Annotated in this window: 100 protein-coding genes and 1 riboswitch (2 of these 101 running past the window's edge); of the genes, 46 read left to right on the forward strand and 54 right to left on the reverse strand. The window is 69.5% G+C overall.

Annotated elements, in window-relative coordinates:
• The 8 genes from purN to AAY78_RS13510 form a co-directional block, all read left to right on the forward strand.
• Window positions 1-360, forward strand: the 3' portion of a protein-coding gene (purN, locus tag AAY78_RS13475) for a phosphoribosylglycinamide formyltransferase (RefSeq protein WP_046748821.1). Its footprint begins 228 nt before the window's first position; only the last 360 of its 588 coding nucleotides appear in the window; its start codon lies beyond the left edge, outside the window; it ends in the stop codon at window positions 358-360.
• A 34-nt stretch (window positions 361-394) separates the two neighbouring features.
• Window positions 395-2002, forward strand: coding sequence for a bifunctional phosphoribosylaminoimidazolecarboxamide formyltransferase/IMP cyclohydrolase (purH, locus tag AAY78_RS13480; RefSeq protein WP_046748822.1), 1608 nt, complete (start codon window positions 395-397; stop codon window positions 2000-2002).
• A 168-nt stretch (window positions 2003-2170) separates the two neighbouring features.
• Window positions 2171-3682: a DNA-3-methyladenine glycosylase 2 family protein gene (locus tag AAY78_RS13485; RefSeq protein WP_046748823.1), complete on the forward strand. Its 1512-nt coding sequence runs from the start codon at window positions 2171-2173 to the stop codon at window positions 3680-3682.
• On the forward strand, window positions 3679-4176 hold the full coding sequence (locus tag AAY78_RS13490; protein ID WP_046748824.1) for a methylated-DNA--[protein]-cysteine S-methyltransferase: 498 nt from the start codon (window positions 3679-3681) through the stop codon (window positions 4174-4176). Before AAY78_RS13485 ends, AAY78_RS13490 begins: the two co-directional genes overlap by 4 nt.
• Before the next feature lie 79 nt (window positions 4177-4255).
• Window positions 4256-5299, forward strand: coding sequence for a dipeptidase (locus tag AAY78_RS13495; protein ID WP_082108692.1), 1044 nt, complete (start codon window positions 4256-4258; stop codon window positions 5297-5299).
• 326 nt (window positions 5300-5625) lie between these two features.
• Complete coding sequence (locus AAY78_RS13500) at window positions 5626-7557, forward strand: ABC transporter ATP-binding protein (protein WP_046748825.1); 1932 nt, start codon at window positions 5626-5628, stop codon at window positions 7555-7557.
• Window positions 7554-9368, forward strand: coding sequence for an ABC transporter ATP-binding protein (locus AAY78_RS13505; protein WP_046748826.1), 1815 nt, complete (start codon window positions 7554-7556; stop codon window positions 9366-9368). The genes AAY78_RS13500 and AAY78_RS13505 overlap by 4 nt, the downstream gene beginning before the upstream one ends.
• A 94-nt stretch (window positions 9369-9462) precedes the next feature.
• Complete coding sequence (locus AAY78_RS13510; protein WP_046748827.1) at window positions 9463-10281, forward strand: hypothetical protein; 819 nt, start codon at window positions 9463-9465, stop codon at window positions 10279-10281.
• A gap of 93 nt (window positions 10282-10374) precedes the next feature.
• On the opposite strand, the gene AAY78_RS13515 is transcribed toward AAY78_RS13510, so the two are convergent.
• Complete coding sequence (locus AAY78_RS13515) at window positions 10375-10833, reverse strand: GNAT family N-acetyltransferase (RefSeq protein ID WP_046748828.1); 459 nt, start codon at window positions 10831-10833, stop codon at window positions 10375-10377.
• Between the two features lie 175 nt (window positions 10834-11008).
• Between AAY78_RS13515 and AAY78_RS13520 the strand changes: the two genes are divergently transcribed.
• Window positions 11009-13228 (forward strand): NADP-dependent isocitrate dehydrogenase, encoded by a 2220-nt coding sequence (locus AAY78_RS13520; protein WP_046748829.1) that lies wholly within the window; start codon window positions 11009-11011, stop codon window positions 13226-13228.
• Between the two features lie 84 nt (window positions 13229-13312).
• On the opposite strand, the gene AAY78_RS13525 is transcribed toward AAY78_RS13520, so the two are convergent.
• The gene (locus tag AAY78_RS13525) at window positions 13313-14803 is read right to left on the reverse strand and encodes a L,D-transpeptidase family protein (RefSeq protein ID WP_231589722.1); all 1491 of its coding nucleotides are present in this window, start codon (window positions 14801-14803) and stop codon (window positions 13313-13315) included.
• A gap of 108 nt (window positions 14804-14911) precedes the next feature.
• Window positions 14912-15316 carry a RidA family protein gene (locus AAY78_RS13530; protein WP_046748830.1) on the reverse strand — a complete coding sequence of 135 codons (405 nt, stop codon included), beginning with the start codon at window positions 15314-15316 and terminating at the stop codon, window positions 14912-14914.
• Window positions 15317-15341: 25 nt separating this feature from the next.
• On the opposite strand from AAY78_RS13530, the gene AAY78_RS13535 reads away from it, so the two are divergent.
• The 5 genes from AAY78_RS13535 to nagB all read left to right on the forward strand — a co-directional run bounded on the left by AAY78_RS13535 (window position 15342) and on the right by nagB (window position 22885).
• Window positions 15342-16559: an alanine racemase gene (locus tag AAY78_RS13535; protein WP_231589723.1), complete on the forward strand. Its 1218-nt coding sequence runs from the start codon at window positions 15342-15344 to the stop codon at window positions 16557-16559.
• Window positions 16550-19837, forward strand: coding sequence for a family 20 glycosylhydrolase (locus AAY78_RS13540; protein WP_046748832.1), 3288 nt, complete (start codon window positions 16550-16552; stop codon window positions 19835-19837). The genes AAY78_RS13535 and AAY78_RS13540 overlap by 10 nt, the downstream gene beginning before the upstream one ends.
• Before the next feature lie 79 nt (window positions 19838-19916).
• On the forward strand, window positions 19917-21104 hold the full coding sequence (locus AAY78_RS13545) for an ROK family transcriptional regulator (RefSeq protein WP_046748833.1): 1188 nt from the start codon (window positions 19917-19919) through the stop codon (window positions 21102-21104).
• Between the two features lie 43 nt (window positions 21105-21147).
• Window positions 21148-22113 (forward strand): ROK family protein, encoded by a 966-nt coding sequence (locus AAY78_RS13550; protein ID WP_171010998.1) that lies wholly within the window; start codon window positions 21148-21150, stop codon window positions 22111-22113.
• The gene (nagB, locus tag AAY78_RS13555; RefSeq protein WP_046748834.1) at window positions 22106-22885 is read left to right on the forward strand and encodes a glucosamine-6-phosphate deaminase; all 780 of its coding nucleotides are present in this window, start codon (window positions 22106-22108) and stop codon (window positions 22883-22885) included. Before AAY78_RS13550 ends, nagB begins: the two co-directional genes overlap by 8 nt.
• Before the next feature lie 28 nt (window positions 22886-22913).
• Here the strand turns inward: nagB and AAY78_RS13560 are convergent, their stop codons facing one another.
• The 6 genes from AAY78_RS13560 to AAY78_RS13590 all read right to left on the reverse strand — a co-directional run bounded on the left by AAY78_RS13560 (window position 22914) and on the right by AAY78_RS13590 (window position 30578).
• Complete coding sequence (locus AAY78_RS13560; protein WP_046748835.1) at window positions 22914-23321, reverse strand: NUDIX hydrolase; 408 nt, start codon at window positions 23319-23321, stop codon at window positions 22914-22916.
• Window positions 23314-24678, reverse strand: a complete 1365-nt coding sequence (locus tag AAY78_RS13565) for an FAD-binding oxidoreductase (protein WP_046748836.1) — start codon at window positions 24676-24678, stop codon at window positions 23314-23316. Before AAY78_RS13565 ends, AAY78_RS13560 begins: the two co-directional genes overlap by 8 nt.
• Before the next feature lie 10 nt (window positions 24679-24688).
• Window positions 24689-25060, reverse strand: coding sequence for a YrdB family protein (locus tag AAY78_RS13570; RefSeq protein WP_046748837.1), 372 nt, complete (start codon window positions 25058-25060; stop codon window positions 24689-24691).
• Between the two features lie 9 nt (window positions 25061-25069).
• Window positions 25070-27163 carry a sigma-70 family RNA polymerase sigma factor gene (locus tag AAY78_RS20205; protein WP_052748789.1) on the reverse strand — a complete coding sequence of 698 codons (2094 nt, stop codon included), beginning with the start codon at window positions 27161-27163 and terminating at the stop codon, window positions 25070-25072.
• 734 nt (window positions 27164-27897) lie between these two features.
• Window positions 27898-29070, reverse strand: coding sequence for an N-acetylglucosamine-6-phosphate deacetylase (nagA, locus tag AAY78_RS13585; protein WP_046748838.1), 1173 nt, complete (start codon window positions 29068-29070; stop codon window positions 27898-27900).
• Window positions 29067-30578, reverse strand: a complete 1512-nt coding sequence (locus AAY78_RS13590) for a family 20 glycosylhydrolase (RefSeq protein ID WP_082108694.1) — start codon at window positions 30576-30578, stop codon at window positions 29067-29069. Before AAY78_RS13590 ends, nagA begins: the two co-directional genes overlap by 4 nt.
• A gap of 108 nt (window positions 30579-30686) precedes the next feature.
• Window positions 30687-30771, forward strand: a riboswitch (ZMP/ZTP riboswitch).
• A 38-nt stretch (window positions 30772-30809) separates the two neighbouring features.
• Between AAY78_RS13590 and glyA the strand changes: the two genes are divergently transcribed.
• Together glyA and AAY78_RS13600 are read left to right on the forward strand one after the other, a co-directional pair.
• A complete protein-coding gene (gene glyA, locus AAY78_RS13595) occupies window positions 30810-32084 on the forward strand; it encodes a serine hydroxymethyltransferase (protein ID WP_046748839.1) in 1275 nt (424 codons plus the stop codon).
• A 168-nt stretch (window positions 32085-32252) separates the two neighbouring features.
• Window positions 32253-33131: a bifunctional methylenetetrahydrofolate dehydrogenase/methenyltetrahydrofolate cyclohydrolase gene (locus AAY78_RS13600; RefSeq protein WP_046748840.1), complete on the forward strand. Its 879-nt coding sequence runs from the start codon at window positions 32253-32255 to the stop codon at window positions 33129-33131.
• A 76-nt stretch (window positions 33132-33207) separates the two neighbouring features.
• Here the strand turns inward: AAY78_RS13600 and AAY78_RS13605 are convergent, their stop codons facing one another.
• From AAY78_RS13605 to AAY78_RS13645, 9 genes are all read right to left on the reverse strand, one after another.
• The gene (locus AAY78_RS13605; protein ID WP_046748841.1) at window positions 33208-33765 is read right to left on the reverse strand and encodes a hypothetical protein; all 558 of its coding nucleotides are present in this window, start codon (window positions 33763-33765) and stop codon (window positions 33208-33210) included.
• Between the two features lie 30 nt (window positions 33766-33795).
• On the reverse strand, window positions 33796-34518 hold the full coding sequence (locus AAY78_RS13610) for a DUF6882 domain-containing protein (RefSeq protein WP_046748842.1): 723 nt from the start codon (window positions 34516-34518) through the stop codon (window positions 33796-33798).
• Window positions 34519-34556: 38 nt separating this feature from the next.
• The gene (locus AAY78_RS13615) at window positions 34557-35786 is read right to left on the reverse strand and encodes an MFS transporter (RefSeq protein WP_052748791.1); all 1230 of its coding nucleotides are present in this window, start codon (window positions 35784-35786) and stop codon (window positions 34557-34559) included.
• A gap of 113 nt (window positions 35787-35899) precedes the next feature.
• The gene (locus tag AAY78_RS13620) at window positions 35900-36700 is read right to left on the reverse strand and encodes an HpcH/HpaI aldolase family protein (RefSeq protein WP_046748843.1); all 801 of its coding nucleotides are present in this window, start codon (window positions 36698-36700) and stop codon (window positions 35900-35902) included.
• Window positions 36685-37470 (reverse strand): 2-keto-4-pentenoate hydratase, encoded by a 786-nt coding sequence (locus tag AAY78_RS13625; protein ID WP_046748844.1) that lies wholly within the window; start codon window positions 37468-37470, stop codon window positions 36685-36687. The genes AAY78_RS13620 and AAY78_RS13625 overlap by 16 nt, the downstream gene beginning before the upstream one ends.
• A gap of 9 nt (window positions 37471-37479) precedes the next feature.
• A complete protein-coding gene (gene hpaD, locus AAY78_RS13630) occupies window positions 37480-38643 on the reverse strand; it encodes a 3,4-dihydroxyphenylacetate 2,3-dioxygenase (protein WP_046748845.1) in 1164 nt (387 codons plus the stop codon).
• Window positions 38644-38735: 92 nt separating this feature from the next.
• Complete coding sequence (hpaE, locus tag AAY78_RS13635; protein ID WP_046748846.1) at window positions 38736-40235, reverse strand: 5-carboxymethyl-2-hydroxymuconate semialdehyde dehydrogenase; 1500 nt, start codon at window positions 40233-40235, stop codon at window positions 38736-38738.
• Window positions 40232-40960, reverse strand: coding sequence for a GntR family transcriptional regulator (locus tag AAY78_RS13640; protein ID WP_046748847.1), 729 nt, complete (start codon window positions 40958-40960; stop codon window positions 40232-40234). Before AAY78_RS13640 ends, hpaE begins: the two co-directional genes overlap by 4 nt.
• Window positions 40957-42426, reverse strand: coding sequence for a fumarylacetoacetate hydrolase family protein (locus AAY78_RS13645; protein ID WP_046748848.1), 1470 nt, complete (start codon window positions 42424-42426; stop codon window positions 40957-40959). Before AAY78_RS13645 ends, AAY78_RS13640 begins: the two co-directional genes overlap by 4 nt.
• Window positions 42427-42576: 150 nt before the next feature.
• Here AAY78_RS13645 and AAY78_RS13650 point away from each other — a divergent pair, with 150 nt between their 5' ends.
• Window positions 42577-43956: an MFS transporter gene (locus AAY78_RS13650; protein ID WP_046748849.1), complete on the forward strand. Its 1380-nt coding sequence runs from the start codon at window positions 42577-42579 to the stop codon at window positions 43954-43956.
• 114 nt (window positions 43957-44070) lie between these two features.
• Here the strand turns inward: AAY78_RS13650 and AAY78_RS13655 are convergent, their stop codons facing one another.
• Window positions 44071-44778 (reverse strand): IclR family transcriptional regulator, encoded by a 708-nt coding sequence (locus AAY78_RS13655; protein ID WP_046748850.1) that lies wholly within the window; start codon window positions 44776-44778, stop codon window positions 44071-44073.
• 189 nt (window positions 44779-44967) lie between these two features.
• On the opposite strand from AAY78_RS13655, the gene AAY78_RS13660 reads away from it, so the two are divergent.
• From AAY78_RS13660 to AAY78_RS13685, 6 genes are all read left to right on the forward strand, one after another.
• Window positions 44968-46839 (forward strand): FAD-dependent monooxygenase, encoded by a 1872-nt coding sequence (locus tag AAY78_RS13660; protein WP_046748851.1) that lies wholly within the window; start codon window positions 44968-44970, stop codon window positions 46837-46839.
• 87 nt (window positions 46840-46926) lie between these two features.
• On the forward strand, window positions 46927-47901 hold the full coding sequence (locus AAY78_RS13665; RefSeq protein ID WP_052748792.1) for an ABC transporter ATP-binding protein: 975 nt from the start codon (window positions 46927-46929) through the stop codon (window positions 47899-47901).
• Window position 47902: 1 nt separating this feature from the next.
• A complete protein-coding gene (locus tag AAY78_RS13670; protein ID WP_046748852.1) occupies window positions 47903-48658 on the forward strand; it encodes an ABC transporter permease in 756 nt (251 codons plus the stop codon).
• Window positions 48659-48686: 28 nt separating this feature from the next.
• Entirely contained in the window at window positions 48687-49808 is a 1122-nt protein-coding gene (locus tag AAY78_RS13675; RefSeq protein WP_046748853.1) for a sensor histidine kinase, read from the forward strand.
• Complete coding sequence (locus tag AAY78_RS13680; protein ID WP_046748854.1) at window positions 49802-50431, forward strand: response regulator transcription factor; 630 nt, start codon at window positions 49802-49804, stop codon at window positions 50429-50431. The genes AAY78_RS13675 and AAY78_RS13680 overlap by 7 nt, the downstream gene beginning before the upstream one ends.
• Before the next feature lie 161 nt (window positions 50432-50592).
• A complete protein-coding gene (locus AAY78_RS13685) occupies window positions 50593-50967 on the forward strand; it encodes a VOC family protein (RefSeq protein WP_046748855.1) in 375 nt (124 codons plus the stop codon).
• 24 nt (window positions 50968-50991) lie between these two features.
• On the opposite strand, the gene AAY78_RS13690 is transcribed toward AAY78_RS13685, so the two are convergent.
• Window positions 50992-51384 (reverse strand): VOC family protein, encoded by a 393-nt coding sequence (locus AAY78_RS13690; RefSeq protein ID WP_046748856.1) that lies wholly within the window; start codon window positions 51382-51384, stop codon window positions 50992-50994.
• A gap of 93 nt (window positions 51385-51477) precedes the next feature.
• On the opposite strand from AAY78_RS13690, the gene AAY78_RS19565 reads away from it, so the two are divergent.
• Entirely contained in the window at window positions 51478-53406 is a 1929-nt protein-coding gene (locus tag AAY78_RS19565) for an endonuclease/exonuclease/phosphatase family protein (RefSeq protein WP_231589724.1), read from the forward strand.
• 89 nt (window positions 53407-53495) lie between these two features.
• Here the strand turns inward: AAY78_RS19565 and AAY78_RS13700 are convergent, their stop codons facing one another.
• Window positions 53496-55145: a thiamine pyrophosphate-binding protein gene (locus AAY78_RS13700; RefSeq protein ID WP_046748857.1), complete on the reverse strand. Its 1650-nt coding sequence runs from the start codon at window positions 55143-55145 to the stop codon at window positions 53496-53498.
• Between the two features lie 163 nt (window positions 55146-55308).
• Here AAY78_RS13700 and AAY78_RS13705 point away from each other — a divergent pair, with 163 nt between their 5' ends.
• Window positions 55309-55818 (forward strand): phosphoribosyltransferase, encoded by a 510-nt coding sequence (locus AAY78_RS13705; RefSeq protein WP_046748858.1) that lies wholly within the window; start codon window positions 55309-55311, stop codon window positions 55816-55818.
• Between the two features lie 43 nt (window positions 55819-55861).
• Here the strand turns inward: AAY78_RS13705 and AAY78_RS13710 are convergent, their stop codons facing one another.
• From AAY78_RS13710 to AAY78_RS13745, 8 genes are all read right to left on the reverse strand, one after another.
• The gene (locus AAY78_RS13710) at window positions 55862-57385 is read right to left on the reverse strand and encodes an ATP-dependent DNA ligase (RefSeq protein WP_046748859.1); all 1524 of its coding nucleotides are present in this window, start codon (window positions 57383-57385) and stop codon (window positions 55862-55864) included.
• 65 nt (window positions 57386-57450) lie between these two features.
• On the reverse strand, window positions 57451-58221 hold the full coding sequence (locus tag AAY78_RS13715; RefSeq protein ID WP_046748860.1) for an enoyl-CoA hydratase/isomerase family protein: 771 nt from the start codon (window positions 58219-58221) through the stop codon (window positions 57451-57453).
• Between the two features lie 13 nt (window positions 58222-58234).
• Window positions 58235-59398: a 1,2-phenylacetyl-CoA epoxidase subunit PaaE gene (gene paaE / locus AAY78_RS13720; RefSeq protein WP_046748861.1), complete on the reverse strand. Its 1164-nt coding sequence runs from the start codon at window positions 59396-59398 to the stop codon at window positions 58235-58237.
• A 1-nt stretch (window position 59399) separates the two neighbouring features.
• Window positions 59400-59894: a 1,2-phenylacetyl-CoA epoxidase subunit PaaD gene (gene paaD / locus AAY78_RS13725; RefSeq protein WP_046748862.1), complete on the reverse strand. Its 495-nt coding sequence runs from the start codon at window positions 59892-59894 to the stop codon at window positions 59400-59402.
• The gene (paaC, locus tag AAY78_RS13730; RefSeq protein ID WP_046748863.1) at window positions 59888-60754 is read right to left on the reverse strand and encodes a 1,2-phenylacetyl-CoA epoxidase subunit PaaC; all 867 of its coding nucleotides are present in this window, start codon (window positions 60752-60754) and stop codon (window positions 59888-59890) included. Before paaC ends, paaD begins: the two co-directional genes overlap by 7 nt.
• Window positions 60751-61056, reverse strand: coding sequence for a 1,2-phenylacetyl-CoA epoxidase subunit PaaB (gene paaB, locus AAY78_RS13735; RefSeq protein ID WP_017828375.1), 306 nt, complete (start codon window positions 61054-61056; stop codon window positions 60751-60753). The genes paaC and paaB overlap by 4 nt, the downstream gene beginning before the upstream one ends.
• Window positions 61056-62030, reverse strand: coding sequence for a 1,2-phenylacetyl-CoA epoxidase subunit PaaA (paaA, locus tag AAY78_RS13740; RefSeq protein ID WP_046749059.1), 975 nt, complete (start codon window positions 62028-62030; stop codon window positions 61056-61058). The genes paaB and paaA overlap by 1 nt, the downstream gene beginning before the upstream one ends.
• An 87-nt stretch (window positions 62031-62117) precedes the next feature.
• On the reverse strand, window positions 62118-62537 hold the full coding sequence (locus AAY78_RS13745) for a hypothetical protein (protein WP_046748864.1): 420 nt from the start codon (window positions 62535-62537) through the stop codon (window positions 62118-62120).
• Between the two features lie 118 nt (window positions 62538-62655).
• Between AAY78_RS13745 and AAY78_RS13750 the strand changes: the two genes are divergently transcribed.
• The gene (locus AAY78_RS13750; RefSeq protein ID WP_046748865.1) at window positions 62656-64809 is read left to right on the forward strand and encodes a RecQ family ATP-dependent DNA helicase; all 2154 of its coding nucleotides are present in this window, start codon (window positions 62656-62658) and stop codon (window positions 64807-64809) included.
• Window positions 64810-64846: 37 nt separating this feature from the next.
• On the opposite strand, the gene AAY78_RS13755 is transcribed toward AAY78_RS13750, so the two are convergent.
• Window positions 64847-65686, reverse strand: coding sequence for an IclR family transcriptional regulator (locus tag AAY78_RS13755; protein ID WP_227751373.1), 840 nt, complete (start codon window positions 65684-65686; stop codon window positions 64847-64849).
• An 88-nt stretch (window positions 65687-65774) separates the two neighbouring features.
• Here AAY78_RS13755 and dhaK point away from each other — a divergent pair, with 88 nt between their 5' ends.
• From dhaK to AAY78_RS13790, 7 genes are all read left to right on the forward strand, one after another.
• On the forward strand, window positions 65775-66767 hold the full coding sequence (gene dhaK / locus AAY78_RS13760; RefSeq protein ID WP_046748866.1) for a dihydroxyacetone kinase subunit DhaK: 993 nt from the start codon (window positions 65775-65777) through the stop codon (window positions 66765-66767).
• Window positions 66767-67411 carry a dihydroxyacetone kinase subunit DhaL gene (gene dhaL, locus AAY78_RS13765; protein ID WP_046748867.1) on the forward strand — a complete coding sequence of 215 codons (645 nt, stop codon included), beginning with the start codon at window positions 66767-66769 and terminating at the stop codon, window positions 67409-67411. The genes dhaK and dhaL overlap by 1 nt, the downstream gene beginning before the upstream one ends.
• Entirely contained in the window at window positions 67408-69915 is a 2508-nt protein-coding gene (ptsP, locus tag AAY78_RS13770; protein WP_082108696.1) for a phosphoenolpyruvate--protein phosphotransferase, read from the forward strand. The genes dhaL and ptsP overlap by 4 nt, the downstream gene beginning before the upstream one ends.
• A gap of 191 nt (window positions 69916-70106) precedes the next feature.
• The gene (locus AAY78_RS13775; protein WP_046748868.1) at window positions 70107-71357 is read left to right on the forward strand and encodes a sensor domain-containing protein; all 1251 of its coding nucleotides are present in this window, start codon (window positions 70107-70109) and stop codon (window positions 71355-71357) included.
• 136 nt (window positions 71358-71493) lie between these two features.
• Window positions 71494-71922: a hydroxyphenylacetyl-CoA thioesterase PaaI gene (gene paaI / locus AAY78_RS13780; protein WP_046748869.1), complete on the forward strand. Its 429-nt coding sequence runs from the start codon at window positions 71494-71496 to the stop codon at window positions 71920-71922.
• A 23-nt stretch (window positions 71923-71945) separates the two neighbouring features.
• Window positions 71946-73265, forward strand: a complete 1320-nt coding sequence (paaK, locus tag AAY78_RS13785) for a phenylacetate--CoA ligase PaaK (protein ID WP_046749062.1) — start codon at window positions 71946-71948, stop codon at window positions 73263-73265.
• Between the two features lie 121 nt (window positions 73266-73386).
• Window positions 73387-74028: a TetR/AcrR family transcriptional regulator gene (locus tag AAY78_RS13790; protein ID WP_046748870.1), complete on the forward strand. Its 642-nt coding sequence runs from the start codon at window positions 73387-73389 to the stop codon at window positions 74026-74028.
• 21 nt (window positions 74029-74049) lie between these two features.
• Here AAY78_RS13790 and paaZ read toward each other — a convergent pair whose 3' ends face one another.
• The 8 genes from paaZ to AAY78_RS13830 form a co-directional block, all read right to left on the reverse strand.
• Window positions 74050-76131: a phenylacetic acid degradation bifunctional protein PaaZ gene (gene paaZ, locus AAY78_RS13795; RefSeq protein ID WP_082108697.1), complete on the reverse strand. Its 2082-nt coding sequence runs from the start codon at window positions 76129-76131 to the stop codon at window positions 74050-74052.
• Window positions 76128-77012: a 3-hydroxyacyl-CoA dehydrogenase family protein gene (locus tag AAY78_RS13800; RefSeq protein ID WP_046748871.1), complete on the reverse strand. Its 885-nt coding sequence runs from the start codon at window positions 77010-77012 to the stop codon at window positions 76128-76130. Before AAY78_RS13800 ends, paaZ begins: the two co-directional genes overlap by 4 nt.
• On the reverse strand, window positions 77009-77779 hold the full coding sequence (locus AAY78_RS13805; protein ID WP_046748872.1) for an enoyl-CoA hydratase/isomerase family protein: 771 nt from the start codon (window positions 77777-77779) through the stop codon (window positions 77009-77011). The genes AAY78_RS13800 and AAY78_RS13805 overlap by 4 nt, the downstream gene beginning before the upstream one ends.
• The gene (locus tag AAY78_RS13810) at window positions 77779-78969 is read right to left on the reverse strand and encodes an acetyl-CoA C-acyltransferase (protein ID WP_046748873.1); all 1191 of its coding nucleotides are present in this window, start codon (window positions 78967-78969) and stop codon (window positions 77779-77781) included. Before AAY78_RS13810 ends, AAY78_RS13805 begins: the two co-directional genes overlap by 1 nt.
• Before the next feature lie 122 nt (window positions 78970-79091).
• Entirely contained in the window at window positions 79092-80411 is a 1320-nt protein-coding gene (locus AAY78_RS13815; protein WP_046748874.1) for an MFS transporter, read from the reverse strand.
• Window positions 80412-80547: 136 nt separating this feature from the next.
• Window positions 80548-81993, reverse strand: a complete 1446-nt coding sequence (locus tag AAY78_RS13820; RefSeq protein WP_046748875.1) for a dihydrolipoamide acetyltransferase family protein — start codon at window positions 81991-81993, stop codon at window positions 80548-80550.
• Window positions 81990-83018, reverse strand: a complete 1029-nt coding sequence (locus tag AAY78_RS13825; RefSeq protein WP_046748876.1) for an alpha-ketoacid dehydrogenase subunit beta — start codon at window positions 83016-83018, stop codon at window positions 81990-81992. The genes AAY78_RS13820 and AAY78_RS13825 overlap by 4 nt, the downstream gene beginning before the upstream one ends.
• Window positions 83015-84133: a thiamine pyrophosphate-dependent enzyme gene (locus tag AAY78_RS13830; protein ID WP_046748877.1), complete on the reverse strand. Its 1119-nt coding sequence runs from the start codon at window positions 84131-84133 to the stop codon at window positions 83015-83017. Before AAY78_RS13830 ends, AAY78_RS13825 begins: the two co-directional genes overlap by 4 nt.
• Before the next feature lie 150 nt (window positions 84134-84283).
• On the opposite strand from AAY78_RS13830, the gene AAY78_RS13835 reads away from it, so the two are divergent.
• The 4 genes from AAY78_RS13835 (at window position 84284) to AAY78_RS13850 (ending at window position 89456) form a co-directional block, all read left to right on the forward strand.
• A complete protein-coding gene (locus AAY78_RS13835) occupies window positions 84284-84721 on the forward strand; it encodes an Lrp/AsnC family transcriptional regulator (protein ID WP_046748878.1) in 438 nt (145 codons plus the stop codon).
• 162 nt (window positions 84722-84883) lie between these two features.
• A complete protein-coding gene (locus tag AAY78_RS19305) occupies window positions 84884-86464 on the forward strand; it encodes an HNH endonuclease signature motif containing protein (protein WP_052748793.1) in 1581 nt (526 codons plus the stop codon).
• Between the two features lie 59 nt (window positions 86465-86523).
• Window positions 86524-87963 carry an aldehyde dehydrogenase family protein gene (locus AAY78_RS13845; RefSeq protein ID WP_046748879.1) on the forward strand — a complete coding sequence of 480 codons (1440 nt, stop codon included), beginning with the start codon at window positions 86524-86526 and terminating at the stop codon, window positions 87961-87963.
• A gap of 26 nt (window positions 87964-87989) precedes the next feature.
• Complete coding sequence (locus AAY78_RS13850) at window positions 87990-89456, forward strand: GMC family oxidoreductase (protein WP_046749065.1); 1467 nt, start codon at window positions 87990-87992, stop codon at window positions 89454-89456.
• Between the two features lie 20 nt (window positions 89457-89476).
• Here the strand turns inward: AAY78_RS13850 and AAY78_RS13855 are convergent, their stop codons facing one another.
• Window positions 89477-90088, reverse strand: coding sequence for a TetR/AcrR family transcriptional regulator (locus tag AAY78_RS13855; protein WP_046748880.1), 612 nt, complete (start codon window positions 90086-90088; stop codon window positions 89477-89479).
• Between the two features lie 165 nt (window positions 90089-90253).
• On the opposite strand from AAY78_RS13855, the gene AAY78_RS13860 reads away from it, so the two are divergent.
• Genes AAY78_RS13860 through AAY78_RS13880 form a run of 5 tightly spaced genes read left to right on the forward strand, consistent with a single transcriptional unit; the run spans window position 90254 to window position 95980 of the window.
• Window positions 90254-91255 (forward strand): ABC transporter substrate-binding protein, encoded by a 1002-nt coding sequence (locus AAY78_RS13860; RefSeq protein ID WP_046748881.1) that lies wholly within the window; start codon window positions 90254-90256, stop codon window positions 91253-91255.
• A gap of 5 nt (window positions 91256-91260) precedes the next feature.
• Complete coding sequence (locus AAY78_RS13865; RefSeq protein WP_046749066.1) at window positions 91261-92040, forward strand: ABC transporter permease; 780 nt, start codon at window positions 91261-91263, stop codon at window positions 92038-92040.
• Window positions 92040-92876 carry an ABC transporter permease gene (locus AAY78_RS13870; RefSeq protein ID WP_082108699.1) on the forward strand — a complete coding sequence of 279 codons (837 nt, stop codon included), beginning with the start codon at window positions 92040-92042 and terminating at the stop codon, window positions 92874-92876. Before AAY78_RS13865 ends, AAY78_RS13870 begins: the two co-directional genes overlap by 1 nt.
• The gene (locus tag AAY78_RS13875; RefSeq protein ID WP_082108700.1) at window positions 92873-93664 is read left to right on the forward strand and encodes an ABC transporter ATP-binding protein; all 792 of its coding nucleotides are present in this window, start codon (window positions 92873-92875) and stop codon (window positions 93662-93664) included. The genes AAY78_RS13870 and AAY78_RS13875 overlap by 4 nt, the downstream gene beginning before the upstream one ends.
• On the forward strand, window positions 93665-95980 hold the full coding sequence (locus AAY78_RS13880; RefSeq protein ID WP_046748882.1) for an arylsulfatase: 2316 nt from the start codon (window positions 93665-93667) through the stop codon (window positions 95978-95980). It abuts the gene before it with no gap.
• A 72-nt stretch (window positions 95981-96052) separates the two neighbouring features.
• On the opposite strand, the gene AAY78_RS13885 is transcribed toward AAY78_RS13880, so the two are convergent.
• Genes AAY78_RS13885 through AAY78_RS13905 form a run of 5 tightly spaced genes read right to left on the reverse strand, consistent with a single transcriptional unit; the run spans window position 96053 to window position 100806 of the window.
• A complete protein-coding gene (locus AAY78_RS13885; protein WP_227751372.1) occupies window positions 96053-96424 on the reverse strand; it encodes a DUF202 domain-containing protein in 372 nt (123 codons plus the stop codon).
• A 13-nt stretch (window positions 96425-96437) separates the two neighbouring features.
• A complete protein-coding gene (locus AAY78_RS13890; RefSeq protein ID WP_046748883.1) occupies window positions 96438-96794 on the reverse strand; it encodes a YidH family protein in 357 nt (118 codons plus the stop codon).
• A 37-nt stretch (window positions 96795-96831) separates the two neighbouring features.
• Window positions 96832-98475, reverse strand: a complete 1644-nt coding sequence (locus tag AAY78_RS13895) for an amidohydrolase (RefSeq protein WP_046748884.1) — start codon at window positions 98473-98475, stop codon at window positions 96832-96834.
• A 1-nt stretch (window position 98476) separates the two neighbouring features.
• The gene (locus tag AAY78_RS13900) at window positions 98477-99316 is read right to left on the reverse strand and encodes a molybdenum cofactor biosynthesis F family protein (protein WP_046748885.1); all 840 of its coding nucleotides are present in this window, start codon (window positions 99314-99316) and stop codon (window positions 98477-98479) included.
• Window positions 99317-99351: 35 nt separating this feature from the next.
• A complete protein-coding gene (locus AAY78_RS13905) occupies window positions 99352-100806 on the reverse strand; it encodes an APC family permease (protein ID WP_046748886.1) in 1455 nt (484 codons plus the stop codon).
• Window positions 100807-100923: 117 nt separating this feature from the next.
• Between AAY78_RS13905 and AAY78_RS13910 the strand changes: the two genes are divergently transcribed.
• Window positions 100924-101817, forward strand: coding sequence for an SDR family NAD(P)-dependent oxidoreductase (locus tag AAY78_RS13910; protein ID WP_231589725.1), 894 nt, complete (start codon window positions 100924-100926; stop codon window positions 101815-101817).
• A 65-nt stretch (window positions 101818-101882) separates the two neighbouring features.
• Window positions 101883-102698 carry an SDR family NAD(P)-dependent oxidoreductase gene (locus tag AAY78_RS13915; RefSeq protein WP_046748887.1) on the forward strand — a complete coding sequence of 272 codons (816 nt, stop codon included), beginning with the start codon at window positions 101883-101885 and terminating at the stop codon, window positions 102696-102698.
• Between the two features lie 15 nt (window positions 102699-102713).
• Here AAY78_RS13915 and AAY78_RS13920 read toward each other — a convergent pair whose 3' ends face one another.
• Window positions 102714-103271 (reverse strand): TetR/AcrR family transcriptional regulator, encoded by a 558-nt coding sequence (locus tag AAY78_RS13920; protein ID WP_046748888.1) that lies wholly within the window; start codon window positions 103269-103271, stop codon window positions 102714-102716.
• A gap of 118 nt (window positions 103272-103389) precedes the next feature.
• Here AAY78_RS13920 and AAY78_RS13925 point away from each other — a divergent pair, with 118 nt between their 5' ends.
• On the forward strand, window positions 103390-104424 hold the full coding sequence (locus AAY78_RS13925) for an aldo/keto reductase (RefSeq protein ID WP_046748889.1): 1035 nt from the start codon (window positions 103390-103392) through the stop codon (window positions 104422-104424).
• Between the two features lie 26 nt (window positions 104425-104450).
• Here AAY78_RS13925 and AAY78_RS13930 read toward each other — a convergent pair whose 3' ends face one another.
• From AAY78_RS13930 to AAY78_RS13965, 8 genes are all read right to left on the reverse strand, one after another.
• On the reverse strand, window positions 104451-105101 hold the full coding sequence (locus tag AAY78_RS13930) for an HAD-IA family hydrolase (protein WP_046748890.1): 651 nt from the start codon (window positions 105099-105101) through the stop codon (window positions 104451-104453).
• A 62-nt stretch (window positions 105102-105163) separates the two neighbouring features.
• On the reverse strand, window positions 105164-105856 hold the full coding sequence (locus tag AAY78_RS13935) for an ABC transporter ATP-binding protein (RefSeq protein ID WP_046748891.1): 693 nt from the start codon (window positions 105854-105856) through the stop codon (window positions 105164-105166).
• Window positions 105853-107625 (reverse strand): branched-chain amino acid ABC transporter ATP-binding protein/permease, encoded by a 1773-nt coding sequence (locus AAY78_RS13940; RefSeq protein WP_046748892.1) that lies wholly within the window; start codon window positions 107623-107625, stop codon window positions 105853-105855. The genes AAY78_RS13935 and AAY78_RS13940 overlap by 4 nt, the downstream gene beginning before the upstream one ends.
• Window positions 107612-108472 carry a branched-chain amino acid ABC transporter permease gene (locus AAY78_RS13945; RefSeq protein ID WP_046748893.1) on the reverse strand — a complete coding sequence of 287 codons (861 nt, stop codon included), beginning with the start codon at window positions 108470-108472 and terminating at the stop codon, window positions 107612-107614. The genes AAY78_RS13940 and AAY78_RS13945 overlap by 14 nt, the downstream gene beginning before the upstream one ends.
• Before the next feature lie 79 nt (window positions 108473-108551).
• Window positions 108552-109724, reverse strand: a complete 1173-nt coding sequence (locus AAY78_RS13950; protein WP_046748894.1) for an ABC transporter substrate-binding protein — start codon at window positions 109722-109724, stop codon at window positions 108552-108554.
• 73 nt (window positions 109725-109797) lie between these two features.
• Window positions 109798-110187, reverse strand: coding sequence for a nuclear transport factor 2 family protein (locus tag AAY78_RS13955; protein ID WP_046748895.1), 390 nt, complete (start codon window positions 110185-110187; stop codon window positions 109798-109800).
• A gap of 24 nt (window positions 110188-110211) precedes the next feature.
• Complete coding sequence (locus AAY78_RS13960; protein WP_046748896.1) at window positions 110212-111000, reverse strand: MoaF C-terminal domain-containing protein; 789 nt, start codon at window positions 110998-111000, stop codon at window positions 110212-110214.
• Between the two features lie 220 nt (window positions 111001-111220).
• On the reverse strand, window positions 111221-112177 hold the full coding sequence (locus AAY78_RS13965) for a helix-turn-helix domain-containing protein (protein WP_046748897.1): 957 nt from the start codon (window positions 112175-112177) through the stop codon (window positions 111221-111223).
• A gap of 115 nt (window positions 112178-112292) precedes the next feature.
• Here AAY78_RS13965 and AAY78_RS13970 point away from each other — a divergent pair, with 115 nt between their 5' ends.
• Complete coding sequence (locus AAY78_RS13970) at window positions 112293-113414, forward strand: DUF998 domain-containing protein (protein WP_046748898.1); 1122 nt, start codon at window positions 112293-112295, stop codon at window positions 113412-113414.
• A gap of 42 nt (window positions 113415-113456) precedes the next feature.
• Here AAY78_RS13970 and AAY78_RS13975 read toward each other — a convergent pair whose 3' ends face one another.
• On the reverse strand, window positions 113457-114127 hold the 3' portion of the coding sequence (locus tag AAY78_RS13975) for a spermidine synthase (RefSeq protein ID WP_156172658.1). It continues 316 nt past the right edge of the window; the window shows 671 of its 987 coding nt (coding positions 317-987); its start codon lies off the right edge, out of view; its stop codon occupies window positions 113457-113459.

Below are 114127 nucleotides of genomic sequence, written 5' to 3' on the forward strand. Positions count from 1 at the left end.
GTCTGGAAGCCGGACCTCGTCGTGCTCAGCGGGCTCATGCGCCTGCTTCCGCCGTCGCTCGTCGCACAGTACTCGCCGCGCCTCATCAACACGCACCCGGCGTTCCTGCCCGAGTTCCCCGGCGCCCACGGCGTCCGCGACGCGCTCGCGGCCGGCGTCGCCGAGACCGGGGCCAGCGTGATCGTCGTCGACGACGGCGTCGACACCGGTCCGATCCTCGCCCAGGAGCGCGTCCCCATCCTCGACGGCGACACCGAGCACAGCCTGCACGAGCGCATCAAGCCCGTCGAGCGCCGACTGCTCATCGACGTGGTCCGCGGAATCGCCACCGGCGACCTCGTCCTCAGCACTTCCTCCTGACCCCCACCCGACGCCCCGCACGAAGGAGCCCATCATGGCCGGCCCCCGCCACGACCCCACGCTCTACCGCGATCGCGACACCGTGCCGATCAGGCGCGCGCTCGTCTCGGTGAGCGACAAGACCGACCTGCTCCTGCTGGCTGCGGCTCTGGCTGAGGCGGGTATCGAGATCGTCTCGACGGGTTCGACGGCGTCGACCATCCGCGAGGCGGGATTCGAGGTCACCGACGTCGCCGCCGTGACCGGCGTCGCAGAGATGCTCGACGGTCGCGTCAAGACGCTGCACCCGAAGATCCACGGCGGCCTGCTCGCCGACCTGCGTCTCGAGGACCACGAGCGCCAGCTCGCCGACCTCGACATCACTCCCTTCGAGCTCGTGGTCGTGAACCTCTACCCGTTCATCGAGACCGTCGCCTCCGGCGCGGTCGGCGACGACGTGGTCGAGCAGATCGACATCGGCGGCCCCGCGATGGTACGCGCCGCGGCCAAGAACCACGCGAACGTGGCGATCGTCGTCTCGCCGCAGTCGTACCCCGGCATCATCGCGGCGATCGGCGAGGGCGGCACCTCGTTGACGCAGCGTCGTGAGCTCGCCGCCCGAGCATTCGCGCACACAGCGGCGTACGACACCGCGGTCGCCTCGTGGTTCGCCGAGGGGACGCTGCAGGACGACGGCGACCTGCCGACGCATCTCACGATCCAGGCTGAGCGGCTCGCGACGCTCCGCTACGGCGAGAACTCGCACCAGCGCGGCGCCATCTACACGCGCGCCGGTGGACACGGCATCGCCCAGGCCACGCAGCTGCAGGGCAAGGAGATGTCGTACAACAACTACGTCGACGCCGATGCCGCCCTGCGCGCGGCATACGACATGGTCAAGCCGGCTGTCGCCATCATCAAGCACGCCAACCCGTGCGGTATCGCGACCACGGCGCCGAACGCGCTCGACCCGATCGCCAGCGCCCACCTGCGTGCGCACGAGTGCGACCCCGTCTCGGCATACGGTGGTGTGATCGCGGCCAACGGCACGGTCACGCTGAAGATGGCCGAGAACCTCAAGGACATCTTCACCGAGGTCATCGTCGCGCCGTCGTTCGAGCCCGCGGCGCTCGAGGTGTTCAAGGCGAAGAAGAACCTGCGCCTGCTGCAGCTGCCCGAGGACTGGCAGCAGGAGCGCATGGACGTGCGTCTCGTCTCCGGTGGGCTGCTGCTGCAGGATGCCGACCGGTTCCCCGACGACATCGTCTCCGTCGCGAAGAACTGGGAGCTGGTCTCGGGTGAGCGTCCGACCGACGAGGAGATGGAGAACCTCATCTTCGCGTGGAAGGCCTGCCGAGCGGTCAAGTCGAACGCGATCGTGCTCGCGAAGGACAACGCCACGGTGGGCGTGGGCATGGGCCAGGTCAACCGCGTCGACTCCTGCCGCCTCGCGGTCGAGCGTGCAGGGGACCGGGCGGCCGGATCCGTCGCTTCCTCCGACGCGTTCTTCCCCTTCGCCGACGGCGCTCAGGTGCTGATCGATGCCGGCGTCACGGCGATCGTGCAGCCGGGCGGTTCCGTGCGCGACGAGGAGGTCGTGGACGCGGCGCGCAAGGCCGGCGTCACGATGTTCTTCACCGGTGAGCGCCACTTCTTCCACTGAACGCGCGCCTGCGCATACCTCGAGACCCACTCTCCACGCCGAGACCCACGCGCGCCCACTGCGGCGGCGATGGGTGTCGGCGAGGCGGGTGGGTCTCGGCGTTCGTGCCCGGACAGTCATGTCCGATTTCCGCCAGTCGTTGTCGGTGGGGCGTGACACAGTGGAGGCATGAGCTTCCCCGTGACGGACTTCGACGAGCGTTACCGTGCGATCAGCGCGCGCGACACCCGCTTCGACGGGCAGTTCGTGACGGCCGTCCGTTCGACCGGGATCTACTGCCGTCCGAGCTGCCCCGCGCGCACGCCCAAACCCCAGAACGTGACGTTCTATCCGACCAGCGCCGCAGCGCACGAGGCCGGGTATCGCGCCTGCAAGCGCTGCCTGCCCGAGGCCGCTCCCGGCTCGCCGGCGTGGGATATCCGCGGCGACACCGCCGCGCGAGCGATGCGGTTGATCTCCGACGGCGTCGTGGAACGGGAGGGCGTGCCGGGTCTGGCCGCGCGACTGGGCTATTCCGGTCGGCACCTCACGAGGCTGCTGACCACCGAACTCGGCGCCGGGCCGCTCGCACTGGCGCGGGCACACAGGGCGCACACCGCGCGCATGCTCCTCGTCGGCACCGACATGCCCATCTCGGATGTCGCGTTCTCCGCCGGGTTCGCCAGCATCCGACAGTGCAACGACACGATCCGCGAGGTCTTCGGCCTCACGCCGGGGGAGCTCAGGGCGCGGCGACGGCTTCCGGCGTCCGCGGCTCCCGGCTCGATCGACCTCGTGCTGCCCTATCGCGGTCCACTCGACGCGAGCGGCGTCTTCGCCTGGATGGCGGCGCGTGCGATCCCCGGCGTCGAAGAGACCACGGCGACGTCCTTCTCGCGTCACCTCCGCATGGCCGGTGGTCCCGCCTGGTTCGAGGTGCGTCAGGAGGAGGGTGAGCGCCTGCACCTTCGGGCACGCGTCGCGCGGCTGGGGGACCTGGCACCGCTGGTCTCGACCGTGCGACGCATCTTCGACCTCGATGCCGACCCGCTGGCGGTCGACGAGGCGCTCTCGGAACACGACGAGATCGCACCGCTCGTCGCGCGCACCCCCGGCATCCGCGTGCCGGGGTCGGCTGATCCGCATGAGATGCTCATCCGCGCCATGGTGGGGCAGCAGATCACCGTGGTCGCCGCCAGAACCGCGCTCACGGCACTCACCGAGGCGCTGGGGGAGCGCACCGAGAACGGACTGCTCTTCCCGACGATGACGGCGATCGCCGCCCACGGAGCCGAGGTGCTGCGAGGGCCGGCCGCCCGTATCCGCGCGATCACCGGCGCTGCGGCCGCTCTCGCCGACGGATCCCTGACGCTCACGGTCGGAGATGACGGCGTCGACCAGCGTGCTGCCCTGCTCGCGATGCCCGGCATCGGACCCTGGACAGCCGACTACGTGCGCATGCGTGTGCTCGGCGATCCGGATGTGCTGCTCTCGGGAGACGTCGCGCTGCGCGCCGGCGCGGCGGCCTCCGGCCTGCCGGGCGAGCCACGGGGGCTCACCGCCTGGGCCCTGCGCGCGGCACCATGGCGCAGCTATCTGAGCGCGCATCTGTGGCGCGCCGCTCCGGTGCGCCCCGTCGGGCCGCGGCGGGTCCCCGCAGCGCACCGTCCCACCGACATCACGACGAAGGAGAACTCATGACCGCCCTCATCCAGACCATCGAGACGCCGGACGGCGCCTTCACGATCCTCGCCGACGACCATCAGCGCGTGCTGGCCTCGGGCTGGACCTCCGACGTCGAGGCGATCCTCGGGCGGCTGTCGGCGGCGAACCGTCCGGAGGCGCTGCGCGATGGTGCGACGGACGCCGCGGACGCGGTGGTCGCCTATTACGCGGGCGACCTCTCGGCCATCGACGATGTCGCCGTGAAGCAGACCGGCACCGCACTCCAGCTCGCCGGCTGGTCGGCGCTCCGGGAGATCGAGCCGGGCGGGCCGCTGACCTACACCGGTTTCGCCTCACGCCTGGACAACCCCCGGGCCGTTCGGGCTGCGGCGTCCATCTGCGCCCGCAACGCCCCGGCGCTCTTCGTGCCCTGCCACCGGGTGCTGCGCACCGACGGGAGCCTCGGCGGTTTCGCGTGGGGCGTCGATGTCAAGGAGAGTCTGCTGGCCCGCGAGAGTGCCGCGGCGTGAGCCAGGAGCACCAGATCCGGCACCGGTGATGGTGCGCTACGACGAACCGTCCGTTCCGACGCGGCCATAGGCTCGAGCCGTGACCGCCATCGATGCCCTCGATCTCCACCGCCGCGCCGTCGTCGCCGATGCCCACAACGATTTGCTCTGCTCGGTGACGAGTCGTCCGCCCGCCGAGTGGTCGGACTACTTCCGGGCCCAGTGGCTGCCGCAGCTGCGCACGGGTGATGTCGACCTGCAGGTCCTGCCCGTGTTCGTCGATGACGTCTACCGGCCGGAGGGCGCGCTGCGTCGTACGTTCCGCATGATCGAAGCCGCGCACCGGGTGGCGGAAGGAAACGCGGATGCGGTGGGGCTCTGCCTCGACGGGGACGACATCGACAGGGTGATCGGTGAGGGGCGCATCGCGTTGGTGCTCGCTCTCGAGGGCATGCCCGGCATCGCCGACGATGTCGAGCTCCTCGAGACGGTGCATCGGCTCGGAGTGCGCGTCGGCTCGGTCGCCCACTTCGGTCGCAGCGCCTTCGCGGACGGAAGCGGAGAAGACGCCGCGGGCAGCCGGCTGACGCGCACGGGCGTCCAGGCGCTGGCCGAGATGGAGCGCATCGGCATGATCTTCGATGTCAGCCACCTCGGAGCGGGCGGCGTCGACCACGTGCTCGAGCTCGCCACGCGACCCGTCATGGCAACGCATTCGTCCGCCCGCGCCCTGTTCGATCACCACCGCAACCTCACCGATGCTCAGATCGCCGGAGTCGCGGAGACGGGGGGAGTCGTGTGCGTCAACTTCTTCGCCCCGTATCTGCATGCGAGCGACTACACGATCGACACCCTGATCGACCATTTCGAGCGGGTGGTGTCCGTCGCCGGGGTGGACCACGTCGGGATGGGACCAGACTTCGTCCGCGAGGTGCTCGCGGACACCACGGCCCCGTGCTGCGTGCAGACGACGATCGAGGGCGTCCCCGCCGATCGGTACCTTCCCGGGCTCGAGGGTCCGGAAGGGCTTCCACTCGTCACCGAGGCTCTGCTGCGTCGCGGCTGGCGCGAAGCTGATGTCCTGGCCGTGCTGGGCGGCAACCTGCAGCGCTTTCTCCGAACCGGGCTCGCTGTCCAGCGGTGAGCCACCCGAGCCACCTCGCCGCGAGCCGCCTCGCAGCGGTCGCCGGGAAACAGCAGGGCGAATCGGGAATGACTCTTGCTTTCAGCTGGTTCACAGCAATAGGCTGGTGGGCTGTCGCGCCAACCGGACGACATCGCCGAGCCCCTGAGGAGGACACCATGTTCACGATCGCCACCGCGCGGATCGCAGCTCTCGGCTCGACCCCGGCGCGTCCGCTCTCCTAGAGCCACCCCGCCCCTTCTCCGTCGGATGTCGGACCCTGTGGGTCCGCTCTCGCATCCGTCCCCTTCCGCAACCGCTGTCCATACGAAACTCGTCTCAGATACATGTCCTCCTCGCCTTCCGCGCAGAATCCCTCGCCTTCATCGACCCTTTCCACTCCGGCCGCACTGTGGCGCCTGAAGCCCTTCGTGAAGCCGGTCATCTGGCGGCTCGCCGGCGGTGCCGCCAGCGCGCTCATCGCCGCCGTCATCGCCCTGATGATCCCGATCGTCCTCGAGCAGATCATCAGCGGACCCGTCCGTTCGGGTGAGATCAGCGCCATCATCTGGGGTGCTGTCGCCGTGTTCGCGCTCGCCCTGGGCGAGGCCCTCATGGTATGGCTGCGACGTCAGTTCGTGCTCAACCCGGCCACGCAGGTCGAGTACAAGATGCGCACGGAGCTCTACTCGCGCCTGCAGACCCTCCCGGTGTCCTTCCACGACCGGTGGGGCTCAGGACAGCTGCTCAGCCGCATGATGCAGGACATCGGCCTCATCCGCCGCTGGCTCGCGTTCGGCCTCGTGCTACTGGTCGTCAACATCCTCACGATCATCATCGGCTCCGTGCTGCTGTTCCGGTGGCACTGGCTGCTGGGCACGATCTTCCTGGTCACGGCGATCCCGCTGTGGATCCGCGGCTACCTGTTCGAGAAGCGCTACGGCGCCCTCACCCGCCGCAGCCAGGATCAGGCCGGCGACCTCGCGACCAGCGTCGAGGAGAGCGTGCACGGGATCCGCGTGCTGAAGGCGTTCGGGCGCGGCAAGCACGCCCTGAGCCGCTTCAGCAGGCAGGCCGAGACGCTGCGCGAGACCGAGATGAGCAAGGCCGGTGCGATCGCGTCGATCTGGTTCTGGCTCGACCTCATGCCGCAGATCGCGTTCGGCCTCAGCCTGATGTCCGGCATCTGGCTGATCTCCGTCGGGCAGATCGACGAGGCGCAACTGTTCGCCTTCTTCGCGATGGCCGTCGTGCTGCGCTGGCCCATCGAGTCGATCGGCTTCCTGTTCTCGTTCATGCTCGATGCGCGCACGGCGACCGACCGCGTGTTCGACATCTTCTCGGAGACCAACACCATCACCGACCCCGAGCACCCGGTGCACATCGAGAACCCGCGCGGAGAGCTCACGTTCGAGAACGCGCACTTCCGTTATCAGGACGCCGGCGCGCACGAACGCGACCTGCTCGACGGCATCGACCTGGTGCTGCGACCAGGGGAGACCATGGCGCTGGTCGGTCTCACCGGCAGCGGCAAGACCACCCTCACCACGCTGCCCACGCGTCTGTACGACGTGACGGGAGGCAGGGTCACCCTCGACGGCGTCGACGTGCGTGACCTGCCGCTGTCAGAGCTCCGTCGGCACATCGCCATGGCGTTCGAAGACGCGACGCTGTTCTCGGCGACGGTCCGGGAGAACGTGCTGCTCGGTCGTGCCGAGCTCGACGTGCACGGCGAAGAGGGCGAGCGTGTGCTGCGCGAAGCTCTCGACGTCGCTCAGGCCTCGTTCGTGGATTCCCTGCCCGACGGCGTCGAGACGGTGATCGGCGAGGAGGGGCTCAGCCTCTCCGGCGGTCAGCGCCAGCGGCTCGCCCTCGCCCGTGCGGTGGCGGCGAATCCGAAGGTGCTCGTGCTCGACGACCCGCTGTCGGCGCTCGACGTCGACACCGAGGCCCTCGTGGAGGAGGCGCTGCGGCACGTGCTCGCCGACACCACCGCCCTGATCGTGGCGCACCGCCCTTCGACCGTCGCGCTCGCCGATCGCGTCGCCCTGCTCGAAGCCGGTCGCGTGACGGCGGTGGGCACGCACTCCGAGCTGCTGAAGACCAGTCGGCACTACCGTCATGTCATCTCCAGTCTCGAGGCGGAGGAGGCGGCGCGCACCGGGACGATCCCGGTGATCCGCGATGAGCAGTCCGAGATCGATGAAGAGGTCCGTGCGGGCCTCGGGATGCAGGCCGCCGACGAAGACCCCATCAGCGAGAAGGAGGTGCAGCGATGAGCTCCGCCATCACCGGAACCAGGAACGAGGATCGTTCCGAGTACACCCGCGAGGAGAGCAGGGAGATCCGTCGTCGATCCCTCCGACTGCTCGGATCCCTGGTCAGCCCCTTGAAGCCGAGGATCGTGCTCGCCGCCGCGGTGCTGGTCGTGTCGACCGCGCTCCAGGTCGCCGGCCCCATCCTCATCAGCCTGGGCCTCGACCGAGCGCTGCCTGCGGTGATCGAGCGTGCCGACTGGATGCCGACGTTCATGATCGGAGGCATCTACCTGCTGGCCGGTGCCCTCGCTGCGGTGCTGATCGCCTGGTACGTGATCATCGCGGCCAAGCTCACGCAGGCGGTGCTGCTGGACCTGCGCAAGCGCATCTTCCTGCACACCCAGCGCCTGAGCCTGGAGTTCCACGAGTCCTACACCTCGGGGCGCATCATCTCCCGTCAGACCAGCGACCTCGACTCGATCAAGGAGCTGCTCGACGGTGGCCTGAACGAACTCGTCTCCGGCGTGCTCTTCGGGCTGTTCACCTTCATCGCGCTGTGCTTCTGGGACTGGCAGTCGGGCCTGATCCTGGCGATCGGTGGCGTGCCGCTGTTCTACCTGATGCGCTGGTTCTACTCGCGTTCGCAGCTCGTCTACCGCGAGTCGCGCGTGATCAGTGCGAAGGTGATCGTGCAGTTCGTCGAGACGATGACCGGCATCCGCGCCGTCAAGGCGTTCCGCAAGGAGCCGCGCAACGACAAGGCGTTCCAGGAGATCGCTGGCGACTACCGCGACGTCAACCGTCGCTCGATGCTGCTGTTCGGCACGTTCGAGCCCGGCCTGATGGGCGTCGCGGCCCTCGTGCTCGGCATCGTCGTGCTGTGGGGAGGCATCCGCGTCTCCGAGGGTGCGCTGACCGTGGGTGTGCTGCTGTCGGCAGTGCTCTACGTCCGCAACTTCTTCGCGCCGATGCAGGAGATCGCGATGTTCCTGAACTCCTATCAGTCGGCCACGGCCGCGCTGGAGAAGGTCTCGGGCGTGCTCGAGGAGGTGCCGACGGTTCCCGACCCCGAGAACCCCGTCGACCTGTGGGAGTCCCGTGGGCATGTCGAGTTCGACGAGGTGACCTTCGGATACAACGGAGAGAAGACGATCCTCCCGAACTTCTCCCTCGACATCCCGGCGGGGCAGACGATCGCCCTCGTCGGAACGACCGGCGCCGGGAAGTCGACGCTCGCCAAGCTCATCTCGCGCTTCTATGACCCCTCCCAAGGGCGGGTCACGCTCGACGGCGTCGATCTGCGGTCGCTGCACCCGAAGGACCTCCGCCGCGCGATCGTCATGGTCACGCAGGAGGCCTACCTGTTCAGCGGCACCGTCGCCGACAACATCGCGCTCGGCAAGCCGGATGCGACGCTCGACGAGATCAAGGCCGCGGCACGGGCCGTGGGCGCCGACGGGTTCATCTCGTCGCTGCCCGACGGATACGGCACCGATGTGAACAAGCGCGGTGGTCGGGTGTCGGCGGGGCAGCGTCAGCTCATCTCGTTCGCCCGGGCTTTCCTCGCCGACCCCGCGGTGCTGATCCTCGACGAGGCGACGGCTTCGCTGGACATCCCGTCCGAGCGCTTGATCCAGGATGCGCTGCAGACGCTGCTCAAGGACCGCACGGCGATCATCATCGCGCACCGCCTGTCGACGGTCGCGATCGCCGACAGGGTGCTGGTGATGGAGCATGGCCGCATCATCGAGGACGACACTCCCGCTGCCCTGATCGGCGGTACCGGCAAGTTCGCGCAGCTGCATGCGGCCTGGCAGGAGACCCTCGTCTGATCTGCCTCTTCCGGTCGCGATATGACAGCCGTCTGGCGCAGTTGAGCTGTCATATCGCGACCGGAAGTCGTCTGCGTCTGGGTAGCATCGAGGTATGGACCCCCTGCTGCTCGTCGCCGAGTGGTGGTGGATCGCGCCGACGGCAGTCGCCGCGGGAACGGTGGGTGTGATGGGAATGCGACGTCGCAACAGCACGGTGAGCGGACGCAGGCTCGCGGTCGATGCCGCCCGCCACGATCTGAGAGAGGCGCAGCTGGTCGCCGCGGAGCGGCGCACCGCGTGGAAGATCGCGCGCGCCGACCTGGCTCGCGTCACGGCGGAGCGGGCGGCCCAGCGAGCGACGCCCGAACAGGTGGCAGGGGCTCGGCGGATGCTGAAGGAGCGGGAGCGCGATGCGAAGGCCGCGTCGGCCGATGTGCGCGCGCGCCAGGTGCGGCTGAACGCGGCTCGCGCCGCCGTGCCCTCCGCGGCGGAGCCGCGCCCGATCGAGCGACTCAACGCCGCGCATGACGCGGTGACGGCACGCTGGATGCGTTACGAGACCGACCCCGCTCTGCAGATCTCCTATCCGGCGATGACCGACGTGAAGTCCGCGGAGACGGCCGCATACTTCCGTGCCGCCGGACACGCGACGGAGATGCGCCGCGCGGCCTCCGGACGCATCACCCCGGCTGAGTTCGCCGCCTATCGTGACGCTGTCGCCGAGCTCGAGCGGGCGTTCGAAGCCGCCGAACACGCCGCGAAGGTGCACGCGGGGGAGGCGCCGGCGACGCCGGCGTGGCAGGACGCCGCTCAAGACATGCTGAACCGTTCCGCCGAGGCCATCGATCGCGCTGCCGGAGCGGCCGCGGCCGCTCTCTCATCGTGGACGAGCCGGCGGAAACCCGGGGGCACCCCCGACGACCGTTCCTGAGAACCCGCCAGGGCTGTGAGAGCGCTCCCCCGAAGGGGGTGAAGGGCGACGAGGTCTCGATGGGGGAGGGGATTCGAGACCCCGCCGCCCGGTCTAGGACGTGACCCGGATCTCGGCGATGACCTCGCCGTAGGCCGTCTCCCCGACGGGGGTGAAGCCGACGCGACGGAAGAAGGCCTCTGGGCCGTCCTCGCCGGCTTCGTAGATCACGTTGACGTGGTCGACTCCGCGTTCACGCGCCTCGTCGATGAGCGCCTCGACGGCGAAGCGGCCGACGCCGCGCCCCTGGTCGTCCGCGTCGACGTTGATGCGCCACAGCACGGAGCGGAAGTGCTCCTCCGGGGCCTCGTCGTCGAAGTTGGCGCTGACGAAGCCGACGACCTCGTTGCGGTCCAGGATCACCCGCTGCCAGGAGGTCTGCGGGTTGATGACGGTCGCGGCGATCCCGTACGAGACCGGAGCGAGGAACTGCTCCTGTCCGGGCTTGAGCGACAGGTTGTTCACGGCGACGATCGTCGCAGCGGAGAGTTCGACCATGCGCAGTTCGGACATGGACCCAGGCTAACCCCTCCGGAGAGGCGGGACACGTTTCCGACGAAGATTTCGCCCCTCTGTGGCCGTTCGTCGACATGGGGTGGTCGGCGGTCGCAGGCGCGGACCACAGGGCCAGACCGGCTCAGGTATCTTGGTATCGAGACAAATTTCCCCGCGAACGGAGTACCTCCCGGTGACCGACGACGCCATCATCTACACGTACACAGACGAGGCACCGGCGCTCGCCACCGCCTCGTTCCTCCCGATCATCCAGGCATATACCGGCCAGGCCGGCATCGAGGTCGAGACGCGCGACATCTCGCTGGCCGGACGCATCCTCGCCGCCTTCCCGCAGAAGCTCACTCCCGAGCAGCAGGTGGGTGACGCTCTCGCCGAGCTCGGTGGCCTCGCCACCCTCCCCGAGGCCAACATCATCAAGCTGCCGAACATCTCGGCGTCCATCCCGCAGCTGAAGGGTGCGATCGCCGAGCTGCAGAAGCAGGGCTTCGACATCCCCGACTTCCCGGACGAGCCGACCTCCCTGGAGGAGAAGGACGTCCGCGCCCGCTACGACCGCATCAAGGGCTCCGCAGTGAACCCCGTGCTGCGCGAGGGCAACAGCGACCGTCGCGCACCGCTCGCGGTGAAGAACTACGCCAAGAAGCACCCGCACCGCAACAAGCCTTTCGCGGACGGCTCGAAAACCCGCGTCGCGACCTTGGGCCACGACGACTTCAAGCACAACGAGCGCTCGTGGGTCGCGGCCCACGACGACGTCCTCTCGTTCCGTCACACGGCGCAGGACGGCACCGTCACGATCCTCAAGGAGGGCCTCAAGGTCCTCCCGCGTGAGATCATCGACGCCACGTTCCTCTCCGCGAAGGAGCTGGACGCGTTCCTCGCGGAGACGCTCGAGGCGGCCACGGCCGACGACGTGCTCTACTCCGTGCACCTCAAGGCCACGATGATGAAGGTCAGCGACCCGATCATCTTCGGTCACGTCGTGAAGGCGTTCTTCAAGGACGTCTTCGACCAGTACGGCACGCAGCTCGCCGAAGCCGGACTCAGCGCGAACGACGGCCTCGGCTCGATCCTTGCAGGCCTGTCGAATGTCGCCGGTGGCGAGGAGATCGCTGCGGCGTTCGACAAGGCCATCGCCGAGGGGCCGCGCCTGTCGTACGTGAACTCCGACAAGGGGATCACCAACCTCCACGTGCCCAGCGATGTCATCGTCGACGCGTCGATGCCCGCCCTCGTCCGCAACGGTGGGAAGCTCTGGGGCAAGGACGGCGAGGAGGCCGACACGATCGCGGTCATCCCGGACTCGTCCTACGCGAGCGTCTACCAGGCCGTCATCGACGATGTGATCGCGAACGGCCCGCTCGACCCCGCCACGATCGGTACCGTCCCGAACGTGGGTCTCATGGCGCAGGCGGCCGAGGAATACGGCAGCCACGACAAGACCTTCGAGATCGCGGCGGACGGTATCGTCCAGGTGCTCGACAGCGAGGGCACCGTGCTCATCGAGCACGAGGTCGGCAAGGGCGACATCTGGCGCGCGACGCAGACCAAGCACATCCCCGTCATGGACTGGGTCAAGCTCGCCGTGACGCGTGCACGCGCGACCGGCGACCCCGCCGTGTTCTGGCTGGACGCGAACCGCTCGCACGACGCCCAGATCATCGCGAAGGTGCACCAGGGCCTCGCCACGCTCGACACCAAGGGCCTGACGATCACGATCCTCGCGCCGGAAGAGGCCACGCGGTACACGCTCGCCCGCATGCGTCACGGGCTCGACACCATCTCGGTGACCGGCAACGTGCTGCGTGACTACCTGACCGACCTGTTCCCGATCCTCGAGGTCGGCACGAGCGCCAAGATGCTCTCGATCGTGCCGCTGCTCGCCGGTGGTGGGCTGTTCGAGACGGGTGCCGGTGGTTCCGCTCCCAAGCACGTGCAGCAGCTGGTCGAGCAGAACTACCTGCGCTGGGACTCGCTGGGTGAGTTCTTCGCGCTGGCGGCTTCGCTCGAGCACTTCGCCGACCGCACGGGCAACGACAAGGCCCGCGTGCTTGCGGAGACGCTGGACGCCGCGACCGGAACCTTCCTCGAGGAGGACCGCTCGCCCGGCCGTGCGCTCGGCACGATCGACAACCGCGGCAGCCACTTCTACCTCGGCCTGTACTGGGCGAAGGAGCTGGCAGCGCAGACGAAGGATCCCGAGCTCGCCGCGGCCTTCGGGCCGATCGCCGAGAAGCTCGCCGCGAACGAGGAGGCCATCGTCTCCGAGCTCAACGCCGTGCAGGGACAGCCCGCGGAGATCGGCGGGTACTACCGTCCGGACGAGAAGCTGGTCGAGGCCGTCATGCGTCCGTCCACGACGCTGAACACGATCGTCGACGCCCTGCGCTGAGACGAGCGAAGGGGGCGGATGCTTCGGCATCCGCCCCCTTCTTCGTGTTCGGCCCGTCTGCCCGAGCGAGCGCGGAGCGCTTCGTCAGTAGTGGACGGAGACCTCGAGCCCCTTGGGGGACCAGTCGTAGACGTACTTGGCGAGGTCGATCGGCAGGTTGACGCAACCGTGGCTCATGCGCTGGCCGAAGTTGTTGTGCCAGTACGTGCCGTGGAAGCCGATGTTCGGAGCGAACCAGGTGATCCAGGGCACGTCCTTCGTGCAGTACGGCGCGCCTTCGTAGCAGCCCATGTCCTGGATACGCGTGTGCGCGAACACCTTGAAGTTGCCGGTGGGCGTCAGAGTCCCTGGCAGCCCGGTGGACACGGCCCACGAGTTCACGACAGCGCCGTTCTCGTAGAGCACGGCCCGCTGCGAACTGAGGTTGATGTCGATGCGCCGGAACAGGTTCACCGTCTCGAAGGGCGTCTCGGTGACCGAGAGCGCGAAGGCTCCGTTTCCGGCTGCCAGCTGCTCGGCGAACTGGTCCGCGATGCCTGACGTGTCTCCCAGTGCTCGGCCGGTCGCACCCTCCTGCTCCGCACGGAGCACGGTACCGGCGGAGTCGACGATGTTGGTCGCGTTGACCGGAGCGCGGTCGACGGCGGAGGGGAGACCGTCCACGGTGGCCTGGATCGCCTGAGGGTCGGCCTTGATGCTCAGCTGTCCGTCGTCATCGACGACCGTGAGCCAGGAGGCGGCGACGGCGGGATCGACCGGGACGGTGCGCTCCTCGCTGACGTAGAAGCCGACGGTGGGAAGCATCGTGTTGAGAGCGCTGGCGGTGGCGCTGGCGTCGTCATCGGAGACGGCCGGTGCGGCTTCCGCGGCGTCTCCCGAGTACTCGAGCGCGCTGCGACCCTCTCCGACCGCTGCCGTGAAGGCGGCGTTGAGGTCGGCGAGGTCGATCCCTGTTCCGGCCTCTGCCGGTGTGATCACGAACGTGCCGCTGGCGGCATCGAAGACGACACCGGCATCCACCGGGTCGTCGAAGCTGGTCGGCACGGCGCCACGCAGCGCGGCGTCCGCCTTCGCGGTGTCGAAGGCGATCTCCGCGGGGACGGGGTCGCCCATCCAGGCGCCGAGGTTCCACAGCGGGTGCTCCGCGAAAGCCTTGTCGGCGAGCGCGGTGGCGTCGACATCCGCACCGAGGTCGGCGCCGGTGAGGACGGTGCCGTCTCCCGCGCCGGTGAGCGTGATCTCGGTCTGAGCGAGGCGGGCGTCGATGGCGTCGGCGGCGGCGCCAGGAGTCATCCAGCCGACCGGGATCCCGGCGACCGTGGTTCCCGGTGCGATCAGGATCATCGACGCGGCTCCGGCGCCGAGGGCGACGACTCCCAGCCCGAGGCCGATCCAGAGGCCGAGGCGACGTTTCTTGGGAGACGGTTCGATCGGAGCCCAGGCGAGCGGCTGGTCACCGGTGGTCGGCGGGACGGTCTCCGTGGGAGCATCCGTCGGCGCGAGCACTGCAGTGGGCGCGGAGTCGTCTCCACGCGCCTCGGCTGCTGCGCCCGGCGCAGAAATCAGATCGGTCACGAACTTCACCCCCCGGCTCTCAAACGTGTCCTGACGTCCAATGGTACGGGATGGGAGGTAACGGGGAGGCAACGGTCCGTGATAACGTGCCTCCCCGCAACGCAGACGTCAGTCGATGATGGCGATGCCGTCGATCTCGACGAGCATCTCCTCGCGCGGAAGGCCGGTGAAGACCGTGGTGCGCGACGGCAGGACGCCATTGGTCGTGTGAGCGGTCACGAAGGCGCCGTACGCGTCGTTCATGATGGGGAAGTCCTCGCGCTTGGTCAGGTAGACGCGCAGCATGACGACGTCGTCGAACGTCGCGCCGGACGCCTCGACGATCGCCTTCACGTTCTCGAGCGTGCGGGTGGTCTGGGCAGCGACGTCCCCGGGGTGCAGGTACTCGTTGGTCTTCGGGTCGACGGGTCCCTGGCCGGAGACCTGCACGAACGGGCCCTTGCGGATACCCTGCGAGAAGGTGTGGGCGGGGGCGGGGGCTGCGTCGGTGGAAACTCGGATCTTCGCGGTCATGCGGCCAGCCTAGTAGCATTGTTAGATGCCTCTACAAATTCCGGATCCCGCTCTCGGCACCTGGACGAAGGGCTTTCCTGCGCACGCAGCGGGACTCCGCCTCTCGCAGGTGGGGGATGCGGATCTGCATCTCTCCGACCTGGTGACGCCGGTGCTGACGGTGCACGAGGGCGCCCTCGCGCACAACGAGGAGACCGTCTTCGCATGGGCGAGAGAGCGCCGGGTGCTCCTCGCACCACACGGCAAGACCACGATGGCTCCGGCCCTCTGGCAGCGACTGCTCGACGCGGGAGCATGGGGGATCTCCGTGGCGACGCCCTGGCAGGCCGAAGTCGCCGTCGACGCGGGCGTCTCGACCGTGCTGATCGCGAACGCGGTCACCGATCTCACTGCGGTGCGTCGCCTGGGGGCACTGCTCGCAGCCGACCCGGACCTGCGCGTGCTGTGCTGGGCGGACTCTCTCGAGGGAGTGGCCATCCTCGCGCGGGGGATGCGCGATGCCGCGCGTCCGCTCGATGTCTTGGTCGAACTCGGCGGCGCGCACGGCCGCACGGGCGCACGGAGCGTGGAGGAGGGCGAGCGGATCGGGGAGGCCGTCTCGGACGCATCCGGGCTGCGCCTCGCCGGCGTCGCGGGATACGAGGGGCCCTTCGGTCCCGATCGCTCCGATGCCTCGGTCGCCGCCGTCGACGCGTACCTGCAGACGCTCGTGGATCTGCACGCCCGACTGGAGTACCCGCACGGTCTCCGTCCGATTCTCAGCGCGGGAGGCAGCGCCTTCCCTGATCGGGCGGCCGCCGTCCTCGCAGCCGTCGGGGACGAGGTGGACGTCGTCCTGCGTTCGGGGGCGTTCCAGATCCACGACGACGGCTTCTACTCGCGCATGTCTCCGTTCGGACCGCTCGTCGGCACCGCGCCTCTGCGCTCGGGGATGCACGCCTGGTCGCGGGTGGTGTCGCAGCCCGAGGACGGCCTTGCGCTCCTCGACGCCGGACGGCGCGATGTGCCCTTCGACCTGGATCTGCCGATCCCGCAGGGGCTGCGGGGGGAGATCACGGCGCTGAACGATCAGCATGCGTTCCTGAGCCTCACGGGCGATGACACGGTCGCGGTGGGCGATGTCGTCCGTCTCGGGCTCTCCCACCCGTGCACCGCCTTCGACAAGTGGAGGGTCGTCGCCGTGATCGACGACCCCGATGCCGCCGATCCGCGCGTGATCGGGGCGGTGGCGACGTGCTTCTGAGTACCGAGAAGGCGGCCGCCGGACAGGTGCGGGTGTACCGCGGAGCCACCGTCATCGACGGGACGGGGGCGCCCCGGTACGTGGCCGACGTCGCGGTGGAGGGCGCGAGGGTCGTCGCCATCCTCCCGGCCGATGCGGTGAATCCTGAGCTCGAGCTCCCCGAACTCGAACTTCCCGAGGGCGCCGTGGAGGTCACGGCAGAGGGACTCGTCCTCGCGCCCGGATTCATCGACATGCACGCGCACAGCGAGCTCGCAGTGCTGAGCGGCGCGGCGCACGACGCCAAGATCCGCCAGGGCGTGACGACCGAGGTGCTCGGTCAGGACGGCCTGGGCTATGCGCCCCTCGACGATGCGGCGGCGGCGATCATCCCCGCGCAGATCGCCGGGTGGAACGGAACTCCGGCCGACGTGCCGTGGCGGACGATGGACGACCTGCTCGCGGCGATCGACGCCGCAGCGGTCGCGAACGCCGCCGTCCTCGTCCCCCAGGGGAATCTGCGGATGATGGTCGTCGGCCACGAGAACCGTCGGGCGACCGCTGCGGAGCTCACCGCGATGGGGGAGATCCTGGGTCGCGCGCTGGACGCGGGAGCCTTCGGGATGTCGAGCGGCCTCACCTACACGCCGGGGATGTACGCGGACACGGCGGAGCTCGAAGCGCTGTGCCGCATCGTCGCCGAGCGAGGAGGCTACTGGGCGCCGCACACCCGGAGCTACGGGGGAGCGGCGCTGGAGGCCTACCGGGAGGCGCTCGACATCGGTCGGCGCACCGGGTGCCCCGTGCATCTCACACACGCGACGATGAACTTCGCCCCGAACCGCGGCCGCGCCGATGAGCTCCTGGCCCTGATCGACGAGGCGATCGAGGACGGCGTCGACGTGACGCTCGACACGTACCCGTATCTGCCCGGCGCCACGACGCTCTCCGCTCTGCTGCCGAGCAGGCTGGCGGAATCCGGCGACCTGCTCGCTGCCGTCTCCGCGCTCGACGAAGCGGGCCGGGAGGCCGTCCGCGTGGAACTGGAAGACGTCGGCTGCGACGGATTCCACGGCGAGAGGGCCGATTGGACGCAGATCCAGGTCTCCGGCACCGTGAACCCCGCCCTCTCGGGTCTGATCGGCCGCACCATCGCCGAGATCGCGACCACGACCGGTCGCCGTGCCGTCGATGTGGTGCTCGACACGATCGTGGAGGACGCCGCCGCCACCGGAATCCTCATGCACATCGGAGACGAGGAGAACGTCCGGACGATCATGCGTCACTCGCAGCACACGGGAGGCAGTGATGGGATCCTGATCGGGGCGCGGCCTCATCCGCGTGGGCGGGGTACGTTCCCGCTGTACCTCGGACACTACGTGCGCGAGCTCGGCATACTCACCTGGGAGGAGGCCGTCCGACACCTGTCGGGGACGCCGGCGCATCGGCTGGGACTCGACCGGGGTGACGCACCTCGGGGCGTCGTCCGGCGGGGAGCGACCGCCGATCTCGTGCTCTTCGACCCGGAGACGGTCGAGGCGGGGGCCACGTTCGACTCCCCCTTCGCACCGCCGCGCGGGATCATCGAGGTACTTGTCGGGGGAGTGCCGGTGGTGTCGGAGGGCGAGGCGACGGGGCGGACCCCCGGACGCGCACTGCGGATGCCGCCCCCGCCGCATCGCGCCACCGTGCCGCACATCGGTGCCCGCATCGATCCGGTCGCCCCCGGATTCGCGTGGACGGAGCGTACGCCGATCCTCTCGGCCCCTGAGCTCGTCGCCGCTGCCGCCCGGCTGGGCGGTCTCGCCGGCGCGGGCGACGCCGAACTCCCGCCGATCCGGCTGATGGTCGACGAGAACCTCGGCGCTGAGGCCGCGGCGCGAGGACGTGTCGGTGACGAGGCCTTCCGGGTGAGCGTGAGTGCAGCCGGAGTCGAGATCAGAGGAGGGAGCCCCGCCGGCGTGTTCCGCGGTGCCACCACTCTGCGGCAGCTGCGGGATCCGGACGCCGCATCGGCCCACATCCCCGCCGGGGTGTGGGAGGGAGCGCCCGCGTACAGCTGGCGAGGGACGATGCTCGACGTCGCCAGGCACTTCCGGACCGTCGACGAGGTCCGTCGTCTGGTCGATCTCCTCGCCGATCATCACCTGAACGTGCTGCACCTTCATCTCACAGACGATCAGGGGTGGCGCTTCGAGGTGCCCGGCTTCCCTCGGCTCACGGAAGTGGGCGCGCGACGGGAAGCCACCCAGCTCGGACACGGCCCCTTGTCCACCGTGGAGCCGGGAGTGCACGAGGGCTTCTACACGACAGCGGAGCTGCGAGAGCTCGTCGCCTATGCGCGAGAACGTTTCGTGACCCTCGTGCCGGAGGTCGAGCTGCCCGGACACATCCAAGCGGGTCTCGCCGCGTATCCGGAGCTCGGCAACGTCGACGTCGGAGAGCCTGTGCTGTCTGCATGGGAGCGCTTCGGGGTCAATCCGCGCACCCTCGCCCCGACGGACGAGGCCCTGGCCTTCGGGTTCGCCGCGATCGATGTTCTCTGCGATGCGTTCGACTCGGAGTGGATAGGCATCGGCGGTGACGAGGTGCCGGTGACCGAGTGGGAGCAGAGCGCCGCGGCGGCCGAGCGCATGCGACAACTCGGACTCGAGTCTGCACACGACGTGCAGCCGTGGTTCACGGAGCAGTTCGTCGCGCATGTCCGCGGACGAGGCCGCACGGCACTGGCCTGGGACGAGGTCCTCGAAGGCGACGTGCCCGAGGGCGTGCGCATCCTCGCGTGGCGGGGTCCCGCCGCGATGCGTGAGGCGCTGCGGCTCGGCATCGAGGTCGTCGCGTGCCCCGACCTCGAGGTCTACCTCGACTACCCGCAGTCGGAGTCGGAGGAGGAGCCGATCAGAGTGGGCCCGCCTCTCACGATCGAGCGCGCGTACTCCCTGCGTGTCGAAGACGGCGCTGTGGGCGGGCAGGCGAACGTGTGGAGCGAGCACCTGCCCACCAGGGACCGCGTCGACTTCGCGATGTTCCCTCGACTCGCCGCGATCGCGGAGCGTCTGTGGGACGGCGGGGAGCCGGGACCCTACGCCGACTTCGAGCGGCGTCTGCCGATGCACCTGCGCCGGCTCGCCGCAGCGGGGGTGCGGTATCGTCCCCTTGACGGGCCGGAGCCCGAGCAGCGCCGTCCCGGCGTGCCGGGCAAGCCGCTCACGATCGAGGCGCGGGAGCAGATCGTCGCCGGCCTGGTCGAGCGCCTCATCGGGCGCTCACGCACGGTCGTCGTCGACGATCGAAAGTAATGTAACGTTTCGGTAACCCTGCCAGCGCGTCCGAGGGCAGAGGTTGCGCAAATTTTGTTCGTAAGGTCTACTAACAAACATGTCCGTTTCGGATGAACAGCGTTCCGCATCGCCGTCAGAGTACGCCGGTGCGAATGCGCACGCCTTCGGCCCGGGGCGCCACCTGCGCTCGCGATCAAAGGTGCTGCCAGAGCATGCGCGCGGTCACAACCGCGCACTGGTGCTGCAGACGCTGTACCACGCGGGGGCGATGAGTCGCGCCGACCTCTCCCGGGAGACGGGCCTCACCCGTGTCACCATCTCCGACCTGGTCGCCGAGTTCATCGCCGACGGGATCGTCATCGAGATGGGCGTCCGTGAAGCGGTGGGGCCGGGCAAGCCGCCCATCCTCATCGACATCGATCGCTTCGGCCATCAGATCGTCGGCCTCGATCTCTCCGGCCCCGACGCCTTCACCGGGGCGGTGCTGAGCCTCGACGGAGACGTGCTGGAGCGGCGCGAGGTGCCGCGTCCGAAATCCCCCGACGGGGAGGCGGCATACGCGGCGCTGCGGGAACTCGCACAGACGCTGGTCGAGGCCTCGACTCAGCCGCTGCTGGGCGTCGGCATCGGCACCCCGGGTGTCGTGCGTCCCGACGGGCTCGTCCTGAGCTCTCCCAACCTCGGCTGGACGAACTTCCCGCTGGAGGCGAAGCTCGGCGTCGATCTCGACCTTCCGGTCCTCGCCCGCAACGACGCCAACGCGGCGGTGCTCGCCGAGTACACGTTCGGCGAGGCGAAGGCCGACTTCATGCTGATCAAGATCGGCAAGGGTGTCGGCGCCGGCCTCATCACCGGCAGCCAGCCTCTGCTGGGCAGCCGCTTCGCCGCGGGAGAGATCGGTCACGTCGTCGTCGGTACCGACGGGGGCCCTCGCTGCGCGTGCGGGAAGGACGGCTGTCTCGAGGCGTGGCTCAGCGTGAGTCGGCTCGAGGCGGCGATCGCCGCTGATCCGGAGGCACGCGATGAGATCCTCCGCGATGCCGGGACGCGGATGGCGATCGCGACCGCTCCGATCGTCGCTGCCCTCGACCTCTCCGAGGTGGTGATCTCCGGTCCGGCGGAGCTGCTCGACGGCATCTTGATCGAGGCCGCCATCGCGACGTTGCGCGCGCGCACCCTCGAGGGCGTGTTCGAAGACGTCGTCGTGCGGTTGACGCACCAGGAGGACATCGTCCTGCGCGGAGCTGCGGTCATGGTGCTCTCGGGACAGCTGGGAGTGTCGTGAACGTCATCCGCACCGTGGACGGCACGGCCGGGAGCAGCATCCGATGACGGGTGCGAGCACTGCCGACCGCGCCGGTCGGCCGATTCGAGTGGGCCTGGACGTCGGCGGCACGAAGATCGACGCGGTGGCCGTGGACCCCTCCGGGGCCATCCGCGGACGCCTGCGCCGACCGACGGGTTGGGGCGATGACGCGGTCGTCGAGAGCATCGTTACGGCCGTGAAGGCACTCGCGGAGGAGAACGGGTTCCCCCTTGCCGACGTCGGCTCCGTCGGGATCGGCATCCCCGGCCTCGTCGACGCCGAGACCGGCCGTGTCGACCACGCGGTCAACCTCGGCGTGGAGTCCCTGGACCTCGCCGTCAGGGCCGAACTCGCTCTCGGAGTCCCGTTCCGTGTGGAGAACGACGTGAAGGCCGCGGCCCTCGGCGCTGCGGTGCTGAGCGGAGTCGCCGGTTCCATGGCCTACCTGAATCTCGGGACCGGCGTCGCTGCCGGGATCGTGATCGACGGACGGATCTGGCGCGGCGCACGCGGAACCGCGGGGGAGGTCGGTCATCTCTCCGTCGATCCGCGAGGGCGCCTGTGCGGCTGCGGGCAGTACGGGTGCGTCGAGACGTTCTGCGGCGGAGGGGCGTTGGCCAAGGCCTGGGGGCGACCCGGCACTCTGCCCATCAGGGACATCTTCGATGCGGCGGACGCCGGGGATCCGCATGCTGTCTCCCTCCGTGACGACCTCTATCACGGGGCCGCCGCCGCAGTGCGTGTTCTCGTGCTCTCCGCCGACGTGGAGAGGGTGGTCATCGGGGGAGGGCTCACCGCTCTCGGCGACCGACTCGAGAACGGACTCCGCGCGGCCCTGCATGCCGGCGCGGAGGCCTCGCCGTTCATGCGGTCGCTCCGCCTGGATGAGAGAATCGAACTGCTTCCCGCGGGTTCCCCCGCTGCCGCATTCGGCGCCGCACTCGTCGGCGCCTCCACCACCGAGAAGGAGATCGTCCCGCATGGCTGAGGTCGTCATCGTCGAGAATGCCGAGGCCGCAGGCGCTTTGGTCGCCACCGAGATCGTGGAGCTGATCGCGCGTCGTCCCGACGCGGTCCTCGGCCTCGCAACGGGGTCGACCCCGTTGCCGGTCTACCAGGCGCTGCGCACGCAGCTCGCAGGCCGCGACGTCTCACAGGTGCGTGGTTTCGCCCTCGACGAGTACGTCGGCATCGACCCGGCGCATCCGGAGAGCTACCGCTCGGTCATCACCCGCGAGGTCGTCGAGCCGCTCGGTCTCGACCCCGCGCGCATCCACGTGCCGAACGGCGCGGAGGCCACCATCCAGCATGCGGGTGAGGACTACGACGCGGCCATCGCGGCTGCCGGTGGAGTCGACCTGCAGATCCTCGGGATCGGCACCGACGGGCACATCGGGTTCAACGAGCCCGGCTCCTCCTTCGCATCGCGTACGCGTGTGAAGACCCTCACGGAGCAGACGCGCGAGGACAACGCCCGCTTCTTCGAGTCGATCGACGACGTCCCGATGCACTGCATCACGCAGGGGCTCGGCACCATCCTGGAGGCGCGCCACCTCGTGCTGCTCGCCTTCGGCGAGGGCAAGGCAGAGGCTGTGGCCGGTGCGGTCGAGGGCCCGCTGTCGGCGATCCTGCCCGGATCGGCGATCCAACTGCACCCGCACGCGACGATCGTCGTCGACGAAGCGGCTGCGTCGCGTCTCGCGCTCGCCGACTACTACCGGTACACGTTCGCCAACAAGCCGGCCTGGCAGGGCATCTGAGACGTGCCTGATGCCTGCCTTGGTGAACTCAGTTCGCCGGGGCGGGCCAGGCGATCGGGAGCAGGTGCTCCAGGCTCAGCGGCGCCAGCGGCAGCGTTCCGACGTCTGCGGGCGTGATCCAGCGCAGCTCGGCGAGCTCGGCCTGGACGGCGACGGTCGCGGGATCGATGGAGGTCGCGAAGGCCTCGGCGACGACACGGTGACCCGGTTCGTTCGCTGCGGCGGAGACGAACGTGCCGAGAGGGCGGAGCGCCGCTTCATCGAGCACCACCCCGAGCTCCTCCTCGATCTCGCGGATCAACGTCTGCGCCGGGGACTCGCCGGATTCCGGCTTGCCGCCGGGCTGCATGAACATGGTCGTTCCCTGCTTGCGGACGACGAGCACCCTCCCCGCTTCATCGACGATCACGGCCGCGCTCACGTGGATGTCAGGCATCGGGGCTGAAGACCTTCCCTGGGTTGAGGATGCCGAGAGGATCGAAGACCGCGGCGATCTGGCGCTGGAGTCGCCACTGGTCGTCGCCCAGTTCGTCGGCGAGCCAGCGGCGCTTGAGCACCCCGATGCCGTGCTCCCCGGTGAGGGTTCCTCCGAGGCGGATGGCGGCGCGGAACAGTTCGTCGGCGGCCGCCCACACATGCGGAGGCGTCTGCGTCCCTTCGAAGATGAAGTTCGGGTGCAGGTTGCCGTCGCCTGCGTGTGCCACCGTCGGGATGACGATGTCGTACTCGCGTTCGATGCGGGCGATCTCGTCGAACATCGCCGGCATGGCGCTCCGTGGTACCGAGACGTCTTCGATCAGCGTCGTCCCCAGCGAGGCCATCGCTGCATGCATCGAACGGCGCACCGCCAGGAGGCGCTCGCCCTCGTCGCGGTCGTGTGAGACGACAGTGAGGCCGTCATGGGCGCGCAGGATCGCGGCGATCGCATCCGCTTCGGCCGCGGCGGCCGGACCATCGGTCTGGATGGTCAGCTGAGCTGTTCCCTGATGCGGGATGGGAAGAGCGAGGAGCGCGTGCACGGCGGTGAGGCTCGCGGCGTCCATCAGCTCCATGATGGCTGGCTGCACGCCGGCGGCTGTCACAGCGGCCGAGGCGGCGGCAGCGTGACGCACCCCCGAGAAGGTCGCGGCGATCGTGCAGGTCTCCCCGGGGACGAGCCTGCGGAGCTTGAGGGTCGCGCCCACGACGACGCCCAACGTGCCTTCCGAGCCGACCACCAACGCGGTGAGATCGAGCCCGGTCACTCCCTTGACGCTGCGGTGTCCGAGGTGCAGCAGGCGCCCGTCGGCGAGCACCAGGTCCACCCCCAGCACGGCGTCGCGAACCACCCCGTACTTGGCGCAGAGCAGCCCTCCGGCGCCTGTCGCGATGTTCCCACCCACCGTGGAGATGTCGCGGCTGGCGGGGTCAGGTGGCCACCACAGCCCGTGAGCCGCGAGCACGGCGTTGAGGTCGGCGTTGAGGATGCCGGGTTCGACGACCGCGAGCAGATCGTCGGCACGGATCTCGTTGATCGCGGTCATCCTGCGCAGGGAGAGGACGATCTCGCCCGTACCGGCGTTCGCGGCACCGGCGAGACCCGTGCCGGCACCACGCACCACGACCGGTGTGCGGGTGGCGGTCGCGATGCGCATGGTCTGCTGCACGTGCTCGACCCGCTCCGCATGGATCACAGCGAGCGGTCTGCCGGCGGCAGCGTGCCCTGAGCGGTCGGCTCTGGCTTCCTCGAGCGTCGCCTCATCGGTGTCGACGAGCGCTCCGAGGGACTCCTCAAGGAGCGCGAGCACACTCATGAGGGAGATCTCACGACAATGCGCGCCGGCCGCTGAGCACACCGGCGACCACGGCGACGAGGGCGAAGGCGGTGCCGATGAGTGCCTGCCCCATCGACCACCAGGCGATCGTCACGCCGACGTAGATCAGCAGCTCGACCGCGGCGCGGAGGAACGGGTGCACGCGCAGCACAGGTCGCGGCGAGAGGAAGAGAGCCCACACCAGGATCACCAGTACCGGCGCGCCGATACCGATGACGATGTTCCACGGAAGATCCCAGCTCGCGAAGCCCCACAAGGCCAGAGAGGCGACGGCGACGATGAGGACGACAGCGCGCACGATGTCGAGTGCGGTGACCACCGGACGGTCGACGCCGGGAACGGGAGCGGGATCCGAGGACATGGATCCAGTCTATTCGCCGGTGGGGGCTTCCTCAGCCGGTGCAACGGGCGCCTCCGTGGGCGCTGCTGCGGGCGTGGTCTCGGCCGGCGGAGTCTGGACGGGGGCCGTCTCGACCGGAGCGGGTGCTGCTTCGATCGGTGCCGGTGCTGCTTCGACCGGTGCCGGTGCTGCTTCGACCGGTGCCGGTGCTGCTTCGACCGGTGTGGGTGTCGGGTCTGACGCGGGTGCCTCCGGCTCGGCAGCGACCGGAGCAGACTCGGACGGCACAGACGACGCGGAAACGTCGCTCGTCGTGGAGGGCTCCGCTGTGGCCGATTCGACCGGAACCACCTCACCCGGAGTCTCGGGGCGGTTGGGCTCGAGATCGAGGAGGGTGGTGACCGCGGAAGGGCCCGTGCCGGACGCGAGGACGTAGCGGAACGTGACGGTCGTGAGGTCGGCGTCGATGAACTGCCAGAAGGTGGGACGGAGATCGATGACGCCGAAGCCGGACTCGTCGAGCAGGATGCTGTCGCCTCCGCCGGTGCTGTCGTCCAGGAGCGCCTCGACCCTCTGGCCGGCCACACCCGAGACCGGAATGCTGTAGTGGACCTGGAGTCCGTTGAACCAGATGGTGGCGGTCTGCCACGTAGGTGCCTCCGTGGGGGCGACCGGACCCACGGGGTCGACCGGGTCCACCGGATCGACGGGGTCCACCGGGTCGACGGGATCTACGGGGTCGACAGGGTCGACCGGGTCCACGGGATCGACAGGCGGGACGACGACCGGCGGAACGATGACCGGCGGGGCCGTGACGGGCGGGACGGTGGCGGGCGGTACAGGAACGGGTGCGCCCGCCTGATCTGCGCCGGGCTGAGGTTCTGCGGCCGGCGGCGCTGGGGTCTCGTCGGGGACGGTGACCGGGGGTTCGATGACGACGGGCTCGTCGAGGTTCATCGTCTCGTCGGGTCCGACATCTGCAGAGATCGAGGACGGGTCCTCATCGCCGGCGTTCGGAAGCGACGTCGCGGGATCGGCACCGGCGAGCCCGGGGACGATCGCGGCGGCGGCGACGACACCGGCCACGACCAGAGCGGCGGATCCCACTCCCACCAGTGCACCGATACCGGTGAACATGCCACCTGCGGATCCGGCTCCTGACGAAGCGCCGGCCGTTCCACCCGCTGAGCCGCCGGCACCGGAACCAGAACCGGAACCGCCGGCCGCGGCGAGACCGGTTGCGGCATGCGTGGCGCCGGGGTCGCCGGCGAAGACGGCGCCGGGAATGCTGGACGGCATCGCCGCCAGGGCGACGATCGGCGTGCCGGCGCCCTGGAGCGTGGCGAGGTACCCCGCGGCGCCCGTGACGCCGAGGACGAGTGGCAGCAGCACGAGGGCCAGACGCTTGGAGACGTCCTTCGCCTCGGCCGAGACGATCATGCACCGCGCGCACTCGTCCAGGTGCAGTTCGAGGCGCTTGTGATCGCGAGTGCTGAGGTTGCCGCGCGAGTACGCGCCCAGGTGCTCGATGGTCCACTGGCACTCTGAGCCGTCTTCGGCGCTGCGCAGATGGGCCTGGATCCACGCTTCACGCAGGCCTTCGCGGGCGCGGAAGGCCAACTGCGACACGGCGCCGGCCTTCATGCCGAGCAGGGGCCCGACTTCCTGCGGCTTCATCTGCTCGATCTCGGTGTACCAGAGCACCTCCTGCCAACGGGAGGGGAGGCTGCGGAACGCCTGAGCGGTGAGGCTGCGGTCGAGTGCCTCGCTCGCAGCCTGGTCGGTGCTGTCGGGGTCGGCGACGGTGTCGAGTTCGTCGATCGCCGTCTCGCGGCGCGCGCGCCCCCACCCTGCGGCCGTGTTGCGGATGCTCGTGAAGAGGTAGGCGCGGAACGAGCCGTTGGGGCCGCCGCCTTTGAGGATCGCCTGATAGATGCGCGTGTACGACTCCTGAACCAGATCGTCCGGGTCGATCGACGAGGTCACGGAGCGCGCGACGGAGAGTCCGGACGGATAGTGTCGGCGCCAGAGTTCACCGAACGCCCCCGTGTCTCCCGAGCGGGTGCGGAGGATCAGGTCGGCGTCGCCGATCGTTTCGTCGTGAGTCGTGTTCTCTTCGTGCACAATCATCCATCTGTCGCGGGGCGCAGCTGCGCCTCCACCGGAAGAGACGCAGGAGAGCGCCTCTCATCACGCGACTTCATCATTCTCTCGCGAATCTCCCAGGTAAGCCACCCTCCGTCGGAACTCCAAGCGGATGCCCGGCTTCGGGCACTGTCACCGCCCAGCGGGCGTGCGATGTGCGGGGCCGGAGATCGACGACGTCTTTTCGGGCTGTCGAAGTTTTTTCGGGAAGTCGCGTAATGAATCGGGATGTTCCACGTCTCATCCCATGTAGACAGCCGTAGCGATCCCACCGGGGGGCGGGATCCAGGCACTGGTGCGGGGGGTATTCGCGCCGGTCGGGCGGGTCGGGATCCTCGGGGGAGGAGAACCCGGCCGCCCGTCTCACGAGGGGGGACGAGGCCGCCGATCTGGGGAACGGCGGCCTCCCACACGTTGATCAGATGATCGAGAGCGATTTCTCGAAGTTTTTTCGGGAAGTCGCGTAGTGAATCGGGACGTGCCACGTCTCATCCCATGTAGACAGCCGTAGCGATCCCACCGGGGGGCGGGATCCAGGCACTGGTGCGGGGGGTATTCGCGCCGGTCGGGCGGGTCGGGATCCTCGGGGGAGGAGAACCCAGCCGCCCGTCTCACGAGGGGGGACGAGGCCGCCGATCTGGGGAACGGCGGCCTCCCACCCCACCAATGCATGACCGGAGAGCGCAGAGCTGCGCGTCGCGCGCGGCGCCGTCTCAGACGAGCAGCCGTGGTCCTGACCACACGCGCGCGACGCGCAGTTCCGCATCCAGCAGCACGGCGTCGCCGAGCATCCCGGGACTGAGTCTTCCCAGGAAGGCGTCGCGCCCGATCGCACGCGCCGGGGTCTCGGTGAGAGCCCGGACGGCTTCCGCCAGGCTCGCCCCTGCCTGCACGGCGCGCTGCAGAGCCACATCCTGCGTCAGCGTGGAGCCGGCGATCGACCCGGTGTCATCGGCTCTCGCGACTCCGTTCTCGACCGTCACGCTCACCGCGCCGAGGTCGTAGTGGCCGTCGGCGCTTCCTGCGGCCGCCATCGCGTCCGTGATCAGCGCCACTCGTCCCGGCGCGGAGTCGAACACCAGCTTGACGACGTGCGGGTCGAGGTGGACGTTGTCGGCGATCGCCTCGAGGACCACACGGTGGTCTGCCGCCGCGGCGAGCACAGGTCCGGGGGCACGGTGATGGATGCCCGGCATCGCGTTGAACGCGTGCGTGAGGATGGAAGCGCCGGCCTCGAACGCCGCGACCGCCATGCTCGCGTCCGCGTCGGTGTGCCCGATCGCAGCCGCCGAACCGGCTGCGACGATCTGCCTGATCGCGTCGAGCCCGCCTGGAAGTTCGGGAGCGATCGTGACCTGGCGGATGGTGCCACGTCCGGCGTCCAGCAGTCGCGCGACGTCGGCGGTCGTCGGATGGCGCAGCAGTGACGGTTCGTGCGCACCGTGGTGACCGGGGTCGAGGAACGGACCCTCGAGGTGCGAGCCGAGGATGTCGGCATCCGTCTCGGTCAGATCGGCGATCAGCCCGACGCTGCGGGCGAGCGAATCCAGCGACGCCGTGACCAGCGACACGACGGCACGGGTCGTGCCGTGCTCCCGGTGCAGATCGCGGCCGATGCGGATCGCCTCCGCCCCGTCGTCGAACGCCGCGCCGGCGCCGCCATGGCCGTGGATGTCGACGAATCCCGGGGTGAGCAGAGCGCCGGCACCGGCGACGGCCGTCGCGTCGACGACCTCATCCGCGGACGTCCATCCCGAACCGGTCCCGCGCTCGGTCACGACGCCGTCGTCGATACGGACCCAGCCGTCCTCGACGATGTCGCCGTGGTCGACGATCCGTGCGGAGTGGATGACCAGCGAACCGGTCGCGGAGGAGTGGGTGCTCAACGTGCGCTCCAGGGGATCTCGTCTGCGGGGTGGAAGTCGACCCCTTCAGCCTTCCACAACGGGGCGAGCGACCCGACGCGCACGCGGAACGACTCCCACGCGCGTTCCGGTGCCTCTCTCGGCGACCAGGCGACCTCGGCCTGTGCGGCTGCGCGAGGAAAGACCAGCTGTTCGACCTCGTCGAGCGTGCGGGTGGTCTCCGACCACAGTGGAGCCTCGATGCCGAGGATCGCGCTGTCCGGCACGTCGAGGACGTCGGTGGGTTCCCACTCGTAGGCGGAGCGCACATCGATGATCGCTGCCCAGGTGAGGCCCAGCGGGAAGTCCTCGGTGTACTTCATGTCGAGATACGTGACGTCCGCCGCCGACATGATCAGGGCGCCGCCGCGCTCGACGAAGTGGGCGGCCTCCTCGGCGTGTGTGCCCTCGGGGGTGGTCTTCCCCCAGTACTGTCCGACCGTGCCCTCGGCGATGTGTGCCGCCGAGCCCATCTCGTGCCAGGCCACCGGGATCCTGCCGGCTTCCACGACGATCGCGGTCGCGCGCTCCGCGAAGAGATCGAAGTCGGCTTGAGGTGTTCCGAGGGACTCGTCGCCGCCGATGTGGATGTACGGGCCGGGGGTCATCTCGGCGAGCTCGCGCACGACGTCGCGCACGAAGTCGTAGGTGCGCTCATCGTGGATGCGGACGCTGGAGTGGCCGACCCCCCACCCCAGGTAGGTCTCACCAGCGATGGGGAGGGGCTGGCCGAGCCGCTCCGACTCCGCGATCAGGTTGTCGTTCAGCACGGGCGCCTCGACGAGCTCGGGGTAGGCGACGCCGATCGCGTGGGTGTGGCCGGGAAGGTCGATCTCGGGGATGACGATCATGTGACGCGAGGCGGCATATCTCACGATCTCGCGGTAGTCGTCCTTCGTGTAGAAGCCGCCGGGGTCGCCGTCCGCCGAGGTGAGGGATGCCCGCTCGGTCAGCAGGGGCCAGGAGTCGATGTGCACGCGCCACCCCTGGTCGTCGCTGAGGTGCAGGTGCAGGTGGTTGAACTTGAGGGCGCTGGTGCTGTCGATGAACCGCTTGACGTCGTCGACGCCGAAGAAGTGGCGCGCCACGTCGAGCATGACTCCGCGCCGCGGGAAGCGGGGGGAATCCGCAACTTCCGCGCCGAGCAGGCCCCAGCCGGACTCGTCCTGGCGCAGCAACTGCAGCAGTGTCTGCACGCCGTAGAACAGTCCCGCCTCGTCGGCACCGACGACGACAGCCCGCTCGCCGACCTCGAGCGTGTACCCCTCGGGTGCGGAAGAGGTCGCATCGATCAGCAGCTCGATGTCGGCGGGTGCCTCGTCCGCGAGCGCCAGGCGGATACCGCTGCGACGCTCGACCGCCTCGATCAGCTGGTCGGCAGCAGGGGAGGAGCCGAGAACACGCGTCGTCGCGGTGATCGGCATCCGTCCTTCGCGCGGGACGGCCGAAACGGGTGCGGGGACCAGAGGGAGAGGATGAGGAAGGACCATGAACAAAACCTACCCGTCGGCGTCGTCGAGGGGAATGGTCGAGATCGAATCGATTCTGCGACGATGGCCGGATCAGCAACGTGCGCGCCGGCTCTGATCGGCTATGCTCGTAACCGTCGCGACTGGCGTCTGGGTGGACTACCACCGGGGAGCGACTGACCACGGAATTCGACCGCGCGCCTGGGCCGATAGGAACACCCCTTTCGAATCCGTCGTCAAAAGGAGCACGTCATGACCGACCGTTACTTCAACGCCCCGCTCTCCGAGGTCGATCCCGAGATCGCCCAGGTGCTCGACCGCGAGCTGAAGCGTCAGCAGACCTTCCTCGAGATGATCGCCTCGGAGAACTTCGTGCCCGTCTCGGTGCTGCAGTCGCAGGGCTCCGTGCTCACCAACAAGTACGCAGAGGGCTACCCCGGACGTCGCTACTACGGCGGCTGCGAAGAGGTCGACGTGGCTGAGGAGCTCGCCATCTCCCGCGCCAAGAGCCTGTTCGGCGCGGAGTTCGCGAACGTCCAGCCGCACTCGGGTGCATCCGCGAACGCCGCTGTGCTGCACGCGATCGCCCGCCCCGGCGACACCCTGCTCGGCCTGTCGCTCGACCAGGGCGGCCACCTCACGCACGGCATGAAGATCAACTTCTCCGGCCGTCTCTACGACATCGTCGCCTACGGGGTCGACCCCGAGACCTCGACGATCGACATGGACGAGGTGCGTCGTCTCGCGATCGAGCACAAGCCCAAGGTGATCATCGCCGGCTGGTCCGCCTACCCACGCACGATGGACTTCGCGGCGTTCCGTGCGATCGCCGACGAGGTCGGGGCGCTGCTCTGGGTCGACATGGCGCACTTCGCCGGCCTCGTCGCCGCAGGTCTGCACCCGAACCCGGTTCCTCACGCGCACGTGGTCTCCTCGACCGTGCACAAGACCATCGGCGGACCGCGCTCCGGCTTCATCCTCACCAACGACGCCGAGCTCGCCAAGAAGATCAACACCGCGGTGTTCCCCGGCCAGCAGGGCGGGCCGCTCATGCACGTGATCGCCGCGAAGGCGACCGCCTTCAAGCTCGCAGGCACGCCGGAGTTCAAGGAGCGCCAGGAGCGTGTGCTCCGCGGTGCGAAGCTCATCGCCGAGCGTCTATCGCAGCAGGACGTTCAGGACGCCGGCATCGCCGTGCGCTCGGGCGGAACCGACGTGCACCTCGTGCTCGTCGACCTGCGCGACGCCGAGATCGACGGCAAGCAGGCCGAGGACCTCCTGCACGACATCCACATCACGGTGAACCGCAACGCCGTGCCGAACGACCCGCGTCCGCCGATGGTGACCTCGGGTCTGCGCATCGGCACGCCCGCGCTCGCGACCCGCGGCTTCGGTGATGCCGAGTTCACAGAGGTGGCCGACATCATCGCGCTCGCGCTGCTCCCCGGTGCCGATATCGAGGCCCTCCGCGCGCGCGTGGACGCCCTCGCCGCCGCTTTCCCGCTCTACCCCGACCTGCAGCAGTAGCACCTCTCGCTCCTCGCTCCGCGAGTGCACGCGATATCGCCGAGTGCACGGCTCGTTCACGCGAACCGGCCGTGCACTCGCCGAGTACCGGTGCGCTCGACGGGCCGAGTGGGGCGAGGGGGCAAGGTGAGCAGGAACAGGACACGACAGGGAAAGAAGGAAGAAGACATGACCGCGAAGATCCTCGATGGGAAGGCGGCCTCTGCGGCGATCCGTGCCGAGCTCACCGAGCGTGTCGCCGAGCTGAAGAGCAAGGGGATCACGCCGGGAATCGCGACGGTGCTCGTGGGTGCCGATCCGGCGTCGCAGCTGTACGTGGGCATGAAGCACCGGCAGTCCGAGGCGATCGGCATGAACTCGATCCAGCGTGAACTGCCCGCCGATGCGACGCAGGCCGACGTCGAGGCCCTAATCGACGAGCTCAACGCCGACCCCGCCTGCCACGGCTACATCGTGCAGCTGCCCCTGCCGAAGCACATCGACACGGACGCGATCCTCGAGCGGATCGACCCGGCGAAGGACGCGGACGGCCTGCACCCGACCAACCTCGGTCGGCTGGTGCTGAACGTCAACAGCCCGATCCACACCCCGCTGCCGTGCACGCCGCGCGGTGTGATCGAGCTGCTGCTGCGCAACGACTACGACCTCAAGGGCAAGCACGTCGTGGTGGTCGGACGCGGGGTGACCATCGGTCGCTCCATCGGCCTGCTGCTGACCCGACGCGACCTCAACGCCACCGTCACACTCACCCACACCGGCACCGTCGACATGCCGAAGTACCTGCGTGAAGCCGACGTGATCGTCGCCGCCGCCGGGGTGAAGCACCTGATCCGCGCGGAAGACGTCAAGCCCGGAGCTGCAGTGCTCGACGTGGGCGTGACGCGCGAGACCGACCCCGACACCGGCAAGAGCCTCGTGTTCGGCGACGTCGCACCGGATGTGGCCGAGGTCGCGGGGTACATCTCTCCGAACCCGGGCGGCGTCGGCCCCATGACGGTCGCCCTGCTCATGACGAACGTCGTGGAGGCCGCTGAGCGGTCGCTCTGACGACGACCGACCTCGAAACGAGAAGGCGCCCATCCTGGAGGATGGGCGCCTCTCGTCTTCGCGGAGCGGGGTCGAATCAGCCCAGCTCGTCGAGCATCCGACGCTGCTCGGCCGTCAGACCGTCTCCGAGCTCGTCACGTGCGGCTCGGGTCTCGGGGGTCTCTGGGACGGGCGCGGCGGCGGAGGGCGCGGTCTTCGTCCCGCCCTTCATCCTCGCCTGCACCGAGTCGTAGATCTCGCCGGTCTTCGCCCGCAGGCGATCGTCGATCTGGTCGTAGATCATCCACCCGAACAGCAGCGCCAGGGGCGGCAGCACGAATGCCCAGAATCCGGAAGCGCGCACACCGCTCAGCCAGACCGTGAGCACCCAGATGATGAGTTCGACGAGGTACACCAGCACGTACTGCACGATCTTCTCGCCGGTCTTCGTGCGCTCGGCCGCCGATTTCGCCGCCGATCTGCGGAAGGCCCCGGCGAGCAGGGGCTTCACGAACAGGGCGGCGAGAGTCAGGACGACCGATGCCCACAGGGCGTTGAGGCCGACGGAGACGCCCGGCAGCAGCAGACCGATCAGCAACAGGACCGCGACGTTGAACACGTAGAGCGCGGCGAACCGGACGATTCCGTTCTTCATGCGACCAGAATCCCACACCTCAGGAAGCGATCACCCCTGGGTCTGCAGGGTGCTCTCGATCCCGCTGATGCGGGCCTGCTCGTCGAAGCGGAAGCTCGCGGTTCCCGTGGCATCCGACACCGTCGCCCCGGAGAACGCCTCGTCCGTCCAGGTGAGGGTCCACCCCGCGAGACGCGCGAGGTCCCAGACCGCCGTGCGCGCGTCGGGGAGTGCCGTGGCGGAGAGGACACGGGGCAGTGCGATGACCGCATCCGCGACCGTGAGCGGTGCGAGCGGGGCATCGAGGAGGAACACGGCGCGGGTTCCGTTGCCGACCGGGGCGGAGTAGTACGGGGAGCGGCCCGTGAGCTCGACGGCGACACCGCCGATCGTGTGCGCAGCCTGAGCGATCCACGCGTCGTCGCCGGACACGCCGTCGGGGAACGGCACCTCCGCCGTCGTCAGTTCCGTGATCCCGTGCTCGCTGCCGTAGGCGTGCAGCTGACCCGCGACGCCCTGCGGGTCGCCGCTCGGATGTGCCCAGGCCCAGAGGAGAGAGCGGGGGCCCGGCGCGATCGTCGCGATCAGGTGGGCGCGGGCGACCAGCTGGCGAGACGGATCCGCGTCGGACGTGAAGGTGATCGTGCCGGCGGCCAGGTCGGCGTCCCAGCGGTGCTCGCCGAGGGCGTCGGCAGCGGCGGAGAGGGCGTCCTGACGGAGTGCGACGAAGAGAGCGGCACGATCGGCGAGGGGCTGGAGCGCGGCGAAGGTCATGCCCACAGTCTCGCGGTCGATGCTATGAATCCGCTCGCTCATACGGGGAGCGTCGCGGATTGCGGCCTGCCCATCCGCCACACGCTCGGCACCGCGAGCGTGACGAGCGCGACACCCGCGTAGACGACCCCGGACGTGATCAGAACGGTCGCCGGATCCGCGTGCGTGATCAGCCAGCCGTAGACCAGGGTTCCGATCGGCATCACGACGAAGCTCCCGAGCATGTCGTAGCTCGACACCCGGGAGAGCTTCTCGCCGGGGATGTTCTCCATCATCGCGAGGTTCCAGCCGGTGCTGAACACCTCGGCGCCGGCACCCGCGATGAAGGCGGCCATGGCGAGCAGGACCACGGCGGGGTGGACGCCCAGCATCGTGACGGGGATCGCGAACGCGGCCATGCCGATCATCCCGTAGCGCAGCGGTCGTCGCAGCGGGAACCACATCAGCAGCAGGGTCATCAGCAGCACCCCGACGCCTTCGGCGCTGACCACCCATCCCCAGCCGGTGATGCCCAGCAGGTCGTTGTTCTTGGCGATGTACGGACCGACGACGCCCCACGCGCCCACATGGATGGCGTTCATGATCATGAAGGCCAGCACGATCGTCCACAGCCACGACCGGCTCCAGAACTCCCGCCAGCCGATGCGGAGGTCGTGGAACATCGTGGTGCCGCCCGCGTGCGATGGCGGCGGGAGCTTCACGAGCGCCAGCACCGGGATCGCGATCACCCAGCCGGCGGCCTGCACCACCATCGCCCACGCCGGCCCTGCCGTCGCCACCAGGACGCCCGCGATGATCGGGCCGCCGATGGTCACGGCGGACCGCACGAAGGACAGCATCGCGTTCGCCTGCTGCAGGTGCTCCGGCGTCGTCAGCTGCGGGATGATGCCCTGCATCGCGGGCAGCACGAACGCCGTGGAGGCGCCGTTCACGATCGACAGCACGATGAGCAGGGGGATCGTGGCGGTGCCGGTGAACAGCAGAGCCGCGATCGTGCCGATCGAGAGGATGTCGACCACGTAGCAGGCCTGGATGATCAGCGCACGGGGGAGACGGTCGGCGATCACTCCACCGAACAGCACGAACACGATGTTGCTGATCGTGAAGGCGGCGAGCACGAACGACAGCGACCTGGCGTCGTTGTCGATCTCGAGGACCGCGAACGCGAGCGCGATCGACGACATCGAGCCGGCGATCATCGTGATGGCACGCGCCAGGAAGAACCAGCGGAAGTTGCGGTCCTGCATCGCGGCGAGCCCGCGGATCACCTCACGACCTCGCCTCTGTGCACCCGGCTATCCTGCCACGGCGTGGAGCCCTTCGAATCGCGCAAAGGGGTGCATCCAGGACCTGGATACGACGATTCGCGCGAGTCGTACGGTCAGTAGCTGGCGCGGTCGGCGGCATCCACGGCGATGAAGCGGGCGGCCAGGGCCTCGGAGGCTCGGGCGAGCAGCGCCACGTCGGCTCCGACCGCCACGAAGTCGGCGCCCGCCGCGAGATAGGCATCGGCGGCCGTGGGGTCGAAGGCGTTCACACCCACGGCCTTGCCCGCAGCCTTGACGGCGGTGAAGACCCTCTCGACAGCGGCCGTGACCTCGGGGTGGGTCTGCTGGCCGAGCAACCCCATCGACGCGGAGAGGTCGGAGGGACCGACGAACACCGCGTCCACCCCGTCGACCGCGGCGATGTCGGCGGCGGCTTCGACGCCCGCAGCCGTCTCGATCTGCACCGTCAACGACACGTGCTGCGCGGATTCCTGCAGATACCGGTCGACGCGATTCCAGCGGGCGCTGCGGGCCAGTGCGCTGCCCACTCCGCGCACGCCCTCCGGCGGGTACCGGGTCGCGGCGACGGCGGTGCGCGCCTCTTCGGCGGACGACACCATCGGGACGATGAGGTTCTGCGCCCCGAGGTCGAGGACCTGCTTGATCGCGACGGTGTCATTCGACGGCACCCGCACGAGGGGAGCGATCGGGTAGGCGGCGACCGCCTGAAGCTGCACCAGCACGGACTCCAGCGTGTTCGCCGAGTGCTCCATGTCGATCAGCAGCCAGTCGAGACCCGACCCCGCGGCGACCTCGGCGAGCAGCGGGCTGCCGGAGCAGACCCACATCCCCACGAGCGATCGGTCGGAGTCGGCCAACTGCTCGCGGAAGGACGGAGCTAGACGAAGCGGCATGCGATTGTTCCCATCGGTCCGTAATCGCACAGCACCTCGTCGCCGCGCGACACCCACATCGGGCGTGTGAACGATCCTGCCAGGATGATCTCGCCCGCTTCGAGACGCGCGCCGTGCTGGTGGAACTTGTTCGCGAGCCATGCCACTCCGGTGGCCGGATGCCCGAGCACCCCGGCGGCGACACCGGTCTCCTCGATCTCTCCGTTGCGGGAGAGCACGCCGGGCACCCAGCGCAGATCGATCTCGTTCGGGCGCTTGTGCACCGTGCCGAGCACCATCGCCCCGTAGGCGGCGTTGTCGCTGATGGTGTCGACGATCGTCCGGCCCTCGAGCTCGATGTGCGAGTTCAGCACCTCGAGCGCCGGCACCGCGTAGTCGATCGCCGCGAGAGCGTCCTCGAGGGTGCAGTCCGGCCCCTCGAGCGGCGTCTTCAGCACGAAGGCCAGCTCGACCTCGATGCGCACGTTCGAGAAGTGGTCGACGGGGATCGCGGCGCCGGACTCGTACACGGTGTCGTCGAACATGACGCCGTAGTCCGGTTCGGTGATCCCCGTCGCCTGCTGCATGGCCTTGGAGGTCAGGCCGATCTTGCGCCCCACGAGGCGACGTCCCGCAGCGATCTGCGAGTCCCTCCAGACGCCCTGGATCGCGTAGGAATCCTCGACCGTGGCTTCGGGGTACCGCGCCGTGATGCGCGGGATCACGCTGTGCGCGCGGTCGGCATCGGCGAGTTCTGCGGCGATCGCGGCGATCGTCTCCTCTGGCAGCATCGGATCCTCCTAGAGCTGGTGGCCGAGCTTGTACTCGCCCTGCTTGTACTCGGGCATGTCCTTGTCGTCTTCCGCTCGCGTGTAGGAGAAGCCGTCGGCACCGATGGTCACTGCCATCTCGCTGGAGTCGGTGCGGGCGACCACGGGCTGCGGGTTGCCGTCGAGGTCGAGCACCAGAGACGCATCCGTGTACCAGGACGGGACGACGGGGTTGCCCCACCAGTCGCGGCGCTGGTTGTCGTGCACGTCCCAGGTGATGACCGGGTTGTCGGGGTCGCCCGTGTAGTAGTCCTGCGTGTACACCTCGACGCGGTGCCCGTCGGGGTCGCGCAGGTAGAGGTAGAACGCGTTGCTCACGCCGTGACGGCCGGGACCGCGCTCGATCGAGTCGGAACGGCGCAGAGCTCCGAGCTTGTCGCAGATCGCGAGGATGTTGTGCTTCTCGTGCGTCGCGAAGCACACGTGGTGCATGCGGGGTCCGTCGCCGCCGGTCATGGCCGTGTCGTGCACGGTGGGCTTGCGGCGCATCCAGGCGGCGTAGACCGTGCCCTCCTCGTCCTGGATGTCCTCCGTGACGCGGAAGCCGAGGTCCTGCATGAAGCCGACGGCGCGCGGCACGTCGGGGGTGACCTGGTTGAAGTGGTCGAGCCGCACCAGCTCGCCGGGGATGTGCAGGTCGTACCGCCACGACATCCGCTCGACGTGCTCGGTGGCGTAGAAGAACTCGTACGGGAAGCCGAGGGGGTCGACCACACGCACCGAGTCTCCGATGCCCTTCACGAAGCCGCCCTCCTTGCGGCGCACGTCGCAGCCCAGCTCGGTGTAGAACTCGACGGCGCGGTCGAGGTCCTCCGGCGTGCGGACGCGGTAGGAGAACGCGGCGACGGCGGCGATCGGCCCCTTTCGCAAGACGAGGTTGTGGTGGATGAACTCCTCGGTCGAGCGCAGGTAGATCGCCTCGTCGTCCTCCGCGGTCACGTACAGACCCAGAACGTCGACGTAGAACTGGCGCGACGCGGCGAGGTCCGTGACCACGAGCTCCATGTAGGCGCAGCGCAGGATGTCCGGAGGCGAGCTCTGCGGCGTCGCGATGGGGTTGTCCGAGCGGATCGGCGCCTCCTGGGAGACGTAGAAGCCCGAGGAGGTCAGGGTCATGTCGTCGCGGTGTGTCATGTCAGCGTCCTTGCTTACGGTTCCGGTCGCGAAATTCCAGGGGATTCGGGCGAGAAGCCTGTCATATCGCGACCGGAGCGGAGGGGTAGTGGTCAGTTCTTGCCGAAGGTCGGGTTGTGCGAGTGCTCAGCGAGCGTGATGTGCACGCTCTGCTGGTCGGTATAGAAGTCGATGGAGCGATAGCCGCCCTCGTGGCCGAGGCCCGATGCCTTCACACCGCCGAACGGGGTGCGGAGGTCCCGCACGTTGTTGCTGTTCAGCCACACCATGCCGGCCTCGACCGACTGCGCGAAGTTGTGCGCACGCTTGAGGTCGTTGGTCCAGATGTAGGCGGCCAGACCGTACTTCGTGTTGTTCGCGAGCGACAGCGCCTCGGCGTCGGAGTCGAAGGGCGTGATCGCGACGACCGGACCGAAGATCTCCTCCTGGAAGATGCGGGCATCGGGGGAGACATCGGCGAACACGGTCGGTGCGACGAAGTTCCCTTCCTCGAAGCCCTCCGGACGGCCACCGCCGGCGACCAGGCGGCCCTCGCCCTTGCCGATCTCGACGTAGCTCATCACCTTGTCGTAGTGCTCGGGGTGAACGAGCGCTCCGACCTCCGTGGCGGGGTCGTGCGGGTAGCCGACCTTGACGCGCTTCGCCTGCGCCGCGTAGCGCTCCACGAACTCCTCGTAGATCGACCGCTCGACGAGGATGCGCGAACCTGCCGTGCAGCGCTCGCCGTTCAGGGAGAAGACTCCGAAGATGGTCGCGTCGACGGCGGCCTCCAGGTCGGCATCGGCGAAGACCACGGCGGGCGACTTGCCACCGAGCTCCATCGAGAGCCCCTTGAGGAAGGGTGCCGCGTTGCCGAAGATGATCTGTCCCGTACGGCTCTCGCCGGTGAACGAGATGAGCGGCACGTCGGGGTGCTTCACCAGGGCGTCGCCCGCGTCTTCGCCGAGGCCGTTCACGAGGTTGAACACACCCTGGGGGAGGCCGGCCTCCTCGAAGATGCCCGCCCACAGGGATGCCGACAGCGGCGTGAACTCGGCCGGCTTCAGCACGACCGTGTTGCCGGTGGCGAGGGCGGGACCGAGCTTCCAGGACTCGAGCATGAACGGCGTGTTCCAGGGTGTGATGAGTCCGGCCACGCCGATGGGCTTGCGGTTGACGTAGTTCATCTGCTTGCCCGGCACCTTGAAGGCGTCGTCGGACTGCGCGACGATCAGGTCGGCGAAGAAGCGGAAGTTCTCGGCGGCGCGGCGGGCCTGCCCCAACGCCTGCGTGATCGGCAGGCCGGAGTCGTACGACTCCAGCTCGGCGAGCCGGGCGTCGCGCGACTCCACGATGTCGGCGATCTTGTGCAGCACCCGGGAGCGCTCGCGCGGCAGCATGCGCGGCCAGGGCCCTTCGTCGAAGGCGCGCTTGGCTGCGGCCACCGCGAGCTCGATGTCGGCCTTCTTGCCGGCAGCGGCCGTCGTGTAGGTCTTGTTCGTCACCGGGTCGAGCACGTCGAACGTGTCGCCGTCGACGGAATCCACGAAGGCGCCATCGATGTAGTGCTGGATGTGGTCGGGGAGGTCGGCGGGGATGCGCGAATCGGTCATGAGGTTTCTCCGGTCGTCTGTGCGGAAGTCGTCTGTGATGAAGTCGTCTGAGCTGAGGTCGTCTGGGCGGAACGGGTGTGCAGGGCGTCGAGGAACGCGTCCATGGTGCGCCAGCGGTGGTTGCGCGCGGCGAGTTCGATCTCGAGCGGATCCGCGCCTGCTCGGATGAGGTCGAGGATCTCGGTGTGCTCCTCGACCGAGTGCTGAGCGCGCCCTGGAATCGAGGCGAAGGTCGTCTCGCGGATGCCGGAGAGTCGCGACCAGCCGCGGTGCACGAGATCGAGCAGGTGCGGGTTGGGGCACGGCTCGAACAGCACCGAATGGAACTGGCGGTTGAGCTCGGTGAAGGCGTGCGCGTCGAGGTGGTCGAGCATCTGCGCCATCCGGTCGTTGATCCGGGCGGCCTCCTCGAGGGCCTGGTCGTCGAGCAGGCGAGCGGACAGGGCGGTGGCGCAGCCCTCGACGAGGCCGAGCGTCTGCATCGTGTGCGCGTACTCGCTCTCATCCACGAGGGTCACCCGCGCGCCGACGTTGCGCTCGAAAGTCACGAGCCCTTCGGCCTCGAGACGGCGGATCGCCTCGCGCACGGGGACGACGCTCATCTGGAGATCGTCGGCGATGGATCCCAGCACCAGCCGGTATCCGGGGCTGAACATGTGTCCCGTGATGCGGGAGCGCAGCCACTCGTACGCGACCTCGGACTTGCTCGCGGCCGTCGTGGTCATCGTGTGCTCCCGTCGGACACGGCCTTCTCGTAGCGTGCCCGCCACTCGGCGTTCAAGGGGAAGAGGCCGTCGACCGGGTGTCCTGCGGCGACCTGCTCGGCGATCCAGGCGTCTTCGATCTCCTGCGCGACGGCGCTCGCCGCGACCTCGGCGGCCAGGGCCGGTGGGATCACGATCACGCCGTCGCTGTCGCCGACGATGATGTCGCCGGGCTGCACGGTCGCGCCGCCGCAGGAGATCGTGACGTCCACGTCCCACGGCACGTGCTTGCGACCGAGCACCGACGGGTGCGCGCCCTGCGAGAACACGGGAAGGCCGATCTCGGCCACCGCGTCGTAATCGCGGACGCCGCCGTCGGTGACGACTCCCGCTGCGCCGCGCACCTTGGCGCGCAGGGCCAGGATGTCGCCGAGAGTGCCCGTCGTGGCATCGCCGCGAGCTTCGATCACGATGACCTCGCCGTCCTCCACGGCATCGAACGCCCGCTTCTGGGCGTTGTAGCCGCCGCCGTGCGAGGCGAAGAGGTCTTCGCGGAACGGGACGAAGCGCAGCGTCTTCGCGGTGCCGACGATCTTCTGTCCCGGGATGTTGACCGAGACCCCGTCGATGAAGCAGGAGTGGTGTCCGCGCTTGCGGAGCTGCGCCGAGAGCCCGGCCGTCGGCGCCTCCAGCAACTGTGCGCGCAGTTCGGGGGAGAGGCCGGGAGCCTTCTCGACGGGAGGCAGTCCTGCTTCCGCCCGCGAGCCCCATGCCTCGGTGCGCTGCAGGTCGTCAACGGCGGGGAGCGAGCCGATCTCCCCGTCGAACGGAGTCTCGCCCTGGGTCACGGTGGTGACGAGGCGACCCGAGCTCGGGGCTCCCGGTGCATCCGGTGCGTCCACCTCGACCTCGACGACGTCGCCGGGGACGATGACGGATGAGCCGGCGGGGGTGCCGGTGAGGATCACATCGCCGGGCTCGAGCGTGAAGTGCTGGGAGAGGTCGGCGACGAGTTGGGCGAGCGGGAAGATCAGCCCTGCCGTGGTGTCGTCCTGGCGGAGTTCGCCGTTGACCCAGGTGCGCACGCGCAGCGCCGCGGGGTCGACGGTGCGGGCATCGATCAGCTCGGGGCCGATCGGGGTGTAGCCGTCGCCGCCTTTGGAGCGGACGTTCGAGCCCTTGTCGTTGGCGCGCAGGTCGTACAGGCCGAGGTCGTTCGAGGCGGTCACCCAGCCCACGTGGGACCAGGCGTCGTCGAGGGAGACGCGGCGCGCGGCCGAGCCGATCACGAGCGCGATCTCTCCCTCGAACGCGAGCAGCTCGGTACCGGCCGGCCGCTCGACGGTGCCGCCGGAGACGCCGACGGAGCTGGCCGGCTTGAAGAAGTAGGAGGGGGCGGCGGGGCGCCGGCCGCGCTGATCCGCTCGGGAGGCGTAGCTCAGGTGGATCGCGATGATCTTGCCGGGGCGGTCGATGGGTTCCGTCACGGGGCGCCTCCTCGCGCTGTCAGTGTCCTGCGCGACGCCTTGTGCGTCGTATTCGAAATCATATATTATCGGTTCACCCCTCGGCAAGCACTCCGGATTCACGTCCGTCGCGCGCCGTGACAATGCGGTCACAACCAAAGGAGACACCCCATGAGCGGGCAGTCACAGGCTGGGTTCACGCCCACCGGAACCATCGCGACAGCGGCAGACAGACGTCGTGTCGTGTTCGCCACCGTCGTCGGAACCACTGTCGAGTGGTACGACTTCTTCATCTACGCCACGGCCGTCGGTCTCGTCTTCGGCCAGCTCTTCTTCGCCCCGCTCGGCGAGAACAGCGCCCTGATCGGTTTCGCGACGGTCGGCGTCAGCTTCCTGTTCCGCCCCCTCGGCGCCTTCCTCGCCGGCCACTACGGCGACAAGCTCGGGCGCAAGACCGTGCTGATGTGGACGCTGATCCTGATGGGTGCGGCCACCGCCCTCATCGGCATCCTCCCCACCTACGAGACCATCGGGCTGATGGCGCCGATCCTGCTGGTGCTGCTGCGCATCGTGCAGGGCATCTCGGCGGGCGGCGAGTGGGGCGGCGCGGTGCTGATGGCCGTCGAGCATGCTCCCCGCAAGAAGCGCGGCATCTTCGGCGCGTCGCCGCAGATCGGCGTGCCCCTCGGCCTCCTGCTCGCCTCCGGTGTGATGGCGCTCATGACGGTGATCGCCCCCGGCGACCAGTTCCTCGCGTGGGGCTGGCGCGTGCCGTTCCTGCTGAGCGTCGTGCTGATCCTCGTCGGCTACTACGTGCGTCGCAAGGTCGAGGAGAGCCCCGTGTTCACCGAGCTCGCGGCCCGCAAGGAGAAGGCCAGGATGCCGATCGCGCAGCTGTTCCGCAAGCACCTGCTGCTCGTGATCGTCGCCGCGTTCGTCTTCGCCGGCAACAACGCGGTCGGCTACATGACCACCGGTGGCTACATCCAGGGGTACGCCACGGACCCCGCAGGTCCCATCGGCCTCGAGCGCGGCCCCGTGCTCTGGGCTGTCGCCGGGTCCGCGGTCACCTGGCTGCTCACCACGCTCCTCGCGGGGTGGCTCTCCGACCGCATCGGCCGTCGCACCACGTACATCGTCGGCTGGGTGCTGCAGCTGGTGGGTGTGTTCACGCTGTTCCCGCTGGTCAACACCGGTGAGATCGGGCTGCTGTTCACCGGACTCGCGATCCTCACGATCGGCCTCGGATTCACCTACGGCCCGCAGGCGGCGCTGTACGCCGAGCTGTTCCCCGCGAGCATCCGCTTCTCCGGTGTCTCGATCTCGTACGCGATCGGTGCCATCGCCGGCGGCGCGTTCGCCCCGACGATCGCGACGGCCATCGTGAAGGCGACCGGCTCGACGGGCGCCGTCACCTGGTACCTGGCCGGCATGACCGTGCTGGGCCTCGTCGCGACCCTGCTGCTGCGCGACCGCTCGGGCATCCCGCTCGGACCGGATCACGAGGAGGAGCAGTCCGTCAGCCCGATCTACGGACTCGCGAAGGCCTGAGCCGCGCCGCTCGTCGACCTGCTCCCGTCGCGCTCCCTGTCATCTGCCCTACGGCGACCGACCGGAAGCGCGGCGGGAGTGTTCGTCTGTGCGCGGTCTCGGCGGAGCCGGACGTCAGCCGTCGAGAGCGTCGCGGATGTCCGATGCTGCACGCTGGAGCCGTGCGGCGATCTCGGCGTCGTCGAGGTCTGTGGACACGTGCACCACGGCGATCGCGGCGGGGCGCTGTCCGCGCAGGGCGAGGGGGACGGCGACGGCCTGCACCGTGGGGATGACCTCGTCGTGGCTCGTCGCATAGCCGCGGATGCGGGTCGACTCCACATCGCCGGCGAGGGTCGGCGGCACGACGTGCGGCCATTCATCCTCGGGGAGCAGCGACAGGATGGCCTTGCCGGGTGCGCCGACCGTGACCGGGTGACGGGCGCCAGGGCGCTGGGCGACGCTCGCGACTGCATGTCGGGGCTCGACGCTCGCGAGGGTGATGCACTCCTCGCCGTCCAGCACGCCGAGGAAGCAGGTCATGCCGAGCTCGTTGGCGATGGCCGTGAGCTCGGGGAGTGCCTCGGCCTGGAGGTCGTGCGCGACCCCGGCGGCGAGTGCGGCCATCCGGGCGCCGAGGCTCACGGCCCCTGCGGCATCGCGCGTGACCAGCCCGTGATCCTCCAGCGTGCGCAGCAGTCGATAGGCGATCGAGCGGTGCACGCCGAGGCGGGACGCGAGCTCGTCGATCGTCAGGGGCGTGCGGGCATCGGCCAGCACTTCGAGGATCCGGATGCCGCGGCTCAGAGTCTGCGAAGCGGGAGAGGTGGTGCTGCCGGGCATGGGGGCACTCCCTTGCGATGACGGACGTCGCGGTTTAGGCTGTGTTCAATAGTAGAACTCTCTGTTCGAATATAGAACAAACCAGTTCTTCGCGCAACAGCTCCTCACACACGACCCGAAGCGCACGACCAGACCCGCTGGACCCGACGCGCTTGACCCGACGAAGACGTCCGGAAGGAATCGACGACGATGCAGTTCCACCACCACGGCTATGTGTCCGCTGACCCGCGTGTGCAGGACGCCGCCGGCATCGGCGCAGCCCGCCCCACCGACCTCCCTGACGAGATCGACGTGCTCATCGTCGGATCGGGGCCTGCAGGAATGCTGCTGGCCGCCCAGATGGCGCAGTACCCCGAGATCTCCACCCGCATCATCGAGAAGCGCGACGGCCGCCTCCCGCTCGGGCAGGCCGACGGCATCCAGCCGCGCAGCGTCGAGACGTTCCAGGCGTTCGGGTTCGCCGAGCGGATCATCGCCGAGGCCTACAACATCGGCTGGATGAACTTCTGGGGCCCGAACCCCGACAAGCGCGACGAGATCGTCCGCACCTCCCGGACGGCCGACTACGCCTACGACATCTGCGAGTTCCCGCACCTCATCGTGAACCAGGCGCGCGTGCTCGACTACTTCGCCGAGGCCGCGGCCAACGGTCCGGGGCGGATCGTGCCCGACTACGGGATCGAGTTCACCGGGCTCACGGTCCACGACGAGGGGGAGTACCCGGTCGAGGTGGGGATCCGCTACGTCGCCGGTGAGCGCGCGGGCGAAGAACGCAGGATCCACGCGAAGTTCGTCGCCGGGTGCGACGGCGCACGCAGCGGTGTGCGACAGGCCATCGGCCGCACGCACGTCGGCGCCTCCGCCGCGCATGCCTGGGGTGTGATGGACGTGCTCGTGAACACCGACTTCCCGGACTGGCGCACCAAGTGCGCCATCAACTCGGAGGCGGGCAACATCCTGCACATCCCGCGCGAGGGCGGATACCTCTCGCGCATGTACATCGACCTCGGCGAGGTCGCGGAGGACGACGACCACCGGGTGCGCCAGACGCCCATCGAGGAGATCATCCGTCGCGCCAACGCGATCCTGCACCCGTACACGCTCGACGTGCGCGAAGTGGCCTGGCACAGCGTGTACGAGGTCGGCCACCGCGTGACCGACGGCTTCGACGACGTCATCGACGGCTCCGGACGCACACCCCGCGTGTTCCTCACCGGCGACGCCTGCCACACGCACAGCGCCAAGGCCGGGCAGGGCATGAACGTCTCCATGCAGGACGGCTTCAACCTCGGATGGAAGCTCGGGTCGGTGCTCACGGGCCGCGCTCCCGAGGCGCTCCTGGCCACGTACGGCGCCGAGCGACGCCCCGTCGCCCAGCAGCTGATCGACTTCGACCGCGAATGGTCGAGCCTGATGGCCCGCAAGCCCGAGGAGATCTCCGACCCCAACGAACTGGCCACGTACTACCTCGCAACGGCCGAGTTCCCGTCCGGGTTCATGACGCAGTACACCTCCTCGATGATCACGGGGACCGCCGCGCACCAGGCACTGGCGCCCGGCTACCCGCTGGGCAAGCGGTTCAAGTCGGCCGAGGTCGTGCGCGTCGGCGACGGCAATGTGGTGCACCTCGGACACCACGCGAAGGCCGACGGGCGCTGGCGCGTGTACGCGTTCGGCGACCGCACCGGCGAGGCGCTCGCCGCCTGGGCGGAGCAGGCCGCTCCGCTGTTCGCGCGCTTCACTCCGACGGATGCCGACGTGGATGCGATCTTCGACGTCAAAGCCGTCTACCAGCAGCCCTTCGAGGAGGTCGAGGTCACCTCGGCACCCGAGCTGTTCCAGCCGAAGACCGGCCCGCTCGGACTCACCGACTGGGAGAAGGTCTACGCGGCGGGCCCCAGCAAGTGGACGGAGACCGACATCTTCGCAGCGCGTGAGCTTTCGCGCGACGGTGTGGTGGTCGTGGTGCGCCCCGACCAGTACGTGGCGGCGATCCTGCCGCTGGACGACACGGCAGAGCTCTCCGAATTCCTCGAGGGGGCGCTGCTCCCGGCACGATGAGCCGAGGGTCTCGACATGACACGTGTCACGTCGAGGAGATGACACCGCCCTCCGGACTCCTCGTCGGCATCGGACGAGGCTGGAGGCATGGACGACACCTCTAGGGACGGATCGGCGACGCGGGTCATCGCGCGACCGGCTTCCGCTGCCCCGATCGATGACCCCGTGGTGCTGGAGCTCAGCGCCGTGAGACGACACTTCGGCGCAGGGGAGCGCCGTGTGCAGGCCGTGGACGGGGTCGACCTGTCCATCCGGCGGGGCGAGGTCGTGGCACTGCTGGGACCGAACGGGGCAGGCAAGACAACCACGCTCGACATGCTGCTGGGCCTCACCGAACCGAGCAGCGGCACCGTCCGCGTGCTCGGGGTGACTCCGGATCGTGCGACCTCCAGCGGTGCGATCGGCGCCGTGCTGCAGACGGGCGGATTGCTGGGCGACCTCACCGTCGGGGAGACCGTGCGCCTCATCGCCTCCCTCTGCGGAGACGAGGCGCGGGGGAGGGTCGACGAGGTCATGGCGCGCGCCGACCTCACCGCTCTCGCCCGCCGACGGGTGTCGAAGTGCTCGGGTGGCGAGCAGCAGCGCGTGAAGTTCGCGCTCGCGATGATCTCCGACCCCGACATCCTGGTGCTCGACGAGCCGACGGCGGGGATGGACGTCACGGCCCGCCGCCACTTCTGGGACGTGATGCGTGCGGATGCCGACGCCGGCCGCACGATCGTCTTCGCCACCCACTACCTCGAAGAGGCGGAGCAGTTCGCTCGGCGGACCGTCGTGATGCATCGCGGAACGGTCGTCGCCGACGCCCCCACCGCGCTGCTGCGCGCCAGCCTCGGGGAGCGGATGGTGTCCGCCACGGTCGACGACGACCCGACGGCGCTCGTCGCGACGCTGACGTCGACGGAGGGGATCCCGGCTGTGCGTGTGGACGGTGATCGTCTCAGCCTGCGCGCGACGGACTCCGATGCGGCAGCGCGGATCCTCCTCGCCGGCGGCGCGCACGACCTCGAGATCGCCGCCCCCACCCTCGAAACCGCCTTCACGGCTCTGACGGAGAACTGACATGCTCGTCTCACCCACCATGCTGCGCATCGAAGGCGTCCGCCAGCTGCGCAACCCCTACACTCTCGCGTTCATCCTGGCGATGCCCGTCGCGATGTACCTGCTGTTCGGTGCCGGGATGGGATACGGCTCGCTCTCTGCCGGCCACGGGAACGTCTCGTTCTACGTCATGACCTCGATGGCCGCGTACGGCACCGCTGTCGCGATGAGCTCGCTCACCTCCCTCGCGGCGACCGAGGCGAAGCAGGGGTGGGGACGGCAGCTCGCGATGACCCCGCTCACCACCGCGGGGTATGCGCTGACCAAACTGCTCACTGCCGTGTCCTTCGCCGCGCTCGCCCTGGTCGCGGTGTTCGTGGCAGGGATGATGACCGGTGCTCAGGCCGAGGACGCCTGGCGGTGGGTCGCGACGGCGGGCATCATCCTCGGGATCGGTCTCATGTACGGGCTGTTCGGCCTCGGTGTCGGACTGTTCTTCAGCTCGGACTCGGCCGCGGCGCTCGCTTCCATCTCGATGACGTTCTTCGCGTTCTTCGGCAACGTGTTCATGCCTCTCGACGGCGTGATGCTCGACATCGCCCGGTTCACCCCGCTGTACGGCTTCGTGGCGCTGAGCCGCTGGCCCCTCACCGACGGGGTGCTCACGACCGGGCAGACCGATCCGCTGTGGATGCTGTTCCTCAACGTGGCCGTCTGGCTCGTCCTCTTCGCGCTCCTCGTCGCGATGGGAATGAAGCGCTCGCGGGCGCGGCAGTAGTGGCACGCGGCGACACTAGGTTGGACGGATGACCCCGCACGAGAAGCGCACGACGAGCCGCGCCACGGGAAAGGACCCGTGGGCGCGGTTCGGCTGGCTGATGGCGGTCGTCTGGCTGGTGTTCCTCGTCTACCCCGTGATCGCCCTGCTCGGTTCCGAGGCGCCCCTCGCCTGGGTGGTCGGGGGATGGGTCGCTCTGGTGACGTTCGTCGTGCTGTACGTCACCGGGTTCATGCACGGCATGCGCGGGGGTGGCGGGCTGGGGCGCACTCCCTCGAAGCGGCAGTGGGCCACGTTCGCCGCGCTCATCGTCTGCGCATTGGTCTCGGTGCCGGCCGAAGGCGGATCGGCGCTCAGCTTCCTGCCTTTCATCATGTCGTTCGCGTCCTACGGCCTGACGCGCGCATGGCACTGGATCACGACCATCGCGGCGGTCGCCGTGACGGCGCTCTGCGTATTCCTGCTCCCGGGCGGGCTGAGCTACCTGTCGGTGCTCGCGATCGTCGCGCTGCTCGGTGTGGTCAACACGGTGTCGACGTGGCTCATCCTGCGTTCGGCCGAGGCGGAGCGGCTCGGTCTGGAACTCGCGACCAGCGAGGGACGCGAAGCCGTGGCCCGCGATGTGCACGATCTGATCGGGCATTCGCTGACGGTGGTGGGTCTCAAAGCGCAGCTGGTGCGGAGACTCATGGACTCCGACCCGGAACGCGCCAGGGCCGAGCTCGCAGACATCGAGCGGTTGACGGCCGAGGCGATCGCCGGAGTGCGCTCGACGGTCGCGGGCGCGCGGGCGACCACGCTGATCGAGCAGCTCGCTTCCTCGCGGGATTCGCTCCGCGCGGCGGACATCGAGCTGCGGGTCGAGGGGGAGCCGGAGGCGCTGTCGCCGGTGCAGGCCATCACGGCGAGCTGGATCCTCCGCGAGGCGACGACCAACGTCCTGCGGCATTCGGGTGCCCGCACCGTGCGGGTCATCCTATGGCCGGGACGGCTCGCCGTGGAGGACGACGGAGTGGGCATCGGCGCGGGTATCGCCACCGCAGAGGGCAACGGCATCCGCGGCATGCGGGAGCGCGCGGCGGCTGCGGGGGCGGCGTTCGCCCTCGGCTCGACCGAGGAGGACGGAACCCGCGTGGAGGTGACATGGTGACGGCGCCTGACGATGGGTCCATCCGATTGCTGATCGCCGACGATCAGGCGCTCGTGCGTGGTGCGCTCGGTGCGCTGCTCGACCTCGAGCCCGACCTGACCGTGGTCGGCATGGCCTCGGACGGCGCGGAGGCCGTGCGGCTCGTTGAGGAGCTGCACCCCGACGTGTGCCTGATGGACATCCAGATGCCGGGCATGGACGGTGTGGAGGCGACGCGGCGGATCAGACAGGTGAGCACGAGGACGCGCGTCCTCGTGGTGACCACCTTCGCACGCCCGGGCTATCTGCGCTCCGCGTTGGACTCCGGGGCGAGCGGATTCATCGTGAAGGACACTCCCGCCGAGACGCTCGCCGACGCCGTCCGCCGCGTGCATTCGGGTTTGCGGGTGCTGGATCCGCAGCTCGCCGCCGACGGCCTGTTCGACGGAGCGAATCCGCTGAGCGACCGGGAACGCCAGGTGCTGCGACTCGCCGCCGACGGGCGCTCGGCGGCCGCCATCGCCGCCGAGGTGTTCCTGTCGGCCGGCACCGTGCGCAACCACCTGTCCGCTGCCATCGGCAAGACCGGTGCGGCCAATCGTGCGCAGGCGGTGCGCATCGCGCTCGACAAGGGGTGGATCTGACGCCGAGGCTCGCGGCGGCTCCACATCGCGTCTCGGTGTCCTTGCGGTCTCGGCGTCCATGCACGATTGGCGACTGTGCAGTGTCGGTGTCTCTGCGGTGTCGGTGGCCCCGCGTACCGTGGGTGCCGACGGGCGACGGAGCCCGACAGGAGGAGTGCGTGATGGACTGGAAGATCGAACTCATCTTCGTGCCGGTCACCGATGTGGACCGGTCCAAGGAGTTCTACGAGAGGATCGGATTCACCCCCGATCACGACCAGACGCCCGTCGATGGGCTGCGCTTCGTGCAGATGACGCCGCCGGGGTCCGCCTGCTCGATCGCGTTCGGCACCGGGCTGGGCATCGAGCTCGAGCCGGGACAGCAGAACTCGATCCAGGTCGTCGTCTCCGATGCCGACGAGGCGCTCGCGCACCTGCAGGGGCTCGGCGTCGAGGCCCGTGGCGTCCAGGACCTCGACTGGGGACGGTTCGTATCGTTCGACGATCCCGACGGGAACACCTGGACGTTGCAGGAGCTGCCCGACTACGGCGCCTAGGGGTCCGGCAGCAGGCCGGCTCGGCTACGACGGGTCCGCGACCACTTCGATCTTGAAGCCGGAGGCGTTCTCGAGCCAGCCCGCGTAGTGCTGGTCGCCGCCGGCGTGCGGGTAGCGCTCCGCATACAGCGGTCGCCAGCCGTGGCGCTCGGCCTCGGCCATCAGCGCATCCACCGCGGTGCGATCACCGCCCTGGAATGCCAGATGGTTGAGGCCGGCGCGTCGACGGTCGTGCGCGGAGCTCGACAGGTTCGGAGACATCGTGAGCGTGAGATAGCTGCCCCCTGCGGCCCACGACTCGCCGCCGCTCCATTCGCTCGTCGGGGAGAACCCCACGCGCTCGAGGATCCACCGCCACTGCGCGCGCACCTCATCGAGGTCGGCGATCCACAGCTCGACGTGATGGAGACCAGGCATCGTCCGATTCTGCCATTCACCTCACGGTCACGGTCCGGTCATCCGGCGGCCGTAGCTTTCGATGCGCCACGTCGTCGAAAGGACCTTCTCGTCATGACCTCCGCCACTCGGCCGAAGCGGGGGCTCCTCGCCCTGCTCGGCACCGGCATCGTTCTCGCCGGTCTCCTCGTCGTTCCCGCCGCTCAGGCGGCGGAAGGGATGCTCACGCTGGACACGCCCCGCATCGGGGTCGACGAGACGGTCACGTTCTCGTTCGACGCCGGCTCGGCGGTGCACGATCGCAACTGGATCGGGATCTATCGTGACGGCGCGGTGCCCGGCGGTCCGGCATCCCTCGACTGGCGATACGTCGCAGACCAAACCGGCCAGGTCACGTGGAACGCCTCGCGTCGGGACGGCTGGACCCGCAACTCGGAGACGATGGGGGCGGGCGAGTACGACGTCTACCTCCTCGAAGACGACGGCTACACCGTGCTGGCCGGGCCGATCGATCTCACCGTCACGGACGAGGAGGCGCAGCCGGTCGCCCCGGCCGAACCGAAGCCCGAGGTCGGGGGGAAGAGCGGCCTGAACGTGCTCACCTTCAACGTCTGGCACGGGGGCACCCAGGTGGCCGACGGTGCGCGTCAGATCGCCGATGTCATCACGCAGACCGACGCCGACGTGACGTTCCTCCCCGAAGTGGGTCAGGCGCCCGCTCAGGTCGCCGCACTGCTCGGCTACCAGCACCTCACGGCGACCGACACCGGGATCGTCTCGCGCTATCCGATCGTCTCCACCGACACGATCGGCCGCTGGTGGTCGAAGGCGGTTCTCGACGTGAACGGATCGGAGGTCGTGGTGTACGGCGGCCACCTGGAGTACCGCTGGTACACCACGTACCTCCCGCGCGGCTACGGCGGGGAGATCCACGGCGACTGGCCGGCCGGGTGGAACACCTGGAACAAGCTCGACGCCCCGGTGACCGACGTCGAGGCCATCCTGGCGGCGAACGCGCAGTCGGGCCGACCGGCCGCCGCTGCCGAGCTGCTCGCCGACATCGCCGCAGAGCGCACGACTGGACGGATCGCCATCGTGGGCGGCGACTTCAACGAGCCGCCGTCGCAGGACTGGACCGCAGCGACAGCCGAGCTGTTCGACCACAACGGCGTCGTCGTTCCCTGGCAGACGACGCAGACGCTGCTCGACGGGGGACTGGTCGATGCCTTCCGCACCGTGCATCCCGATCCCGCGGCGAATCCGGGCTTCACGTGGCCGTCGGACAATCCTCTGTTCCCCACGTCATCTCTGACCTGGGCTCCCGACGCCGATGAGCGCGACCGCATCGATTACGTCTTCGCCACGCCGGACGAGCGACTGTCGATCGACGGAGCGAGCGTGGTGGGACCGCAGTCGACGATCGTGCGCAATCAGCGTGTCGTCGACGACAGTGCCGATGAGATCCTGACGCCGGATGCCGTCTGGCCCTCCGACCACAAGGCGGTGCTGGCGAACTTCACCGTCTGCGGCGGCGGGTGCACGACGCCTGAGCCCGAGCAGCCGACCGTGACGCTCGCTTCGGCATCGGTCGCCGCGGGCGATGCGATCACGATCTCCGGCGCCGGCTTCCGCGCCGCCACAGCGCTGCGGATCGAGCTGCGTTCGACGCCGGTTCCGCTCGGTGCCGTGACGACGGACGCGACCGGCGGGTTCCGCGTGACCGTGACCGTTCCGGCCGCTACGAAACCCGGCACCCACAGCGTCGTGCTCATCGACCCGGACGGCGTGGAGACGACGGCGGCGATCGCCGTCACGGCTGCGCCCGGTGGCACACCTCCCGGCGGCGATACCCCAGGCGGAGGCGCTCCGGGTGGTGCTCCCGCCGACGGGTCGGGGAACGCGGGTTCCGGCCCCGGCACGACGAGCAACGGCGACCTCGCCGCGACAGGAGCCGACAGCGCGCCGTTCCTCCTCGCCGGGGTGCTGCTGCTGGCAGTCGGAGCGGGCCTCGGCATCGCGCGCAGGCGCCGGCGTCTCGGGTGATCGACTGAACGACGCTCGGGTGCGACGCGGGGGTCGGCACGACGTTCGCGTCGTGCCGACCCCCTCGCGTTGCCGACTGTCCCGCGGCGTCAGGAGTTCACGCGGATGATCTCCTGCTGGTACGGCGCGATCACATCGCCCGAGACGCGCAGATCGAGAAGCAGGAAGGGCCGTGAGGACGGGTCCTCTTCGACCCAGTTGGCGAGACGGTCGAGATCGGAGAGCGTGCGCACCACGACGCCCTCTGCGCCGACGGCCGCACCGAACGCGGCGAAATCGACCTCGGGGATGCGCATCGGTCCTTCCGCCAGTCCCTTGAGACCGTAGAGGTTGACCTCGGCTCCGTAGGCCGCGTCGTTCCAGACCACCGCCATGCCGCGTCCTCCAGCCGCCCGGACGGCCGACTCCAGATCAGCGATGGCCATCAGCCCGCCGCCGTCGCCGGAGGTGAGTACCACGGTGGACTCGCGGCGCGCGAGAGCGGCCCCGACCACGCTCGGCCAACCGAGCCCGATCGACTGGAACGCGGTGCCGACCATCATCATGCGGTCGGGGGCGGCGACCGGCCAGTACATGTTCGCCCACCCGATGAAGTGCCCGCCGTCCGACACCACGACGCGGTCTTCCGGCAGCAGCTCGGCGATGCGACGAGCGGCGGAGCGCGGGTCGAGACGCCCGTCGGGGGCGAGGTCGTCGCCGCGGTCGTAGGTGCGTGCGGCCGCCACGTCCACGCTCTCGCGCCAGGAGTGCGCCGAGCCGGCGTCTCCGATCCGCGCCACGAGCTCTTCCGCGGCGAGACGGGCGTCCGCACGGACGAAGCCTCCGACGTGGGCGTGCGTCGCCGCCGCCGCGATGTCGATCTGGAAGACCCGGGTCCCCGGCGCGAACAGGTCGCCGAAACGCATCGTGAACTGGTTCAAGCCCGCTCCGAAGACGACGGCGACGTCTGCAGATCGCACGAGCTCCATCGCTCCGTCGGCCCCGAAGCCACCGGTCACGCCGAGGTCGTACCTGGTGTCGGGGAACACTCCGCGGCCCAAAGCGGAAGAGGCGGTGAGAGCGCCGGTGGCCGCGGCCAGCTCTCCCAGCGCGGTGCTCGCACCGGACAGCCACGCCCCGCGACCGGCGAGCAGGAACGGGCGCTCTGCCCCGGCCAGGGCGGTGGCGATCTCGTCGAGCATCGCATCGGCGAATTCGCCGCGAGGGGCGAGCGGGGCCGGGATCCGGGGTGAGGGAGCATCCGGCACCTCACCGGCTTCGAGCGCTGCGACGTCATAGGGGATCGCGAGGACGACGGGCACCCGGTACGTGAGGGCGTGCTCGATCGCGATGACCGTGGTGGCGGCGGCATCGGCCCGTCCGACCGTATAGGTGCGGGCGCCGACCGCCGAGGCGAGGGCGATCTGATCGACGTCCCACGGGCGGGGGCCGGACGTGGGCTCATCGCCGACGACCAGCACCAGAGGCACCCGCGCCTGCACGGCCTCGGCGAGGGCGGTCAGCGTGTTCGTGAAGCCGGCTCCGTACGTCGAGGTGCCTGCGGCGATGCGACCCGAGGTGCGGAAGTGGGCGTCGGCTGCGACCACAGCACCCTGCTCGTGACGGACGGCGGTGAACACCGCATCCGTCTGCGTCTCGATCGCGTCGAGGAAGTAGGCGTTGCCGTTGCCCATCACCCCGAAGACGGCATCGATGTGCTGGGCGAGGGTGAGGGCGACATGGGCGGACACGGAGGGCATGGGAAAGCCTTTCGAGACAGGGACGGAGGAACTGCGGGATCCGTATGTGTCTCGCCTCCGCGTCTTCGCGAAGTGCTTCGTGCCTCTTTTTCAGGCACCGGCCTGGCCGGACCAGCTCAGTCTATCGGCGAGCGAACCCGCAGAGATGCGGGAGAATGCAGGAATGACTGATGCGGAGATCGAGCGCGAGACACTCACCTGGGACGGCTTCGGGGAGGCGACGCGCGATCTGGCACGAAGCATCCTGGACAGCGGCTTCATGCCGGAGGTCGTCGTCGCCATCGCCCGGGGCGGCCTGCTCCCGGCAGGGGCGATCGCCTACGGGCTGGGCGCGAAGAACTGCGGCGCCATCAATGTCGAGTTCTACACCGGCATCGGCACGGTGCTCGACGCGCCCGAGGTGCTGCCTCCCGAGCTCGACATGGCGTACCTCGATGGCCGCCGCGTGCTGCTGGTCGACGACGTCGCCGACTCCGGACGCACGCTCGCCCTGGCCGTGCAGCTACTGAAGGACAAGGGCGCCGATGTGCGGTCGGTCACGATCTACACCAAGCCCTCCACGATCATCCAGCCCGACTTCGCATGGAAGGACACCGACCTCTGGATCAACTTCCCGTGGTCGTTCCGCGGCACCGTGCGGGAAGAGGACCTGGGACTCGCCCCGTCGGCCTGAATGCCGTCGGCCTGGACGCCGTCCGCCTGACTCGCGTGGTTCGTCAGCCGCGCAGCAGGGAGCGCAGCGTCTGGATCGTGTCGGCTTCGGCCGGCGACTTGTCGGGCCGGTAGCCCTTCACCCGGGCGAAACGCAGCGCGACACCTCCCGGGTAACGCGGAGAGCGCTGCACGCCGTCGATGGCGATCTCGACCACGACATCGGGGCGCAGGAACACGCTCGACGCCGTGCGGTGGGTCTCATGCTCGGGGAACTCCTCGGTCTGCCAGCGCAGCAGCTCGTCGGTGAGGCCCTTGAAGGTCTTGCCCACCATGACGAATTCCCCGGCGTCGCCGAACTCGCCGTCGGGGTCGCGCGCACCCAGGTGCAGGTTCGACAGCCATCCCCGGCGGCGGCCCGAACCCCACTCCGCGCCGAGCACGACGAGATCGAAGGTCAGCACGGGCTTGACCTTGACCCAGGACTTGCCCCGACGGCCGGCGGCGTAGGGGGCGTCGAGACCCTTGACCACCACGCCTTCATGGCCGGCGGCGAGGGCTTCGTGCGACAGCTGCTCCGCGGCATCCGGGTCGTCGGTCACGATGCCGGGCATCCGCCACTCGCCGGCCACGCGCTCGAGCTCGGCGAGGCGGATCGAGAGCGGCTCGTCGATCAGGTCGCGTCCGTCCACGTGCAGCACGTCGAAGAACCATGGCCGCAGCACCAGTTCGCGGGAGGCATCGGCACCGAACCTCGACATCGTCTCCTGGAAGGGCCTGGGCCCACCGTCTTCATCGAGCGACAGCGTCTCGCCGTCGAGGATCACATCGTCCACGGGGAGAGCGCGCACGATCTCGACGAGTTCCGGTACGCGGTGGGTGATGTCGGCCAGGCTCCGCGTGTAGACGCCGACGTCGTCGCCGTGACGGTGCACCTGGATGCGAGCACCGTCGAGCTTGTACTCCACCGACGCCGTGCCGGTGATCTCGAGTGCAGCCGATGGCGTCGCCGCGGTGGAGGCGAGCATGGGAAGGACAGGGCGACCGACTTCGAGGCCGACCGCGTCCAGCGCGTCTGCGTCTTCGGTGAGGGCGACACGAGCGGTCTCGCCGAGATCGCCGGAGAGCATGGCGGCGCGGCGGACGAGGGAGAGCGGCCGGTCGGACGCTTTCGCGACCGCGTCGAGAAGGACGCCGGACAATGCCCCGGTGCGAAGCTCGCCGAGCATGGCGCGGACGAGGAAGTCCCATTCGGCGGCCGTCGCTCGCGAGCCGAGCTCGCCGAGGATCCCGGTGCGGGTTGCCGCGGAGCCTGATCCGGAGGCGGCGGCGAGGGCGGTGAGTGAGGCATCGACGTCGCTCACCGTGAGGGTGGGATCTTCCGCATGCGTGATCTCGATGGCGGCGAGTCCCCGCCAACCGACGCCGAGCCGTCCCTGGCGCGGAGCGGCCAGCAGGAGCCCCATGACGGCTGGGAGCTCGTCCGCTGCGGAACGCGCCAGCAGCCGTGCGAGGGCATCGATCTTCGTGAGGCGGGACGCCGTGGCGGAGACCTCTTCTGCCGTGGAGACGACCTCGGAGAGCATCATCTCCGTATTGTCGCATCGGCCTCCGACGCTGGAGACGACGCTGCCGAGAAGCGGGAACCCGGGCGTCAGCGCCCGCGGAACTCGGGCCTGCGCTTCTCCTGGAACGCCGCGAAGCCCTCGCGATAGTCGTCGGTGTCGCAGAGCGCGGCCTGTGCGGCGTTCTCGATCCCGACCGCATCCCACAGGGCGAGTCGCTCGTCGCGGATGCGGGCGATGAGCTCCTTGCTCGCGAGGAACGCCGCCGTCGCACCGCGAGCGGCGGCGGCGGCCGCATCGGTCGTGGCCTGCACCACCTCATCATCGGGGAACACGCGGGAGAACAGACCGGACGCCACGGCCTCTGTACCGCTCATCAGGCGTCCCGTGTAGATGAGGTCCAGCGTCTTGTGCGCGCCGAGCCGATCGAGGAAGAGCGCGTGTCCGCCGGAGTCCAGCGTCGCACCGAGGGAGGCGAACGGGGAGCCGATCTTCGCCGATTCCGCCACGTAGACCACGTCGGTCGCGATCAGCAGGCCGAGGCCCACGCCGAGGCAGGCGCCGTGGGCGACAGCGAACGTCGGCGCGGGGAACCGCGACATGCGCTGCAGCAGAGGGGTCACCAGACCGCCGAGATAGCCGAGCACATCGTCGTCCCGTGGGTTGACGCCGGAGATGTCACGCCCCGCGCAGAACGCGCGCCCCTCGCCACGGAGCACGAGTGCTCTCACTCCCGCAGCCTCGGCCTCGACATAGGCGGCATCCAGTTCGGCGAGTGCCCTCTCGTCGAGAGCGTTCAGCTTCGATGGCGCGTCCAGCACGATCGTGGCCACGTCGTCGGCGATGGTGAGGTCGAGCATGGGCGCTCCTCGGTCAGACGTCGTAGTCGACGACCACGCGGTCGCTGGTGGGGTGGGACTGGCAGGTGAGTACGAAGCCGCGCTCGAGCTCGTCGGGCTCCAGGGCGTAGTTCTCGGTCATCGTCACGCTGCCCTCGATCACGCGTGCGCGGCAGGTGCCGCAGACTCCGCCGGCACAGGCGAACGGAGCGTCGGGCCGTACGCGCAGTGCCGCATTGAGCACCGACTCCCTGGCGTCGACGGGGCTCTCCACGGTCGACGAGACGCCGTCGAGAGTGACCTCGATACGCACCGTCTTCTCGCCGGCACGCACCTGCACCGGCCGTGCCGCGCGCACGGGTTCATCACCCGTCGTGAACAGCTCGAAGCGGATGTGGGAGCGGTCGACACCGTGGTCGGCCAGCACCTCGCGACACAGGTCGACGAGAGCGAGAGGGCCGCACAGGAACCATTCGTCGACGGTCGACGGGGGGATGAGGGTCGCCAGGATCGTGCGGAGCTTCTCCTCGTCGATGCGCCCGGAGAGGACGGGAGCGGCCCGCTGTTCACGGGACAGCACATGGTGCAGCACGAGTCGGGTGGGGTAGCGGTCCTTGAGGTCGGCGAGATCTTCCAGGAACATCACGTCGAGCGTGGCGCGGTTCGTGTACAGCAGGGTGAATCGCGACGTGTCCGACCGGGTGAGCACAGTGTGCGCGAGGGCCATCAGTGGCGTGATGCCGGAGCCGGCCGCGATCCCCACCACGTGCCGGTCGTCGAGGTCGGGCAGAGCGGAGGTGAAGGTGCCCTGCGGGCTCATCACGTCGATATCGAAGCCGGCGTGGAGACCGGTCTGCGCCCACGTGGAGAAGAGACCTCCCTCGTCCCGCTTCACGGCGACACTCAAGCGCGTGTCCTGACCGTCGCCGCGGTGTTCCGGGGCGCGGCACAGCGAGTAGGAACGCCGGACTTCGACGCCGTCGAGTGTCGTGCGCAGCGCGACGTACTGACCGGGCAGGTGGTCGTACTCGTCGGCGAGGGCGGCGGGAACCGTGAAGGTCACCTCGACAGCGTCGTCGGTGAGCGGGCGCACGTCTTCGACCGTGAGGGTGTGGAACCGGGCGCGCTTGCGGGGTGCGGTCTCGCGGGGCGTCGTCGCCTGCGGGATGGGCGCTGGCGCGGAGGTGAAGAGCGACATGTCAGTGCACCTTGAAGTGGTCGAAGGGTTCGAGGCAGGCGCGGCACTCGAACAGGGCTTTGCATGACGTGGAGCCGAAGTGGGAGACCTCGCGCGTGTCGAGCGACCCGCAGCGGGGGCAGCGCACGCTCAACGCCAGGCGGATGGGGCCGGTCGACACGGCGGCGCGGCCCGAGGGCGGTGCGATGCCGTACTCGGCGAGCTTGCTCTTGCCCGCCTGCGTCATCCAGTCGGTCGTCCAGGCGGGGGAGAGGACCAGGCGCACGAACACCTCGTCGAAGCCGGCGGCGGTGAGAGCCAGGACCACATCGTCGCGGATCGTGTCCATCGCGGGGCAGCCGCTGTAGGTCGGGGTGATGTCGACATGCACCGCGGTGCCGTCGACCTCCACCGCGCGGAGCACACCGAGGTCCTCGATCGTGAGCACAGGAACCTCGGGGTCGGGCACGGAGGCAGCGATCCGCCACGCGGCCTGCGTCGGCGTGAGAGTCACCATATCGCCCCCGGATGTCTGCGGGCGAGCACCTGCATCTCGGCGAGGATGTGGCCGAGCGGGGTCGCGTGCGCACCGGTGCGCCCGCCGGCTGACGACGACATCACGGCGGGCACCGAGAGCTCCGCTTCCGCGAACACCGTCTCGACCACGCCGTCGAAAGCAGGCCGCAGCGTCGACGGCACCACGGCCGCGTCGCCGAGCCGCGCGATCAGATCGTCGTCGCGGAACAGCTCATCGACGTACGGCCACACGTCGCCGAGTGCGCGGATGATCCTGGCGCGCGACTCCTCCGTGCCTCCGGCGAGACGCAGGATCCACTGCACGGCGTGGTCGCGGTGGTAGTCGACCTCCTTGAGCGACTTCTCCGCGATCGCGGCGAACGTCTCGTCGCTGCTGCCGCGCAGGGCCGAGTACAGCTCGAACATGTACGTGGCCACCACGAACTGGCGAGCGATGGTCTGGGCGAAGTCGCCGTTGGGCTGCTGCACGATCCATGCACAGCGGAAATCGGGTTCGTCGCGGAAGAAGGCCAGATCATCTTCGCTGCGCCCGTCGAAGGACCCGGCGTAGTGGAGGAACGAGCGCGCATGACCGAGCAGGTCGAGGGCGATGTTGCCCAGGGCCACGTCTTCCTCGAGCTCGGGAGCGCGGGATATCCACGCGCCCAGCTGCTGCGAGAGGATCAGCGCGTCGTCGCCGAGACGAAGTGCGTACTCCGCCACGTCGGCCGATGCGGCGACCGCGCCGGTGCCGGACAGCTCCTGCGCCAGGTCGAGTTCGTCGACCGAGACGTTCCCGTGCACGTCGATGTCCTCGTGCACCGTCTCCTCGTGTGCCGTCTCCTCGTGTGCCGTGCTCACAGGTGCGGCACTCCCTCTGAGGCGGTGTAGTACACGGCGTGGCGGTAGTTCTTGCCGGCGGGACTCTCGAAGTAGGCGCCCTTGGCGTCGGGGTCGCTCGTGGTGATCGCGTCTGCGGGGGCGACCCAGATCGAGACGCCCTCTCCACGACGCGTGTACAGGTCGCGCGCATTGCGGATCGCCATCTCGGCGTCCGGAGCGTGCAGCGAGCCGACGTGCACGTGGCTCAGTCCGCGGTTCGCTCGGACGAAGACCTCCCACAGCGGCCAGGGCTCGCGCTCGTCGGCGCCGGGCGTCGCCATCACGCCACCGCCTTCGTCTTCGGCGACTGCTTGCGCGCGTACTCGGCCGCGGCCTCGCGCACCCAGGCGCCCTCTTCATGAGCCGTCCGGCGGCGTTCGAGGCGTTCGGCGTTGCAGGGCCCGTTGCCGCGCACCACCTCGAAGAACTCGTCCCAGTCGATCTCGCCGATCACGTACTGCCCGCTCTCCTCGTCGAAGTGCAGGTCGGGGTCGGGCAGCGTGACGCCGAGGATCTCGGCCTGGGGCACGAGCATGCCGACGAAGCGCTGGCGCAGCTCATCGTTGGAGAACCGTTTGATCTTCCACTTCATCGACTGCGCCGAGTTGGGGGACTGGTCATCGGGCGGCCCGAACATGGCGAGGCTCGGCCAGTACCAGCGGTTCACCGCATCCTGAGCCATCGCGCGCTGCTCCTCGGTGCCCTGCATCAGGGTGAGCAGGATCTCGAAGCCCTGACGCTGGTGGAACGACTCCTCCTTGCAGACGCGCACCATGGCGCGGCCGTAGGGGCCGTAGGACGCCCGGCACAGCGGCACCTGGTTGCAGATCGCGGCGCCGTCGACGAGCCAGCCGATCGCGCCCATGTCCGCCCAGGTCGGGGTGGGGTAGTTGAAGATCGACGAGTACTTGGCCTTGCCGCTGATGAGCTGGTCCATCATCTCGTCGCGCGTGGTGCCGAGGGTCTGGGCGGCGGAGTACAGGTAGAGGCCGTGACCGGCCTCGTCCTGCACCTTGGCCATCAGGATCGCCTTGCGCTTGAGGCTCGGCGCGCGCGTGATCCAGTTGCCCTCCGGCTGCATGCCGATGATCTCGGAGTGCGCGTGCTGCGAGATCTGCCGCACCAGTGTCTTGCGATAGGCGTCGGGCATCCAGTCGCGGGGTTCGATGCGCTGCTCGTTGGCGATGAGCTCGTCGAACAGGCGCTCCTCATCGGAGATCTCGCCCACCAGGGACAGGTCTGCAGGACTGGTCATCATCGACTCCTCGGCATCGGGCCATCTTTACTGACCGATCGTTTGGTAATTCTGACACAGTGGACTGCCGGATTCAAGACGGCGGGGTCAGCGCGAACGGGAGATCAGATCGAGGAGGGCGCGGCCGTACGCCTCCGAGGGGTCGGGGTGCTCGAAAGCGAGCAGCTCGCCCCCGACCTCGATCTCGACGCGGAAGGAGTCCTCGAGGCGCGCCAGCGAACGGAACGTGCCGCGGAGCAGATCGCGAAGCTGGTCCTCCCGCGGCAGCCATACGGCGTCCGCGAGCGTCACCGCGTCGAGCGCCCACTCCGTCGTGCCGTTGAACGCCAGATCGGTGCCGCTCGGCGTCTGACGGGCCTCGATCGTCATCTCACTCACGGTGAAAACGTCGGCCTCCGCTTCGAGTTCCACGTCGTCGGGGAGATCGAGCTGGAAGCGGTCGCCATCGGCCGGATGCCAGATCAGTCCGGTGTCCCGCAGGGCGACGGCGAGCTCGCGTGTGATCATCCCCTCACGCTAGACGACGGCACTCGCCCGGGGCCCGGCGAACCTGTGGAACGCGACCACGGGTGTCGGAGGTGTGGGAGGTGTCGGAGGTGTCGGAGGTGTGGGGCAGAGTGGGGGGATGACCGCCGACGCCGCTGCAGCATCCCCCGAGGCCGCCGACCTCCGCGAGTCCGCCCGTGCCGCGCTGCGCGAACTCGTCGGACGCCCGGATGCCGATTTCCACGACGGACAGTACGACGCGATCGAGGCGCTCGTCGAAGGACGCCGCCGCGCGCTCGTGGTGCAGCGCACCGGGTGGGGCAAGTCCGCTGTCTACTTCGTCGCCACGCTCCTGCTGCGTCGGCAGGGGGCTGGCCCGACCGTGCTGGTGTCTCCGCTGCTCGCCCTCATGCGCGACCAGATCGCCGCCGCCGAACGTGCGGGGGTGCGGGCTGTGGCGATCAACTCCACCAATGCGCACGAGTGGTCGGATGTGCTCGCGCAGCTCGATCGCGATGAGGTCGATGTGCTGCTGGTCTCTCCCGAGAGGCTCAACAACCCCGCCTTCCGTGAGCAGCAGTTGCCGGCGCTCGTCCGGCGCATCGGGATGCTGGTGGTCGATGAGGCGCACTGCATCAGCGACTGGGGGCACGACTTCCGTCCCGACTACCGCCGCCTGCGGGACCTGATCGCCCAGATGCCGCCTGACGTGCCGGTGCTCGCGACCACGGCGACCGCCAACAGCCGTGTCGTGGCCGACGTGGCCGAGCAGCTCGGCAGCCTCCGAGCGGACGACGGGACGGCCGCCGACGCCGATGCGGTTCCGGTGCTCACGATCCGCGGGCCGCTCGCCCGGACGTCGCTGCGACTGGGAGTGCTGCGCCTGCGCGATTCGGCGAGTCGCCTCGCCTGGCTGCTGAGCCACCTCGACGACCTTCCCGGTTCCGGCATCATCTACACGTTGACGGTCGCGGCCGCCGTCGACACCGCACGCCTGCTGCGTGAGCACGGCCACGACGTGCGTGCCTACACCGGGCAGACCGACCCCGACGAGCGCGCCGAGTCCGAGGGGATGCTCAAGCGCAACGAGGTCAAGGCTCTCGTCGCCACGAGCGCGCTGGGCATGGGGTTCGACAAGCCCGATCTGGGTTTCGTGCTGCACCTGGGCGCGCCGTCTTCCCCCGTGGCCTACTACCAGCAGGTGGGTCGTGCCGGACGTGCCAGCGAGAGCGCGGACGTGCTGCTGCTCCCCGGCGTCGAGGACCGTGACATCTGGCACTACTTCGCGACAGCTTCGATGCCCGATCGTGAACGAGCCGAGCGGGTGATCGGGGCCCTCGGCGACGTTCCGATCTCGACGCCGGCGCTCGAGGCGATGGTCGACATCCGCCGCACGCCGCTCGAGTTGCTGTTGAAGGTGCTCGACGTCGACGGGGCGGTCCGGCGCGTGCAGGGAGGGTGGGTCGCGACCGGTGCACCCTGGAGCTACGACGCCGAGCGGTATGAGCGCATCGCCGCCGAGCGTGTGGCCGAGCAGCAGCACATGATCGAGTACGAGCAGACCGACGGGTGCCGCATGGAGTTCCTGCAGCGCGCGCTCGACGACGACACGGCCGCTCCGTGCGGGAGGTGCGACAACTGCGCGGGGGAGTGGTTCCCGCGGGAGATCGGTGCCTCCGCGAGCTCGCAGGCCGTGGAATCGCTCGACCGCGTCGGAGTGCCGATCGAGCCTCGTCGTGCCTGGCCGACCGGTGCGGACCGGCTGGACGTGCCGGTCAAGGGGCGCATCCCGGCAGAGGAGCAGGCGAGTGAGGGGCGTGCACTCGCGCGTCTCACCGATCTGGGCTGGGGCGGGGCGCTGCGCGAGCTGTTCGCGGCCGGGGCGCCCGATGCCGCGGTGACACCGCAGCTGCTGCAGGCGTGCGTCCGCGTGCTCGCAGGTTGGGGGTGGGAGGAGCGCCCCGTGGCGGTGGTCGCGATGCCCTCGCGCTCGCACCCGCTGCTGGTCGACTCGCTCGCGCGCGGACTCGCCGATGTCGGGCGCCTGCCGTATCTCGGGGCGCTCGAACTCGTGGGAGGGGGGCCTTCCGGCGGGCCGGGTGGGAACAGCGTCTTCCGCCTGGCGGGACTCTGGGAGCGCTTCAGCGCTCGGCATCTGGATGTGCCGACCGGACCGGTGCTGCTCGTCGACGACCTCGTCGACAGCCGGTGGACGATGACCGTCGCGGCGCGTGAGCTCCGTCGTGCCGGGGCGACGGGCGTGCTGCCCTTCGCGCTGGCGCTGCGCGGCTGACAGCCGACCGTCGGGGTGGCGCTGCGTGGGACAGGTGTCAGTCGTCGGCGGGCGCGATGCGCGGGGGCCAGGCGGTGGCGCCGAGTTCGCGTGAGATGTTGCGTGCCGTCTCCCGCAGTGCGTTGAGGATCGCATCCGACGCCGGCGCTTGCGAGGTGGGCAACACGACGGCGACCGCGGCGACGATGTCGTTCGACGCGTCAGCGACGGGGGCGGCGATCGAGGACTCGCCGAGGACGGCCTCGTCGAACTCCCCGGCCATGCCGCGTTCGGCGATCGACGGCAACTCCAGCGTCAGGCGCGCCACGTCGGTGACGGTGTCGCCGGTGAGGCTGCGCAGCGGCTGTTCGAAGACGCTCTGCTGGAACCCGAGGTCGTAGGCGAGGAGCACTTTGCCCATCGCCGAGGCGTGGGCGGGGATGGCGACACCGGTCTCGAGCATCTGCTGGCTGTCATCGGGGCGCAGATTGTGGTGGATGACGAGCACATCGGTGAAGTGCGGAGCGCCCAGCCGTACGGACAGGTCGGTGCGGCGTGCGAGCTCCTGCGTCCACCGCATGGCTCTGGCGCGCACGTCGAGGGTGTCGAGGTAGACGTTGCTCAGGCGCAGCAGGGTGGGGCCGAGCATGTAGCGCTGGCCACCCCGCTCTTTCGCGACGAGCCCATGCGCGCGCAGCGACTTCACGATCCCGTGCACGGTCGACGGCGGCAGGCCGAGGGCTGCAGAGAGGTCGGTGATGCCGAGGTGGCGTGCTCCCTGGAGCAGTTCGAGGATCTTCGCCGCGCGGTCGATCGCCTGGATCACGGGGAGGGCCTCCTTCCGGTGCGTCGTCGAGCCGGTGTCGATGGAGCCGGGCTTCACGATTGATCTTGACAACCCGGCAGGCTCCGAGCATATTCGACATTAACGAATTGCTTTCGGATTTCTGCGAAAGAGTCCGCGAAAGATCAAAGGAGATCGAACGATGAAGAAGCTCATCAACGCCCCGGAAGACGTTCTCGTCGAGTCGCTGAGAGGCGTCGCGCTCGCTCACCCCGAGCTCTCCGTCGACCTGGAGAACCATGTCATCACGCGCGCCACGCCCAAGGCGCAGGGCAAGGTCGCGATCGTCTCCGGCGGAGGCTCCGGCCATGAGCCGTTGCACGGCGGTTTCGTCGGCACCGGGATGCTGGACGCCGCTGTCGCCGGAGAGATCTTCACCTCACCCACCCCCGACCGCGTGCAGGTCGCGACCAAGGCCGTCGATCGCGGAGCGGGTGTGCTCCACATCGTGAAGAACTACACCGGTGACGTGCTGAACTTCGAGATGGCCGCCGAGCTCGCCGCCATGGACGGCATCGAGGTGGGCAGCATCACGGTGGACGACGACGTCGCGGTGCAGGACTCCCTGTACACCGCAGGACGCCGCGGGGTGGGCCTCACCGTGCTGCTCGAGAAGATCCTCGGTGCGGCAGCGGAGGAGGGGCGCGACCTCCCGGCCGTGGTCGAGCTGGCGAAGAAGGTGAACGGACAGGGCCGCTCGATGGGAATGGCCCTCACCAGCTGCACGGTGCCCGCAGCGGGCAAGCCCACCTTCGACCTTCCGGACGATCAGATGGAGATCGGCATAGGGATCCACGGGGAGCCGGGTCGGCATCGCGAACCCCTCGCCCCGGCCTCCGAGGTCGCCCGGCAGCTCGTCGAGCCGATCCTGGCCGACATCGACGGCACCGGTCCTGCGATCGTGATGCTCAACGGCATGGGTGCGACCCCGCTGATCGAGCTGTACCTCATGTACGGCGAGGTCGCCGCGCTGCTGGAGAAGGCCGGAGTGCAGGTCGCCAGGAACCTCGTCGGCAACTACATCACCTCGCTCGACATGGCCGGGTGCTCGGTGACCCTGCTCAAAGCCGACGATGAGCTGCTGCGGCTGTGGGATGCCCCGGTGAACACCCCCGGTCTGCGATGGGGCGTCTGATGGCCGCGGTCGACACCACGCTCCTCGCCGACTGGATCGCACGCTTCGGCGCCGCCGTGACGGAGAAGCGCGACTGGCTCACCGAACTCGACTCGGCCATCGGCGACGCCGATCACGGGGCCAACATGGCTCGGGGCATGGGCGCTGTCGGCGAGAAGCTGTCCGCCGGCGCGCCGGCAACGGTGGACGAGCTCCTGAAGACGGTCGGCATGACGCTGGTGAGCTCGGTCGGCGGTGCCAGCGGGCCTCTGTACGGCACGTTCTTCCTCCGCATGGGCATGGCCGCGGGTGCCGTGTCCGATCTCGACGGCGACGCTCTCGCGGCCGCACTGCGGGCAGGACTCGACGGTATCGTCGCGCGCGGCAAGGCCGAGGCGGGGGACAAGACGATGTTCGACGCGATGGCGCCGGCGGTCGACGCGATGGATGCCGCGCTCGCCGCGGGCACCTCCGTCTCCGACGCCGCCAGAGCCGCTGCGGATGCCGCGGCGGCAGGTCGGGACGCCACCCTCCCTCTCGTCGCCCGGAAGGGCAGGGCGAGCTACCTGGGCGAGCGCAGCGCCGGACACCTCGACCCCGGAGCGGCCTCGACGGCGATCCTCTTCGAGACGCTCGCCGAGACGATCGAGGACAGCGCCAGATGATCGGCATCGTCGCCGTCTCCCACAGTGCACGGCTCGGGGAGGCGGCGCTGGAGCTCGCCCTGCAGATGGTCCACGACGGCGAGGTGCGGGTGCGGGTCGCCGCCGGCGCCGGAGTCGACGCCGAGGGCGTACCGATCCTCGGTACGGACGCTGTCGCGGTGTCCGCCGCCATCGATGAGCTCGCCACGGAGTGCGACGGCGTCCTCGTGCTCATGGATCTGGGCTCAGCCGTGCTCAGCGCGGAACTCGCGGTGGAGCTGCGTTCGAGCGACGTGCCCGTCCGGCTCGCTCCCGCACCCTTCGTGGAGGGGCTTCTCGCCGCTGTCGTGTCCGCTGCGGCGGGCGGATCGCTCGACACCGTGGCGGCTGAGGCCTCGACGGCCCTGACGGCGAAGACCGGCGCCCTCGGTGTCGAGGAGGCGCACGAGGCGGAGACCTCCGATGCTCCGAAGGACGATGACGCGCAGGTGCGACGAGTGCGGGTCCGCAACCCGCAGGGGATCCATGCGCGTCCCGCGGCACTGATCGCGAAGGCGTCGTCCGGCGCGGATGTGCGCGTGCGCCGGCTCCCCGACGGCCCCGACGCGTCGGCGGCGAGCCTGACGCGGCTGCTCGTGCTCGGTGCGCGGCAGGGGGACGAGATCGAGCTGACCGCACGGGGCGATGCGGGAGAGGAGGCGCTGGATCGCCTGGTCGCTCTGTTCGATGACGGCTTCGGGGAGGGGACCGAGGAGACCGGACCCGATGGCGACGCGACTTCGACCGCGATCGCACCCGCACCCGGTCTGCCGACGCGCGCGGATGAACCGAACTCGCGTGAGCAGGAGGAGCCGACGCGAACCGTCGCGCCGGGCGCCGTGCTCCGCGGGCGCGGGGTGAGCTCCGGCCGGGCCGCCGCCCCCGTCGTGCATCTCGCACCGCCGCTTCCCGAACCCGATCCGGACGTGCTGGTGCCCCCCGCCGACCGCGATTCCGAGGTGTCAGCGATCGAGTGGGCCGCCGTCGCGGTCGCCGATCAGCTCCGCTCACGCACGGCGCAGGCGACGGGAGAGACCAAGGCCATCCTCGATGCCTCGCGCCTGCTGGCCTCCGACCCCGAGCTGGTGTCCGAGGCGACGGCTCTGGTCCTCTCCAAGGGGCGCACCGCCGCCCGTGCGGTCTGGGAGACCGCCGTCGTCCACGAGAAGGCCCTCGCCGCGCTGGGGGGTCGGATGGCCGAGCGCATCGCCGACATCCGCGATGTACGCGACCGGATCATCGCCGAGATCCTCGAAGTCGACATGCCGGGTGTCCCCGAGCGCGACGATCCCTTCGTGCTGGTGGCCGCCGACCTCGCTCCCGCTGACACCGCTCTGCTCGCCGGGGGCCGATGCGTCGCCCTCGTCACGGTTCAGGGCGGACCGACCTCGCACACGGCGATCATCGCGCGCTCCCTGGGGCTGCCGGCTGTCGTCGGTGTCGTCGACGCCCGGGCGATCCCGGTGGGGACGATGGTCCTCGTGGACGGCGACCGCGGCACGGTGGAGGTCGCCCCGGCGGAATCCCGCGTCGCCGAAGCGCGCGCCTCGGCGACCGCTGTCGACTTCGACGGCGTCGGAGCGCTCTCCGACGGGCAGCGCGTACCGCTGCTCGCCAACGTCGGAGGAGCGGCGGACGCGACGGTGGCGGCCGCGGCGCATGCGGAGGGCGTTGGACTCTTCCGCACGGAGTTCTGCTTCCTCGACCGCGCCGAGGCGCCGAGCTTCGACGAACAGGTGACCGCCTATCGCGGCGTGCTGTCCGCCTTCCCTGGGCGCAAGGTCGTCGTGCGCACCCTCGACGCGGGGAGCGACAAGCCCCTTCCCTTCGCCAACTCCGACAGCGAGGACAACCCCGCGCTCGGCGTACGCGGGCTGCGGCTCGCCCGACGCCGCCCGCAGCTGCTCGATGATCAGCTGGTCGCCCTCGCACGAGCGGCCGCGGCGGAAGCGGCGGAGGTCGAGGTGATGGCTCCGATGGTCGCGACGGTCGACGAGGCCAGGGACTTCGCCGAACGCTGTCGGTCCGCGGGGCTCGACAGGGTCGGCATCATGATCGAGACCCCGTCCGCCGCACTGCTCGCCGCGGAGCTGTTCGAGGTCGTCGACTTCGTGAGCCTCGGCACCAACGACCTCGCCCAGTACACGATGGCGGCGGATCGGCTGCTCAGCGATCTGGGCGACCTCAACGATCCGTGGCAGCCCGCAGTGCTGCGACTCATCGCCGCCGTCGGTGCCGCAGGTCGGGCTGCCGGAAAGTCGGTGGGCGTCTGCGGCGAAGCAGGCGGCGACCCCGCGCTCGCTCCGGTCCTGATCGGCCTCGGGGTGACGTCGCTGTCCATGGCGCCGCGATCGCTCGGTCGCGTGGCCGCGCGCCTGCAGGAGTTGTCCGTCGATGACTGCCGACGAGCCGCGGAGGCAGCAGTCGGTGCGAGCTCTGCGGATGCCGCGCGCGCAGCCGTCTCCTCGACTCTCGTCGAGGGGTGAACGAGACGGTCCTGCCACGTCGTATGCGCACCTCGGCATGCGTTTCGTTCCATTCTGATATCGACATGGTCCAGAACCGTGAGGGCGATGGATCCGGCCCTAGGCTCATCAGCGAGGGGGCGTCGATCGTGGCGTCGCGAGCAATCGGAGGGTCCATGTCCACACGGTGGTCGTCACGAACTGTCCTGGGAATGCTCACGGCGGGGGCGATCATCGCCCTGTCGGGGTGCGTGCCCGCACCGCAAGCCACACCGAAGCCGACTCCGGCAACCGAGAGCCCTGCTCCGGCGCCGTACGACGGTCCGACGGTGTTCGTCGGAGACCAGCTCGACTGGTTCCTGCCGAGCGCCGACGAGATCGCCGGTCTCCTCCCCGACGTCGGCGACGTGGGGTCGCCGTCACCGTCGCTGATCCAGATCTCCGACGGAGGCGGCCCCGAGATCTCGCCGGCGATCTGCAACCTCTTCCTCTACGAGCCTTCCCAGGCGTCGATCGGCGCGCGTTCGGTCACGTGGACCAGCTCCCTCCCCGATGGGCGGGACGGCTGGATGCATGTGCTCCAGTTCGCGGACGAGGCGACGGCGCAGGGGCTGATGGACCGGTACGTCGAGGTGGCGAAGCAGTGTGCGGACTTCACCTACGGCAGCGGCGCGTCGACGTTCGACTCGACCACGCTCGACTCCGGGGATGGGATCCGCGCCGTCACCGGAGCGTTGGTGCTCGACGACGGACTCGGCGGCGGACACCGGCTCTACCAGGGGTACGCGTCGGTCGGCAACGTCCTCGTGAACTTCTGGCAGCCGTTCACCGGCGACGCCGCCTTCGACGCTGAGCGGGCCGCCGCGTTCCTGAGCGACCAGGCGTCCGACGCTCGGTCGCAGCTGATCGAGGAGTTGACCGCGAACCCGCCGGCGCCCGCAGCGACGCCGCCTGCTGTCGACCCTGCTGCGGCGTGGAGCAGCTGGCAGGTGAGCGCTACCGGGATCGGGCCGATCGTCCTCGGCTCCGACCTCGACGAGGCCATCGCGGCCGTCCCGGGAGCGACGGTGATCAGGCCGGAGTGGGACGGAGGGCAGACGCGGATCGTCAGTCCGGACGGTTCGGCCTCTGTGCTGTTGTGGACCGACGCGGGCGACTCCGTCGTCGATGCCGCATCCATCGGTTCCGCGAACGTCGGGAACGAGCCCCAGGAGGATCCTGCCGTGTTGCCGACGGCAGGCGAGGTGCGGATCGGGGACACCGTCGGCGAGGCCGAGGATGCGTTCCCCGGGGGCACGGCGATCCGCATCGTCTCCTCCGGCGAGTACTTCTATCAGTGGACGACGCGCGAGGGGGCGGCGATCCGGTTCCGCGTCGATCGCGACGCCGGCGACCCGAGTGCCGTGATCACCGGCATCCTGACGGAGGATGCGACACTGCGCCGGCTTCCCGACTTCAGCTGAGGGGTTCGTCCACAGGCCGGGATCCCGGAGCAGACGAGGCTGACCTGCTTGACTAGCTGAACGATCGGTCGGTTAGTATGAGCGGATCGGGTACCGCAGGTGCAGCGCCCGAACCCGCTCGACGAGGAGGTCGACGATGACGGAAGCGACGGCGCAGACGACGGACGACGTGCGCCCGAACCGCGCGATGATGGAGCGCGACCGCGCCTCGGCTTCGCTGGGCCTCGTGGTCGAACGCGATGACCCCGGCCACGCGGTCGTCTCGATGCGCGTGCGGGACGACATGACCAACGGCTTCCACATCACCCACGGCGGCTTCGTCTTCGCCCTGGCGGACACCGCCTTCGCGATCGCGTGCAACGAAGACGACAGGGTCACCGTGGCCGCCGGTGCGGACATCTCCTTCCTGAAGCCGACCGTATCGGGACAGACCCTCACCGCCACCGCCGTCCGACGGTCGCTCAGCGGACGCTCCGGCATCTACGACGTGACCGTGGTCGACGAACGGGGCCACCCCGTCGCCGAGTTTCGCGGGCGCTCCCGCATCACCAGCCAGACCTTCTGAATGCTCCGGAGAACCTCGTGTCGATGACGACCGCAACACCCTCCCACGTCCACCCGCCCGCATCCGCCGAGCTCGACGCGGAAGAGCGGATGACGCGCGACGAGATCGCCGCGCTCCAGCTCGGTCGACTCCAGCAGACCGTGCGCCACGCCTACGCGAACGTGCCTCTCTACACGCGCAAGTTCGACGAGGCCGGCGTGCACCCGGACGACATCCGCACGCTCGACGACGTGCGGCTGCTTCCCTTCACGACCAAGGCGGATCTGCGCGAGACCTATCCGTTCGGGATGTTCGCTGTGCCGATGTCCGACGTCGCCCGCATCCACGCCTCCAGCGGCACCACCGGCCGCCCGACGGTCGTCGGCTACACCAGAGGCGATCTCCAGCGGTGGGGCGCGCTGGTCGCGCGTTCGCTGCGAGCCAGCGGCATCCGCCCCGGCATGAAGGTGCATAATGCCTACGGCTACGGACTCTTCACCGGCGGGCTCGGCGCACACGCGGGCATCGAAGCGCTCGGCGCGACGGTCATCCCGATGTCCGGCGGCCAGACCGCACGCCAGGTGCAGCTGATACTCGACTTCGAGCCCGACGCGATCCTGTGCACGCCCAGCTATCTGCTGACGATCGCCGATGCGATGGCCGCGCAGGGAGTCGACCCGCGCTCCACCTCGTTGAAGGTCGCGGTTCTGGGAGCGGAGCCCTGGTCGAACGAGATGCGTCACGAGCTCGAGCAGCGCCTCGGCATCGACGCGCTCGACATCTACGGTCTCAGCGAGGTGATGGGGCCCGGTGTGGGCAACGAGTGTCTCGAGACCAAGGATGGTCCGCATGTGTGGGAGGACCACTTCCTGCCGGAGATCATCGACGGAGAGAGCGGCGCCGTGCTGCCGGACGGCGAACTCGGGGAACTCGTGTTCACCTCTCTGACCAAGGAGGCGTTCCCGGTCATCCGCTATCGCACCCGCGACCTCACCCGCCTGCTTCCGGGGACGGCCCGGCCCGGGATGCGGCGGATGGAGAAGATCACCGGCCGCAACGACGACATGATCATCCTGCGGGGCGTGAACCTGTTCCCCACGCAGATCGAGGAGCTGGTGCTGGGGATCGAGCAGCTGACCCCGCACTTCATCCTCGAGCTGTCGAAGGCGGGGCGCATGGACACGCTGAAGGTCCGCATCGAGCGGCACCCCGACCTGTCCGTCGAGACCTGCCGCAGCGCCGCGGAGGTGCTGGCGCAGCGGATCAAGATCTTCGTCGGATCGACGGTGGCCGTCCAACTCGAGGAGCCGGGAGCGCTGCCCCGGAGCGAGGGGAAGTACAGGCGGGTGTACGACCTGCGCTGATGCGGGCGATGCGGGGATTGACACGGAGAGCCGTCGCGCCCGCCTCGCGGTCGGTGCTCCCGCCCGCCTCGCGGTCGGTGCTCCCGCCCGCCCGCCGCTTCGAGTGCGAGACTGTGGGGTGATGTCCGAGATGCAGAGCACGCGACGAGGCCGACCGGGGTACGACCAGCAGGGGATCCTCGCCGTCGCCGTCGCCGCGTTCAACGAGTACGGGTACGACGCCACGTCGATCGGGATGCTCGCCGAGCGCCTCGGTCTGTCGAAGTCGGCGATCTACCATCACTTCGGCTCGAAGGACGAGATCCTCGACCTCGCTCTGGACGCGGCGCTGAGCGGCTTGGAAGCCGTGGTGGACGGCCCGATTCCCGACTCGGCTGCCGCTCAGGGGGCATCGAGCGCGGTCGACCGGCTCGAGCAGGTGCTGCGCGGCGCCGTCCGGGTGCTCGTGGAGCAGCTGCCGACCGTGACGCTGCTGCTGCGGGTGCGGGGCAACACCGAGGTGGAGCGCAGGGCTCTCATCCGTCGCCGGGCGTTCGACCGTCGGATCACCGCTCTCGTGTCTGAGGCGCAGCGCGAGGGGGAGCTGCGGGCCGACATCGACGCGAGTGTGGTGGCGCGTCTGGTGTTCGGGATGATCAACTCGATCGTCGAGTGGTATCGGCCCGGCGGGCGCGAGGGCGCCGACCGTCTCGCAGACGACGTGGTGGCCATCGCCCTGGACGGCTTGCGCACGGACGATGGCGCGGGAGCCGCGGTCGTCTGACCGGGGCTCCGGCGCTCAGCGTCACGCCGCCGCCCGCTCCTTCGCCACCAGGGTGAGCACGTCGTACGTGGCCACGATGTCATCGTGCTGGTTCTTCAGCACCGCATCCCACCGCACCTCCCCGTACTCGTCGGTCTCCCTTGGGGTGATCTGCTTCGCGGTCAGCTCGACCCTGATGTCGTCGCCGGGGGAGACGGGCGTGACGAATCGCAGATTCTCCAGCCCGGAGTTCGCCAGCACGGGGCCGGGAGCCGGGTCGACGAACAGTCCCGCAGCCCACGACACCAGCAGGTATCCGTGCGCCACGCGTCCGGGGAAGAACGGGTTCGCGGAGGCAGCGTCCTCGTCCATGTGCGCGTAGAACGTGTCGCCGGTGAACGCCGCGAACGTCTCGATGTCGTCGAGGGTCACCGTGCGCGAGCCGCTGGCCACCTGATCGCCGACGTGCAGTTCGGCCAGCGACTTTCGGAACGGGTGCACGCCGTCGCCCCGCTCGTACGGGCGCGAGCTCGCGCCCTGGTGCCAGACTCCCGTGAGGGCGGTCATCATCTCCGGGGAACCCTGCACCGCGGTGCGCTGCATGTGGTGCAGCACCGCCCGGATGCCGCCGAGCTCCTCACCTCCGCCCGCGCGGCCCGGGCCACCGTGCACGAGGTTCGGGAGTGGAGAGCCGTGCCCCGTCGAGGTGCGGGCGTCGTCCCGGTCGAGGAAGAGGACGCGCCCGTTGTAGGCGGCCATGCCGGTGGCGAGGGCGACGGCCACCTCGGGGTCGTGCGTCGCCACGCTCGTCACGAGCGAGCCGCCGCCGCGAGCCACGAGGCTGCTCGCCTCGTCGAGGGTGCGATAGCCGACGATGCTCGACACCGGTCCGAACGCCTCGATCTCGTTCACGGCGGGGCTCGTGGGATCGGGGAAGCGCAGCAGCATCGGCGCCACGAAGGCGCCGTCGGGGGCTGCTCCTTCGGTGCCGTCGGCATGGCGGACGATCGGCGCTTCGGTCGTGCCGATCACCAGCTCGCCGCCGCCGGCCTGCAGGCGGTCGACCTGACGCAGTACCTCCTCACGCTGCGCGGTGGAGGCGAGCGGGCCCATGGTCACCCCTTCGGCGCGCGGGTCGCCGAGGATCACGCGCGACGACAGCCGCTCGCGGACCGCGGCGATCACGTCGTCGACAGCTTCCGCCGGCACGATCGCCCGGCGGATCGCGGTGCACTTCTGCCCGGCCTTCGTGGTCATCTCGGCGACCAGCTGCTTGACGTACGCATCGAACTCCGGCGTGCCCGAGACGGCATCCGTTCCGAGGACCGACGCGTTGATCGAATCGGTCTCGCTCGTGAAGCGCACCCCTCCCGTCTGCACGGCATCGTGGGCACGCAGGCTCTCGGCGGTCGACGCGGAGCCGGTGAAGGCGACCAGATCGCCCAGCCGCAGTTCGTCGAAGAGACCCGGCGCGCTGCCGGAGACCAGCTGCAGCGACCCGTCGGGGAGGAGCCCCGATTCCACCATCACGCGCACCATGGCCTCGGCGAGGTATCCGGTGGGGGTGGCCGGCTTCACGACGGTGGGGACGCCGGCGAGGAACGCGGGTGCGAACTTCTCGAGAGACCCCCAGACCGGGAAGTTGAAGGCGTTGATCTGCACGGCGACGCCGCGGAGTCGCGTGTAGATGTGGCGGCCGAGGAACGAGCCGTCCTTGGAGAGGTTCTCGACACCCCCGTCGACGTACACTTTCGCGTTGGGCAGCTCGCGCCGGCCCTTGCTGGAGTACGCGAACAGCACGCCGATCCCGCCGTCGATGTCGACCCAGGAGTCCTGCGCTGTGGCACCGGTGCGGCTGGACAGCTCGTACAGCTCGGCCTTGCGCTCGGTGAGGGCGAGGGCGAGCTGCTTGAGCACCACGGCGCGCTGATGGAATGTGAGCTCTCCCAGCGACGCCTGTCCCACGGTGCGGGCGTGGTCGAGCACGGGCCCCAGATCGAGCCCGTCGGTCGAGACGCGGGCGACGACCTCTCCCGTTGAGGCGTCACGGACATCCGTGGCCTCGGCGTCGGACGACGGCGTCCACCACGCTCCCTCGACGTAGCTGGGGAGGATCTCGATCATTTCTGTTCCCTTCCTGAGGCGTCCCATTCGTAGAAGCCGCGTCCGCTCTTGCGGCCGAGGTGGCCTTCGGCGACCAGGCGTCGCAGCAGGGCCGGAGGTTCGAAGCGCTCACCCAGCTGTGCGGAGAGGTACTCGGCGATGCCCAGGCGCACGTCGAGGCCCACGATGTCGGTGAGCCGCAGCGGACCGACGGGGTGCTTGTATCCGAGCGTCATCGCGGCGTCGATGTCCTCGGCGGAGGCCACACCTTCCTCCAGCATGCGGATCGCCTCGAGCCCGATCGCGACGCCGAGGCGGGACGACGCGAATCCGGGAGCATCGGCCACGACGATCGGTGTCTTGCCGATGGCGGCCACCCAGCCGCGGGCGGCATCGACGAGCGCAGGAGCGGTGCTCGCACCATGGACGATCTCGACGAGGGTGGAGGCGGGCACCGGGTTGAAGAAGTGCATGCCCAGCAGCCGCGAGGGGCGATCGAGCACCGCGGCCAGCTCATCGATCGAGATGGACGAGGTGTTCGAGGCGATGGCGGCGTCCGGTGCGATCTGCGCCTCGGCCCGACGGAGCGCGTCGACCTTGAGGGCGAGGTCCTCCGGAACGGCTTCGACGACGAACGTGCACTGCGCGAACAGGGCGGCATCCGTGCCCGTGGTCAGGCGCTCCCGATAGGCCTCGGGGGAGTCGAGGGCCGTGCCGCGTGCGACCGAGGCGTCGATGGACTCGAGCACGCGTGCCGTGGCCGCCTCCGCCGCGTCGGCGTCGCGTTCGACGATGCCGACCCGGGAGCCGGCGAGCAGGAAGGCGTGCGCGATGCCCGCGCCCATACGTCCGCCGCCGAGCACCCCCACCTGTTCGGGCGCGATGAACGTGCTCTCGGTCATCGGTCTCTCCGTTCGAGGAAGTCGGTCATCCGTCGGAACTTCTCCGGGCTCTCGAAGAGCTCGGCCTGGGCTTCCAGATCGGCGGCGGGGTGGTGGTCGCGGGGTGCCCGGAACACCCGCTTGGTCGCGATGGTCGCTGTGGGGTCGTTGCGGGCGATGCGGTCGACGATGGCGTGGGCGGTCGGCAGCAGGTCCGTCGTCTCGTGGATCGCCGAGACCAGCCCGATGCGCAGCGCCTCCTCTGCCTTCACCGTGCGACCCGTGAGCAGCAGCTCGATCGCCCTGGCGTCGCCGACGATCTCCTTGAGACGCCAGCTCGCGCCGGCCGCTGCGAGGATGCCCAGCCCGGTCTCCGGGTTGCCGATCGCGAGCGTCGGCGTCCCGATGCGGATGTCCGCCGCGTAGGCGAGCTCGGCTCCACCGCCGAGCGCGTAGCCGTCGATCGCCGCGATGACGGGCATCGGCAGTTCGGCGAGTCGGACGAACGCGTGAGCGTTGATCCCGCGCAGCGCGTCGGCGGCACGCCGTTCGCGCAGTTCGGCGATGTCGGCACCCGCCGCGAAGACCCCGCCGGCGCCGGTGAGGATCAGCGGGAGCGGCACGGTCTCCAGCTCGGCGCACAGCGCGTGCAGCGCGTCGATCGTGGCCTGGTCGATCGCGTTGCGCTTGTGCGGCCGATTGAGGGTGGCGACCACGCGGTCGTGACGCCTTTCGACGAGGAGGGGTTCGTCGTGCGCCTGCGTATCGCCGAGGGGAGACCGCGGCATCACACCTTCTCCACGATCAGGGCAGCGCCCTGGCCGACGCCGACGCACATGGTGGCGAGTCCGTAGCGGGAGCCCTCGCGCTCCATGCGTCCGAGGAGCGTGACCAGAAGGCGGGAGCCGGACGAGCCGAGCGGGTGACCGAGCGCGATCGCTCCGCCGTCGGCGTTCACGCGGGATTCGTCCAGCCCGAGGCGTCGGAGGCAGGCGATGGACTGGGTGGCGAACGCTTCGTTGAGCTCGACGGAGCCGATGTCGTCGATGGAGAGCCGGGCGCGCTGCAGCGCCTTCTCCGTGGCGGGCACCGGTCCGAGGCCCATGATCTCGGGCGCGAGTCCTGCGCTGGTGCCGACGACGATCCGCGCCCGCGGTGTCAGCCCGTGCCGCTCGACCGCCTCCGCGCTCGCGACCATGATCGCGGAGGCCCCGTCGTTGAGCGCGCTGGAGTTTCCGGCGGTGACGACCTGACCGCCCGCGACGACGGGCCGCAGTCGGGCGAGGCCTTCGAGCGTCGTCTCCGGTCGAGGGCCCTCGTCCATGAGCACCTCACCCGAGCCGACGGGGACTCCGACGATCTCCGCCTCGAACCGTCCGTCTGCGATCGCCGCGGCGGCCCGTTGCTGCGAGCGCAGGGCGAACGCGTCCGCCTCTTCGCGTCCGATGCCGTCGACGCGCGCGACCTCCTCCGCGGTCTCCGGCATCGTGTACGTCGCCTTCTCGCGGGCCAGGAGCCGCGGGTTCGGGAATCGCCAGCCGATCGAGGTGTCGAACGCGGCGCCGGGCTTCGCCCATGCCTTCTCGGGCTTGGCCTGCACCCAGGGTGCGCGGGTCATCGATTCGACGCCGCCGGCGATGATGAGGTCGGCGTCGCCGGCTCGGATCGCCTGAGCGGCGATCGTGACGGCGGACATGCCGGAGGCACACAGTCGATTGACCGTGATGCCGGGGACGCTGTCGGGAAGGCCGGCGAGCAGGACCGCCATCCTGGCGACATTGCGGTTGTCCTCGCCCGCCTGGTTCGCGGCGCCGAGGATGACCTCGTCGATCTCCGCCTGGAGGGGGTCGACGCCTGCGCGTCGCGCGGCCTCGCGGACGACGATCGCTGCGAGGTCGTCGGGACGGACGGAGGCTAGGGCTCCGCCGTAGCGACCGACCGGGGTGCGTACGCCTCCGACGAGGTAGGCCTCGGTCATGCGGAACTCCTGACTGCGTTGTCTCGACGGGTTGCCCGTTGTCCGGACGATCGGCCCGAATTACTGACCGATCGTCCGGTAATTATGTCACAGGTGTGGCCGGCGCCGCGATCGGGGCGGCTTCAGCTGAGCAGGTCCACGCCCTTCGTCTCCTTGACGAGCGAGACGCCGATCAGTGAGATCACGGATGCCACCGCGATGTACACGCCGATCGTCCAGGCCGCGTGGAATTGGTTCATCAGCGCCTCCGCGATCATCGGCGCGAACGCTCCGCCGAGGATCGCACCGAGGGCGTAGCCGATGGAGACGCCCGAATAGCGCACGTTCGCGGGGAACATCTCCGCGTACAGGGCTGCCTGCGGGCCGTAAGAGAGTCCGAGCGCGAACGTCATCACGAACAGTGCCACGAAGTACCAGAGGATGTTCGCGGTGTCGATGAGGAACCACATCGGCACCGCCCAGAGTGCGAGCGCCACGTAGCCGATCTGGAACGTGCGGATGCGGCCGAGCCGGTCGGAGAGGTGTCCGCCCCACAGGGTGAAGATGAGCCACCCGAACGAGGCGAGGGTGGTCGCCAGCAGCACCGGGGGTCGGTCCATGCCGAGGGTGGTGACGGCGTAGGTCGCGAAGAACGCGATGAGCAGGTACCCCGCCGCGTTGTTCGCGATGAAGATGATCGCGGTGAGGACGACCTGCTTGGTGTTCTGACGGAAGAGCCGGCGCAGGGGAGCGGATGCCTCCTTGCGGCGGCGCCGCAGGTCCTCGAACACCGGGCTCTCATCGACCGCGCGTCGGATCACGTAGCCGACTGCGATGAGCACGATCGAGAGCAGGAAGGGGATGCGCCAGCCCCACTCGAGGAAGGCCTCCGGCGACATCGAACTGGTGAGCACCCACAGGGTGGAAGTGGCAAGGATCATGCCGACGGGGACGCCGATCTGCGGGAACGCCCCGAAGAGTCCTCTGCGGCTGTTCGGCGCGTGCTCGACGGCCATCAGGGCGGCTCCGCCCCATTCGCCACCCGCGGAGAATCCCTGCACGATGCGGAGCAGGATCAGCAGGATGGGCGCGGCCACGCCGATCGCGGCATACGTCGGAAGGAGGCCTATCAACGACGTGGACAGGCCCATCATGACGAGGGTGAGCACGAGCATCTTCTTGCGACCGAGCTTGTCGCCGAGGTGGCCCGCGACGATCGCGCCGAGCGGGCGGAAGAGGAAGGAGATGCCGATTGTCGCGAACGAGAGCACCTGGGCGAAGCCGGGGTTCTCCTGTGCGATCGGAGCCAGGAAGAGGGGCGCGAGCACCAACCCCGCTGCTTGCGCGTAGATGAAGAAGTCGTACCACTCGATCGACGTGCCCACGAGGGTGCCGGCGAGTACGCGCCGTTCTTCGGCGGGCATCCGTGTGGATGGGGTGCGGTCGGAGACTGCTGACGTCATGAGAACTCCATTGTTCTGCGATTCCGGGGGAGAGAGCACTGTGCGGTGCTCGGGACTTTCCTAACCGAATGATCGGTCAGTAATTGCCGAGCGTAGCGCATGGTGGCCCTCGGGATCGAGATCGACGGACCTCTCGTCAGATCCTCCCGAATGCCCGCAACGGATGCTCGATGAGTTCGGTCACCCGGCGCAGGAAGCCCGCGGCGTAGCCTCCGTCGCATACCCGATGGTCGAACACCAGCGAGATCTGCACGATGCGGCGGGCGACGATCGCTCCGTCCACGACCCACGGGCGCTCGATGATCCGGCCGATCCCGAGGATGGCCACGTCGGGGTGGTTGATGATCGCGGCTGAGCCGTCAACGCCCAGGCCTCCGTAATTGTTGAGCGTGAAGGTCGATCCCCGCAGCCGCTCCGGTGGCATCGCGCCGGAGCGGGCCGTGGTGGTGAGTTCGCGCAGCGCCGAGTCGAGCTGGGTCACGGAGAGGGCATGGGCGCGGGGGACGACGGGGACCAGGAGCCCTCGTTCGGTGTCGGCGGCGATGCCGAGGTTCACTCCGTCGAAGGAGAGGATCTCGTCCCCGTTCTCGCTGAGGCGCGAGGCCAGCACGGGGTACTCCTCGAGGGCGAGCAGGACGAAGCGGGCGAGCAGTGCGGTCACCGACGGCGCCTTGCCTCCCTCCGGAGCCATCCGCGCACGCAGATCCCACAGCTCGGTGGCGTCGACATCCACCCAGACCGTGGCCTCGGGGATCTCGGACCGGCTGCGGGAGAGCTTCGCGCTGACAGCCCTGCGCAGCGGCGACATCCGCTCGCGCGCGCGCACCTCAAGACCGTCGACCGTCTCGCCTGCTTCGGGGCCCACGCCTGTTCCTGGCGTCGTCCGGCCGCTGTCGTGTGCGGAGGCGCCGTCGGCCACTGCGTCGACCGCGCCGTCCACCGCGGCACGCAGCACGTCGGCGCGGGTGATGGCACCATCGGCGCCGGTCGCTGTGATCGAGTGGACGTCGAGACCGAGGTCTCGCGCGAGACGACGCACGAGCGGGGAGCGGACGGCGACGGGGCGCCGCTCGGACGATCCAGCGGGCGAAGTGCCCGCAAGCGTCCCCGATGCGGAGTGGATCGTCGTCGATGCGGGGTGAATCGTCGTCGATGCGACCGGGGGGCGCCGCCGTCCCTTGGTCGCACGAGCGGTGGTGCCGTAGCCGATGAGGACGTTCCCTGAGCCCGCGCGTTCCTCCTCGCGGTACGCCTCGTGCTCGGGCTGGGCCGGTGGAGCGGGAGTCGCCGGTGATTCGGGAGCCGCCGCGGAAGACGGGGAGTCCGCCACCTCGAGCACGGGGGCGCCGACGTCGATCGTGTCCCCGGCGGTGCCGTGCAGAGCCGTGATGACTCCGGCGAACGGCGACGGCAGCTCCACGATGCTCTTCGCGGTCTCGACCTCGGCGATCGGCTGGTCCGTCACGATGGTGTCGCCGACCGCGACGAGCCACTGCACGAGTCCGGCCTCGGTCAGCCCCTCGCCGAGGTCGGGCAGTCGGAACACCCGCGTGCCCGTCTGCGGCTTCACCGGAGTGCTCATGATTCGTCCTCCCAGTGCAGGGTGTCGATCGCATCGAGCACGCGGTCGACGTCCGGCAGGTACCAGTGCTCGAGCTTCGGAGGTGCGTAGGGCGTGTCGAATCCGGTCACCCGTCGCACGGGCGCCGCCAGGTATTCGAAGCAGCGCTCGAACACGCGTGCCTGGATCTCGGAGGCGACGCTCACGTAGCCCGGCGCCTCCGCGATGACCACGGCACGGCCTGTCGACTTCACGGCGGCCGTCACGGTGGCGTCGTCGAACGGCGAGAGGGAGCGGACGTCGACGACCTGCACACTCCGCCCCTCTGCAGCGGCCACCTCGGCGACCTCCAGCGCGAGCGGCACGGACGAGCCGTACGCGAGGAGCGTCACATCCGTGCCGTCGCGGGCGATACGCGCCGAACCGAGCTCCGCGGTGACCGAGGTGTCGACCTCGCCCTTGCTCCAGTACAGCTTCTTGGGCTCGAGGAAGATCACCGGGTCGGGCGAGGCGATGGCCGCACGCAGCAGGGAGTACGCGTCCTGCGGAGTGGCCGGGCTGACGACCGTGAGGCCGGGGGTATGGGCGTAGTAGGCCTCGGACGAGTCGCAGTGGTGCTCGACGCCCCCGATGCCGCCCCCGAACGGGATGCGGATCACCAGGGGCATGCGCATGCCACCGCGCGTGCGGTTGCCGAGCTTGGCGACATGGCTCACGACCTGTTCGAACGCGGGGAGGGCGAAGGCGTCGAACTGCATCTCGATCACGGGGTGCAGCCCGTTCATCGCCATCCCCACCGCGGTGCCGACGATCCCGGACTCCGCGAGCGGGGTGTCGAAGCAGCGGTCCTCACCGAAACGTGCGGTGAGTCCATCCGTGATGCGGAAGACGCCACCGAGGGCTCCCACGTCTTCGCCGAAGACCACCACATCCGGATCCGACTCGGTGGCGTCGGCCAGCGCCCTGTTCAAGGCGGCGGCCATGGTCATCGTGGTCGTCGTGGTGGCTCCGCTCTCGATGCGCGTGTCGTCCTGTGCGATCGTCATCGGTGGCCTCCGGTCGTGGCGTGCTCGGCGTCGACGAGACGCGAGCGTTCGATCTCGTCGCGCAGTAGGTGCCACTGCTCGTCGAGCTGAGGGGAGCGGGTCGCGGTCACGAAGCGGAACAGGTCTTCGGGATCGAGGTCTGTGTCGGTGTTCAGCGCTGCCCTCATCGCCGCCGCGATCTCCTCGGCACCCGAGGCGAAGCGCTCCTCGGCGGCGGCATCGAGCGCCCCTGTCGCAGTGAGATGCGCGCGCAGGCGCAGGAGCGGGTCGCGGGCGAGCCAGGCCTGCACTTCCTCGCGCTCGCGGTAGCGGGTGTCGTCGTCGGCGTTGGTGTGCGCCTGCATGCGATAGGTGTGCGCCTCGACCAGGGAGGGGCCGCCGCCGGCGCGGGCGCGGTCGACGGCTTCCGTGAGTACCGCGAGGACCGCGGCCACGTCGTTGCCGTCGACGCGCTGCCCCGGCATGCCGTAGCCGACCGCCTTGTGTGCCAGGGAGGGGGCAGCGGTCTGCCGGGAGAGGGGCACCGAGATGGCGAACTCGTTGTTCTGCACGAAGAACACGACCGGGACATGGAACACGGCGGCGAAGTTCATCGCCTCGTGGAAGTCGCCCTCGCTCGTGGCACCGTCGCCGCAGAGCGCGAGCACGACGGTGTCCTCACCGCGGTGCCTCGCCGCCTGCGCGAAGCCGACCGCGTGCAGGAGCTGGGTCGCGAGCGGGGTGGCCTGCGGGGCGACGCGGTGCGCGCGCACGTCGTAGCCCGAGTGCCAGTCGCCCTTGAGGAGCACCATCGCCTCAGCGGGAGCGATGCCGCGGGCGATCACCGCGACCGAGTCGCGGTACGTGGGGAAGAGCCAGTCGGTGTCACCGAGCACCATCGCCGCTGCCACCTGGCATGCCTCCTGACCATGTGACGAGGGGTAGACCGCGAGGCGGCCCTGGCGGACGAGCGCGCCCGCCTGGTCGTTGATGCGTCTGCCTTCGACGAGCCCGCGGTAAGCGGCGAGCAGGACGTCGGCGGCGGGGAGCGCGTATGCCTCGTCGGGGAGGGTGGTCCCGTCCTCGTCGATCAGTCGTACCGCGGTGTCTCGCGGGAGCATGTCATGGGGGTGCATCCGTCCGCCTTCCTTGCCGAACTCGATGAGGACAGCATGCCGCGCATGCGACAGTCATCCAAGAACTGCTGCGCAATCATGGACGATTGCGCTCGCCGTGTCAGAATGGCCTCCGAAGTGTCAGTATTTCCCGGAGGAGAGAGGGGTGCCATGGCGGCGCTCGACGACACGGATCGCGCGATCATCGCTGAGCTGCGGCGGGATGCTCGCGCGTCGATGACCGCGATCGCCGAGTCGGTGCACATCTCCCGCGCCGGAGCGCACGCGCGGATCAAGCGACTCACCGACGCCGGGGTGATCACGGGGTACACGGTGCGCACCGACCCCGTACTGCTCGGACACCACGCGAGCGCCTATGTGACGCTCGCGATCGAGCAGGCCACGTGGCAGGAGTTGAGCGCGCGGCTCAGGGTGATCCCCGAGATCGAGCACATGGCTCTGGTCGGGGGCGACTTCGACGTGCTGCTGCTCGTGCGGGCCAACGACGCCCGCGACCTCCGTCGCATCGTGCTGGAGGACATCCAGGCGATCCCGTCGATCCGCTCCACACGGACGATCCTGATCTTCGAGGACTCCGACCTGGTGTGAGGGTTCTCCTGTCGGATACGACGGGGGAGGTGGGTTCGTGTTGTGAAGTGTTGATTGGGCTCTCTACGGGTGTAGGAGGAGTAAGTCAGGCGTACTGGAATATTGCTCTGAACGGGGGTTATCCGGCCTGTGAATGTCGGTGGCCTTCTGTTGAATCGACGTATGGAAGGCACTCCGGCAGCGGTTCTCGACGACACGGTCGTCGCTCTCGACGCCGTTCTGCGATCGGGCGCGGTGGGCGCTCTCGACCCACAGGAGATGATGAACCTGCTGCGGGTCGCGGGCGAGATCCAGCGACGCGCGGAGGCCGTGGTCGTCGAGGCCGTGGCGAGCGTCGATCAGCGTCCTGCCGAGTCGGGGGAGCCGGCGTTCTGCGGACTGTTCGGCTGCCGCTCGATGAACGAGCTGCTGCAGCGTGTGCTCCGCACCGACACGGCGGGTGCCGCGCGCCTTGTGAAGGGCGCGCGGTTGGTGCGACGCGATGTCGACCTCTCCTCCGGAGAGTGGCTGCCGGCGCGGTGGCCAGCGCTGCGCGAGGCCCTCCTCGACGGGGCGATCGGCGTGACCGGGTTGCTGGCTGCGACCGGGCCGATCGAGCAGGCCGGTCCGCGCGTGCGCGTCGCCGACCGGTGGGAGGCGGACGCGTATCTGGCGGGAGTCGCTCGTGGCGCGGAGAGCGACGACGGTGCCGAGAACGAGCCCGGTCCGGCACCGCCGCCCGAGGATCTGCGGGTGCAAGCTCAGCTGATCGTGCAGTACCTGGACCCGGACGGGGCGGAGCCGGCTGAGGACATCGCGTTGCGAGCGCGGGGTGTGGTGTTGGGGCGCGCCAAGGACGGCGTCATCCCGGTCCGCGGCGCGCTGTTGCCGGAGGTCGCGGGGCAGCTGCAGCGGATCTGGGACGCGTATCTGAACCCGAGGGTCGACGGTCCGCCGCTTCCCGGTGTCCACTTCGTACCGTCCGCGGAGCTCGAGGAATTCGTTGCCGGGAGTCCGCATGCTCCGGTGTCGCCGGATGACGATGTGCTTCCGTCCGGGGACCGTGGCGGGATGATCGACGCGCGCACGCGGGCACAGAAGCAGCACGATGCACTCGCGGCGGCCCTGGGCATCGCGGCCCGACACGACGAGATGCCGCGGCTGGGCGGTGCTGCCCCGACTCTCGTGGTCACGGTCGGTGCCGAGGATTACGCCACGGGGCGGGGCTGGGCGCGGGTCGACGGGGTCGACACGCCTGTCTCGACCCGCGTCGCCGCGCACACGGCGTGCGGCGGTTCGATCCAGCGGGTCGTCTACGGGGCCGGAGGAAGGATCGTCGGGCTCGGGTCGAGCGACCGGATCTTCACCCCGGCGCAGCGCCGCGCGATCTGCGTGCGGGACCGCGAATGCCTCATTCCCGGGTGCCACGTCCCGGCCGCCTGGTGCGAGATCCACCACGTCACGGAGTACGCCCGTGGGGGTCCCACCCACACCGACAACGGGGTGGCGCTCTGCTGGCACCATCACCGCACGTTGGACACCTCAGGTTGGCAGATCCGCATGCGAGGGGGAGCGCCGCAGGTGCGAGGGCCGGCCTGGTGGGACCCGGCGCGGCGATGGCGCACGCCGCGACCGGCGACGGGGACTCGAACCGATCGCGGGAGGCCTGCTCGCCGCGCACCTGCCAGCGGGCGCATCGTTCGCGCGAGGACATCTTCGGCGCGCTCCGCGACAAGTGCGGCGGGAAGGGGCATCCGAGAATGAGAGGAAGGCCGGCGGCCACTCCGCCATCGGTCAGCGCCACGCTCGAAGGAGAGACACCGATGTCCGATTCCGCAGCTTCCGCAGCCGCCGCGCTGCTCGACCGCATCCAGGCGCCGGAAGGCGAGGGCCGTGAGATCCCCGATGCTGCGACCCGCGAGGTCATCGGCCGGGCACCCGTCGCCGCCGTGGACGACCTCGACGACGCGATCGCCCGTGCGAAGGCTGCGCAGCCCGCGTGGGAGGCGCTCGGTCACGAGAAACGGAGCGAACTGCTCCTGGCCGCGGCCGACGCGATCGATGCGAACGCCGAGGGTCTGGCCTACCTCCTGTCGCGCGAGCAGGGGAAGCCGCTCAACGGCCCGAACGCGCGGTTCGAGCTCGGTGCCTGCTCGGCATGGCTGCGCACCAATGCCAGCACCGTGCTCGAGTCGCAGGTGCTCGTCGACGACGAGACGCTGCACGCCGAGCTCGTCTACAAGGCGGCTGGTGTCGTCGGAGCCATCGGGCCGTGGAACTGGCCGCTCATGATCACGATCTGGCAGATCGGGCCGTCGCTGCGGATGGGCAACACGGTCGTCGCGAAGCCCAGCGAGTACACCCCGCTGAGCGTGCTCGCGATGATCGCGGTGATGAACGAGGTGCTGCCGGCGAATGTGCTGCTCGGCGTCTCCGGAGACCGTGAGGTGGGCGCTCGCCTCGCGTCACACCCCGACATCGCCAAGATCATGTTCACCGGCTCGACAGCGACCGGTCGCCGCATCATCGAGAGCTCCGCAGGCAACCTCGCCCGCCTCACGCTGGAGCTGGGCGGCAACGACGCGGGCATCGTGCTTCCCGGCACGGACGCGTCGGCCATCGCCGAAGACCTCTTCTGGGGGGCGTTCATCAACACCGGACAGACCTGCGCAGCCATGAAGCGCCTCTACGTGCACGACTCCGTCTACGACGAGGTCGTGGACGCACTCGCCGCGATCGCCGAGCAGGTGCCGATGGGCAACGGACTCGACGAGGGCAACGTGCTCGGACCGCTGCAGAACCGGCCGCAGTTCGACATCGTCAGCCGCCTGGTCGACGATGCGAAGAGCCGCGGTGCCCGGATCGTCACCGGCGGCGAGCCGGCATCCGACCTCGGCGAGCTGTTCTACCGGCCCACCATCGTCGCCGACATCGACAACGATGCGGCGCTGGTGCAGGAGGAGCAGTTCGGTCCCGCACTCCCCGTCATCCGCTACAGCGACGTCGACGAGGCCTTCACGCTCGCGAACGCCCTCGACGTGGGCCTTGGCGCCTCGGTGTGGGCCAGCGACCCGGAGGAGGCCCGCGCCGTCGCTGCGCGCATGCAGTCCGGCACGGTATGGATCAACTCGCACGGTGGGCTGCACCCCATGGTGCCGTTCGGCGGTGTGAAGAGCTCGGGCTACGGGCTGGAGTTCGGCGTCGAGGGACTCAAGTCCGTCGCCGTCACCCAGGTCGTCTCCGGACCGGGCCGGAAGGCCTGAGCGTGACCGCGGCGAACAGCGGCGCGGTGCGCTCCGCCATCGTCGTCGGGGCCGGCACCTCGGGCGCCATCGTCGCCCGGCGTCTCGCCGACGCCGGGGTCGCCGTCACGCTCGTCGAGGCCGGCGGCTACGACACGAACCCGGCCATCCACGACCCGTCGCGGGCGGGGGAGCTCTGGCACTCCGCCGAGGACTGGGACTTCTTCACCGTGCCGCAGCCGCACGCGGCCGGTCGACGTCTGCATCTCCCTCGCGGCAAGGTGACCGGCGGCTCGCACGCGCTGAACGCCATGATCTGGGTGCGCGGCGCGGCCTCCGACTACGACGCGTGGGAGGCCGCCGGCGCGACGGGATGGGGCTGGGCCGAGGTCGAGCCGATCTACGACGCGATCGAGAACGACCTGCTGCCCGTGACCGACGATTATGCGCTCTCGCCCATCCAGGCTTCGATCATCGACGCCGCCGTCGAGGAGGGGCTGCCGCGCAACCCGAACTACAACGGGGGCACGCTCGACGGGGTCTCACAGGAGCAGGTCACGATCAAGGACGGACGTCGGGTCAACACCTGGACGGCCTACGCGCAGCCCGTCGCCGACCGGATGACGATCCTCACCGGTCGCGCCGTCCACTCCGTGATCGTGCGCGACGGGCGCGCGGTCGGCATCCGGCTGGGGGAGGGCGATGAGACCGAGGAAGTGTTCGCGGACGAGATCGTCCTGTCGGCGGGAGCGCTCGGCACGCCCGTCATCCTGCTGCGCTCTGGCATCGGTCCCGCCGACGAGCTGAGTGCGCTCGGCATCCCCGTCGTGCACGACGCCTCCGCTGTGGGCAAGAACCTGCACGACCACCTCCTCTCCCCGGTGATCTTCGCGACCGAGAAGAAGCCCATCGGCCCGCCGCAGTCGGGGGTGTCCGTCACGCAGAGCCACCTGTTCTGGCGCAGCCGCGACGGCCTCGCGCAGCCGGACACGCAGCCCATCCACTTCTCCGTGCCGATGTGGGGCGACCTGGAACCGCGGGGCGACGACGGGTTCACGCTCATGGCGGGCCTGGTGACGCCGTACAGCCGCGGCGAGCTGCGCCTCACCGGTCCCGGCCTCGACGACCTGCCGCACATCGACCTGGCGGCACTGGAGGATCAGCGCGATGCCGACGCCCTCGCCGCCTCCGTGCGCCAGTGCCGCCGCATCGGCGCACAGCCTGCGCTCGCCGAGGAGTGGGGAGCGGTGGAGGTGTACCCCGGGCCGGACGTGACGGACGACGATGTGGAGGACTGGGTGCGCCGCACGGCCATCACCTACCACCACCAGGTCGGCACCTGCCGCATGGGCAGCGACCAGGAGTCCGTGGTCGATCCGCAGCTCCGGGTACGCGGGATCGACGGGCTGCGTGTGGTCGACGCCTCCGTCATGCCGACCGTGCCCACCGGCAACACCAACGCGCCTGCGGCCATGATCGGCGAACGCGGCGCGCGGTTCATCCTCGCAGGCTGAAGGCAGGACGACGGATGCGATCAGCGGGCGGGCGGGACGGAGGGGCGACGGAGCGTCGACAGCAGCGCGTCGAGGCCGTCGTTCAGCCGCCCGTCGCCCGCCGAATCCGGCATCAGCACCGAGATCATCTGCCACCCCGCATTGCGCGACGCGATCTCGTTCACCGCGGTCTCGATGTCGATGCCGTCGGCGAGCTCGCCGTCGTCCCTGGCCTCGATCAGACACTGGCGGAACAGGTCCCGCCAGTGCAGGTTGTTCACGCGGTGGATCCTGGTGACCTCGTCGTCCTGCGACGCATGATCCCAGAACGCGATGACCACCTTGGCGTACAGCGGGCCGTTCGGGCTGTAGGGGAGGATCTCCCTGCACATCCGCTCCAGAGCCTCGAGTCCTCGGACGCCCTCGATGCGGGCGTGGATGCGGTCGTTGGCGAGCGAGTACAGACGGAGGAACGCCGCCGTGAGGACGCTCCTCTTGTCGGGGAAGTACCGGGCGATCGCGCCATGCGCGTAGCCGGCCTCCGTGGCGATCTCGCGCATCGTGAGGTTGTCGAAACCGACGCGGATGATCACCTGTGTCGCCGCATCGGCGATGTGGGTCCTGCGTTCCTCATGGTCGACGATCTTGGGCATCGCGCCCCCCTCTCCGGTCCTGCACTCTCACATCCACGATTCTCCATTTGTCGTTTTTAGTCACCAAACGGTGACTAATGTAACCCGATCGTAATCAACGAAGTACTAAGCGCGACTACGATCTTTAAAATCACCAACCGGTGACTAACTCGAAGAGGAGTTCTCATGAACGTCACAAGACTCGCACGTCGCGCCTCCGGCGCCCTCGTGGTGGCCGGGACGCTCGCGCTCGCAGCCTGCACCTCCGCCCCCGCGTCCTCCTCCGGCGGCGACGGCGAGCTGACGACGCTCAAGGTCGCGACCATCGGCCTCGTCTCCGACGGGGCGCTGATACGGGGACAGGAGCAGGGCTTCTTCGAGGAGGAGGGGCTGAAGCTGGAGACCTCGGTGGTCGCCAACCCGCCGGCCGGACTCGCCGCCGCGCAGGGCGGACAGGTCGACATCGCGTACGCCCCCAGCATCCCGCTGCTGAACGCACTCAGCAGCGGCGTCCCGCTGAAGGTCGTCGCACCGGCGGACGGATTCGTCGCCGGAGCGGCTGACGCCGAAGACCCCGCGGCCGTCGACGACACCGGTCTGTTCGCCTCCGCCGCCAGCGGCATCTCCTCGGTCGCGGACCTGAAGGGGGCGACCATCGCCATCCCCGCGCGCAAGGCGCAGCTCGAAGTCGTCATCTCCGATGCCCTCGACCGTGCCGGCGTCGACCCCGGCTCGGTGGAATGGGTCGTCCTGGACTTCACCTCGGCGGTCGCCGCGCTGCAGAGCGGCACGGTCGATGCGGCGGGTCTCGTCAGTCCCTTCACCGCGGAGGCGGATGCGGCGGGTGCGGTGCAGCTCGACTCGCCGTCCGTCGGCTTCTTCGAGGAGGGCGCCGTGGGGCTGTGGACCGCGGGGGAGAGCACGATCGCGGCGAAGGCCGATGCCATCGCCGCCTTCCAGCGCGCTGTCGCCAAGAGCAACGCCTACGCGAACGAGCACCCGGAGGACGCGATCCAGGCCGGGATCGACGCCACAGGCTCGACGCTGACGGTCGACGACGTCAAGCTGCCGTTCTGGCCGGCCGAGGTGGCGCCCGTGGATCTCGAACGCGTGAACGACAAGCTCGTCGCCCTCGGCTTCCTCTCGGCTCCGGTCGACCTCGAAGGCATCGTCCTCGCCGCCGGATGATGCTCATGAACCGCTCTTCTCTCCTCCCGCCGCTCATCGGAGCAGCCGGCGTCGTCTCGGCGCTCGCGCTCTGGGAATGGTCGGCGACCGCCGGGCCGCTCGCCGGGTCACCGCTGCCGGCAGCCACGGCCGCGATCGGCGAGGCGATCCGTCTGCTCGGAACCCCTGCGACGTGGACGGCCCTCGGTGACACGCTCACGATGGCCCTCGTCGGACTCGTCTTGGCGATCGTCGTCGGTGTCGCCCTCGGCGTCGCGATCGGCACGTCCCCGCTCGCGATGCACGCGACGCGGGTGCCGCTGGAGTTCCTGAAACCCATCCCGCCGATCGTGATCCTGCCCGTCGTCGTGCTGGTCATGGGGCCGACGGCGAGCATGGGCATCTTCCTGGTGTTCTTCGGCTGCTTCATCGCGATCGCCGTGCAGGCCTCGGCCGGCGTCTTCGACACCGATCCGGTCGCCAGGGCCACCGGACGCTCGTACGGCATGGGAAGAGCCGAGATCCTCGGCCGGATCGTGCTCCCGAGCGCGCTGCCCTACATCGGCACGGCCGTGCGGGTCGCCGCACCGACATCGCTCGTGGTCGCGGTGGTGGCAGGACTCCTCGGGGGAGGGCCGGGTCTCGGCCAGAGCCTGCTGCTGTCGCAGATCACCGGCAACCAGGCGCAGCTCTTCGCGTACGTGCTGATCCTCGGCGTGCTCGGCCTGTTGATTCAGGGACTCAGCCAGTGGGGCGAGCGCACGCTCCTGCACTGGCATCCGCAATACCGGAAGCAGGTCGTGTGATGACCCTCACCTCGTCGATCCAGACCCGAACCAGGCTCGCTCGACGACGCGGCCAGGACGGACTCCCGCGCGGCGTTCTGCTCGGTGCCGAGATCGCGGTGCCCGTCGCGCTGCTGGCGCTGTGGTGGTTCGCCTCGGCCGGGTCGACCAACGCGTTCTTCCCGCCGCTGCAGACGATCCTGCAACGGCTCTGGCAGCTCGCGCAGACGCCCGCCTTCCTGCTCGACATCGCCTCGTCCGTGGGCAACCTGGTGGTGTCCTTCCTGCTGGCGACCGTGATCGGTGTGCTCGTGGGGCTGCTGCTGGGCCTCGTCCGTCCGCTGAGCTGGTTCGCCGAGCCGACCATCCACTTCTTCCGTGCGATCCCGCCGGTCGCGCTGGTGCCGATCTTCGTCTCGCTCATCGGTTTCGGCACCGAGACGCGCATCCTCTCCATCACCCTGGCCGCGGTGTTCCCCATCCTGATCTCGACGATCGACGGCGTCCGTGCCGGCGAGCCCACACTCGAGATGGTGAGCCGCGTGTACCGGCTGAGCGCCGGCGAGCGGCTGTTCTCCGTGATGCTCCCCGCTGCGAGTCCGCGCATCCTCTCCGGGATGCAGGTCAGTCTGATCACGGCGTTCGTCGTCATGATCGCGAGCGAGATGCTCGGCTCCTCGACGGGGCTCGGAGCGGCGACCCTGCTCGCGCAGCAGTCCTTCGCCATCCCGGACATGTGGGCCGGGATCCTCGTCCTCGGCGTCATCGGATACACCGCGACCGCCGTGTTCACCCTCTTCCGGCGCCGCGTGCTGCGCTGGTACATCGCCTCCCAGCAACAGGAGAAGAACGCATGACCACCACCACCGTCACCGCGCCGGTGCGCCTGAGCGTGCAGGGCCTCGCGAAGTCGTACGAGACGAAGGCGGGTCCTGTGCCCGTGATCGCCGACCTCACCTTCGACGTGCACGCCGGGGAGGTGTGCTGCATCGTCGGTCCCTCCGGCATCGGCAAGACCACCCTGTTGAAGTGCCTCACCGGGCTGCAGAGCATCACCGCCGGGAGCGCGGCCATCGACGGGACCCCCATCGACGGCCCTCCCGAGGAGATGGCGCTCGTGTTCCAGGAGTACACCCGGTCGCTGATGCCGTGGCTCACGGTCGAGAAGAACGTGCGCCTGCCGTTGAAGCATCTGCGCCTGCCCGCCGCGGAGCGCGAGGAGCGCATCGCCGCCGCCCTCTCCGCCGTCGGACTGTCCGGTGCGGAGTCCAAGTTCCCCTGGCAGCTGTCCGGCGGCATGCAGCAGCGCGTCGCGATCGCGCGGGCGATCGCCTACCGGCCGGAGGTGCTCGTGATGGACGAGCCCTTCGCCTCGGTCGACGCGCAGACGCGCTTCGAGCTGGAGGACCTGTGCCTGCGCATCCGCGAGCAGTTCGGGATGACGATCGTCGTCGTCACCCATGACATCGATGAGGCGGTCTACCTCTCCGACCGTGTGGTGGTGCTCGGCGAACGCCCCGCGAAGGTCACCGAGATCATCGAGATCGACTTCAGCGGTCCTCGTGATCAGCTCACGACACGAGCCCTCCCGGTGTTCGCCGAGCTGCGCACCCGCATCTTCGAGCTCATCCGGAAGGCGGGCTGAATGTCCGTGTCGTACGAAGCCCGTGGATACGAACGGTTCCAGGGCCGCGCCGAGGAGTTCACCTCGTCCTCCGAGCCCTGGTGGCCGGAGCCTCGCCGCGCGAGAGCGGGGGCTCCGAACGTGATCGTGATGCTGATCGACGATCTGGGCTTCAGCGACCTCGGGCCCTTCGGCAGCGAGATCGACACCCCGCGCATCGACGCGCTGGCCGCCGACGGCTGGGTCTTCACGAACTACCGCACCGCTCCGATGTGCTCCCCGGCCCGCGCCGCCCTGCTCACGGGCCTGAACCCCCACCGTGCGGGCTTCGGCTTCGTGGCGCACGTCGATCCCGGTTACCCGGGGTTCAGCTGCGAGCTGCCCGCCGACGCCCCGACCCTCGCCGAGTCGCTGCGGGCAGGGGGATACGCGACGTTCATGGTCGGCAAGTGGCACCTGACCCTGGAGTCGAGCCTGCACGACGGAGCCGACCGTCGCACGTGGCCGTTGCAGCGCGGCTTCGACAGGTACTTCGGCAGCATGGACGGCTTCACCTCGCTGCATCACCCGCACCGGCTCGTGCAGGACAACGCAGTGGTCGATCTGCATGAGTACCCCGACGGCTTCTTCCTGACGGACGAGCTCACGGACAGGGCGATCGGCATGATCGACGATCTGCGCGTGAACGACCCCGACAAGCCGTTCTTCCTCTATTACGCGCACACCTCGGTGCACGGCCCCATCCAGGCGAAGGACATCGACATCGCGAAGTACCGCGGTCGGTACGAGGCCGGGTGGAACCGGATGCGCGAGGATCGCTTCGCTCGGCAGCGCGAACGGGGCATCGTGCCGGCGCATGCCGACCTGCCGGCGGACGCGATAGCCGACGGTGCGCAGATCCCCGCCTGGGACGACCTCGCCGAAGAGGACCGGCGGCTGTTCGCGAGGCACATGGAGGTGTACGCGGCGGCCGTGGACGAGATCGACCAGAGCGTCGGTCGCCTGCTCGATCGACTCGAACGCAGCGGGGAGCGCGAGAACACCATCGTGGTGATCGCCAGCGACAACGGGGGGACGGCGGAGGGCGGTCCGACCGGCACGCGGAGCTACTTCGCGCAGTTCGGCAGCCACGGCGGCATGCCCGAGGACTGGGTCACCGACGTGCCGCGCGACGTGGACGACATCGGCGGGCCGCGCCTGTTCGGGCAGTACCCCACAGGGTGGGCGCGGGTGTCCAACACCCCGTTCCGCTCGTTCAAGGCCACCACCTACGAGGGGGGAGTGCACGCGCCTCTGCTCGTGTCCTGGCCCGATGCACCGATGCGCGGCGGGCTGCGCGACCAGTTCGTGTTCGTGTCCGACCTCGCGCCCACGCTGCTGGAACTCTGCGGGGTGCCTGCCCTGGCCGAACGCAACGGCGTGCCCGCGCTCGACATGGACGGCGGCAGCATCGTGGATGTGCTCGCGAACCCTCGCGCGGACGGGCGTGAGGTGCAGTACTTCGAGTGCGTGGGGCGGCGAGCGATCGTGGACGGCCGCTGGAAGGCGCTCTCGACCGTGACCCCCACACCGGACGAAGGACCGGCAGGCGGGAGCTGGGAACTGTACGACCTGGAGCTCGATCCCACGGAGACCGTCGACGTCGCGCATGCCCACCCGGAGGTCGTCGCCGCACTCGCAGATCGTTGGCATGCCGAGGCATGGCGAAACACAGTGTTCCCGCTGGACGACGAGGGTGCGCTGTTCCGGGTGCGACCCGACACCGAGGAGCCGTTGTCGGCACCGGTCGACCTGATCCCGTTCCGCCCGCCGCTGGAGAGATTCCGTGCGGCGAAGCTGACGGTGCTGCGCTCGTTCCGGATCGAGGTGGATCTCGAGGCCGGCCACGACGCCGCAGGGGTGATCGTGGCGCACGGCGACCAGGGCGGCGGCTACCTGCTCGCGCTCGACCGCGGCGCCCCGCTGCTCGTGTACAACGCGTACGGACGCATGCACCGCGCGCGAGGTTCCCTGCTCGGCGCCGGTCCGCATCGCCTCGTGGTGCGCATGGACGAACAGCCCGGTCTGCGCTGGAGCGCGAGCGTCGAGGTCGACGGGCGAGACGACGCCCGGATCGACGACGTGTCCATGCTGATCGGGATGTCGCCCTTCACGGGCATCAGCGTCGGCTACGACTTCGGTGGCCCCGTCGACTGGGAGCTGCACGAAGAGCACCGGTCGTATCCGTTCCGCGGCGGTTCGCTGCAGCGCGTGCGCTACGTGCCGGGTGCCCGTTCCGTGCACGACGCCACTGTGCTGCGCGCGGTGGGACGCGCCGTGCTGACGGTCGCCGACTGAGGTCGGCACCGGGTCCGGCTGGCACCGGGTCCGGTCGGCACCGACGTCTGAGGGGGCGTCGGTGCCGACCAGTCACATCGCGAGCTGTGCGACGACGACGAGGACCACCGCGATCACGCCGAAGCCGGTCCCGAACACGGTGAGCGCGAGCAGGAGCGAACCACCGGGAAGGGGCCCCGCCGCCGTCTCCGTGAGCACGGCGGTCGTGCGGCGCTGTCGTCGTCGTGCGGCGATCCAGAGCACGCATGCGGTGCCGACGCCGATCACGCCTGGTGCGATGCCCCAGGCCCCGAACACGGGCGGCAGGACGAGCGGGAAGACCCGCAGCGACAGCAGCGAGCCGATCGCGATCGCGAGGGCGGTGCGTCGCCAGGCGAGTTCGGTGCGCTCCGGTTGCAGTCCGGGGTCATACCGTCGTTGCGGTTCGATGGCACGTCGCATCATCCGCGCTGACCGATCAACGCCACAGCACGCCGGCGAGCACCAGCAGCCCGACCGTCACGACCACCGCCGCCAGCGGCACGGCGGACAGCGCGCCGGGCAGCGGCCGTGACTGCCGCATCGCGCGTTCCGCCCGCATCCACTCCCACCACGCGAGAGGCGCGACCACGGTACCGGTCACCATCAGCAGCAGCGAGGCCGCGAGGCGGAACCCCGGATGCAGATCCAGGCCGAGCACCTCGAGCGCGACGCCCCCGGCGATCAGCGCGAGAGCAGTCCTGGTCCACGCCAGGAACGTGCGCTCGTTGGCGAGCGAGAACCGCGGGTCGGGCTCTTCTCCGACGCCGTACACGGAGGAGGGGAAGCGTCGCATCGCCTCATCGTATCGGCGCGACCGCCGCATCCGCGGGTCAGTCCCCGTGCACACGGCGACCGGCGAACCACGTCGACTCGATCGAGGTGTGCACGATCTCGTCGGCGGGCCCGGCGATCGCATCGCGTGCCAGCACCACGAAGTCGGCCGATTTGCCGGGGGAGAGGGATCCGGTCTCGTTTCCGAGGCCCATCGCGGTCGCCGCGTTGATCGTGAAGACCTCCAGTGCCTCCTGCGCCGTGATCGCCTGTTCGGGCCAGAGACGTCCCGGTGCGCGGCCGAGCGGATCGGCTCTGGTCACCAGGCCCTGCAGACCCTCCAGCGTGTTCGGGGAATCGCTCACCGGCCAGTCGGATCCGCCGGCCACGAGCGCCCCGGCATCGAGGAGAGAGCGGTTGGGCTGCGAGTGCTCCGCCCGATCACCGAGCACGTCGGCCAGCGCCTGCGGGATCACCCCGGGGTACCAGATGAACGGGGAGATGTCGGCCGAGACGTTCAGCTCCGCCAGCCGAGGGATGTCGGACTCGGCGAGGAACTGCCCGTGCGCGATCTGCACGGGCGTGGTGAAGCCTGCTGCGCGCAGCTGCTCCGCGGCGTCGAGGACCAGTCGGGCGGAGCCGTCCCCCGTGCAGTGCACCTTGGCGCCGAGGCCACGCTCGGCCACGGCGCGCAGCCACCTCGTGAGCTCGTCGAGGGTCATGGTCGTCTCGCCGTGGAAGTGTGCGCCGTGCACCGGGTCGGCGGGGTACGGGTCGAGGAAGGCGGCGGTCCGGGCAGGCGGAACGCCGTCGAGGAAGATCTTGACGAAATCGGGCCGATGGTGCGGGGTGCGGAACTCCTCGCCCCGGTCGAGCAGGGGAGCGCCGATCGGGTCGAACCCGAAGATCTCGTCGTTGATCAGCAGCGATGACACGACCCAGGCGCGCAGGTCGTCCGCGCGGTCGAGGTCGGAGAGCGCGCGGAGGATGTCCACCGAGACCCCTGCATCCTGGAACGCCGTCACGCCGTAGGAGTTGAGGATCTCGACACCTCGTCGGGAGGCCGCGGCGTGCTGCTGCGGTGTGAGCCCGCCCGTGCGGTCGTACGCCTCCTGCACCGGGATCCCCGCGGCTTCGAGCAGGACGCCGGAGGGCGTGCCGTCGTCAGGGTCGAGAAGGGTCACCCCCGACTCGGGGGCGTGCTCCGCCGTGATGCCCGCGAGCTCCAGCGCCCGACTGCTCACCCAGCGGTTGTGGCGGGAATCCTCCATGAGCATCACCGGGCGCCCGCCGCTCGCCTCGTCCAGGCGGCGTCGGCTCGCGGTGTTCGCGAGGGAGGGCAGCAGGGTGGTCGCCACCGCGCCGCCGACGATCCAGGCGTCCTGCGGCAGCTCCGCGGCCTTCTCCCGCACGCGGTCGAGCACCTCATCGAGACTCAGCGACGGCGCGAGCGACAACTCGAACAGGTCCGTGCGCCCGGCGAGCGCGTGGTGGTTGTGCACATCGACGAAACCGGGGTACACGGCCGCGTCGCCGACCTCGAGCAGACGGGTCCTGCGGCCCCGGAGCGCTTCGATGTCCGAGCGCGCTCCGACCGCGGTGATCCTGCCGTCGCGCACGGCGAAGGCCTCGACCACCGGGTTCGCGCGGTCGGCCGTGCGGATCGCGGAACCGGTGACGATGAGGTCGGCGACGTCGGTCATGTCAGACGGCTCCGAAGGTCGCGGGCTCGAGCTCCGGCGCGTGCAGCGTCGTGGAGAGCAGTCGTCCGTGGGCGCCGAACGTGAAGTGCGTCGGCACCTCCCCGCTCTCGTCGAGGCCGAACAGCACGCCGTGCGAGCGGATCGCGTTCACGTCGCGGTGGTCGGCGATCGTCACGGATGCGCAGGGGATGACCTTCTCGCGCCAGGCGAACACGTAGATGCCGGGGCGGATCTGCCACACGCTGTTCTCATCCGTGTCGGCGAGGCCGCGTTCCGGTCCCGCGAGGCACTGCCACGAGTACCAGTGCGACGACAGGTAGACGTGTTCGTACGCGTGCTCTTCGCTGTACACCCACTCGACCCTGCGACCGATGAGGGTCCTCGTGGGAGCGGCCTCCTCGCCGCTCTGCTCGATGCCCTCGATCACCCCGGGGGCGAAATGGTGCTGCACGCGGGTGCGGCCCTGCTCCGGTGCCGGCAGGATCTCGGAGATCACGGCCAGAGCGCGCCCCTGTCGCAGGTCGAGGATGAGCGAGACGGCCTCGTGCGGCAGGTAGCGGTGGTGGAACTGCACGAAGTAGAGCTGTTCGTCGACCTCGAAGGCCTCGTAGTCGTCGGTGTCCGCCGCGGCCTCGGTGTCGTCCTCCGCTCCCGGCTGGTACTCCCACGAGACGGTCGAGTCGGCGAAGCGATGCACGATGCGGGTGCCGCGACCGTCGACGACGGTGACCTCGGTGCCGCTCAGCGCGGTCGAGTGCGGGGCCTTGTTGGCGTCGAAGCCGGGTGCCAGTCCCTCCAGGGGCAGCCAGGTCGAGGTGTCGGCGGGATTCAGAGTGGTCATGCGATCTCCTTCGATGGATGGTCTGGGGGAGGGGGTCAGCGGTCGCTGAACTGCTCCAGGTCGGTGGCGAGGCCTTCGTAGACGGCCGGTCTGGCGCGCTTCAGGTAGGCCCCGTAGCCGATGCCGCCGATCAGGGCGACCACCAGCAGCAGCGGCATCAGCCGGATGGCGAGCTCCTCCGACCCGGCGACGATGTTGAAGTTCACGACGGCGAGGACGGAGATGGCCGCGATGCCGAGGAAGCCGATGCCGGGGGCGATGAACGTGCTCCACCAGCGCGGGTCCTGGCGGCGGCGGAAGTAGACGACGATCGAGATCGCGGCGAGTCCCTGCAGGATCAGCACGCTCAGGGTGCCGAAGCCGAGCATGGCGGGGACGAGCGTGACGATCGGGTCCGCTCCCGCGATGGCGAAGATCACCGCGACGACCGCGGCGAAGCCGGCCTGCACGATCCCGGCCAGCTGCGGCGCGCCGTTGGCACGCGTGCGGGCGAGGGCTTGCGGGAGGATCCTGGCCCGCCCCAGCGAGTACAGGTAGCGCGTCGCCGAGTTGTGGAAGGCGAGCATGGCGGCGAACAGGCTCACCAGGAGCAGGATCATCATCACGGTCGTGAGCGGGCCGCCCAGGTACTGCTGCGACAACGAGAAGATGAGGTCGCCCGTTGGCAGGTGCTCGAGCGCGGTGGCCTGGGCCTGCGCCACACCGGTCGCGCTCACGACGGCCCAGGTGGTGACACCGAGGATCACGCCGATCGCGATGATCGAGGTGTAGGTCGCCCGCGGGATGGTGCGCAGCGGCTGCTTGGCCTCCTCGCTGAACAGCGCCGTCGCCTCGAAGCCGAGGAAGCCGGTCGCCGCCAGCAGCAGGCCGATGGGCAGCGACCCGGAGAACACGGCCTCGGGGCTGAACGCCGCCACGTCGTAGCCCGTCTGCACGAGCACGGAGATGTCGAACACCACGAGCATCAGCACCTCGAGCACGAGGCAGACCCCCAGGATCTTCGAGCTGAAGTCGACACCCACCCGGGCCAGCACGAAGCAGACGACGATGGACAGCAGGCCCCAGACGAGCCAGTGCACGTCGAGGCCGGTGAGGTCGCGGATGATCGTCTGCATGAAGAAGCCGCTGGTGCCGATCGTTCCGACGACGAAGAAGTTGTAGCCGAGGGTGGCGATCAGACCCGCGATGAGGCCACCGGTGCGACCGAGGCCCTTCACCACGAACGCGTAGAAGCCTCCGGCGTTCACGAGCTGCTTCGACATCTGGGCGTAGCCGATCGCGAACAGCAGCAGGATCGCCGCGACCAGGAAGAACGACATGGGCGTGCCACCGCCGTTGCCCAGCGCGATGGCGAGCGAGGCCACCACCACGATGCCCGTGAGCGGGGCGACGGCGGCGAGGACGAGGAAGACGATCCCGGCGACGCCGAGGGCTCCGGGTCGGAGGGAGGTGTGCGTATGCGTCGTGGACGCGGATGTCGGGTCTGCCACGTCGGCTCCTTTGCTGGGTGACGGCCGTGCGGACACGGCATCGACGACGAGGGGAATCGTCGATAGAGCGAGTCTGCTCGTGCTGTCGACGACGCGCTTGACCCTGAGGGAAAGACGATGGTGCCAGCGTGCACAGCCTCCTCCCGAACCTTCGAACGGCCGGGAACAGGGGAGCAGGATGACCGTGATGACACCGCCGTCCTCTCCCGCACCACCGGTGCAGGGACGGCCTGCGAGGGACAGATGGATCTGCAGCTGCACGACAGGACGGCCCTGATCACGGGTGCCGGGAGCGGCATCGGGCGCGCCACGGCCCGCGCGCTCGCGCGGGAGGGGATGCGGGTGGCGTTGCTCGACCGCGACAGCGTCGCTCTGGAGGGCACCGCTGCGCTCGTGCGGGACGCTGTTCCGGAAGCGGCGGAGGCGGTTCTCGTCCTCGCCGACGTGACGGATGAAGAGCAGGTGCGCGCCGGCGTGCTCAGGGCGGTCGACGGTCTCGGCGGGGTGGATCACGTGGTGTGCTGCGCAGGCATCTCCGGCCCGGTCGGCTCGTCGATCGAGGACACCGACCTCGCTACGTGGAACACCGTGCTCGCCGTCAACGTGACAGGGCCCTTCCTGGTGCTCAAGCACGCGCTCCCCGCGCTGCGGATCGCGGATCGGGGATCCATCGTCCTCCTCGCGAGCGACTCGGCCCTCGTCGCGTCACCAGGGATGGTCCCCTACTGCGCGTCGAAGGCCGCGGTCGTCCAGTTCGGCCGCGCGCTGTCCGTCGATCTCCTCGGCACCGGGATCCGCGTGAACTCGATCGCCCCGTCGATCGTCGACACACCGATGAGTCGCGGCGATCTGGGGGAGGCCGCTCTGGACGATCCCGGGTTCCCCGTGCAGACCGCGGACGAGGTGGCCGCCCACGTGGCCTACCTGCTGTCGTCTCACGCCGCGGCGGTGAACGGCACCACGCTGATCAGCGACTTCGGCTACACCGCCCGCTCGGGATTCCCCGCCTGATACGGACGCATCGGACCAGACCACCGCGCGCACGCGCATCGAGCGAACACCACACAGGAGAAGACATGGGAATCACTGTCGGATCGAGCGTCTCAGGGCGCGTCGTCGTCATCACCGGAGGCGGCACGGGCATCGGCGCGGCCATCGCCGAGCGCTACGCGGCAGAGGGGGCCCACGTCGTGGTGGTGGGTCGGCGAGCGGAGCCGCTGCACGAGGTGGAGCGGGCGGTGGGTGCGGTGCCCGTCATCGCGGATGCCGCGGACACCGCGTCGGCCCAGGCCGCTGTCGCCGAGGTGCTGGCGCGCTTCGGTCGCATCGATGTGCTCGTCGCGAATGCCGGCGGCCACGGGTTCTCCCCGGTCGGCGACACCGACGATGCGAGCTGGGAGGCGGCGATCCGCGCGAACCTCACGACGGCGTTCACGATGGCGCGCGAGGCCCTTCCTGCGCTGATCGAGGCGAAGGGGCAGATCGTGATCGTCTCCTCGCTCGCCGGTCTGTTCGCCGGCCCGTCGGTGGCCGGGTACACGGTGGGCAAGCATGCGCTGATCGGTCTGACCCGCACGTTGGCACGTGACTACGGCCGGCACGGCGTGCGGGTGAACGCGATCTGCCCCGGCTGGGTGCAGACGCCGATGGCCGACGACGAGATGGACGAGTTCGCCTCGCACGCGGGGCTCGGTTCCCGTGAGGAGGCGTATGCGACCGTCACGGCCGACGTGCCGCTGCGTCGCCCGGCGCGCCCCTCCGAGATCGCCTCGGTTGTGCGCTTCCTCGGGTCAGGGGAGTCGTCTTACGTCACCGGTGCCGTGATCGTCGCGGACGGCGGCTCGCACGTCGTCGACGTGCCGACCATCGCCTTCGACCACGCCGGGATGTGACCGACCGAGGGTGCGTCAGGGGCGGGTCCCGGCCGTTGCGCGGTAGCGGAGACCGTCCACGAGCAGCCCGACCAGGACCTGACTCTGCTCCTCCGACCCCGCGGAGTGGCAGAGGTTCGCTGCGGCGTACAGGAGTTGCGTCGCGTCGACGTCGCGGCGGATCGACCCCGCCTCGGCTGCGGCGTCGAGAAGACGTTCGAGCGCTCCGCCGAGTTCGGCGGTGAAGTACGACGGCAGTGCCTCGAAGGCGGGATCTCCGGAGTGCAGCGCGGCAGCGAGCCCGCGCTTCGTGGCGACGAACTGCGTGAAGCGCTGCAGCCACAGGGCGAGCGCGTCATCCGGGGAGTGCGCGGCGGCGAGCTCGTCCGCGGCCGCCGCGGTGGCATCGACGGCATGCCGGAAGACGGCGACCACGAGGTCCGACCGCTGCGGGAAGCGGCGGTACAGGGTGCCCACTCCGACGCCTGCGCGCTCGGCGATCAGCCTCGCGGGCGCGTCGACCCCCTCCGTGGCGAAGACCTCGCGCGCGGCGTCGGTCAGTGCGTCGGCATTGCGGCGGGCGTCGGCGCGCATGGATCCTCCGGGGGTTGCATAAACGGAACACTGTTCCGTATGCTTCCGGAAAGGCGTTCCACTTCGGTCAACGATAGGGCACCGGACAGCAGAGCGCCATCGATGGAAGGAACACGACATGCACTACCGCACCCTCGGCAGGACCGGGATCCAGGTGAGCCCGTTCGCCCTCGGGGCCATGATGCTCGGCACGGACGGCAGCATCGGGAACGGCGACGAGCGGGACTCCATCCGCATCGTGCATCGAGCCATCGATGCGGGCATCAACATCATCGACACGGCCGACCGATACTCGCAGGGCGGCTCCGAAGAGCTCATCGGCAAGGCGCTCGCCGGCCGTCGCGACGACGTGGTCCTGGCCACGAAGTTCAACGGACCGATGGGCACCGACCCTAACAGGCGCGGCAACTCCCGCCGATGGATCATGCGCGCCGTCGAGGACTCGCTCCGTCGGCTGGGGACCGACTACATCGACCTGTACCAGGCGCACCGTCCTGACGACACCGTCGACCTCGAGGAGACGCTCTCCGCGCTGACCGATCTGGTCCGCACCGGCAAGGTGCGGGCGATCGGCAGCTCGGACTTCCCCGCCTCGATGCAGGTCGAGGCGCAGTGGACCTCCGAGCGTCGGGGCCTCGAGCGCTTCCGCACCGAGCAGCCGACCTACTCGATCCTGAACCGTGGCATCGAACGGGAAGTGCTGCCCGTCGCGCAGCGCTACGGCATGGGCGCCCTCGTCTGGAGTCCTCTCGCCGGCGGCATGCTGACCGGACGGTTCCGGAGGGGACAGCAGACCGATCTCGCTCGCGCGACCATGTTCCGGCACAACCAGGACGAGCGGCGGATCGACGCCGTGGAGCAGATCGTCGCGCTCTCCGAGGAGACCGGCATCCGGATGACCCACCTCGCGATGGCGTTCGCGATCGCGCATCCCGGTGTCACGAGCGCGCTGATCGGCCCGCGGTCGATGGAGCAGCTGGACGACCTGCTTGCGGGAGTGGACATCGCGCTCACGGACGAGGTGCTCGACCGGATCGACGCGATCGTGCCGCCCGGCACCGATGTCGGACGCCTCGATCAGCAGTACAACCCGCCCGCTGTGCTCGAGCCCGCGCTGCGACGGCGACCGGTGGCGCACCGCTCCGCCGCCTAGGCGACCGGGTGTGAGCTCCGGACCGCTCAGCCGATCCGGAGCTCGAAGCCGTCGTCGACGGCGGCGATCGACACCTGCGTGAGGTCGTCCACGTGCGCGGTCGGGGCGTGGGCGGCGGCGTGCGGGCCGACTCCGATCACTCGCATGCCCGCGGCGTGGGCGGCCTGGATCCCGGCGCCGGAGTCCTCGAACACGAGGCAGTCCGCGGGGTCGACGCCCAGCGTGCGCGCAGCGAGGAGGAAGCCCTCAGGGTCGGGCTTCGACGCGGACACGTTCTCGGCCGTCACGGCGAGGGCGGGCACGGTCAGCCCGGCCTGACGCATCCGCGCGGTCATCAAGGCGACGTTGGCGGAGGTCACGATCGCGTGGGCGAAGGGCTGCAGAGCATCGAGCAGACCGTCGGCGCCGGGGATCATGATGACGCCTTCCACGTCGGACGCCTCGTTCGCGAGCATGACCTCGTTCTCGCGGAGGTTGATCGCGTGATCGCGCTCGGGCAGCATGATCGCCATGCTCTGGTGACCCTGACGTCCGTGCACCACACTCAGCACCGTCTCGGGGGCGATCCCGTGCGGCTCCGCCCAGGCCAGCCACAGCCGCTCCACCACGGCGGTCGAGTCGACGAGGGTGCCGTCCATGTCGAGGAGGGCAGCGCGGGCGTGGATGGTCTGGGTCATCCTCTCAGGCTAATCCCCACGTCCCGGTGATCGCCGACGGTCGCTCGACCCCCGACACGTGCTCAGCCGCCGAGGTAGGCCCGGTGCAGCAACGCGGGGTCCTCCTGCAGCGCCTGCGCCGTGCCCTGGAACGAGACGCGCCCGCCGGCGACGACCACCGCTTCCTCGGCCAACCCGAGAGCGAGCTGGGTGAACTGCTCGACCAGCAGCACCCCGACCCCGGACTCGGCGACGGACTGCACGATCGGCATCAGCCTCAGGAAGACGACGGGGGCGAGGCCGAGCGACATCTCGTCGATCAGCAGGATGCGGGGTTTCGCGGCGAATGCCCTGGCCAGCACGACCATCTGCTGCTCCCCACCCGACAGCAGGGCGGTGGGGGCGTCGATGCGTTTCTCGAGTTCGGGGAACTGCGCCAGGACGGCGTCGAACTCCGAAGGGGTGCGCGCTGTGAGCGAGAGGTTCTCCCGCACGGTCAGCGACGGGAAGACGGCACGGCCCTGCTCGATGTGCACGATGCCGCGGCGCGCCCTCGTGACACGGGAGAGCCGGTCGATGGGTTCGCCGTCCAGGGTGATCGTCCCCGCGGAGTGAGGGGTCACACCGGAGACGGACTCGATCAGACTCGTCTTCCCCGCACCGTTGGGGCCGACCAGGGCCAGCACCTCGCCGCCGGCGACCCGCAGCGAGACGTCGGAGATGACAGGTCCGGCTCCGCGACTCACCGTCACGGCGTCCAGCACGAGTTCGCTCATGTCAGCAGCTCCGTCTCTCCCATGTAGGCCTTCACCACGTCGGGGTTCGCGAGCACCTCGGCCTGCGGCCCGCTCGCCAGCACCCGACCGAAGTCGAGCACGGTCAGAGTGGGGCATACGGAGCGCACGAGGTCGAGGTCGTGCTCGATGATGATCAGCGCGACGCCGTAGCGCGCCGGCAGGTCTCGCAGACGTGCCGCGAGCGCCAGGTGCTCCTCGTGCGACAGGCCGGCAGCGGGTTCGTCGAGGATCAGCAGACGGGGTCGGGCGGCGACGTTCGCGGCGACCTCCACGAGCCTCCGGGTGCCGACGTCGACGCTCGACAGGCGCGCGCGGGAGGGAGGGCAGCCGAAGAACTCCAGCACCTCGTCGATGTCGGCCTTCGCGAGCCGGCGTCTGGCTACGAACCGCACGTAGGCGCCGACCGTGAGCGCGGGCGGGACCCGATCCTGCTGGAACGTGCGCCGCAGCCCCAATCTCGCGCGACGGGTGGGGGAGAGGCCGGCCAGGTCGCGGTCGCCGAGCAGCACACGTCCTCCGTGCTTCGGCAGGAAGCCGCTGATCGCGTCGACGAAGGTCGACTTCCCTGCGCCGTTGGGCCCGATCAGCCCCATGATCGATGCGGCCGGCACCTGGAACGACACATCGTCCAGTGCCTTGAGTGCGCCGAACTGCACGGTGAGACCCTCCACGGTGAGCACGGGCGCACCACGCAGGTCCGCATCGTCGACCGTGGCCGTTGTCGTCGTCGTGACGGCCGAGGCATCGGCTCCGGCATCGGCCGGCAGGGCGGTGAGCTGAGCGTTCGCGGTTCGCCGGTCCGCGCGGCGGTAGAGCAGGTTGCGGATGCCCTGGCCGAGGTTGGTCCCGCTGGTGAGAGCCTGCACGCCCAGCACGCCGAAGACGACGAAAGCCCAGTCCTGCGGCACACCCCAGCGCTTGAGCAGCTCGGGAACGAGCACCCAGAGCAGCCCGCCGAAGATCGCCATGTCGATCAGGTGGGCGCCGGACATGATCGCCAGCACGTAGAGCGCGAGGGACTGCAGCGGCGTGAAGCTCGACGCGAACGGCAGCTGCACCTGACCGGCCAGCAGCCCACCCGAGATGCCGCCGAGGGCCGCGGAGACGGCGAAGGCGGTCAGCTTGGCCGCCTGCACGCTCTGCCCCGAGGCGGCGGTTCCCCGTTCGGAGAATGCCACGGCCTTCCAGCTCGACCCCCAGCGGCCCCGCTGCAGGAAGAACACTCCGAGGGCGCAGACCGCGAGCACGACGATGGACAGGAAGAAGAACTCGCGGTCGTTCGAGAACATCTCCGGTCGTTCGATGGCCGTGCCGTCCGCCGAGCCGGGGAACTGGATCTGCACCAGCGTGACGTCGGCCGCTGCGGCGAAGCCGAGGGTCACGACCGCCAGGTTCACCCCCCGCAGCCGCAGGGCGGGAAGGCCGACCAGGATGCCGACGAGCCCCGCCGCGACACCGCCGAGGATCAGCCATAGGAGGAATCCTCCCGGCGCCTGCACAACGTTGAGCAGCGACACGATCCAGGCGCCGACGGCTGCGAACGTGAGCTGGCACAGGGCGATCATCCCTGCGGAGCCGGTCACGATGCCGAGGCCGAGGATGGCGATGGCGGCGGTGACCGCGCTGATGGCGAGGAAGACGAAGTACCCGGGCAAGGCCGAGCTGAGGATCGCGCCGACCCCGATGCCGACGAGGGCGACGGCGAACGGCCAGGTGACCCGGAACCAGGGGCGGTCAACGAGCGGCATCCCACACCTCCTTGCGCTGCGTCCAGAGCAGCAGGACGACGATGAACAGGAACGGGAGGAAGTTGCGCACCAGCGCGACCTCGTCGATCTGGGCGACGAGTCCGCCGAGCACGCCGAGGATGAGTCCGCCGGCGACGGCGAGGTCGAGACGGCGGAAGCCGCCGAGGAGCGCGGCCGCGGCGGCGGGCACGATGAGCATCGACAGGCTCGTCGCGTCGTTGGACTGCGACGGCGCCACGATGATGATCGCGATCGCGCTGATCACACCCGTGACGAACCACACCGCGATGGAGAGCGGCCGCGAGCGGATGCCGAGCAGCTCGGCCGTCGTGGGGCGCTCGGAGAGGGCGCGCAGCTGCGTTCCGACTCTGGTGCGACGCAGGACGATGCGCACGGCGATGGCCGTCACGATCGCCATCGCGACGGTTGCGACCGTGACCTGGCTGACGACGACGCCGCCGATCGTGAAAGCGGGCCCGGCGATGATCGGCGCGAACGGCTGCGGTTTGTTGCCGAACAGGATGAACGACATCGAGATCAGCAGCAGCAGCGGGCCGACGGTCATCGCCGAGCGGGTCGTGGTCGACGCTTCGGACAGCCACGTCGCAGCGATGAAGCCGATCGCCGCGGCCAGCAGCCCTGCCACGAGCACCCCGAGCACGGAACCGACCCAGATGGGCAGCCCCAGTTCGCGCACGAACCACACGGCTGTGAAGCCGCCGAACATGCCGGTCGCGGCCTGGGCGAAGTTCACGACCCGCACGAGCCGGGACATGAGCGTCAGGCATACGCCGAGAACCGCGTAGAGACCGCCGGCGGCGAGCCCCGCGATGGCACCTTGCAGCATGGGCGTCCTTTCTGTTCCGAGGGGGAGGGGGAAGGTGCCTGCCGCCGGTAATGCGCCCGGCGGCAGGCGGTCTGGTGGATTACTCGCCGATGCGGAGCCAGTCGTCGGCGACCTGCTCCCAGGCGTGGGTGCCGGACTTGAGGATGATCGGCCAGCCCGCGGTGTTCTGCGTGCCGAACGCGTAGGGCGTGCCGACCATCGGGTTCTCGATCGGCTCCATGTTCTTCAGCGCCTCGGAGACGCTCTCACGGGTGATGTCGCCGTCGATGCCCTTGAGCACCTCGATGAAGTAGGTCGCCGCGAGGTAGCCGCCCTGACTGAACGACGTCAGCGGGATGTCGTTGTCCTCCATCAGGGTGCGCCAGTCGGCGTTGATCTCGCTGTCGTCCGTGAACGGGTAGAACTCGGCGGGAACGTAGATGCCGGCTCCCGCATCGTCCACGGCCTCGGCGAAATTCTCGCTGTAGACGCTCGTCAGGTACAGCCAGGTGACGTCGTCCCAGCCCTGGGCGTTCGCGGCCTTGACCTGACCGATCGCGTCCGGCTCGACGGGGTTGATCGCGAGGGCCTTGCAGCCGGCCTCGCGCGCCTTGACGATGTACGGGGTGTAGTCGGATGCGCCGTACGGGACGGTGTCGTCGACGTACTTCGGCTCCTTGCCGGTGATCTCCGACCACTTGTCGATGGCGGCCTGGTAGGTCGGCCGGGTGGAGCCGGCGATCTCCAGCAGGATGCAGATGTCGTCGAGCCCGAGCACCTCGGATCCGTACTGCAGCGTGAGGGTCATGTCGTTGAACGGGCCGACGTTCGCCGGTGAGATGTTCTCGCTGTCGAAGCAGCCGGTGTCGACGCCGATTCCCGGCATCGACAGGATGCTCTCCTGCTCGTAGTACTTGGCGTTGATCTCGCACTCGATCAGGCTCGCGGAGCCGACCAGCGCGACGGCGCCGTCGCTACCGACCAGTTCCCTGGCCGAGGCGGTCGCCGTGGCGGGGTCGCCCTTGTCATCGAGGGTCTTGTAGTCGATCTTGCGGCCGTCCAGTCCTCCGGCGTCGTTGAAGGCGTCGAAGACCGCGGCCGCCGCCTGGGAGGCCTCGGGGAAGGTGGCCGGCCCGCTGATGGTGTTGATGGACCCGACCACGATCGGGGCTCCGTCGCCCCCACCGGATCCGCCGTCTCCTCCGGCGCAGCCGGCCAGGGCGAGGGCTGCCACGGCGATGAGTGCCGCGGCGCCTGATGCGCGCTTGTTCATGTGGTTCCTGCCTCTCGTGTTCGGATCGTGCTGTGCGTGCCGTTCGTGTCGCGCAGTGATGGGGTGGCGTCGCTCAGCCGCGCAGTGCGCGGGACACGAGCTCGGTGTCGGTGAACTGCTCGAAGGCCACGACCTTGCCGTCCGCCAGGCGCCACACATGGGCCACCCGTGCGGCGAAGAAGCGGCCGGTGCGCCGATAGGTGCCGGAGTAGGTGCCGATGCCCACGACCGCATCGCCGGCGTCGAGGACCTCGTCGATGGCCACGGTGTAGTCGTCCCAGTCCTCCTGGATGCGCTGGAACACGTTGGCGGCCACCGCGTCGGGGCCGATGTAGGTTCCCGCGTAGGGGAAGCCGGCGGCCTCGGTCCACTGCACATCGGGTGCGAACGGCGCGAGCATCCCGTCGAGGTCGCCGCGGTCGCTCGCCGCGTAGTGTTCGCGGATGATGTCGGCATTGCCCATGGTGTCTCCTGTTCTCGCTGTCGATCAGACGGGCTGCGCGTCGGGATAGGCGACCGAGCCGAGCGGGTAGATGTGCCCGCCGGCCCTGGAGTGCTCGGAGTCGCCATCGCCGTTCAGCCCGAGGAAGATCCCGGTCGTCATCAGCTGGTAGCCGAGGTCGTGCAGCCAGACGCTCGCGACGGCGATGCGGAACTCGCGGAAGCAGAACAGGTACAGGCCGTCGGCGAACTTCCAGACGGTCGACAGGTCCATGTCGCCGTGACCGCGCTGCACGCCCTCGAGGCACTGCCACGCGTACCGCTGGCTCGACACGTACACGTGCTCGTACAGGTGGTACGGGCTGTAACGGTAGATGTTGCGCTTGCCGATCAGGTCGCGGCTGGGGCCGGGGACCTCGCCGGTGGCCGGTCCCGCATCCGTCGTGGCCGCCCAGAAGTCCTGTCCGACCTGCGGAGTGCCCTCGACGGCCTCGGAGGCGATGCGGGAGCGGATGACGGTCGCCCGATGCGTGGAGGAGGAGACCACGACCGTCAGGGCCTCGCGCTCCCGGCTCTCGAACGGGATGTTGATGAACACGACGTCCTCGCGCACACGGACGGCGTCATACGGGTCCGTGCCGCCGACCCCGAAGCCCTCCCAGGTGACGGTCTCCTCGTCGAAGCGCAGCGAGAGCGTGCCGCCGTCGTCGAGGGTCAGCGTCAAGGAGGTTCCGGCGAGCAGCGTGCTCGGCAGGCGGAAGGTGTCGATCCCGGCGGCGAACTCATCGTAGGTTCGCCATTCATCCAGTGCCGGGTCGGTCGTGATGTCGGTCATGCGGGTCCAGACGTCGCACACGGCAGGGCCTCTTCGCCCCGGGCACCGCGTCGTCGCGATGCGCTTGCCTCATGCTCGGTCCGACGCCCTCAGGGGCTCAAGGTCGCGAGGCCCATCGCGCGCCGAGAGTCAACCGGCGTGCCGTCCAGGGCAAGCGGTCGTGACGGCGATTCCGCGCGCATCGATCACCGGTCCCGCACGGTGAGTCCTCGGGTCGCGCTCAGTGTGCGGCGCGGTACTCGCTGGGGGAGATCCCGAATGCCGACTTGAATGCGCGGCTGAAGTGCGCCGCGTCGACGAAGCCCCAGCGGGCGGCGATCGCGGCCACGGGTCGGTCGGCGAGCATCGGGTCGAGCAGATCGCGGCGGCACTGTTCGAGACGGCGCGTGCGGATCCACGTCGACACGGTCACACCCTGCTCCTGGAACAGGCCGTGCAGGTGACGGGTCGAGATGAAGTGTGCCGAGGCGATCGATGCGGGACCGAGGTCGGTCGACGCGAGGTTCCGGTCGATGTGGGAGCGGATGCGCTGCACGAGCGCGCGATGCGGATCCGCCGAGACACCGTCGAGCCCGAGCTCGCGGGTGAAGACCGTGGAGACGAGGTCGAGGGCGCTGTGCGCGAGGCGTGCCCCGGTGGCACCGGCGAGCTGGTCGAGGTTCCCGGCGAGTTGGGTGAGGTACGGCACGACCATTCCGCCCAGACCCTCCTGCCCGGAGATGCGCACGGCGGTGAGCTGGCCGACCACGTCGGGGGGAAGGCTCAGGAGGTGCTTCGGGAACATGACGACCATCGTGCGGAACCCCTCGTCGAAGACGAGCGAGTACGGCCGATCGGTGTCGTACACCGCGAGATCCCCGGCCTGGAGCACGGCCTCCCGATCGTCCTGGATCAACAGGCCGGTGCCGGCGAGCATCAGGCTGAGCTTGAAGTAGGACCGGTCGCTCCTGGCGATCAGCTCCGGGGTGCGCTCGACGATGTGCGATGTGGCGCGCACTTCGGTCACGTGGACCTCGTCGACGGACGCACCACGGATGACGCCGCGGAAGTGGTCGGGCCCTGCCGTGGAGACCTGCAGCGGGACGAAGGACTCGGAGACGGCGGCTCTGAAATCACTGATGTTGCGCGCGACGAGAGTCGATACCGATTCGGCGGGGGCAGCGGGTGCACCGTTCATGACTGATCACCTCGGGTGGTGGAACGACGACGTTGTATACGATCCGTTCCGTGATGGTACCACCGGCCGCGCCGGATCTGCGCTCCTTCTATGATGTGGACCGGGAAGGACGAGGATGAACGCGCTGGCGAGCAGAGTCGTGCAGGTGCTGAGACAGGTGCGCGGCCCGGAGACGTCCGCCGCGGTCTTCGAGGCGACGGCACTCATCGTCGGTGCCGGCTTCTTCGTCGCGGGGTTCGCGATCGGCCTGCCGGTGTTCTGGGGTCACGACCTGGCGATCAGCGGCAGCGGGTCGATCGGCGTCTTCGCCGCATGCGGCGGGGCCATCACCGCGGTGATCGCGTTCACGCTCGGCCGGTTCGCGGTGCGACCGGAACGGCCCGACCCGCAGGCGGTCCGCGACGGCTTCAGCGTGCCGGGTGATCGGCTGCGCTGGTACGACCTCACCGCCATCGCGTTCGCCCACGCGGCGATCGCCTGCCTCGGCTGGCTCGGCATCGCCGAACTCCTCGAGCGGAGCTTCACGGACGCCCCGGTGTTCCCGCTCCCCGGAGCGATCCTGGTGGCCGTGGCCTTCGCCCTGACCGGATACGTCTGCTTCCTCAGCGCGGTCGCTCTCAACCCCATGGTGCTCTCGCTGGTGCTCGCCGTGTTCCTCGTGGTCGGAGCGTTCGCCAGCATGCTCGCCTCGAGCGATGTGCACTGGTGGCGTGACAACCTCTCCGCGCTCGGGATGAGCACCAACAGCGCGTCCGTCGCCTTCAACGTGACGCTGGTCATCGCCGGGATCATGGTCACGACCATCTCCCGGTACGCCACAGCCGGCCTGCCGGCCGAGACCCCTGAGGAGCGTCGCGGCCGGTTCATGGTGCGCGGCGGGCTCATCCTGATGGGGATCTTCCTCGCGTGCGTCGGGCTCTTCCCCGTCGACGAGTTCTTCCTCCTGCACAACACGGTCGCGACGGGCATGACGGTCGTCTTCGGGATCATCGTCGTCGGGCTGCCGTGGTTCCTGCCGAGCATCCCGCGCGTGTTCGTGGCGTTCGGCTGGATCTACGTTCTGGTGATCATCCTGCTCGCCGCCTTCTTCGCGGTCGGCTACTACAACCTCACCGCGGTCGAGCTGATCGCCGCGGTGCTGATCTTCAGTTGGATCATCGTCTTCCTGCGCACGGCCGGGTCGGTCTCAGCGCCCACTCCCGATGCGCGGGCCGACCGGTCCCCGGTCGACGCCTAGTCCCGGATCGGCTCGACGCCTCGTCCCGGATCGGGTCGACTCCTAGTCCCAGATCGGGTCGTCGGGGTCGGGGGAATCCGTGCCGTCCGCGTCGGTCATGATGCGGGCTCCGTCGATCCATGCGGTCAGGGACGCGTCGTGCAGCATATGCGGTCGCGGTGCGCCGAGGAGGTCGGGGTCCCTCACGACGCTCAGCGGCTCATCGCTCGCGAACACGACGACGTTGCCGAGAGGCCCCTCATCATCTTCCGGCTCGGCGTCCAGGACGACGGCGACATTCTGGAACACCGACCGCAGCGTCGCCGCCTGTCGCCGCGAATACTCGAACGGATGCCCGTCGAGGAGGTTCACCGCCACGACGGCGCCTGCTGCGGAGCGGGCGGCGACCCGACGATAGAACTCCTGGCTGGCCACACGGTGTCGGATGACCGCGGCGTCCCACAGGTCGACGACGGTGAAGCGTGCATCCACCCAATCGGTGTCGACGGCACTGCCACCCGTCGTCGGGGCGCCGAGCCCCGGGGAAGGGGATTCCGGCACCGCCGATCGGTCCGTGTCAGGGTGATCCGCGTCGAGGTGATCTGTGTCGGGGTGATCTGTGTCGGGGTGATCGGTGTGGGGGAGTTCCGCGTCCGCGACGGCCCGCGCGTCCCCGAAGACGACGCGCAGATCAGCGCCGGGCGGGAGGGGCAGCGCGGCGATCACCGCGGCAT

It is taken from the genome of Microbacterium sp. Ag1, assembly GCF_001005635.1.
Taxonomy (GTDB): domain Bacteria; phylum Actinomycetota; class Actinomycetes; order Actinomycetales; family Microbacteriaceae; genus Microbacterium; species Microbacterium oxydans.

Coding starts and splice junctions, on each gene's coding strand:
- paaA (WP_046749059.1), bottom strand. CDS start 62,030: ATGACCAGTCCTGCAGACCTGTCCCTGGTGGGCGAGATCTCCGATGAG.
- paaE (WP_046748861.1), bottom strand. CDS start 59,398: ATGTCGCTCTTCACCTCCGCGCCAGCGCCCATCCCGCAGGCGACGACG.
- AAY78_RS13805 (WP_046748872.1), bottom strand. CDS start 77,779: ATGCCGCGGTCTCCCCTCGGCGATACGCAGGCGCACGACGAACCCCTC.
- AAY78_RS13670 (WP_046748852.1), top strand. CDS start 47,903: ATGCTCGTCTCACCCACCATGCTGCGCATCGAAGGCGTCCGCCAGCTG.
- AAY78_RS13500 (WP_046748825.1), top strand. CDS start 5,626: ATGTCCTCCTCGCCTTCCGCGCAGAATCCCTCGCCTTCATCGACCCTT.
- AAY78_RS13800 (WP_046748871.1), bottom strand. CDS start 77,012: ATGACCGAGAGCACGTTCATCGCGCCCGAACAGGTGGGGGTGCTCGGC.
- AAY78_RS13625 (WP_046748844.1), bottom strand. CDS start 37,470: ATGCTGCCAGAGGAGACGATCGCCGCGATCGCCGCAGAACTCGCCGAT.
- AAY78_RS13535 (WP_231589723.1), top strand. CDS start 15,342: ATGCCTCTACAAATTCCGGATCCCGCTCTCGGCACCTGGACGAAGGGC.
- AAY78_RS13675 (WP_046748853.1), top strand. CDS start 48,687: ATGACCCCGCACGAGAAGCGCACGACGAGCCGCGCCACGGGAAAGGAC.
- AAY78_RS13600 (WP_046748840.1), top strand. CDS start 32,253: ATGACCGCGAAGATCCTCGATGGGAAGGCGGCCTCTGCGGCGATCCGT.
- AAY78_RS13965 (WP_046748897.1), bottom strand. CDS start 112,177: ATGAACGGTGCACCCGCTGCCCCCGCCGAATCGGTATCGACTCTCGTC.
- AAY78_RS13640 (WP_046748847.1), bottom strand. CDS start 40,960: ATGACCACGACGGCCGCGAGCAAGTCCGAGGTCGCGTACGAGTGGCTG.
- AAY78_RS13560 (WP_046748835.1), bottom strand. CDS start 23,321: ATGCCTGACATCCACGTGAGCGCGGCCGTGATCGTCGATGAAGCGGGG.
- AAY78_RS13865 (WP_046749066.1), top strand. CDS start 91,261: ATGAACCGCTCTTCTCTCCTCCCGCCGCTCATCGGAGCAGCCGGCGTC.
- paaB (WP_017828375.1), bottom strand. CDS start 61,056: ATGGCGACGCCCGGCGCCGACGAGCGCGAGCCCTGGCCGCTGTGGGAG.
- AAY78_RS13545 (WP_046748833.1), top strand. CDS start 19,917: ATGTCCGTTTCGGATGAACAGCGTTCCGCATCGCCGTCAGAGTACGCC.
- AAY78_RS13855 (WP_046748880.1), bottom strand. CDS start 90,088: ATGCCCAAGATCGTCGACCATGAGGAACGCAGGACCCACATCGCCGAT.
- AAY78_RS13950 (WP_046748894.1), bottom strand. CDS start 109,724: ATGAACAAGCGCGCATCAGGCGCCGCGGCACTCATCGCCGTGGCAGCC.
- AAY78_RS13685 (WP_046748855.1), top strand. CDS start 50,593: ATGGACTGGAAGATCGAACTCATCTTCGTGCCGGTCACCGATGTGGAC.
- AAY78_RS13860 (WP_046748881.1), top strand. CDS start 90,254: ATGAACGTCACAAGACTCGCACGTCGCGCCTCCGGCGCCCTCGTGGTG.
- paaK (WP_046749062.1), top strand. CDS start 71,946: ATGACGACCGCAACACCCTCCCACGTCCACCCGCCCGCATCCGCCGAG.
- paaZ (WP_082108697.1), bottom strand. CDS start 76,131: ATGATCGAGATCCTCCCCAGCTACGTCGAGGGAGCGTGGTGGACGCCG.
- dhaL (WP_046748867.1), top strand. CDS start 66,767: ATGGCCGCGGTCGACACCACGCTCCTCGCCGACTGGATCGCACGCTTC.
- AAY78_RS13920 (WP_046748888.1), bottom strand. CDS start 103,271: ATGCGCGCCGACGCCCGCCGCAATGCCGACGCACTGACCGACGCCGCG.
- dhaK (WP_046748866.1), top strand. CDS start 65,775: ATGAAGAAGCTCATCAACGCCCCGGAAGACGTTCTCGTCGAGTCGCTG.
- AAY78_RS13510 (WP_046748827.1), top strand. CDS start 9,463: ATGGACCCCCTGCTGCTCGTCGCCGAGTGGTGGTGGATCGCGCCGACG.
- AAY78_RS13715 (WP_046748860.1), bottom strand. CDS start 58,221: ATGCTCGACCTCACCATCGCCGACGACGTGGCCACGATCGTGCTGGAC.
- AAY78_RS19305 (WP_052748793.1), top strand. CDS start 84,884: ATGGAAGGCACTCCGGCAGCGGTTCTCGACGACACGGTCGTCGCTCTC.
- AAY78_RS13845 (WP_046748879.1), top strand. CDS start 86,524: ATGTCCGATTCCGCAGCTTCCGCAGCCGCCGCGCTGCTCGACCGCATC.
- AAY78_RS13970 (WP_046748898.1), top strand. CDS start 112,293: ATGAACGCGCTGGCGAGCAGAGTCGTGCAGGTGCTGAGACAGGTGCGC.
- hpaD (WP_046748845.1), bottom strand. CDS start 38,643: ATGACACACCGCGACGACATGACCCTGACCTCCTCGGGCTTCTACGTC.
- AAY78_RS13590 (WP_082108694.1), bottom strand. CDS start 30,578: ATGGTCCTTCCTCATCCTCTCCCTCTGGTCCCCGCACCCGTTTCGGCC.
- paaD (WP_046748862.1), bottom strand. CDS start 59,894: ATGGTGACTCTCACGCCGACGCAGGCCGCGTGGCGGATCGCTGCCTCC.
- AAY78_RS13700 (WP_046748857.1), bottom strand. CDS start 55,145: ATGCCCTCCGTGTCCGCCCATGTCGCCCTCACCCTCGCCCAGCACATC.
- AAY78_RS13875 (WP_082108700.1), top strand. CDS start 92,873: ATGACCACCACCACCGTCACCGCGCCGGTGCGCCTGAGCGTGCAGGGC.
- AAY78_RS13605 (WP_046748841.1), bottom strand. CDS start 33,765: ATGAAGAACGGAATCGTCCGGTTCGCCGCGCTCTACGTGTTCAACGTC.
- AAY78_RS13565 (WP_046748836.1), bottom strand. CDS start 24,678: ATGAGTGTGCTCGCGCTCCTTGAGGAGTCCCTCGGAGCGCTCGTCGAC.
- AAY78_RS13660 (WP_046748851.1), top strand. CDS start 44,968: ATGCAGTTCCACCACCACGGCTATGTGTCCGCTGACCCGCGTGTGCAG.
- AAY78_RS13515 (WP_046748828.1), bottom strand. CDS start 10,833: ATGTCCGAACTGCGCATGGTCGAACTCTCCGCTGCGACGATCGTCGCC.
- AAY78_RS13895 (WP_046748884.1), bottom strand. CDS start 98,475: ATGACCGACGTCGCCGACCTCATCGTCACCGGTTCCGCGATCCGCACG.
- hpaE (WP_046748846.1), bottom strand. CDS start 40,235: ATGACCGATTCGCGCATCCCCGCCGACCTCCCCGACCACATCCAGCAC.
- AAY78_RS13775 (WP_046748868.1), top strand. CDS start 70,107: ATGCTCACGGCGGGGGCGATCATCGCCCTGTCGGGGTGCGTGCCCGCA.
- AAY78_RS13925 (WP_046748889.1), top strand. CDS start 103,390: ATGCACTACCGCACCCTCGGCAGGACCGGGATCCAGGTGAGCCCGTTC.
- AAY78_RS13505 (WP_046748826.1), top strand. CDS start 7,554: ATGAGCTCCGCCATCACCGGAACCAGGAACGAGGATCGTTCCGAGTAC.
- AAY78_RS13530 (WP_046748830.1), bottom strand. CDS start 15,316: ATGACCGCGAAGATCCGAGTTTCCACCGACGCAGCCCCCGCCCCCGCC.
- nagB (WP_046748834.1), top strand. CDS start 22,106: ATGGCTGAGGTCGTCATCGTCGAGAATGCCGAGGCCGCAGGCGCTTTG.
- AAY78_RS13940 (WP_046748892.1), bottom strand. CDS start 107,625: ATGCCGCTCGTTGACCGCCCCTGGTTCCGGGTCACCTGGCCGTTCGCC.
- AAY78_RS13690 (WP_046748856.1), bottom strand. CDS start 51,384: ATGCCTGGTCTCCATCACGTCGAGCTGTGGATCGCCGACCTCGATGAG.
- AAY78_RS13820 (WP_046748875.1), bottom strand. CDS start 81,993: ATGAGCACTCCGGTGAAGCCGCAGACGGGCACGCGGGTGTTCCGACTG.
- AAY78_RS13890 (WP_046748883.1), bottom strand. CDS start 96,794: ATGCGACGCTTCCCCTCCTCCGTGTACGGCGTCGGAGAAGAGCCCGAC.
- AAY78_RS13880 (WP_046748882.1), top strand. CDS start 93,665: ATGTCCGTGTCGTACGAAGCCCGTGGATACGAACGGTTCCAGGGCCGC.
- AAY78_RS13745 (WP_046748864.1), bottom strand. CDS start 62,537: ATGATCACACGCGAGCTCGCCGTCGCCCTGCGGGACACCGGACTGATC.
- AAY78_RS13655 (WP_046748850.1), bottom strand. CDS start 44,778: ATGCCCGGCAGCACCACCTCTCCCGCTTCGCAGACTCTGAGCCGCGGC.
- AAY78_RS13485 (WP_046748823.1), top strand. CDS start 2,171: ATGAGCTTCCCCGTGACGGACTTCGACGAGCGTTACCGTGCGATCAGC.
- glyA (WP_046748839.1), top strand. CDS start 30,810: ATGACCGACCGTTACTTCAACGCCCCGCTCTCCGAGGTCGATCCCGAG.
- AAY78_RS13945 (WP_046748893.1), bottom strand. CDS start 108,472: ATGCTGCAAGGTGCCATCGCGGGGCTCGCCGCCGGCGGTCTCTACGCG.
- AAY78_RS13815 (WP_046748874.1), bottom strand. CDS start 80,411: ATGACGTCAGCAGTCTCCGACCGCACCCCATCCACACGGATGCCCGCC.
- purH (WP_046748822.1), top strand. CDS start 395: ATGGCCGGCCCCCGCCACGACCCCACGCTCTACCGCGATCGCGACACC.
- ptsP (WP_082108696.1), top strand. CDS start 67,408: ATGATCGGCATCGTCGCCGTCTCCCACAGTGCACGGCTCGGGGAGGCG.
- AAY78_RS13750 (WP_046748865.1), top strand. CDS start 62,656: ATGACCGCCGACGCCGCTGCAGCATCCCCCGAGGCCGCCGACCTCCGC.
- AAY78_RS13570 (WP_046748837.1), bottom strand. CDS start 25,060: ATGTCCTCGGATCCCGCTCCCGTTCCCGGCGTCGACCGTCCGGTGGTC.
- AAY78_RS13825 (WP_046748876.1), bottom strand. CDS start 83,018: ATGACGATCGCACAGGACGACACGCGCATCGAGAGCGGAGCCACCACG.
- AAY78_RS13705 (WP_046748858.1), top strand. CDS start 55,309: ATGACTGATGCGGAGATCGAGCGCGAGACACTCACCTGGGACGGCTTC.
- AAY78_RS13935 (WP_046748891.1), bottom strand. CDS start 105,856: ATGAGCGAACTCGTGCTGGACGCCGTGACGGTGAGTCGCGGAGCCGGA.
- AAY78_RS13910 (WP_231589725.1), top strand. CDS start 100,924: ATGGTGCCAGCGTGCACAGCCTCCTCCCGAACCTTCGAACGGCCGGGA.
- AAY78_RS13665 (WP_052748792.1), top strand. CDS start 46,927: ATGGACGACACCTCTAGGGACGGATCGGCGACGCGGGTCATCGCGCGA.
- paaI (WP_046748869.1), top strand. CDS start 71,494: ATGACGGAAGCGACGGCGCAGACGACGGACGACGTGCGCCCGAACCGC.
- AAY78_RS13810 (WP_046748873.1), bottom strand. CDS start 78,969: ATGACCGAGGCCTACCTCGTCGGAGGCGTACGCACCCCGGTCGGTCGC.
- AAY78_RS13885 (WP_227751372.1), bottom strand. CDS start 96,424: ATGATGCGACGTGCCATCGAACCGCAACGACGGTATGACCCCGGACTG.
- AAY78_RS13960 (WP_046748896.1), bottom strand. CDS start 111,000: ATGACCGACATCACGACCGACCCGGCACTGGATGAATGGCGAACCTAC.
- AAY78_RS13900 (WP_046748885.1), bottom strand. CDS start 99,316: ATGACCACTCTGAATCCCGCCGACACCTCGACCTGGCTGCCCCTGGAG.
- AAY78_RS13610 (WP_046748842.1), bottom strand. CDS start 34,518: ATGACCTTCGCCGCGCTCCAGCCCCTCGCCGATCGTGCCGCTCTCTTC.
- AAY78_RS13930 (WP_046748890.1), bottom strand. CDS start 105,101: ATGACCCAGACCATCCACGCCCGCGCTGCCCTCCTCGACATGGACGGC.
- AAY78_RS19565 (WP_231589724.1), top strand. CDS start 51,478: ATGACCTCCGCCACTCGGCCGAAGCGGGGGCTCCTCGCCCTGCTCGGC.
- AAY78_RS13490 (WP_046748824.1), top strand. CDS start 3,679: ATGACCGCCCTCATCCAGACCATCGAGACGCCGGACGGCGCCTTCACG.
- AAY78_RS13680 (WP_046748854.1), top strand. CDS start 49,802: ATGGTGACGGCGCCTGACGATGGGTCCATCCGATTGCTGATCGCCGAC.
- AAY78_RS13710 (WP_046748859.1), bottom strand. CDS start 57,385: ATGATGCTCTCCGAGGTCGTCTCCACGGCAGAAGAGGTCTCCGCCACG.
- AAY78_RS13790 (WP_046748870.1), top strand. CDS start 73,387: ATGTCCGAGATGCAGAGCACGCGACGAGGCCGACCGGGGTACGACCAG.
- AAY78_RS13955 (WP_046748895.1), bottom strand. CDS start 110,187: ATGGGCAATGCCGACATCATCCGCGAACACTACGCGGCGAGCGACCGC.
- AAY78_RS13620 (WP_046748843.1), bottom strand. CDS start 36,700: ATGCCGCTTCGTCTAGCTCCGTCCTTCCGCGAGCAGTTGGCCGACTCC.
- AAY78_RS13650 (WP_046748849.1), top strand. CDS start 42,577: ATGAGCGGGCAGTCACAGGCTGGGTTCACGCCCACCGGAACCATCGCG.
- AAY78_RS13835 (WP_046748878.1), top strand. CDS start 84,284: ATGGCGGCGCTCGACGACACGGATCGCGCGATCATCGCTGAGCTGCGG.
- AAY78_RS13915 (WP_046748887.1), top strand. CDS start 101,883: ATGGGAATCACTGTCGGATCGAGCGTCTCAGGGCGCGTCGTCGTCATC.
- AAY78_RS13870 (WP_082108699.1), top strand. CDS start 92,040: ATGACCCTCACCTCGTCGATCCAGACCCGAACCAGGCTCGCTCGACGA.
- AAY78_RS13550 (WP_171010998.1), top strand. CDS start 21,148: ATGACGGGTGCGAGCACTGCCGACCGCGCCGGTCGGCCGATTCGAGTG.
- AAY78_RS13830 (WP_046748877.1), bottom strand. CDS start 84,133: ATGCACCCCCATGACATGCTCCCGCGAGACACCGCGGTACGACTGATC.